We start from the raw sequence: 109,563 nt of genomic DNA, 5'->3' as shown, positions 1-109,563 counted from the left end.
GCATGTCTGGGACGGCGTGGTGGGCGATCTGACCAAACATGCCGGTGACGACCGGCTGGCCGACGGCTTCGTCAAGGCTGTCGGTACGGTCGGCGCGGTGCTCGCCGAGCATTTCCCGGTCACCGAAGGCGACACCAACGAACTCGACGATCATCTCGTCGAAATCTGACTAGAGCATGATGCCGAAAAGTGTGAGGCGGTTTTCGGGCGACATCATGCTCTATCTCTTAGATTTAGAGACGGATTCAGATTTCAGGTCGATTCGACCTGAAATCATTCGGCTCTAGGCGCCTCGTCTGCGCACCCACCTTTCGCCTGTGCGAAAGCGGGGAGGCGTGTTGGGGGACTCTTTGCAATCGGGCGAGGCGGGTTTATGGTTAACCAATCATGAACACGCTGACGATTGACATCCGGAAGGCAGAACCGCGCGACGCGAGCGCCATCGCCGAGGTGCACGAGCAGGCTTGGCGCGGCGCCTATTCGGGCATCATCCCGCACCGCACGCTGACCTCGATGATCAACCGTCGCGGCGTCGACTGGTGGTCCAACGCGATTCGCCGCGCCGCCACCGTGCTGGTGGTCGAGATCGGCGGAACGGTCGCCGGCTATGCCACGATCGGCAAGAACCGCGCCCGCGAGCTCCGCCAGCAGGGCGAGATCTACGAGCTCTATCTTCGTCCGGAATATCAGGGCATCGGGCTCGGCAGCCGGCTGTTCAAGGCGGCCAAGGCCCGGCTCGCCGACCACGGCCTGCGCGGCCTGGTGGTCTGGGCGCTGGAGGACAATCACAACGCCTTGGCCTTCTACGCCGGCAATGGCGGCCGCGATATCGCCGAAGGCGTCGAGGTCTTCGAGCAGAAGGCGCTCAAGAAAGTGGCTTTCGTCTGGAATGACTAGCGTCGCCTAGGTTACACGCCATCACAAACTGTGCGCTTCCATCAGCGTTCAGTGCCATTCGCCGCATTGCACCATGACGTTTCGCCCGCTATCGGTCTTGGAATCGAGAGAGGGATTTAGCCATGCGTATCGAAGCCGTGCCCACCGGAAAGAACCCGCCTGAGGACGTCAACGTCATCATCGAGGTGCCGATCGGCGGCGAGCCGATCAAATACGAGATGGACAAGGAGGCCGGCACGCTGTTCGTCGACCGCTTCCTGCACACCTCGATGCGCTATCCAGGCAATTACGGCTTCGTGCCGCACACCCTGTCGGGCGACGGCGACCCGATCGACGTTCTGGTCTGCAACACCCGCGCGCTGGTGCCGGGCTGCGTCATCAATGTGCGGCCGATCGGCGTCTTGATCATGGAGGACAATGCCGGCCAGGACGAGAAGGTGATCGCCGTCCCTTCGCCCAAGCTGACGCTGCGCTACGAGAACGTCACCGAATACACCCATCTGCCTGAGATCACGCGCCAGCAGGTGCAACACTTCTTCGAGCACTACAAGGATCTCGAACCCGGCAAATGGGTCAAGATCGAAGGCTGGCACGATTCCAAATACGCGAAGAAGATGATCGTCGACGCGATCGCGCGTGCCAAGGCGGCCAAATAAAGGCTATCGAACCGCCTTCTCGCCGCCGGCCGCCGTGATCACCCCGACGATGATCAGCCCGGTCAGCACCAGCCGCACGCCGGCGCTGACGCCGAACGTATTGAGCATGGTGAGCAGAAGCACCAGGAACAGGCCGGCGCCCCAGACGCCGGGCACATTGGCCTTGCCGCCGGCGACCGAGGTGCCGCCGATGACCACGACCGCAATCGAGGCGAGCAGATATTCGTTGCCGATATCGACATTGGCGCCGCGGAAATAGCCGGCAAGCAGCGCCCCGTCGATGCCGCCGAGCGCGCCGCACAGCGTGTAGGTGAGGAAGCGGATGCGGCCGACATGCACGCCGGCCAGCCAGGCGGCGCGGATGTTCTGGCCGATCGCCAGCACCGAACGGCCGTAGATCATGCGCTGCAGCGCAAGCGCGGCACCGATGGTGAAGATCACCGTCAGCATCGCCAGAACCGGAATGCCCAGCACCTGCCAGTTGGTGAAGTCGGCAAAGCCCGGCGGCGGCTTGATCTGCAGGCCGCGGCCGTAGCTGATGTCGATCGACTGGATGATGAAGCTCGCCGACAGGGTCGCGATGATCGGCGGGATGCGCAGCGCCCAGATCAATAGATAGTTGATGCCGCCGATCGCGGCGCCGCAGGCGAGCGCGGCAAGCAGCCCGACGAGGATCATGGCATCGCTGCCGCCCATCACCTTCATGGCGACCGCGCTTGCCAGCCCGATATTGGCCGGCAGCGACAGGTCGACATTGCCGGGTCCCAGCGTGATGACGAACATCTGGCCGACGCCGACAATGACGGTGAAGACGGCAAGCGAGAGCGCCGCCGTGACCATGCCGCCGGCGCCGTAGCCGCCGGTGAAGCCAATCGTTGCCAGCCAGACGACGACCGCGCCGACGAAGGACCAGATCCAGGGTTTTTCAAGCAGAGTTCTCACCGAGGTCATCGCTCACCGCTCCCTGCGGCTGATCAGCACCCGAGCCGCCAGCACGATGATCAGGATCGCGCCATTGGCGGCCACCTGCCAGTCGGGCGGGATGTGCATGAAGGTCAAGAGCGGCGAGGCGGCCAAAGCCAGCGTCAGCGCGCCGATGACCGCGCCGATCGGCGACACGCGCCCGCCCACGAACTCACCGCCGCCGAGGATGACGCCGGCGATCGAAAGCAGCGTGTAGCCATTGCCTATGTTGGCATCGGCCGAGGTGGTGATGCCGATCAGCGCCATGCCGGAAAGCACGCCGAACAGGCCGGTAAGCGCGAACAGCACGATCTTGGTCTTGAGCAGCGACCAGCCGGCGCGCCGCAGTGCCGCGGCGTTGCCGCCCGAACCGCGCAGGATGACGCCATAGGACGTGCGCATCAGGCCGAAATGCACGACCGCGGCGATCAGCAGCGCGGCAAGGATCGGGAACGGGACGTAAGGCGGCTTGAACGACATGATCGACAGCAGCCAGTCCGGCGCCTTGCCGCCGGGCTTGGGCAGGATGAGGATGGCGAGTCCCTGCCAGACGAAGCTCATGCCGAGCGTCACCACGATCGAAGGCAAATTGCGCAGGTGGATCAGCGCGCCAAGCAATGCATAGACGCCGATCGAGCCGATGAGCACGAGAATGCCTATGAGCGGCGCGTCTCTCAGCCAAGTCGCGGTGACACAGCCGACGAATCCGACGAACGTCCCTATGGACAGATCGAGCTCGTTGCCGGCGATGACGAACATCTGCGCGATCGTTGCCAGCGCGATCGGGATCGCCAGGTTGAGCATCAGGTTGAAGCCGAAATAGCTGATGGCGCGCGGGTTGAGCCAGGCGATGGCGATCAGCACCAGCGCCAGCGACAGCGCCGGCAAAAGACCGCGCAGCATGCGCGCCCGGGCCGCGCTGCCGCGCGGCGAGGCTTTCGGGAGCGTTCCGGGAGCGATTGCCGTCATCTCAGGCCGCATCGCCGAACGAGGACTGGATGATTTTTTCCTCCGTCAGCTCGTCTCGCCCAAGATCGGCGACGATCCGGCCGTTCTTGAAGACATAGACGTGGTCGCAATTGTCGAGCTCCTCGGTCTCGGTCGTGTACCAGAGGAAGGTGCGGCCCTTGGCGGCCTCCTCGCGCACGAGATCGTAGACTTCGAGCTTGGTGCCGATGTCGACGCCGCGCATCGGGTCGTCCATCAGCACGATCTCGGCGTCGGAGCCGAGCGCGCGGGCAAACAGCGCCTTCTGCTGGTTGCCCCCCGACAGCGAGTAGATGTTGTTGTTCATGTCCGGCGTGCGGATGCCGATCTTCTTCTTCCAGAATTCGGCAAGCTCGGCCTCGCGCTGCGGCGAGATCAAAAGGCCGTTGCGCAGGCGCGTCAGCGAGCGGATGCCGATATTCTGCGCGATCGACCATTGCGAAAAGATGCCGTCCGACTGACGGTCGCCGGCGACCAGCGCCACCGGCGCGGCGACCTCGATGCCGGTCCTGGCGCGGGAGGCGGCCGAGAAGATCGCCAGCAAAAGGTCCGTCTGGCCATGGCCGGCAAGCCCGGCCAAGCCGATGATCTCGCCGGCGCGGGCGACAAGCTCCTTGTCGTCCTGCTGCCTGACCGGACGCGCGCGAACCCTGAGCGCGCCGCCCTCGGCCTTCCGGGCTTCGGCAGCGGCCTTCTGATGGCCTTCGGCGCCGCCCATGGCAGCGACCAGCCTGTCGCGGTCGAAAGCGCTTGCGGCATCAGCCGCGACCACCTTCCCGTCGCGCATCACCACGATGCGGTCGGCGTTCTGCAGCACCTCGCCCAGCACATGCGAGATCAGGATGCAGCTGCCGCCCGCCGCCACGAAGCGGCGCACGAAGGATAGCAATTGCCCCGCGGTGTGCGCGTCGAGCGACGAGGTCGGCTCGTCGAGGATGACCAGATGCAGCGGCTCGCGGGTCAGCGTGAAGGCGCGTGCCACCTCGACCATCTGCCGCCGCCCGATCGAGAGGTCGCCGGCAATGTCATCCGCCGAAATGCCGTGGCCGGGGAAGATCTCGTCCAGCTTGGCGCGGATGAGGTCGGCGGCCCTGCGCCGCCAGCCGAAGCCGGTGAGCGAGGGATGGTTGATGCGCGTGTTCTCGGCGACGTTGAGATTGGGGCAGAGCGACAGCTCCTGGAACACGCAGCGTATGCCGAGCTCCAGCGCGCGCGCCACCGAATAGCTCGCCTCCTGATTGCCGCGCACGGCGATCTGCCCGCCATCCGGCCGCAGCGTGCCGGCCACCATATGCATGAGCGTCGACTTGCCGGCGCCGTTATGCCCGACCAGCCCGACGCATTCGCCGGCGCCGACATGGAAGTCGACGCCGTTAAGCGCCCGAACGGCGCCGAAATGCTTTTCGGCGCCGTTGAGCCTGACGATATCCGCAATAGCCTGGAGCATCCTCAACTTTACCCGGTTGGCGATGCGGCTGGCAAATTCGCGCCGCGACTACTTGATGTTGGCCTTGATCGCGGCGATGGCGTCTTCCTGTGTGTATTCGTGCGTGGCGACGCCGCCTTCCTTGATCTTCGGCAGCGCAGCCTCGAAATCGTCCTGGGTGAAGGCGAGATAGGGCACCAGCAGGTCGTGCGGGATGTCCTTGCGGCCGTCGAGCACCTGCTGCGCCACCCAGAAGGCCAGCGTCGACACGCCGGGGGCGATCGAGGCCGACCAGGTCTTGTAGCCGTCCTTCTCCTTCTGCTCCTTCCACCATTTCAGCTCGTCTTGGCGGTTGCCCATGATGATGGTCGGACGCGGCTTGCCGGCGGCGGCGAAGGCTTGCGCGGCGCCATAGCCGTCGCCGCCTTGATCGACGACGCCGACGACATCCGGCAGCGACGGCAGGATGGTCGCCACCGCCTTCTGCGCCGTGGTCTGGTCCCAGTCGCCAGTTACCGAACCGACGATCTTGAACTCGGGATGGGCGGCGACGCCTTCGAGGATGCCGGCATGGATGGCTTCGTCGATCGAGGTACCGGCGAGACCGCGGATTTCCAGCAGATTGCCGCCCTTAGGCTGGAACTTGGCCATCTGCTCGACTTCCTGCTTGCCCATGTCCTTGAAGTCGACGACGACGCGGTAGGCACAGGGCTCGGTCACGGTGCCGTCGAAGGAGACGACCACGATGCCGGCATCGCAGGCCTGCTTGATGGCGCCGTTCAGCGCATCGGGCGACGCCGCGTTGATGACGATTGCATCATAGCCCTGCAGGATCAGGTTCTGCACCTGCGCGGCCTGGGTCGGCACTTCCTTGTCGGCGGTGGTGAAGACATCGGCCGCGGCGACGATCTTGTCGTCGACCGCCTTCTTGGTGACGATCGCATAGCTGTCGAGCATCGCCTGGCGCCAGGAATTGCCGGCATAATTGTTGGAGAAGGCGATCTTCTTGCCGCTGGTGTCGGCAAGCGCGGTGCCCGAGGCGAGCATCGCCGCGAATGCACTCAATACGAGTAGTTTCTTCATGTCGGTTCCTCCCGAGGTTGCTGCTGTTAACAGATGGACGTAACGCGAATGCTCTGTTTTTTATCTATTGTCAGACAAATTCAGAGGAACCGCAAGCTGTCAACTGCAAAGCATTGGCACTGCTCGATCAACTTGCGGTGCGACGATTGAAAAGACGGCGACTCCTGGTCTAGGAACGCGGCAGGAGGCCAATGCATGGCAGTGACGCCGACCGTTGCCAAAGGCGCGCCCGGAATTCCGGCGCGCTGGACGTCAAGCGCAAAGAGCGGCGTCGGAACCGCCCTTTCGGCAAAAAGCCCGCTCTGGTTCACCACCAGCCACGGCATCCTGAACGAAATCTATTATCCGCGCCTCGACAGCGCCTGCACGCGCGACCTGGGGCTGATCGTCACCGGCCCCGGCGGTTATTTTTCCGAAGAGAAGCGCGATGCGGCCCACACCGTCGAACCTTTCGAGGATGGGGTCCCCGGCTACCGGCTGACCAATACCGCCTCCGACGGCGCGTATCGGATTGAAAAGCGAATCATTACCGACCCGAAACGACCTGTGCTGCTGCAGGAAGTGGGTTTCAGCGCGATCAAGGGCTCGGCGGCCGACTATCGCGCCTACGCGCTGCTTGCGCCGCATCTCGTCAATGCCGGCATGGGCAACACGGCCTGGATCGGCGAGCATAAGGGGCAGCGCCTTCTCTTCGCCACCGGACGCGGCGTTTCGCTCGCGCTCGCCTCGTCCTTGCCCTGGGGTGCCTGCTCGTCCGGCTATGTCGGCTTCTCCGACGGCTGGCAGCAGCTGCACGATAACGGCGCGCTCGATCCTTCCTGTCATACAGCCGAAAACGGCAATGTCGCGCTGACCGGAGAGATCGGCTTTTCGCCCGGCAGGACGGTTGCCTTGCTGGCGCTCGGCTTCGGCGCTTCGCCCGAGGAAGCCGCCGATTTTGCCCTTGCAAGCCTGCAACAGGGTTTCGAGCCGGCCGCGAAGACCTATGTCGAGAACTGGCGGACATTTCAGGCAGGGTTGGAAAAACTCGACCGCCGCGCCGCCTCCGGTCTGAACTCTTACCGCGCCAGCACGGCGGTGCTGGCAACGCATCTGTCGATCGCGAGACCGGGCGCCGCCGTCGCCAGCCTGTCGATCCCCTGGGGCTTCAACAAAGGTGACGACGATCTCGGCGGCTATCATCTCGTCTGGCCGCGCGACCTGGTCGAGACGGCGGGCGGTTTCCTGGCGGCCGGCGACGGCAGGCAGGCGCTGCAGATCCTCGCCTATCTGCGTTCGATCCAGCAGCCGGACGGCCATTGGCCGCAAAATTGCTGGTCCGACGGCACCGCCTATTGGCCCGGCATCCAGATGGATGAATGCGCCTTTCCGCTGCTGCTTGCCGATGCGTTGCGCCGCGCCGGCCATCTGCCGGAGTCGAAGCTCGCCGACTTCCTGGCGATGATCGAGAACGCGGCCGCCTATGTCGTGCGCAACGGCCCGGTCACCGGCGAGGACCGGTGGGAAGAGGATGCCGGCTACAGCCCGTTCACGCTGGCCGTGGAAATAGCGGGGCTGCTTGCGGCGGCCGACATGCTGGACGCCTGCGGCAAAAGTGAGCCGGCACACTATCTGCGCGAGATCGCCGATTGCTGGAACGACCAGGTCGAGCGCTGGACCTATGTGACCGGCACGCAGGCAAGCACCAGGGCGGGAATCGAGGGCTATTATGTCCGCATCGCCCCGCCCGACGATGGCAGCGCTGCCTCGCCGAAGGACGGCTTCGTGCCAATCAAGAACCGGCCGCCGGGCGACAGCGACAAGCCGGCCGAGGCGATCATCAGCCCGGACGCCCTGGCGCTGGTCCGCTTCGGCCTGAGGGCCGCGGACGATCCGCGCATCCTCAACACGGTCAAGGTCATCGACGCCGAGCTGCGCTGCGAGTTGCCGCAAGGTCCGCTCTGGTACCGCTATACCGGCGACGGCTATGGCGAGCACGAGGACGGCTCGCCTTTCGACGGCACCGGCCGAGGGCGGCCGTGGCCGCTACTTGCCGGCGAGCGCGCCCATTACGAGCTGGCCGCCGGCCGCGGGGACAGGGCGGCGCAGCTGCTTGAGACTTTCGAACGTTCGGCCGGCGTGGGCGGCCTCCTGCCGGAGCAGGTCTGGGATCGCCCGGACATGCCTGACCGCGAGCTGTGGCTGGGCAAACCGTCCGGCAGCGCGATGCCGCTGGTCTGGGCGCATGCCGAGCACATCAAGCTGTTGCGCTCGCTGCGCGACGGCGCCGTTTTCGACCTGCCGCCGCAAGGCGTCGAGCGCTATATCAAGGGCAAGACGGTCTCGCCGCTGCGGATCTGGCGCTTCAACAACAAGATTCGCTCCATTCCGGCCGGCAAGGCGCTGCGCGTGGAATTGTCGGCGCCCGGCGTCGTCCATTGGAGCAGCGACAAATGGTTGACGGTGCAGGACAGCAAGACGGCCGAGAATGCGTTCGGCATTCATCTGGTGGATTTGCCCGTCAGCCGCCTGCAGCCGGGAACCACCATCGTCTTCACTTTTTTCTGGCCCGAGGCGATGCGTTGGGAGAATGTCGACTTCAGCGTCGGCATTGACGCTCAATCGTGATCCGGCAGGGCCATTGGACTCTCCTTTCCTCAAGCAATCGGGATGAAACCATGCAGATCGGAATGATGGGACTGGGCAGGATGGGCGCCAATATGGTGCGGCGCCTGATGCGCGACGGCCATGAATGCGTCGTCTACGACATCAATTCGGCAAGCGTCGCCGGCATGGTGAAGGACGGCGCGGTCGGCGCCGCCTCGCTGGAGGAGTTCGTCGGCAAGCTCGCCAAGCCGCGCTGCGCCTGGCTGATGCTGCCGGCCGCGATCACTGGCAGGATCGTCGACCAGGTGGCGGCGCTGATGGAGCCGGGGGACATCATCATCGACGGCGGCAATTCCTATTATCACGATGCCGTCGACCAGGCGGCGAAGCTGGCAGTTAAGGGCATCAACTTCGTCGATGTCGGCACCAGCGGCGGCGTCTGGGGCCTCGAGCGCGGCTATTGCCTGATGATCGGCGGCCCCGACGAGGCGGTGAAGCATCTCGATTCGGTCTTCGCCACGCTGGCGCCGGGCGCCGATCCGGGCGCCAATCCGCCCAAGGATGCCGGCACGGCGCCCTTCGGCTATCTCCATTGCGGACCGAGCGGCGCCGGCCACTTCGTCAAGATGGTGCATAACGGCATCGAATATGGCGTCATGGCCGCCTATGCCGAGGGCATGAACATCCTGAAGTCGGCCAATGCCGGCAAGCGGTCCAGGATAGCGGACGCCGAGACCAGCCCGCTCGAAAACCCGCAATACTATCAGTTCGACATCGACCTGCCGCAGGTCGCCGAGGTCTGGCGGCATGGAAGCGTCATCGGCTCCTGGCTGCTCGATCTCACCGCCGGCGCGCTGAAGAACGACCCGTCGCTTGCCCAGTTCGGCGGCCGCGTCTCCGATTCCGGCGAAGGCCGCTGGACGCTGAAGGCGGCGATCGACACCGGCGTCCCGGCGCCGGTGCTGTCCTCGGCGCTGTTCGACCGCTTCTCTTCCCAGGGCGAATCACAATTCGCCGACAAGCTTCTGTCCGCCATGCGCTATGCCTTCGGCGGCCATGTCGAGAAGCCGAAGGCCGGCGCGTGAGGGGAGAGACTGCATGAGCCAGGAGAGGTCCGACACGCTGGTGCTTTTCGGAGCGACCGGCGACCTTGCGCATAAGAAGATTTTCCCGGCGCTCTACCAGATGGTCGCTAAGGGCACGCTGAGCGAGCCGGTGATCGGCGTTGCCTTCGAGCCTTGGGAGCTCCCCAAGTTGGTGGACCGTGCGCGCGACGGCATCGTCACCGCGCTTAGCCGTGTCGACGACAAGGTCTTTTCCAAGCTCGCCTCGCTGCTGCGCTATGTCAGCGGCGACTACCGCGACGGCGCGACCTTCGAGAAGCTGAAGACGGCGCTGGGCTCTGCGCAGCGGCCGCTGCATTACATGGCCGTCCCCCCGACCATGTTCGAGACGGTCGTGCAGGGGCTGGAGCAGTCCAGCACCGCGCGTGGCGCGCGGCTGATGATCGAAAAACCGTTCGGCCACGACCTGCAGTCGGCGCGCTGGCTGAACCGGGTGCTGCATCTGGTGTTCGACGAGCAGTCGATCTTTCGCATCGATCACTATCTCGGCAAGGAAGCGATCCAGAACCTGCTCTATTTCCGCTTCGCCAACTCCTTCCTCGAGCCGATCTGGAACCGCAACTTCGTCGAGAGCGTGCAGATCACCATGGCCGAGGATTTCGGCGTCGAGGGCCGTGGCAAATTCTATGACGATGTCGGCTGTATCCGCGACGTGATCGAGAACCACCTGCTGAACATCCTGCTGCTTTTGGCCATGGAGCCGCCGGTCGGCCGCTCGGCCGACGACCTGATCGACGAGAAGGTGCAGGTGCTGCGCGCCATCCGCACGCTGACCAGGGACGATGTCGTGCGCGGCCAGTTCGACGGCTATCTGGCCGAGCCGGGCGTCAGGCCCAACTCGCCGGTCGAGACCTTCGCCGCGGTGCGCTTCTTCGTCGACACCTGGCGCTGGCGGGATGTGCCTTTCTTCATCCGCGCCGGCAAGAACATGCCGGTCCACGCCACCGAGGTGATCGTGCGTATGAAGCGGCCGCCGCTCGACGTCTTCGACCCGATCAAGCCGGGCGACGCCAATTATGTGCGCTTCCGCATCGACCCGCAGGTGGCGATCTCGATCGGCGCCCAGCGCAAGGTAGCCGGCGACGACATGATCGGCGAGCAGGTGGAGCTGACCGCGCTCGACGACACCAAGGGCGACATGCCGCCCTATGAGCGGCTGATCGGCGACGCCATGAACGGCAACGGCCAGCTCTTCACGCGCCAGGACGCGGCCGAGCTTGCCTGGCGCATCGTCGGCCCGGTGCTCGGCGACACCACGCCGCCGGCGATCTATGCCCCCAAGACCTGGGGGCCGGTCGATGCCATGCGCGGCTTCGGCCCGCCCGACGGCTGGATCAATCCGGCTAAGTAACTTCCGGGGAGGACGGAATGGCGAAGGCAGCAAAGAAAGCCGCGGCGAGCGGCGATCCGATCGTGCTCACCGTCGATGTCGGCGGCTCGCATGTGAAGATCCTCACCAGCGCCGGCGGCGAGATGCGCCGCGCCGCGTCCGGACCGGGCCTGACCCCGGACCAGGTCGTCTCGTCGGTCAAGAAACTGGCCGAGGGCCTGGACTACGACGTCATCTCGATGGGCTATCCTGGCCCGGTGCGCGACAACAAGCCCTCGCTCGATCCCTTCAATCTCGGCAAGGGCTGGAACGGCTATGATTTCACCGCCGCTTTCGGCAAGCCGGTGAAGCTCGTCAACGACGCGCTGATGCAGGCGATCGGCAGCTATGACGGCGGCCGCATGCTGTTCCTCGGCCTGGGCACCGGCCTGGGCGCCGCCATGATCATCAAGAATGTCGGCCAGCCCATGGAACTTGCTCATCTGCCCTACAAAAAGGGGGCGACTTTCGAGGATTACGTCGGCGAACGAGGCCTGGTGAAGCACGGGAAGAAGAAGTGGCGCAAATACGTTTTCGACGTCGTCGACAGGCTCCGCGCCGCCTTGCAGCCGGATTATGTCGTGATCGGCGGCGGCAATGTCGACAAGCTCGATGAATTGCCTGAAAAATCCCGGCGCGGCGACAACACTCGCGCTTTCGAGGGTGGATTTCGTCTATGGCGCGACAAGGCGCTGATCGTCTGATATTGTTACATTCCAGTATTATTGTTCAAAACAGCGTGTATTGACGCGACAAAACGTTGCGTTGCGCAGATTTGCCGACTAGGAATTCGCCGGCCTGCGGCCCTTGCGGCATTCCGAATTCGCCAACAACGCTCGCAGCGCTTTGATATTACCGCGAAACCGGATCGGTTCCGCGGCCATGCGGCAGAAATGGAGGGACTACGTGGACGAGGACACCAGCACAGCCAAGGAAGTCGACCTGCTCGAGCTCACCGCTCACATCGTATCGGCCTATGTCGCGAAAAACCGCCTGCCCGCTTCGGACCTGGGCGGACTGATCGCCAGCGTCGCCTCATCGATCGGCGGGATCAGCCAGCCGGCGGAACCCGCAGCACCCCCGCCCGTCCCCGCCGTTAATCCCAGGCGCTCGGTGACGCCGGATTACATCATCTGTCTCGAGGACGGGAAGAAGTTCAAATCGCTGAAGCGCCATATCGGCGTGCATTTCGGCCTGACGCCCGAAGCCTACCGCACCAAATGGGGCTTGCCGGTGGACTATCCGATGGTCGCTCCCAACTATGCGGCCTCGCGCTCGCAGCTCGCCAAGTCGATCGGCCTCGGCCGCAAGGCCGAACCGGAACCGGTGAAGCCTGCCAGGGGCAGGAAGGCCAAGGCGACGGCCTGAAATAACGCGCCTGCACCAATGGTTTAAGCAAGCCTGCCGAGGAATCCGCCTTGGCAGGCTTCCTGCTTTTATGGCTTGGATATCGCCACCAGAGCAATTCCCGGAAAAGCGTGAAGCGGCTAGGCTCGTCGCTTCGCCGTAGCCTTTCCGCGAGACGGCAAGACGCTCCACTGGGGACGGCCATGAACTACGCCAGGATGGTGATCGAGAAGGAAGCGCCGGAGGAATATGGCTACGGCCGCATCCGCTACAATCTCTCCGAAAGCTCGATCGCCGACCAGAAACTCTCCGACATCGGTCTCGCGCTGCCGGACCTCACCTTGTTCTATGGCGAGCATCGCGGCGACAAGGACTTGCGGGCGCTGATCGCCGCGCAGGACAAGGGCCTTTCTCCTGGCGATGTGCTGGTGACCGCCGGCGCGGCCGGCGCGCTGTTCATCATCGCCACCGCGCTGCTGTCGGCCAGCGACCATCTCGTGGTCGTGCGGCCGAACTACGCCACCAACATCGAGACGCCGAAGGCGATCGGCTGCGCCATCTCCTATGTTGATCTCGATTTCGACCAGAGCTTTGCCGTCGACATCGATCGTGTGAAGGCAGAGCTGCGGCCGAACAGCAAGCTGATCAGCGTCACCTGCCCGCACAACCCGACCGGCACGATGATGACACGCGCCGACCTCGACGCGCTGGTCGCGCTTGCAGAGAGCCGCAAATGCCGCCTGCTGGTCGACGAGACCTATCGCGACCTCTCCTATGGCGCCCGGTTGCCGTCGGCGGCCTCGCTCAGCCCCGCCGCTATCAGCGTCTGCTCGCTGTCCAAGGCCTTCGGCATTCCGGGCATCCGCATCGGCTGGCTGGTGATCCGCGATCCGCAACTGCAGGAAACTTTCCTCGCCGCCAAGGAGCAGATCGGCATCTGCGGCAGCGTCATCGATGAGGCGATCGCCCGCTCCACGCTCGAACGCCGTGATGCCTTCCTCGCCTCGCTACTCCCCGAAATGGCCAGGCGGCGCGACATCGTGCAGGACTGGATCGACGGCGAGAAGCTGGTCGACTGGGTGCGGCCGCAAGGCGGCGTCGTCGGCTTTCCGCGGCTCAACGTCGATGCCGGCTTCGACCTCGACAAATTCTACACGAGGCTGCTGGAGCAGCACGGCACCTATGTCGGTCCCGGCCACTGGTTCGAGATGCCGAAACGCTTCTTCCGCCTCGGTTTCGGCTGGCCGACGGAAGCGGAGTTGCGCGGCGGGTTGGCGGCCATCTCGGCCGCATTGAGAGGCTGAACGCCCCCTCACCAGAGCAGAGAATTTCGATTTTCTTACATCTGGCGCGGATTTTTTTGCGCGCATGGCATGGCGAACTGGGCTAAAGGGTTGCGGCCGGACCAGCGCCCACCGTGGAAGTGCCCCGCCGGCCATTGTCAAAAAGGGGCCCTTGAATCATGACCGTCGAAACAACGTCACCAGACCAGCGCTACGCCGCGTTCCGGCATCGCCCGTTCCTCAGCTACTGGACGGCGCGCTTCCTCACGACATTCGCCACCATGATCGTCTCGGTCGCTGTCGGCTGGCAGGTCTATGACCTGACCCGCGATCCGTTCGACCTCGGCATTGTCGGCATCGTCCAGTTCCTGCCCTCGCTTCTCCTGGTTCTGGTCACCGGCGTCGTCGCCGACCGCTTCGGCCGCCGGCTGATCATGACGCTGGCGACCCTGGTCGAGGCCGGCTGCGCCTTGGCTCTGCTGCTTCTGACGCTGCGCGGCCTGACCAGCCCTCTGCCGATCTTCCTCGTGCTGGTCATGTTCGGCATAGCCCGCGCCTTCTACGGCCCGGCCTCGTCCTCTTTGTTCGCCAATCTGGTGCCGCAGGAAGATTTCGCCAACGCGATAGCCTGGAACTCGTCGGCCTGGCAGACGGCGACCATCGTCGGCCCGGTCGCCGGCGGCCTGCTCTACGGCGTGTCGGCGGAAGTCGCTTACGCCACCGCCGCCGTCCTGATGCTCGCTGCCGGGCTGCTCATCTTCACCATCCCGAAGCCCGCCCAGCAGACGGCCACCGACAAGCCGACGATGCAGACGCTGTTTGCCGGCTTCGGCTACATCTGGGACGAGAAGATCGTGCTCGGCGCGATCTCGCTCGACCTGTTCGCCGTGCTCCTGTCGGGCGCCTCGGCGCTGCTGCCGGTCTATGCGCGCGACATCCTCGAGCTCGGCCCCTGGGGACTTGGCCTGCTGCGCTCGGCGCCCGGCATCGGCGCCATCTGCGTCGCCGTCTGGCTTGCCGGCCATCCGATCCGCGACCATGCCGGCAAGATCATGCTGGGCTTCGTTGCCCTGTTCGGCGCCTTCACGGTGCTGTTCGGCGTCTCGACCATCACCTGGCTGTCGATCGCGGCACTTGCCCTGCTCGGCGCCACCGACATGTTCAGCGTCTATATCCGCGAGACGCTGATCCAGCTCTGGACGCCGGACGAGGTGCGCGGCCGCGTCAACGCCGTCAACCAGGTCTTCGTCGGCGCCTCGAACGAGGTCGGCGAATTCCGCGCCGGCACCATGGCGGCGCTGATCGGCACGGTTCCCGCAGTGGTGATCGGCGGCATCGGCGCCATCGCGGTCGCCGGCCTGTGGGCTTATCTGTTCCCGGCGCTGCGGCAAGTGCGGCATCTCAACAGCCGGAATTGATCGCGTTCTGATCTAAGCCGCCGGATTCTGACGCTCGGGGCGATCGGGCTGCGCCGTCGACCAGGGAGACAGGGTCGCGAGCAGATTTACTCCGAAAAGCTGACACTAACGCCGCGCTGCCGAAAATAGGCCTGCATCAACTTGCGGCCGGCGCGGTTGCTCTGCGCCAGCTTGGCCGGATCGAACACCGCCTGTTTCTTTCCCTCCCGCGCCAGCGCCGCCTTGAGTGCCGCGATATGCGCATCGAGGTCGGCATTGTCGGCTCGGAGTGAAGCATAGATATTTTCGGTCGCCTCGGCCAAGGTCAGTTCGCTCACGGTGTCGTCCCTTTGATTGATTGGGCGGCGCCTTAGCACAGATTCGCGGCTCGTCGATACCGGCGAGACTGCCCGTGCACAGCGCCGATTGCGAAGTCGTCTTTGGCTTAAGTTCCGTCTCGGGCTATTGGCCTTTCGCCCTACCCCACAGCCGGCCTGCCAAAAATCAGCCCCAAAAACTCGCCCAGCCAGCGTTTGAGGTGCATGTCCCAGATCAGCCGGCCGCCGAGATGGTCGCGGCCGGGCTGCGCGCCGGGCAGCTCGAAGCGATGCGCGCCGCGCACCACCCAGCGCTGCATCATCATCCTTGTCAGCTCGCCATGGAACTGGATGCCCCAGGCATTGTCGCCATAGCGGAAGGCCTGATTGGGATAGGTTTCCGCGGTCGCCAGCAGCGTCGCTTCCTTCGGCAGCGAAAAGCCCTCGCGATGAAACTGGTAGACCATCTCCGGCCAGTGCAGCAGTTTCTTGCCGGCCTCGGTCGCCTTCAGCGGATACCAGCCGATCTCGACCAGGCCTTCGCCGTGGCCCTCGACCTTGCCGCCGAGATGGTTGGCGAGCATCTGCGCCCCGAGGCAGATGCCGAGGAACGGCCGGTTCTCCTTGAGCGGGATTTCCAGCCAGTCGGTTTCGCGGCGAACGAACTCGTCCTCGTCATTGGCGCTCATCGGCCCGCCGAAGATAACCGCGCCGGCATGACCGTCCAGCGTGCAGGGCAATTCGTCACCCAAGGGCGGCCGGCGGATGTCGAGGTCGAAGCCTTCTTCCAGGAGCATGTGGCCGACGCGGCCGGGGCTCGAAGTCTCCTGATGCAGCACGATCAGGATTTTTGGTCTCGGCCTCGGTCTGGGTGGCATGGAAGGCGAAGGATCCTGTTATTCGTCGCTCGACGTGCCCCGCGCTCCGGGCACCGCGGCCGCCGCCTTGCGGCGCGCCTCGATGCGGTCGCGACGCTCGACGCCGATGAGCTCGGCGACCCGCCAGACGGTATTGTCCTCGAGCTCGTCAAGCTCGCCATCGGCATAGACGATTTCCCACATCAGGCCGATGAAGGCCTTGCGCGCCTCGGGGTCGAGGTGGCGCTTCAAGACGCTGGTGAAGGCGTAGAGGTCGATCGCCTCATTGTCGGCGCGCTCGCCGGCCGCCGCCAGCGCATCGAGCTCCTCGCCGCTCACCGAATAGGTCTCGGCCAGGATCTGCTTGAACCGTTCCCACTCGACGTCCTGGCGCACGCCGTCGGCGTTCATCACATGATAGAGCAGCGCCGAAGCCGCGACGCGCGGATCGTCGGCGCTCGGCTTGGCCTCGCGCCCAGCCGGCAGATCCCTCAGGAAGGACAATACGCGCTCGAACATCGATGTTTTTTCCCTGCCCACCAAACCCGGTCCCAGAACACAGCCTCAGAACAAACGAAAGCGGCGCTGCGATTTTTCCGCTTCTTCTTCCGGCGTGACGCCAGGGTCATCCGGCAGAGGCGGCAGCTCCGAACCGGGCTCACCGATTTCGGCCTCGCTGACGGCTTCCGCAACGGGCGCTTGCTTCTCGCCTCCGTTTGACGGCACCGGCGCCGGCTTCTCGGCCGGAGCATCGGCGACGATGTCGATCGCCTTCTCGGCGACAGGCTGGACAGGCGGCGCAGCGGTGATCGCCGGCACGCCGATATCCGCGTCGCTGTCGATCAGCTGGCCAAGACGTTCCATCGGCGCACGCCAGGTGAAGGCGTCGAGCTTGCCGGTGACCGGCGAGACCGGCGCCCAGCGCTCGGAGATGACACCGTCCGCCACCCAGGCCGGATCGCGCGGCGCGCGCACGGCCTTGGACAGCAGTTGCCGCACCTTGCCCTGGTCGCCGGTCTCGGCCTCTTCGATATCGGCAAGCAGAAGATAGGCGCCCTCTCGGCGATCCATGCGAATCGCGGCCTCCGCCTCGCGCCGCGCGGTGGCGAAATCCTGCGCGTCGAGCGCCGCGCGCGCCACGGCCATCGCCGACTCGGCATGGTTCTTCTTCAATTCCTGCAGCTTCTTCGCCCGGTTGAGGCGGTCGAGGACGGCGTCTCCCGGCCTGGCATGGGTATAGAGCTCGGCGATGTCGGGATGTGGCTCGGCTTTCCAGGCGGCCTCCAGGATCTTGGACCCCTTGCGCACGTCGTTTTGCCGGATAACCAGATCGGCGGCGATCACCGCGGCCGGCGCGAAATCCGGCGCCAGCTTGTTGGCCTCGAGCGCCGCGGTACGGGCCGCGTTCGGGTCGCTGTCGACCAGCGCCTGCGCCTTGGCGGTGAGCAGCACAGCGCGGCGGCGGTTGGCGACGTCACGCTCGATCTGCCTGGTCGATTTCTGCGCCTCGACCAGCTTCAGCGCGCCGTCCCAGTCACCGCGTTCGGTGAGTTCCTCCAGCGTCGATTCCGCCGCCCAGGCAAGCTGCGGCGCCACCGCCGCGGCGCGGCCGGCATAGTGGCGCGCGGCATTGCGGTCGCCGAGGCGCTCGGCCTCCAGATAGAGCCCGCGCAGCCCGAGCAGCCGCATCTCGGGATCGTCGAGCATGCGCTCGAATTTCTCGCGCGCACCCTCATGATCGCCTTCGAGCAGCGAGGCCTGCGCGTCGAGCAAGTTGATCAGCGGCTCCTGGTCGGAGCTGATCAGCTTCGCCGCCTCCTTGGTCTTCTTGCGCGCCAGCGCGCCGTCGCCGGCGCCGGCGGCGATCATGCCGGTCGACAGCGCCTGATAGCCGCGGTCGCGGCGGCGCACGCGGAAATAGCGCGAGATCGTATAGGGGCTGTTCCACAGCGACTTGATCAGCCACCAGCCGATCATCACCGCGGCGACCACGGCGACGATCGCAACCGCCGCCACCATCAGCGTGACCTGGTACTGGTAGCCGTTGAAGGTGACGATCATCTCGCCCGGACGGTCGGCCAGCCAGGCAAAGCCGAGCCCGAGCGCGAAGACGACGGCGAGGAAGACGAGGAGGCGGATCATCTTGTCTCCTTAAGCCTTCGTCGCGCCGGCAATCAGCGCTTCGAGCTGCTTTTCGACCTCGAGCCGCGCCTTCAGTTTGCCGGCAAAGTCGGCGCCGGCTGCCTTTGCCGCGTCCGGCAGCGTGTCATATTCGCCGAGCGCCTTGGCGTAGTCGCCCTGGTTGACCGCCACTTCCATGCGAGCCACGGTTTCCGGCACCCCCTTGCCCTCGACGGCGCCGACCGGCCGCACCTTGACCAGCGATTCAGCGCTCGACACCAGGCTCTGGAAGAAGCCGGCATTCTGATCGAGCGGCTTTGCCGCCTCGACCATGGCGTTGGCGGCGGCATCGGCCTCCGCAGCAATGGTGGCGCGGGTCGGCACGCCCTTTTCGGCATAGGAGCGCAGCGCCGCGAGCTCGGGCGCGTCGGGCGCGATCGCCGCGAAGGTGTCGAGCTCGGTCGCGAAGGGCGCGCCGCGATCGAGCGCCGACTTCAGCGCCGAGGCGGCGATCGCCAGCGCGATCTTGGGTTGCGAGGCCTGCGCCTCGACCTTGCCGGAAAGCTGCGACACGGACTGCTCCAGCGCAGCCACACGGCCGTCCGCGGCCTTGGCCGCGTCGCCGGTCGATTTCACCAGCGCGTCGAGCCCGGCGATCTTCTCGTTGAGCGGACCGAGATTGACGGGCGCCGCATTGCCCTTCTGCAGCTCGGCGACGGTTGTCTCGATCTGGCCGACCTTGTCGCCGAGCGCCTTGAGCGCGGCACCGTCGCCGCCCTGGCCGGCCGAGGATTTCAGCGCCGCCACATCGGCCTTGACCTGCTCGAGCGCCGAGGACAGGCCGTCGACCTTGGCCGAGGTGCCGCCGCTTTCCTTCAGCGCCGCGATTTCGCTTTTCAGCGAAGCGATCTCGCCGTTGACGCTATCGAGCGACCCGCCGCCCGATCCCGACGAGCCGACCAAGCCGACCGCTTGCAGCAGGCCGGCGCCGGCAAGCGCGATCACGCCGCCGACGACGCCCGCAGCGATGGCGTTGACGCCGGTTCTGCGTGATGGCTGCGGCACGCGATCCTCGTCCCGTGTCTCACTTCGTGTCTCGCTTGCCTTCGATGCCGAAGCGCCGGGGCCAGGCGCGGATGCGTCCTCGAAATTGTAATCGAAGCCCTTGGGCTGGCTCTTCGGCGCGTCGGAACCGCCGGGATATGGCGCCTCAGGCTCGTCCTTGCCGGCATCGGGCTTATCGGCCGCTGCCTGGGCAACGTCGCTGTGCTCCCAAGGCTCGATATCGGCCTGTTCGGCATGGATCGGCTCTTCCGGCGCCTCCGGCTGCGAAGCGGCGGCCGCCTCTTCCGCCTTTGCCTCGTCGGTTTGCGCTGCCTTGGCCTCGGCCTTGGCGGCATCCTCGTCGGTGATTCGCGAGACGGCGCCGGGCTCGAGTTCGATGGTCACCGGCTCGCGCCGGGTCTTCGAATGTCGCATCTTCGGCGTCTTGACCATGCTTGGGCTCCGCAAAATGGCTTGAGGATGGATCAAAGGGGTCCAGAGCGTCAGCATGCTCTAGCACATCACCAAGCGGTGAAAAGGGGCGGTGTGATGACGCGGCCTAGCGCGGTTGCGACAAAACCGCGAGCAACGCGTCTTCCTCGGGTTTGGATGCGACGCGGACCCTGCTGCCGGCAACCCCTTCCACCGGCTCGGCGACACGGGCCGACAGCGCCAGGAATTCTGTTCGCTCAAAGAGATGCCGTAGCGTCGGTCGCTTAATCAGGCCGACCAGCGCCAAGCTGGCCTTGGCCGAATAGAGCAGCGCGGCGTCGATCGGCCGGTCCGACAGACGAGCGACCACATCGGCATCGTTATGGTCGACACCTATCGTGTCGTAAGTCTCGATCGCCTGGACATGCACGCCCGCCGCCGCCAGCCGCTGCTCGAACAGCGGGAAGCGGACGCGGCCGCACAGATAGACGATTGCCTTGCCGGCAAGGCCGCCGGCGATGGCATCGGCCAGCGCCTCGGCATCGCCCGGACCTTCGGTGACGGCAAAAAATCCCACCGCGCGGCAGGCTTCGGCCGTCCTTTTCCCGACCGCGTGGCAAGGCAGGCGCGCAAGCGCCGCGACCAGAGCTTGCGGCGCATGCCGCACCGCATTGGCGCTGGTGACCGCGACCGCGACGGCATTGCCGCCGATGCTCGCCTCGACAGGCAATGCGATGGTCTTGGTCAGCGGCAGCAGGACAGGCTGAAATCCCAGGGCTTCGAGGCGTAGTGCCGTGCGCGACGCGCCCGGCTCCGGCCTCGTCACCAGGACGCGGACCATGTCAGGCCCAGCCGTCGAAGAATGTCGCACCGGCCCTCGCGCGAACCGTCCGCGCCGCGTCCAGGCCGATCTCCGCCGCGTCCGCGGCCTCGCCTTCCAGCCGGACCTCATGCGATTCCGTGCCGTCGGGCGAGATAATCAGCCCGTCAAAGGACAGTTTCTCGCCCGACACCGTCGCATGGCCGGCGATCGGCGTGCGGCAGGAGCCGTCGAGCGCGGCGAGGAAGGCGCGCTCGCAGGCGAGCGCCTGGCCGGTCGGCACATGATGGATCGCCGCCAGCATTCTCTCGACGTCGCAATCGCCGATGCGCGCTTCGATGCCGATCGCGCCTTGTCCCGGCGCCGGCGGAAAAGCCTCCAGCGGCATCAGGTCGGTGACGACATGTTCGAGCCCGAGCCTTTTCAGCCCGGCATAGGCGAGGATGGTGCCTTCGGCGACGCCTTCCTCCAGCTTGCGCAGCCTGGTCTGCACATTGCCGCGGAACATCACCACGTCGAGGTCCGGCCGCATGCGGCGGAGCAGCGCCTGACGCCGCAGCGACGACGACCCGACCGTCGCACCATGCGGCAGGTCGGCGATCCGCTTCACCTTCTTGCCGATGAAGGAGTCGCGCGCGTCCTCGCGCTGCAGGAAAGTGACAAGCTCCAAACCATTGGGCAGTACCGTCGGCATGTCCTTCGACGAATGCACGGCGATGTCGATGCGGCCGTCGAGCAGCGCCTCCTCGATTTCCTTGGTGAACAGGCCCTTGCCGCCGGCCTCCGACAGCGGCCGGTCCTGGATGCGGTCGCCGCTGGTCGAGATCGGCACCACCTCGAACGCCTGCTCGGGCAGGCCGTGCGCCTGCATCAGCCGCGCCCGCGTCTCATGCGCCTGGGCCAGTGCCAGCGGGCTGCCGCGTGTTCCGATTTTCAAAGTTTGCATGGCGCGCGGTCCGTGATAACCCCCGTCCTTGGCCGAGGTCCGTCGAGATTGAGGTCAGGCCGAGCCGAAAGTGGTGGCTTGCGAGAACCGGAGCGGAGCGTACTTAAAGTACCTGAGCACCGGAAGCGCAGAAAGCCGCCACTTGCAGGCCGGCATCACCTGAATATCGGCAGACCTCCTATCGGGGAAAGGCCGGTTGTACAATCTTCGAGGACAGCGACCAATTGATCCGCGTTCTGGGCATTGAGACGAGCTGCGACGAGACGGCGGCCGGCGTGGTGGCGCTGGACGGCGGCGCCGCGCCTGAAATCCTGTCCAACATCGTGCTCAGCCAGATCGAGGAGCACGCGGCCTTTGGCGGCGTCGTGCCCGAGATTGCCGCGCGCGCCCACGTCGAGGCGTTGGACGGCATCGTCGAGGCGGCGCTGGCCGATTCGGCGGTATCGCTCGACGAGGTCGACGCCATCGCCGCCACCGCCGGTCCCGGCCTGGTCGGCGGATTGATCGTCGGCCTGATGACGGCCAAGGCAATCGCCGCCGCCGCCAACAAGCCGTTGATCGCCATCAACCACCTCGAGGGCCATGCGCTGACGGCGCGGCTGACCGACGGTCTCGATTTTCCTTACCTGCTTCTGCTCGTCTCCGGCGGCCACACCCAGATCGTCGCGGTGCGCGGCGTCGGCGATTACCAGCGCTGGGCGACCACCATCGACGACGCGTTGGGCGAAGCCTTCGACAAGACCGCCAAGATGCTTGGCCTGCCCTATCCCGGCGGCCCGAATGTCGAGAAGGCGGCCGCCAGCGGCGATGCAGGCCGCTTTGCCTTCCCACGCCCGATGAAGGGCTCGCCGCAGCCCGACTTCTCCTTCTCCGGCCTGAAGACGGCGGTGCGCCAGGCGGCGACGGCGATCGCGCCGCTGAGCGACCAGGACGTCGCCGATATCTGCGCCTCTTTCCAGGCGGCGGTGGCGGACGCGCTGGGCGATCGCATCGGTCGCGCCCTTGCCCGCTTCCGCCAGGAATTCCCGAACCAGGCAAAGCCGGCGCTGGTCGTTGCCGGCGGCGTCGCCGCCAACCGCACAATCAAGGCGACGCTCGAAGCGCTGTGTTCCGAGGCCGGCTTCGCCTTTGTCGCGCCGCCGCAAAAACTCTGCACCGATAATGCGGCGATGATCGCCTGGGCCGGCATCGAGCGGCTGCGCGCCGGCATCGCCGACGAAAACGCCGCCGATTTCGTGCCGCGCTCGCGCTGGCCGCTCGACAGTATTTCCGCACCCCTGGTCGGCTCGGGCCGGCGTGGCGCCAAGGCATGACCAAGAGAAGCACCGGCGGCTGGCGCGTTGGGGTGCTGGGCGGTGGCGCCTGGGGCACGGCGCTGGCGCTGGCCATGTTGCGCGCCGGCCATGATGTCCGGCTCTATGCGCGCGACACTGAGACCGTCGCCGCCATCGCCCGCGGCGAGAACCCGCGCTACCTGCCCGGCATCACGATCGCACCCGGCATCGCGGCCACCAGCGATATTGCCACCGCGCTCGACGGCGCCGACTGCGTGCTTGCCGTGACGCCGGCGCAGTCGTTGCGCGCCGTCCTGACCAATGCCCGCAACCACGTTCCTGCCGGCGTGCCGCTGGTGCTCTGCGCCAAGGGCATCGAGCGCGACACCGGCGCGCTGCTCTCGGCCATCGTCGAGGAAAGCCTGCCGGGCAATCCGGTCGCGGCACTTTCCGGCCCGAGCTTCGCCAGCGACGTCGCGCGCGGCCTGCCGACCGCCGTCGTGGTTGCCGCCCGCGATGCGGAATTGGCGGCCGAGCTTGCCGCGCGCTTCTCGGCGGAGAACCTGCGCTGCTATTCCAGCGACGATCTGATCGGCGTCGAGATCGGCGGCGCGCTGAAGAACGTCTTTGCCATCGCCGCCGGCACCGTCACCGGCGCCGGGTTGGGGGCCAGCGCCCAGGCCGCCATGGTGACGCGCGGCTTCGTCGAATTGCGCCGCATCGGCGCCGCCTTCGGCGCCAGGCCGGAGACGCTGATGGGGCTTTCGGGCCTCGGCGACCTGCTGCTCACCTGCTCTTCCGCCCAATCGCGCAATTTCGCCTATGGCCTGGCGCTCGGCCAGGGCAAGCCGCTTGCCGGCCTGCCGCTGGCCGAAGGCGTGCCGACGGCGGGGATTGCCGCCCGCATCGCCGCCGAGCGCGGTATCGAGGCGCCGATCATCTCGGCCGTCGCCGCCATCCTCGACGGCAAGGTGACCATCGGCCAGGCCGTGACCGCGCTGATGACACGCCCGCTCAAGACCGAAACCGACATCTGAACCATCGGAGCTGAAAAATGCTGTTTGCGTTGATTTGCAAGGACAAGCCCGGCAGCCTGCAGCTGCGCGTCGACACGCGGCCGGCGCATGCGGCGTTCCTGGAAGGCCTGATCGCCGAAGGCAAGCTTGCCTTTGCAGGGCCTTTCCTCGACGCCGACGGCAAGCCGGACGGCAGCCTGGTGATGATCGAGGCGCCGGACATGGCTGCTGCCCAATCCCTGGCCGCGGCCGATCCCTATGCCAGGGCCGGCCTGTTCGAAAGCGTCCAGATCCGTCCGTGGAACTGGGTCTTCCAGAAGCCCGCCGGCGCATGATTGGCTGCTCTCGCCGCAGCGACGGCGAGAGAGTAAGCATAGACGGAACGCCATGCGTGGCGGTGCGACAAAGCGATGGGACAAACGATATGAACTACTGGCTGTTCAAGTCCGAACCCTCGGTCTTTTCCTTCGAGGCGCTGAAGGCCAAAGGCAAGGCCGGCACGCAATGGGACGGCGTGCGCAACTACGCCGCCCGCAACAACATGAAGGCGATGCAGATCGGCGATCTCGGTTTCTTCTATCATTCCAATGAGGGCCTCGATATCGTCGGCATCGCCGAGGTCTGCGCGTTGGCGCATCCCGACAGCACGACCGACGATCCGCGCTGGGAATGCGTCGACATCCGCGCCTATAAGGACGTGCCGAAGCCGGTGACGCTGGAAGAGGTCAAGGCCAACCCCAAGCTCGCCGATATGGCGCTGGTCCGGCTCGGCCGGCTTTCCGTGCAGCCGGTGACGCCGGCCGAATGGAAAGAGGTCTGCCGCATGGCCGAGCTCAATCCGGCGCCGTGACGAAGCTCACGCCGAAAAGCGCAAAAAAGTTCATCCTCGACAACACGGCGCTGATGGCGCCGCCGCATGTGCCGGAAGTGCTTCTGCACCTCGCCGACGAGGCGCATGACCTGTGGCTGCGCACCGAGGAGGAATTGGCCGAGATCGGCCTGCCGCCGCCTTTCTGGGCCTTCGCCTGGGCCGGCGGCCAGGGCCTCGCCCGCTATGTGCTCGACAATCCAGGAACCGTGCGCGGCAAGCGCGTGCTCGACTTCGCCTCCGGATCCGGCCTTGTCGCCATCGCGGCGATGAAAGCAGGCGCGAAGCAAGTGATCGCCGCCGACATCGACTCGTTCTGCGAAACGGCAATCGCCATCAATGTCGAAGCCAACGGTGTTGAAGCGCAATTTCGCGGCACGGATTGCATCGGCACCGACGATGGCTGGGACGTCGTGCTCGCCGGTGACGTCTTCTACGACAAGGCTTTCGCCGACCGGCTGCTGCCCTGGTTCGGATCTCTGAAGGCGCGCGGCGCCGAGATCCTCGTCGGCGATCCCGGCCGCGCCTATCTCCCCGAGACCGGGCTGCAATCGCTTGCCGTCTACCAGGTTCCGGTGACGCGCGTGCTGGAGGATGCCGAGGTCAAGCGCACGACCGTCTGGCGCCTTGCTTGACGCGATCGCCGAACAGGCGTTCCTTCGCATTTCTATCTGGAGGGGAAAGCATGGATTTTTCTGTCGTGAACTGGCTGGCGGTGATTGTCGCCGCCGTCGTCGCATGGCTGTTCGGCGCCGCCTGGTACATGGGTTTGAGCAAGCCCTGGCTGAAAGCGGCCAAGCTCGACCCGGCCACCATGAAGCGCTCGGCCGCTCCGTTCGTCGTCAGCTTCATCGCCGAGCTGATCATGGCGCTCGTGCTGACGCTGGTGGTGGGCGCGATAACCGGCGGCGAGCCGAACCCGATTGCGGGATTGCTGTTCGGCTTCGTGCTCTGGCTGGGCTTCATCGCCACCACGCTCACCGTAAACCACCGCTATGAAGGCTTCGGCTGGGCCCTCACCCTGATCGATGCCGGCCACTGGCTGGGGGTGATGCTGATCATCGGCGCCGTCATCGGCTGGTTCGGCGCGCCCGCGGCGCCAGCGGGCTAAATTGCGCAATACAAGTGATAGAGCACTTCACCGTTTCGGTGAAACGGTCGAGTGCTCTGATTCAGGTCGGCGTTTTCGCCACCTCGTCCAGCAGCCATTCGCGGAATGCGATAACCCGCGCGTCGTCCTTGGCCGCCTCGGGGTAGACCAGGAAATAGGCGAATTCCGGCGCGACCTTGATGCCGAGCTCGAAGGGCCGCACCAGGCGCCCTTGCGAAAGATCGTTGGCGACCATGGCAAAGTCGGCGAGCGCCACCGCGTTGCCGTCGAGCGCCGCCTGGGTGGCATCGGTCGAGGACCCGAAGACCAGCGTGCGGCTGTCGTCGAAATCGTCGACGCCGGCCGCGTGCATCCACATGCTCCAATTCGGCCAAGTCACGCCCTGCCGCGACCATTCGATATGCGCGAGCGTGTGGTTGAAGAGGTCGCGCGGCTTTCGCAGCGGCGGACCTGACGCCAGCAGTGCCGGGCTGCACACCGGGATGATGATGTTCTCGAACAGCCGATGCGCGCAGAGCCCCGGATATTTGCCGGCGCCGAAGCGGATGCCGACATCGACGTCGTCGAAGTCGAAATCCCGGACATCGTAGGTGATGTCGAAGCGCAGCTCGATGCCCGGCTTCTGCTTGCGGAAGTCGTCGACCCGGCGCATCAGCCATTTCGTCGCGAACTGCGCGTCGAGCGTCACCTTCAACAGCGCCGTGCCGCGGGTCATCTTGCGGGCGCGGCTGACAGCGCGGTTCAGCAGGTCGAGCGCGTCGACCGAGGCCTCCAGAAGCACATTGCCAGCCTCCGTCAGCCGGATGGTGCGGCTGGTGCGTGTGAACAGCACCAGATCGAGCTGATCCTCTATTTCCTTGATCTGGTGGCTGACCGCCGCCGGCGTCAGGCCGAGCTCGTCCGCGGCGCGGGTGAAGTTGAGATGCCTGGCGGCCGCCTCGAACGTCCGCAGCGCCCGCGTTCCCGGCAGCAGCTTGGACATGCAATCTCCAAATAAAACTTGATGATCAGAAAAGAACTACTCGTTTCCCGTTTGTTTTTCAATCCGGCATCATGGCTTCATCGAAACACCATAAAACCGGATTTGATGTCCGGAGAACACGGATAGAGCCATGTCTGAGATCGCCCTGAAGCCCTGCACCCCCCTGGAATCCCGTTCCGGCGTCACGCTTTGGCTGCGTTCAGCACGCGATTGGCTGCGCCAGGCCCAGGTTGCCGCCCGGCTGCCACACGAGTCGGTCGAAGACCTCTCCGACAGCCAGCTGCGCGACATCGGCGCCGGCCGCCGGGACATCGCGAAGACGATGGACAGGGAGCTTCGCGAGATCGGGCTGCTCGGCACGGGTTGGCAGAAACCGGGAAAGAGGCAGTAGAGATTAGGGATTAGGCAGTAGGCAGTAGGCAATAGGGAAGGAGACACCTACTGCCCCACTTCCCTACTGCCCTACTGCCCTACTGCCCTACTGCCTACTGCCTACCGCACCACCTTCACCACCGTCCTGTCCGACAGCAACGGAAGCAGCCTCGCCATGGTCCGCGCCGTCACTGCCACGCAGCCTTGCGTCGGGGTGAAGCCCGGCCGTGCCAGGTGGAAGAAGATCGCGCTGCCGCGCCCGCGCCGGCGCGGCGCGATGTTCCAGTCGAGCACCAGGCAGACATCGTAGAGCCGGTCGTCGCGCTTCATCCGCTCATGGCTCGCGCCATAGGGGATCTTCACCGGACGGTTATAGTTGCGGTCGTCCGGAACCTCGCACCAGCCGAGATCCGGACCGATGGGCGCCATCGGCAGCCTCGTCCGGCGCCCGGCCGCAAAATGATCGCCCCGGAAATAGCCCGATAGGATGCGCATCGACGCCAGCGGCGTCCCGCCGTCACCTTCATGCTTGTTGGCGGTAATGCCGCCGCGCCCCAGCGCGCAGGGAAACACCGTTTTGCCGGCTTGCAGGAAGCCTTGCGCGGGGTTGCCCGGGCGCGCGCGCACCACCAAAACGCTCAAGCCTTTCGGCAAAAATGCGCCCGCCGCATTGCGCACGCGTTTTTTCTTGTATGATTGGGTCACGGAACAAATCACTGTGATCGGCTGTTGCGCCGGTGAGCTTCCGCATAAATGGGGGGAGGTCAACTGAATATTCTTTTTAAAACAACGGATTGATCCATGACATCACGCACCATTCTGATCGTCGATGACGACGACGACTTGCGCGCCACCCTGGTTGAGCAGCTGGCGCTCTACGAAGAATTCGACGTCCAGCAGGAATCGACCGCCGCAAAAGGCGTTGCCGCGGCGCGCAGTGGCGTCGTCGATCTGCTCATCATGGATGTCGGCCTGCCCGATATGGATGGCCGCGAGGCGGTGAAGATCCTGCGCAAGGGCGGCTACAAGGCGCCGATCATCATGCTGACCGGCCACGACACCGATTCCGACACGATCCTGGGTCTCGAAGCCGGCGCCAATGATTATGTGACCAAACCTTTCCGTTTCGCCGTGCTGCTCGCGCGCATCCGCGCCCAGCTTCGCCAGCACGAGCAGAGCGAGGACGCGACCTTCTCGGTCGGCCCCTACACGTTCAAGCCCAGCCAGAAACTGCTGATCGATCCGCGCGGCGCCAAGGTGCGGCTGACGGAGAAGGAAGCCTCGATCATCAAATATCTCTACCGCGCCGACCAGAAGGTGGTGACGCGCGACGTGCTGTTGGAAGAGGTCTGGGGCTACAATTCCGGCGTCACCACCCACACGCTGGAGACCCATGTCTACCGGTTGCGCCAGAAGATCGAGCGCGATCCTTCCAATGCCGAAATTCTTGTGACAGAAAGCGGCGGCTACAAGCTGGTTCCTTAAACATTTCATGATCTAGAGCAATTCCAGGAAAAGCGTGAAACGGTTGGGCTTGGCGGCTTCGCCGTAGCCTTCCGTCCGGAATTGAGCCAAAAGAGATAGAGCGGTCGGGCGGGACCGCTTCGGGTACGATCCTGGTGCTGGAGGGTGATGGATCGGCTCGTTGCACGCATCGCACGATGCACAGTGGAGCGTTTCTCGCGAGCCCAGGAGGGCGCGCCGCTCCAAAGGAGGGACTGGACTGACCGCTCGGGGACACAGCTAGGATGGCGCTGGATGACGACATCCGCATCCTGTCCAGTGTGAAGCTTTTCCAGGGCTTCACGCAGGAACAGTTGCGCCTGCTCGCCTTCGGCGCCGAGACCACCGTGCTCCAGGCCGACCATAAGCTCTACCGCGAGGACGACGTCGCTGACTCTGCCTATATCGTGGTCAGCGGCTTGATTGCACTCTATCGGGAGCTGGGCGGCAAACGCGTCCCGATCGGCACGGCAGGCCCAGGCACCATGCTGAGCGAACTGGCGCTGATCGCCGATACCAACCGGCTGACCAGCGCCTCGGCCGCGGTCGACTCGGAAGTGATCCGATTGAGCCGCAAGATGTTCCACCGAATCCTCGAAGAATATCCGGAGATTGCGGTGCTGTTGCATGAGCGCATCCTGGAGGAATTCCAGCAGATGATCGCCCGCATCGAGGAGCTGGCGCCAAGGTTTACGGAATAGAAGCGCCGTAGGACCCCTCTGCCGATTGAGGACGCTCAATCCAATTCAAACTTCGCAATCACCGGCACATGGTCGGACGGCTTCTCCCAGCCGCGCGCCGCCTGCAGGATCTCGTAGCCGGCGAAAGCCGGCACCAGGTTGGCGGACGACCAGACATGGTCGAGGCGGCGGCCGCGGTTCGACGCCTGCCAGTCTTTCGCGCGGTAGCTCCACCAGGTGTAGAGTTTCTGCTCGGCCGGCACGTTGAGCCGCATCAGGTCGACCCAGCCGCCGGCCTTGCGCATCGCCTCGAAATTTGTCGTCTCGACCGGCGTGTGGCTGACGACATTGAGCAACTGCTTGTGCGACCAGACGTCGTGCTCCTGCGGCGCGATGTTGAGGTCGCCGACCAGGATCGAGGCGGACGATTCATCCCCGCTCGCCGGCACGCCGTTCATCTCATAGACGAAATCGAGCTTGTGGCGGAATTTGCGGTTGATCTCCGGATCCGGCTCGTCGCCGCCGGCCGGCACGTAGAAATTATGCACCAGCACCGACTTGCCGCCCGCCTGCACCCTGACCGACAGATGCCGGCTATCGTCGATCTCGCAGAACCGCCGCTTCTCGACCAGCTCGATCGGGCGGCGGGCGACCGTGGCGACGCCGTGATAGCCCTTCTGGCCGTGGAACAGGATGTGCTCGTAGCCCGCCTTGCGGAAGGCTTTTTCCGGAAACAGCTCGTCGGGGACCTTGGTTTCCTGCAGGCACAGCACGTCGGGCGCGTGCTCCTTTAACAGCCGCTCGACGATCGGCATGCGCAGGCGAACGGAGTTGATGTTCCAGGTGGCGATGGTGAAGGGCATTCAGGCGGGGTCCGGCAAGAGATCGCCGATCTAGTGCCAGCCGCGCGCAGTAAAGACAAGCTCGACAAATCGCCTTCGGCGGCTTGCCGCCGGCTCATCCGCCCTACCGGGTCTTCGTGTTCAGCTCTCTGTTCGCCGTGTAGTCGATCGCGAAAGTGTCGGCCGGGAAGCTGCCGCCTTCCTTGACGTTGAAGATCATCACCGTCGTGTCTTTCCCTTGAGCGTCGGTGATCGTCCACTGGCGCAGCTCGTAGGTCTTCGGATCGAACATCATGGTGATCGTCGCATTGCCGAAGACCGATTTGTCGGAAAGCTTGATCGTGGTGAGGTCGTCCTCTTCCTTGACGGCCTTGACGCGCCCGCCGGAGAGATCGATCCGGTCGTCGAGCAAAAGCTTCAGCGGCGTCTTCGACAGCGGGTAGAGGTCGGAGGTGTTGAGCTTCTTGTTCAGGATCACCACCGACTTGCCGTCCGAAATGACGCGGAAGTTCGAGGAGCCATCATAGTTAAAGCGGATCTTGCCCGGACGCTCGAGGAAGAACTTGCCGCCGGTCTGCTCGCCTTTCGGCCCGAACTGGACGAACTCGCCGCTCATCGACTTCACCGAGGAGAAATGGTCCGCGATCTTCTGCGCCGCCGGCGGCACGGCGGCCTGCGCGGCGACCACGAGCTGATAGCCCGGCACGAGATTGAGAGCGGCGGCTCCGCCAAGCATCAGGCCGAGGCCAAGGACCTGGCGGCGGGTGAGGGCGAATTCGGTCTGGGTCTTCATGCCGGTCACTTCCTGTGATTCGTGTCGCCGCAGTTTCTGGACTCCCACTAGGGCCTAAGTTTGGCGGTGCGAGACAGCCCCAGCGCATGAACGCACGAGATGATTTCAAGTTGCTTGTCGACCCGTTTCGGCGTCTCGCCGGGCCAGGGTCTGTCGAAATCCAGGGCAGGCCGAGGCGCCATTTGCAGGCCGGCCTCACCTGAATATCGGCAAAGCCTAGAATTTGTCCTCTTCGGTCGGCGCCAGAATCTCGCGTTTGCCGGCGTGGTTGGCCGGGCCGACAATGCCTTCCTTCTCCATCTTCTCGATGATCGAGGCGGCGCGGTTATAGCCGATGCCGAGCCGGCGCTGGATGTAGCTGGTCGAGGCCTTGCCGTCGCGCAGCACCACCGCCACCGCCTGATCGTAGGGATCGTCGGAATCCTCGAAATTGCCGCCGCCACCGCCGCCGGAACTGCCCTTGCCCGACGGGCCGTCCTCGTCCTCTTCCTCGTCGTCCTCGGTGATGGCGTCGAGATATTCCGGCACGCCCTGCAGCTTCAGATGTCCGACGACCTTCTCGACCTCGTCGTCGGAGACGAACGGACCGTGCACGCGCTGGATGCGGCCGCCGCCTGCCATGTAGAGCATGTCGCCCATGCCGAGCAGCTGCTCGGCGCCCTGCTCGCCAAGGATGGTGCGGCTGTCGATCTTCGACGTCACCTGGAAGGAGATGCGGGTCGGGAAATTGGCCTTGATGGTGCCGGTGATGACGTCGACCGACGGGCGCTGCGTCGCCATGATGACATGGATGCCGGCGGCGCGCGCCATCTGCGCCAGGCGCTGCACCGCGCCTTCGATATCCTTGCCAGCCACCATCATCAGGTCGGCCATCTCGTCGATGATGACCACGATATAGGGCATCGGCTCGAGATCGAGGTCCTCGGTCTCGTAGATCGCCTCGCCCGTCTGGCGGTCGAAGCCGGTCTGCACCGTGCGCGAGATTTTTTCCCCCTTCTTCTCCGCTTGCTGAACGCGCGCGTTGAACCCGTCGATGTTGCGCACGCCGACCTTGGACATCTTGCGGTAGCGGTCCTCCATCTCGCGCACGGTCCATTTCAGCGCGACGACCGCCTTCTTGGGATCGGTGACGACCGGCGTCAGCAGATGCGGGATGCCGTCATAGACCGAGAGTTCCAGCATCTTCGGATCGATCATGATCAGCCGGCATTCCTGCGGCGTCAGCCGGTAGAGCAGCGACAGGATCATGGTGTTGATGGCGACCGACTTGCCCGAGCCGGTGGTGCCGGCGACCAGCACATGCGGCATCTTGGCGATGTCGACGATGACGGCCTCGCCATTGATCGTCTTGCCGAGCGCCAGCGCCAGCTTCGCCTTAGTCGTCTCGAAGTCGCGGCTGGCCATGATCTCCCTGAGATAGACGGTCTCGCGCTTGGCGTTGGGCAGCTCGATGCCGATGGCGTTGCGTCCCGGCACAACGGCGACGCGGCAGGCGATCGCGCTCATCGAGCGGGCGATGTCGTCGGAAAGCCCGATGACGCGCGAGGACTTGATGCCGGGCGCGGGCTCCAGCTCGTAGAGCGTCACGACCGGGCCTGGCCGGACATGGATGATCTCGCCCTTGACGCCGAAATCTTCCAGCACGCCTTCGAGCAGCCGTGCGTTCTGCTCCAGCGCGTCCTTCGACAGGCTTGGATCCTTTGCGATGTTCTTCGGCTCGGACAGGAAGTGCAGCGACGGCATCTCGAACGTGTCGGACCCGATCAGCGAGGTCTGCGCCTCGCGCTGGACGCGGGCGCCCGGCACGGGGCGCGCCGCCGGCGCCTCGACGCGGGTCGCCGCATCGGAGCGGAAGTTCCGCACCTTGGCCGCCGGCGCGCCGCGCCGCTGGAGAGGCGCCTCGTCATCGAAATCGTCGAGATCGACGTCCTCGTCCTGTTCGTCGCCGAATATATCCTGGTCGGCCGGATCGACCGAAGCGCTGCGGTCATTGACCATGGCGGCGAAGAATTCCGGCTCGACGCGGGCACGGCCGCCCGGGCTCATCCGGCTTTCGGCGAACTCGGCCGATTCCACCCGCTCGGCAGCGCGACGCCAGGCGCTGGCCTTGGGCTCCATCGGCGGCTCGAACTCGTCGCGCTCGCGCCTGCGCCGCTCGGCGCGGCGGTGCAGGAAGGCACGGAACGACAGCCACCAATGGGTGACGGCGCCGAGCGCGAGTATCCCCTCGTCGCCTTCGTCCTCATCCTCGTCGAACAGCATCTCGTCCTGCTCGCGCGGATCGGGTTGGGAGGCGCGCTCCATAACTGCAAAGCCGTTCTTGCGTGCGATCAGCGCCGAGCCATAGGCGAACAGCCACAAGGTGGGCGCGGCGAGGATAACCGCTATGATTGTCGCGAAAAGGCCTTTCGGATAACCGCCGACCGCGATGCCCGGGATCTTCAGCACCATGTCGCCGAAGACGCCGCCGAGGCCGGTCGGCAACGGCCAGGTGTTGGGCGGCGTCACGCAGCCTGCGATGGCCGCGGCAAGCAATGCGAAACCGAACCAGGCAAACCCGCGCTTCGGCAACTTGTCGACGCCGCGCGCGGAAAACAGAAGAAAGCCCCAGATCACCGCCGGAACCAGCCCCGCGACGGCGGCCAGACCGAAGAATTGCATGGCAAGGTCGGAGAACACCGCGCCGGCATAGCCCATGGCGTTGGTGACGATGTTGCTGGTGGCGTGCGAGAAGCTCGGGTCGGCGACGTTCCATGTGGCTAGAGCGGCAATGCCGAAAGCAGTGAACAGGAACAGCCCGGCGCCGACCAGCCGCCCGACCTGACGCCGCGCGAAAGCCTGGATGCCGTGCCCCGTATCGGTCAGCGCGAGCGGTGCTGAGGCGCCTGAACGCATGCTCTTCCCCGTAATCGTTGCCTGGCCGGGCGCATGGCGCATTCCGGCAGATTCGAACGCCAGACTATCGGGGGGAAGGTTAAGGCCGCATTAACCATGGCCCTTTACCGGGCCTAGTCGCCGACAAAGGTGGCAGGCCTCGCGGCCCGCCACCCCTTGCCTGAAACGGCTAAACGATCGGGCCCGTCAGGACCGGACCCATCCGTTGATCACTTGTGGCCTGCATACATGTTCAGGTTTGCGCAGAATTCGGCGTGAGGCTTGCTCATCGCCGCATCCTGGCACTCCTTCATCATCATGTCCTGCTTGTCCTTCGGCATCGAAGCCCAGGCCGCCTTGAAGCCGGCTTCCGGCTTCATGGTCTTCATGCTGGAGTCGGTGAAGAACGGGGCCATGTTGGACGGCTCATCGAGAGCACCGGCGAGTGCAACGCCGCTGATCATCAAAAGAGCCATTGCTCCCAGGACGATGTTCTTGATGTTCATCAGGTGGTTTCCTTCCCTCTTGTTTTGACGGACGCCTTGATGACGCTCGCTATCCCAGTACGGAAACTGACGGGCCGATGTTTCATGCCGACGGATCAAGTGAATGTGAACGAAATGGCTTGGATGGCCGCCCGACAAAAAAGGAGGCCCGGAAGCGTGTTCCGGGCCTCAAGGCGTGAGCCCCTTCGAGAGCGTCACGACGGGATCTTGGGAGGAGTTCCGGGCCGGCGGGAGGAGGATCCGCCGGCCCTCGGCGCAATCCCAAACGGTTTCCCGTCCAAAATTGCGCCAAAGCAAAGAGCGGAGCCGGCCTTACGGCACCACTTCGCCATGCTGAGTGACGTCGAGACCTTCGACCTCTTCCTGGGTCGACGGACGCAGGCCGACCAGCGCCTTGACGATGTAGAGGATCACGAAGGTGGCGATCGCCGTCCACAGGATGGTGAAGGCAATGCCGTAGAGCTGCTTGGCGACCGAGGCGTCCTTGCCGAGCGCGTTGATTGCCGGATCGGCGAGCGCGCCGGTGAGCAGCGCGCCGACGATGCCGCCGACGCCATGGACGCCGAAGGCGTCGAGCGAGTCGTCATAGCCGAACGCATGCTTGAGCTTGACCGCCGAGAGATAGCAGACCACGCCGGCGATGATGCCGACGATGAAGGCGCCGGTCGGATTGACGAAGCCGGAAGCCGGCGTCACCGCGACGAGGCCGGCGACGGCGCCCGAGATGATGCCGAGCACCGAAGGCTTCTTGGCGACGATCCATTCGGCGAACATCCAGGCCAGCGCCGCGGCGGCGGTGGCGACCTGCGTGTTCATCATCGCCGCGCCCGCAAGCCCGTCGGCGGCAAGCTCGGAACCAGCGTTGAAGCCGAACCAGCCGACCCACAGCAGCGAGGCGCCGATCACCGAGTAGACCAGGTTGTGCGGCGCCATGTTGGTGGCGCCGTAGCCTTCGCGCTTGCCGAGAACCAGCGCGCAGACCAGGCCGGCGACACCGGCGTTGATGTGGACGACCGTGCCGCCGGCGAAGTCGAGCACGCCGGCCGAGCCGAGGAAGCCGCCGCCCCACACCCAATGCGCGATCGGCGCATAGACGAAGACCAGCCACAGGCCCATGAAGATCAGGAGCGCCGAGAACTTCATGCGCTCGGCGAAGGCGCCGGCGATCAGCGCCGGCGTGATGATGGCGAAGGTCATCTGGAACATCGAGAAGACGAATTCAGGAATGTTCGCCACGCCCGGCGCCCACAGCGTCGAGACGGTGATGCCGTGATGGAAGAATTTCGAGAAGCCGCCGAGATAGGCGTTCGTGGCGCCGCCGTCGGAGAAGGCGAGCGAATAGCCGAACATGAACCACAGCACCGTCACTAGGCAGGTGATGGCGAAACTCTGCATGATGGTGGCGAGCACGTTCTTCTTGCGCACCATGCCGCCGTAAAACAGCGCCAGGCCCGGGATGGTCATCATCAGCACCAGCGCCGTCGAGGTCAGCATCCAGGCGGTGTTGCCGGTGTCGAGCGCGGGCGCCGGCGCGGCGGGCGCCGCGGCGGTGGCCGCCGGGGCGGCCTCCTGCGCGATGGCGGCGACGGTGCTCATGGCCACGAGCGCGAGCGAAGCGGCCGCGCGTCCCGTCGTCTTCAAGGTGGAAGGAATATTCATTGAACTCTCCGTTGGAATGGATGATCGCCGCTTAGAGCGCGTCGGTGTCTGTTTCGCCGGTGCGGATGCGCACTGCCTGGTCGATGCCGAAGACGAAAATCTTGCCGTCGCCGATCTGGCCGGTCTTGGCGGCCGCGGTGATGGCTTCGACGGCCTTGTCGACCATGTCGGCGGCGACCGCGACCTCGATCTTGATCTTGGGCAGGAAGCTGACCGCGTATTCCGCGCCGCGATAGATTTCGGTATGCCCCTTCTGACGTCCGTAGCCTTTGACTTCGGTGACGGTCAGGCCCTGGATGCCGACGGCGGTGAGCGCTTCGCGCACCTCGTCGAGCTTGAACGGCTTGATGATTGCCATCACGATTTTCATAAGGTTTCACCCTTTGCTGTTGCGGTCCCCCGCGTTTGCACACCTTCACCGATCCCGAGGAGCCGGAGAGTGCCCGACAGGATTCAAGCTCCGTGCCAGTTGCCGAAGCAGGGTGTTAACCTGTTGTAAACAAAGAGAATGGGCGATCGCTGCACATCATTCGCGCACAGGCCGGTCGGCGCACCCGCCTATAAAATAGGCAAAAATTAGAAAATGCTCGTATTCCAGGCAATTGCCTGAAGCCGGCTCAGCGTTTCAGCCGGATGAGGCCTTCCTGGGCGACCGAGGCGATCAGCGTACCGTCGCGCGCGAACAGCGAGCCGCGGGTGAAGCCGCGCGACCCTTGGGTCGACGGGCTGTCCTGATTGTAGAGGATCCAGTCGTCCAGCGAATGGCTGCGGTGGAACCACATGGCGTGGTCGAGGCTGGCCGCCTGGATGTCGCGATCGAAGATGGCGCGGCCATGCGCGAAGGTCGAGGTATCGAGCAGCGTCATGTCGGAGAGATAGGCAAGCACCGCCGCCTGAATGGCGCGGTCTTCCGGCACCGGACCGGTGGTGCGGATCCAGATGTTCTGCTGCGGCTCCAGCTTCTCGCGGCTTGTGTAGTGCTTCAGCATCACCGGCTTCATCTCGATCGGCCGGTCGCGCTCCCAGTAGCGCCTGATGCCTTCCGGCACCGCTTCGCCGAACTTGCCGAGCAGCTCGCGCTGGGTGAGCAGCGTGTCGGGCACCGGCACGTCGCGCGGCATCGGCAGCTGATGCTCGAGCCCGACCTCATCCTGCTGGAAGGACGCCTCCAGCGAAAAGATCGCCTGGCCATGCTGGATCGCCACCACCCGGCGCGTGGTGAAGGAGCCGCCGTCGCGGATGCGGTCGACCTCGTAGACGATCGGCAGCTTGGTGTCGCCCGGCCGCATGAAATAGCCGTGCAGCGAATGCACGTGGCGTTCGGGCTCCACGGTGCGCTGCGCGGCGACCAGCGCCTGGGCGATGGTCTGGCCGCCGAAGACGCGCTGCCAGTCGACCTTGGGGCTGCGACCACGATACAGATTGTGTTCGAGCTGCTCGAGGTCGAGAATGTCGAGAAGCTCGTCCATGGCCGCGGTCATGTTTGAAATCCTTCAAGGATGTGCCATGGCCGGTTTCGGACAGGACGCGCAGGCAGTCAAGGCCGCAAACGGCAGCCGGCCGAAGCCGCGAAAGGATGATGCCATGGTCGACCGCAAGCCGAATGGAGCAGAGGCGAACGGGAGCCGCGAGGCGCCGCTCGACGTGCTCATCGCCGGCGCCGGCTATGTCGGCCTCACGGCGGCCGTATCGCTGAAGCAGGCGCGGCCGGGCCTCGCCATCGCCATCGTCGATGCCGCCCCCGCCGGCGTCTGGCAGAAAGACGGCCGCGCCTCAGCCATTGCCGCGGCCGCCAGCCGCATGCTGCAACTGCTCGGCGTCTGGGAAGAGATCGCGCCGGAAGCGCAGGCGATCACCGAAATGATCATCACCGATTCGCGCGCCGCCGACCCGGTGCGTCCGGTGTTTTTGACCTTCGACGGCGAGGTGGCGCCCGGCGAGCCTTTCGCCCATATGGTCGCCAACCGCGACCTCAACGGCGCGCTGCGCCGGCGCGCCGAAAAGCTTGGCATCGACATCATCGAAGGCATGGCGGTCAGCGCCTTCGACGCGAATGGCGCCGGCATCACCGTGCATCTGGCCGACGGCGCGACGCTGAAGGCGCGGCTGCTGGTCGCCGCCGACGGCGTCAATTCGAAATTGCGCGACATGGCCGGCATCAAGACGGTGAAGTGGGAATATGGCCAGTCCGGCATCGTCTGCACGGTGGCGCATGAGCGCCCGCACAACGGCCGCGCCGAGGAGCATTTCCTCCCCGCGGGTCCCTTCGCCACGCTGCCGCTGAAGCCGGACAAGGACGGGACCAACCGCTCGTCGATCGTCTGGGTGGAGCGTACGGAAGATGCCAAGGCGCTGGTCGAGGGCGACGAGTTCGTCTTCGAGCACGATCTGGAGCAGCGCTTCGGCCTGAAGCTGGGCGAGATCCGCGTTGCCGACAAGCCGCGCGCCTGGCCGCTCGGTCTGACGCTCGCCCGCGCCTTCATCGCGCCGCGCATCGCGCTCGCCGGCGATGCCGCGCACGGCATCCACCCGATTGCCGGCCAGGGCCTCAATCTCGGCTTCAAGGACGTGGCGGCGCTCGCCGAAGTGGTGGTCGAGGCCGACCGGCTCGGCCAGGACATCGGCGCCCTCGATGTGCTCGAGCGCTACCAGCAATGGCGTCGCTTCGACACGCTGCAGATGGGCGTCACCACCGACGTCTTGAACCGGCTGTTCTCCAATGACATCGGCCCGCTGCGCGCCGCGCGCGATCTCGGCCTTGGCCTCGTCGAGCGCATGCCCCGGCTCAAGGATTTCTTCATCCGCCAGGCCTCGGGCCTGTCCGGCGACACGCCAAGGCTGCTGAAGGGCGAGGCGATCTGATCGCCTACTGGCCGAAGCCGACACGACGTCGTCATCCACGGGCGGAGCGGGAGCGCAGCGGACGCGCAGACCCGAGGATCCATTCCGTGACTTTAATCGTAGGTGCTGCGGAGCAGAATTCTGCACCGCTGCAACGCTTACAGTAACAGATTCTATGGTCTGCGCGCGTCGCTTCGCTCCTTGCTCCGCCGTAGAATGACGAGGCGAGAGGCGTTTCGGCCAATCACGAAGGCAGGCGATCTGATCGCCTTGTGGCGTGGCAAATTCAGGTCAGGCCGAGTCGGAGTCGAAGACGGGCGCGAAGCGACCAAACTGGATGGCTTCCGAGAACCGGCCTACGCCGGCCGTAGCCTTTCATAGAGCGGAGACACTTATGAGGGCTTCGGCCGGCGAAGGCCGGAGCGGAACGTACTTGAAATACGTGAGCACCGGAAGCGCAGGAAGCCACCATTTGCAGGCCGGCCTCACCTGAATTCTAATTCACCTCGAACCCCAACTTCTGCCGCAGCCTCAGCATCCGCTGGTCGGCGATCCTGAGGCTCTGCTCGCCGCCTTGCGCGACGCGGTTCAGCATCCTGAGCAGGTCGTCCCGCTCATGCGGATCGAGGCGCTCGCGCAGGAACGGCGCCAGCTTGTCGATGACGATCGTGGTGTCGTCGATCTGCGCGGCGGCCCATTTGCCGTAGACCACGGCCTCGTCGGTCTTCTTTTGGCCCTCCGCGATCTGCGAGATCACCTCGCGGATGACCGCCTCGCGCCGCGGCAAGATCGGGCCATGCTCGGCAACGATTGCCGTGATCAGCGTTGCGGCCGCCACCACCGGATCGTCGATCGCCGCCAGCGGCGAGAGCGCGGCCTGATCGCGCAATTTCTTGCGCCGCATATTGCCCTGGACCCGCCCGACGACGTCGGCAACCTCGCGCGCGGCGTCGCTCATATATTTCAGCCGGTACCACCAGATGGCGGCCGCGCCGAGCACACCAAGCAAAGCGATCAGGAAAGGCATGCCGAATTCCCCCGAAATCGCGGCGACGATAAGAGAAGCGCGGCATCGCTTCAACAAGCAACGGTTGCGTCCGTGAAGAAACTCTGAAGATGTTTCCCGCAAGAGACAGCTTCAACCGGCGTCGCGCACTGCTGAGCGGCGGCTATGACCCCGGCACGTTGTAGATCGCCCTGATCTCGACCGTACCGAGTTCCGCCAGCGGGATCTTGGCCGCAATGTCGAGCGCCTCGTCGAGATCGGCAGCCTCGACCATGACGAAGCCGAGCAGTTGCTCCTTGGTCTCGGCGAAGGGGCCGTCGGTCACCAGCACCTTGCCATTGCGCCGCCGGAGCGATTTCGACGTCTTCACCGACTGCAGCGCCTGCGCGATGACCAGCTTGCCTTGGCGGTCGAGCTCCCGGTCATAGCCGAGCGAGTCGGCATCGAGCTTGGCCATGCGCTCGGGGGTCAGCGCGTAGAGGTCCTTTTCCTCGCCATAGACCAGCAGGACATATTTCATTTCGAGCTTCCTTTCATTGACGCGTTATAGGAGGCGAAGGGTAAGGTGTCGGTTTTAATTGCCATCGCCGCATGGTCGAGCAGGCATGTCGCGACGCCGATGACGGCGATGGCCGCCGCCAGCCGGCCGAAACCGGGCGCCGGCGGATTCAGCCAGAACTCTTCAAGTCGCCTCCCTTTTCGCTCAGGCTTTCCCCAGATCGCGAGAAACAGGTTGTCCATCTTAACCTCCATCGGCCGGTAGTGGCCGCCCGCAGGACGGTCGGGCAGACGGCAAGTCGACATTTTTGCACGCGTTTTTTTGCAGAATTTTCGAACGCCTTGCGCGAGCACAATCATACCTGGAGATGGATGGTCTTCCGGCCGGCCCGCGCTATAGTCTTCGGGAACGCCGGCGGCCGCCGGCGCAAACCCCGACAGACCAGGAGGACTCCATGGACCGCACCGCAAACGCCGTCTGGAAAGGCAATCTGAAGGAAGGCAACGGCACGCTGGACACCCAGAGCGGCACCTTGAAGGGCACGCCCTATTCGTTCAAGGCGCGCTTCGAGGACGAGAGCGGCAAATCCGGCACCAATCCGGAAGAGCTTATCGCCGCGGCGCATGCGGGCTGCTACGCCATGCAGCTGTCGCACTTCCTCGCCGAAAACGGCACGCCGGCCGCCGAGCTCGACGCCAAGGCAGTGGTGACGCTGGTCCCCGGCACCGGCATCACCGGCAGCGCCATCACCCTGGTCGGCAAGGTGCCGGGCATCGACGCGGCGAAGTTCAAGGAGCTGGCCGAGAAGGCCAAAGCCGAATGCCCGGTATCGAAGGCGCTGGGGGCGATCAAGGTGTCGCTGGATGCAAGGCTGGGGTGAGAAGCTTCTCCGCGAAGGCTGACGATCCTTCGCCCCCCTCTCTTCCCTGCCGGGCATCTCCCCCTCAAGGGGGGAGATCAGATGTCGTGTCGGCTTTCGCCAATCGCTGACGGTGAAAGAAGGGCGCCGGCGCCGGAACTGCTAATCTCCCCCCTTGAGGGGGAGATGTCCGGCAGGACAGAGGGGGGCGCCTCGCGCCAACCTTTCCAGCGAGCTAGCCGCCCAGCGCCTCGATCTTCGCGCGCAACGCAGCGACCTCTTCCTCCAGCGCCTTGACCCGCGCCTCGAGGTCGGTGTCCACAGTTGGCGCCGGCGGCTGCCAAGACGCCGGCATCGCTGTCGCCTCCACCGGGCCGCTCAACAGATGCACATAGCGCTCCTCGCGCTGGCCGGGCGCGCGTTCGAGCAGCTGGATCAGCGGCGGCCGGCGGCCGATCATAAGGTCGAGATTATCGCGCAGCTCCTCGATGGAGGCAAAGCGCGCCATGCGTTCTGAACGGGCAAGCAATTCATGCGCCGTCTGCGCACCGCGCAACAGCAGCAGCCCGATCACCGTGATCTGCGGCGTGGTCAACGAAAAGCGCTGCGCCATCAGATGCTCGTAGCGCTCGACGCGGGAAGCGAAGGCCTGGCGCACGAGGCCTTTCTGCTCGAGCGTGCTCAAAGCCCGCCGGACCTCCGTCAGCTCGAGCGCCATCACCGGCTCACGCGCCGTCTTCTGATTGGCCGCCTGATGCGCGCCGTTGAGCGTCAGGGGATAGACGTCCGGCGTCAGCTCCTTCTTCTCGATCAGGGAACCCAGCACACGCGCTTCGACGGGGGATAGGATGGGGAGATCTTCACTCATTGAGTTGCTTAGCCTTCGAGGTTGGAGGGACAGCACCCCCCTCTGGCCTGCCGGCCATCTCCCCCGCAAGGGGGGAGATCAGCAGTTGCAGCGCCGCTCGCCCATTGTTGCAACGCTGAAGATTAGCGAAAGCCGGAATGACAGCCAATCTCCCCCTTGCGCCCCTTGCGGGGGAGATGTCCGGCAGGACAGAGGGGGGTGTGAAGGAACGCTGCGTTCGACGTGGTCGCGAGCGAACCCTCCGACTCTAAACGCGCCGCTCCACCATCATCTTCTTGATCTCGGCGATTGCCTTGGCGGGATTAAGCCCCTTCGGGCAGGTCTGCGCGCAATTCATGATGGTGTGGCAGCGATAGAGCCGGAACGGGTCTTCGAGATTGTCGAGCCGTTCGCCCGTCGCCTCGTCGCGGCTGTCGATCAGCCAGCGATAGGCCTGCAGCAACGTGGCCGGGCCGAGATAACGGTCGCCGTTCCACCAATAGCTCGGGCAGGACGTCGAGCAGCAGGCGCACAAGATGCACTCGTAGAGCCCGTCGAGCTTCTCGCGGTCCTCATGGCTCTGCAGCCATTCCTTGGCGGGCGTCGGCGAGACCGTCTTCAGCCAGGGCTCGATTGAGGCGTGCTGGGCATAGAAATTGGTGAGGTCGGGCACCAGATCCTTGATCACCGGCATATGCGGCAGCGGGTAGATCTTCACCGCGCCCGAAATGTCCTCGGCGCCCTTGGTGCAGGCGAGCGTGTTGGAGCCGTCGATATTCATGGCGCAGGAGCCGCAAATGCCTTCGCGGCAGGAACGGCGCAGCGTCAGCGTCGGATCGATCTTGTTCTTGATCCACAAGAGCGCGTCGAGCACCATCGGCCCGCAATCGTCCATGTCGACGAAATAGGTGTCCATGCGCGGATTCGCGTCATCGTCCGGCGACCAGCGGTAGACGCGGTATTCGCGCAGGTTCGTCGCGCCTTCCGGCTTTGGCCAGGTCTTGCCCTGCTGGACCTTGGAATTCCTGGGAAGCGTGAGTTCGACCATTACCTGCGGTCCTTTCGGATGACGAGCTTCAGCCCGGACCAGATTTCATTGACGGCGGCCACCTTGACGTCGACCAGGTCGCGCTTCAGCGCCTCGGCGCGGACGACGCCCTCGGTGACGTCGGTCGGCACTTTCGATGCCTTCTTCGGCCAGGAGACCCAGACCATGCCGTCGCGCTTGATCGCGGTCTCGATGCCGGCCAGGCCGTCCTCGATCTCGGCGCGCTGCCGGACAAAGGCGTGCACGGCATCGTATTTCTGACGGCCCGATATCGCCGACCACCCGGCGAGCCGGTCGACGCCGGCAAAGGACACCGCCTCGGTCAATTGGTCGAGCTCCGGCGGCAACGCGATGAAAGCGGCGACCATGCCGTCCTTCAGGCCGAGCTTGGCCGGAAGAGGCGTGCCGGAATATCCGGTGGCCGCGAGCACCATGATCAGTACACCCGCGCCTTCGGCGCGATCTTGGCCAGGCTGATGCCGCCGTCCTTTTCCGCCAGTAACGGCTCCGTGTGCACCGGCCGGTAGGTGAGCGTCACCTTGCCGTCCTCGCTCAGATGAGCAAGCGTATGCTTGCGCCAGTTGGCGTCGTCGCGCGCCGAGAAATCCTCGCGTGCATGCGCGCCGCGGCTCTCCTTGCGCGCCTCGGCGCCGTACACGGTGGTGATGGCATTGGCCATCAGGTTTTCCAGTTCCAGCGTCTCGACGAGGTCGGAATTCCAGATCATCGAGCGGTCGGTAACCTTGATGTCCTTGAGCTCGCCCCAGAGTTCCGAAATGCGCTTGCAGCCATTCTCGAGCGATTCCTGCGTGCGGAATACCGCGGCGTCTTCCTGCATGGCGCGCTGCATCTTCTCCCGGAGCACAGCCGTGGGGGTCGAGCCGTTGGCGTGGCGCAGCCGGTCGAAGCGCTCCATGATCTTCTCGACCGAAGCTTCGTTGGGCGACGGTATCGCCGACTTGCGGTCGATCACCTGGCCGGCGCGGATGGCCGCCGCCCGCCCGAACACTACGAGGTCGATCAGCGAGTTGGAGCCCAGACGGTTGGCGCCGTGCACAGAGGCGCAGCCGGCCTCGCCGACCGCCATCAGGCCCGGCGACACGCGGTCGGGATTCTCGGCTGTCGGATTGAGCGCCTCGCCCCAGTAATTGGTCGGCACGCCGCCCATATTATAGTGGACCGTCGGCAGCACCGGGATCGGCTCCTTGGTGAGATCGACGCCGGCGAAGATCTTGGCCGATTCCGATATGCCCGGCAGACGCTCGTGCAGCACCGCAGGATCGAGGTGATCGAGATGCAGGAAGATGTGGTCCTTTTTCTTGCCGACGCCGCGGCCCTCGCGGATTTCCAGCGTCATGCAGCGCGAGACCACGTCGCGCGAGGCAAGATCCTTGGCCGACGGTGCGTAGCGCTCCATGAAGCGCTCGCCCTCGGAATTGACGAGATAGCCGCCTTCGCCGCGCGCCCCTTCGGTGATCAGGCAGCCGGCCCCGTAGATGCCGGTCGGATGGAACTGGACGAACTCCATGTCCTGCAGCGGCAGCCCGGCCCTGGCCGCCATGCCGCCGCCGTCGCCTGTGCAGGTATGCGCCGAGGTGGCTGAGAAATAGGCGCGGCCGTAGCCGCCTGTCGCCAGAACCACCATCTTGGCCGAGAAGCGGTGGATGGTGCCGTCGTCGAGGTTCCAGGCCACGACGCCGGTGCAGGTGCCGTCCGGCTCCATGATCAGGTCGAGCGCGAAATACTCGATGAAGAACTGCGCATTGTTCTTCAGCGACTGGCCGTAGAGCGTGTGCAGGATGGCGTGGCCGGTACGGTCGGCGGCCGCGCAGGTGCGCTGCACGGGCGGACCGTCGCCGTAGTTCATCATATGGCCGCCGAACGGCCGCTGATAGATCTTGCCTTCCTCGGTGCGCGAGAACGGCACGCCGTAATGCTCGAGCTCGTAGACGGCGGCCGGCGCCTCGCGCACCATATATTCCATGGCGTCGACATCGCCCAGCCAGTCCGAGCCCTTGACGGTGTCATACATGTGCCACTGCCAGGAGTCCGGCCCCATGTTCGACAGCGAGGCGGCGATGCCGCCTTGCGCCGCGACGGTGTGGGAGCGCGTCGGGAAAACCTTGGTGATGCAGGCCGTGCGCAGCCCCTGCTCGGCCATGCCGAGCGTGGCGCGCAGGCCGGCGCCGCCGGCGCCGACGATCACCACATCGAATTTGTGATCGACGAAAGTGTAGGCGGAAGCCGTGCTGGCTGTATTTGCGTTGGCCAAGACGTCAGCCTCCGAATGCGAGTTTGAGCAGGGCAAACAGCGAAGCGACGCCGACTGCCACGCAGAAGAAGGTGTTGAGAGCGATCAGCGCCAGCCTCAGGCCTTCGCCGTGCACGTAATCCTCGATGATCACCTGCATGCCGATGCGCATGTGGTAAAGCGGCGAAATCAGCACCAGGCCGAGCATGACCACCACGAACGGGTTCGCAAGCACCGCCCGCACATCTGCGTAGTCATGGCCGTTGATCGCGATCAGGAAGCCGACGAAGAACAGGATCAAAGGAATGTTGGCGATGGCGGTCAGCCGCTGCCGCCAGAAATGCCCGGTGCCCTCGCGGGCCGAACCGAGGCCGCGGACCCTCGCCAGCGGCGTGCGCATGTCCGAATTGTTCGCGCTCATCAGAAAGCTCCCCGCGCCATATAGCCGGCGATCCAGATCAGAAGCGTGAGCACGATCGAACCGGCAAGCGTCGCCCAGGCGATCCTGGACGCGGTGTGTTTTTCCAGTCCTGCGCCGGTGTCCCAGATAAGATGGCGCAGCCCGCCCAGCATGTGGTGCATCAGGGCCCAGGTGTAGCCGAACAGGACCAACCGGCCGAGCCAGGAGCCGAAGGCCCAGTTGACCCAGTCGAAGGCGGCCTGCGAGCTCGCAGCGGCGATCAGCCATGCCGCGACTAGCAGCGTTCCGAAATAGAGCGCGCCGCCGGTGATACGATGGATGATCGACATCGTCATCGTGATCGGCGGCCGGTAGATCGTCAGATGCGGCGAGAGCGGCCGTTCACGTCTGGCAACTGCGCGGGTGGCTGGTGATTTGCTCATGGCTCCCCCAGATCGGCATCCTGGAGCCGCGATGGGAATGCGGCCTTTGCCGCCCTCTTATATGGCTCCGGACAGCCGGTTTCTAATGCGCTTTTTGCACCGCGTCAAAGCCGGAAAATCGTTTTGGAAACATCATTTAGTCTGACAAATTGGCCGTCGCGCGCTTCAATCGATTAGCGGCTGTTTCGACGCCGGCGCAATGTTCGTTGCAGTGCAACAAAGAGCGCGGGCCGGGTGGGTTGAGATTCAGGTCAGGCCGAGCCGAAAACGACAAGTTCCGAGAACCGGAGCGGAGCGTACTTAAAGTACGTGAGCACCGGCCTACGCCGACCGTAGCCTTAACTGCCACGCACTTTCATGTCACGGATGCTTCGGCCGGCGAAGGCCGGAAGCGCAGGAGGCTGCCGTTTGCAGGTCGGCCTCACCTGAAGATCAGCCCACCCGCTATCTCCGGCAGGTCTGCGGGGTGGACCCTCTCTTCATCACCAGCGCTTCGCGCCCGTCGATCACGATTGCGTCATGCGTCGCCGCTTCCTGGTAGCGGCTGCTCTGGTTGGCGGGCGAAGCCGCGAATTCCTCGGTCGAGCCGTCCGGGCGGGCCACGCGCAGCGACGAGCCGAGATTCTGGATGGTGATCATGCCGCCATTGCCGCATCTATAGCTGGCCGTGCCGACGCCGGAGCGCGGCACGGTAAGGTCGGTGACGATCTTGGTCGCGGGCGCGGGCGTTGCGGGCGCCTTGGCCGTCGCAGGTGCCGGCGCGGTGGCTGTCGGGGCCGGTGCAGGTATCGGGGGCGCCGCGGCTGCCGTTGACGCCACGGGTGCGGCGGAGGGCGGGGCCGGAGCAGGCGAGGCTGCGGTCGGCGGAGCGGCATTCGCCGCCTTCGGCGCGCCGTCCTGCGGCACGCAGGCCGCGGCCGCGAGAAGCAGCGGGATGGTGATCGACACCCGAACCGTGTGTCCAAAGCTCATGCGCTGCCCTTTCGTGTGCGGCACGCTACAGCAATTCCAGGAAAAGTGTGAACGGTTGGGTCGGGCGCCTTCGCCGTAGCCTTCCGTCCGGAATTGCGTCGAAACAAAGAAAGAGGCGGTTGCCTTTCCGTGAAACGGTGGACCGCTGTAGCCACGCGGCGACGCAAGATCAAGTTGACCCGGAGTCAGCCCTGCTCCAGGCCCCTGCCGCAGGGAAAGCCCGCCCTCGAAAATTAACCATGTTCCTTAAGAAGCGGCGCCGAAAACCTCCCGCCTCTTAACAAAGGTTAAGAAAGAGTTAATTTCCGATTCGAACCAGAATTCAGGCGCGATCTGCGCGCCGCCCCAGGGGAGAGCGACATGCGTTCGAATTCAGTGCGGATAAGCCTCGCGGCCGCAACGCTGGCGGCGCTGGCAGTCGCCGCGCCGGCCGAAGCGGGCCTGCGCCACCATGACCGTGTCTATGCCGATTCCTTCGGCAATCTCGTCATCGACAGCGCCGCCGGATACAAGCGCATCATCGTCGGCGAGGGCAAGCTGGCGAAAAAACTTTCCGAATACACCGGCGCCGGCCAGCCGGATGTCGTTTATGACGATGCGGACGAGCCCGGCTGCTACCAGCCGCCGGTGCTGGTCAAGGGCCGCTCCTACATGTACGGGCTTTCCGACGGCGAGATGCCCAATCTCAATCCTTGCCGTTGAAGATCGTCGGCGTTTGGCGCCGCCGCAGCGCGCCTGACACGCGCACGCAATAGCGGCCGGCAAGGCCCGGCCCGTCGTCATTCTAGGGCGAAGCAAAGGAGCGGAGCGACGCGCGCAGACCCTAGAATCCATGCCGTTCCATTAAGGCGTCGCGTCGATTACAGAATTTGCACCGCAGCGTTCTACGACAGAGGTAACGGCATGGATCCTCGGGTCAAGCCCGAGGATGACGAAGTTGCGGGAGCTTCGGGCAATCGCGAACGTCGCGATCGCCTTCTAGGACTAAGCAAGGGTTTGGGCCGGGCCTGTATGTATCAGCCGACGGCGAGCGGCTCGGCAGCGAAGGCGGTCTCAGGTCTCTCATAGGAAAGCCGCACGCTGTCGCGGCCGTTCTTCTTGGCCTTGTAGAGCGCCTCGTCGGCGCGCCGCATCAGCGGCATCAGCCCTTCCCTGCCGGAGCGGGCGGCGACGCCGAAGCTGGCGGTGACCCTGATGCCGGGCGGCAGGCCCTCGATCGCGCCGGCCGAATAGAAGGCGCGGATCGCTTCGGCAAAAAGCCTTGCGGCCCCCAGGTCGGTAAGCGGCAGAAGCACGGCGAACTCTTCGCCGCCGATGCGGCCGGCGGCCCCGCGCGCGCCGGTGGCCGAGCGCAGCTTGGCGGCGAAATCGGCGATCACCCGGTCGCCTGCCTCATGCCCATGCTGGTCGTTCAGCGCCTTGAAGTGATCGAGATCGGCAAGCACCAGAGCGACGGGGAATCCGGCCTTGCCGCACTGGTCGAGCAAGAGGGTCGCCCGCTCCTCGAAGCCGCGGCGGTTGAGGATGCCGGAGAGCGGGTCGGTATGGGTCTCGGCCTTCAATGTCTTCATCACGTCGAGCGCCGCTGCCGTGAACAGGCTAAGCGCGATCAGCAGCGACAAAAGCGCGTGCGAAAGCAGCGCCGTCGTCCAGTAGGAGGAGGCGTAGAAGCCGTCATAGCCGGGGAACGGCCCGTGTGCGATGATGACGATCAGCGTGCGGGCAATGAAATTCAGCCCCGATAGCACCGACAGCACGAGCAGGATCTTTTCGGTCGGACCATTGTGGCGCACCGTTCTCAGTTCCGCGGCGACCAGCAGGCTGAGCGCGCCGAAACCGAAATTCATGACAAGCACGCGCCAGGTGAGGTCCGGCTGGACGAACATGAACCAGATGAAGGATGCGAGCCCGCCTCCGGTCACGATTGCGATACCGACATAGGGCACGCGCCGCCCGTAGCGCGCGATGATCGCGCTGGAGAGGCAGCAGGCCGCGATCGTGAAGCAGATGTTGGAAACGAGCTTGGTCAGCGCCATGCCGATCGGGAGCGTGAAATATTGCAGCAGGAAACCCGGCGCCGACAGGCAGTAGCTCGCGCCGAGCGCAGCCAGATACGGTCGATGGCGCTGATAGGACCACAGCACGAGGAACGCAGCGCCGAGCGCCAGCGCTATCGTCGGATTGAGCAGCGCTATGAGCAGACCGGTGTCCAAACGACTGCGACTTTCCCCAACTTACCCAGGGGGAGATACTAGGATGCAAGCCCAAACAAGCGGTTAAGTCTCGATAGATAGATCGTATGCCACGCGGAACCGGCCCGCCGGAGCGGCGTTGTCCGGCCAGACAGGAGACGCCAGACGGGAGACGATCGAGATGGCGGGCACGATCACTTTGACGAACCACGATGAAATCCGCTCCTGGGCGGCGGCGCGCGCCGGCTTCCCGGCCATCGTCGACGTCTCGCCCGAGGCGGGAACGCAGCCCATGCTGCGGCTGGTTTTTGGGCAGCAGGCCTATGAAGACATCGACCGCCCGGAGCGTCCGATCAACAGCGGCGGCTACGAGCTCGTGGAGTGGGACGAGTGGTTCAGGATTTTCGACGAGCGGCAGCTGGCCTTGGTCGTCGCCGCCGACGAGCCCGGCCGGCGCGAGGAATTTCACGAGATCATTCGCAGATAGATCGCTGACAGCAAAAGGCCCGGACGTCGCGTCCGGACCTTTGTTGAGAGACGCAGCCGGCTGTTACTTCCAGTCGCGGATGTCGACGAAATGGCCGGCGATCGCGGCGGCCGCCGCCATGGCCGGCGACACCAGGTGGGTGCGGCCCTTGAAGCCCTGCCGGCCCTCGAAATTGCGGTTCGAGGTTGAGGCGCAGCGTTCATGCGGCTTCAGCCGGTCGTCGTTCATGGCCAGGCACATCGAGCAGCCCGGTTCGCGCCAGTCGAAGCCGGCGGCGACGAAGATCTTGTCGAGGCCCTCGGCCTCCGCCTGTTCCTTGACCAAACCCGAACCCGGCACGATCATGGCGTTGACGCGCGGATTGACCTTCTTGCCCTCGACCACCTTGGCGGCGGCGCGCAGGTCCTCGATGCGGCCATTGGTGCAGGAGCCGATGAAGACGCGGTCGAGCGCGATGTCGGTGATCTTGGTTCCGGGCGTCAGCCCCATATAGTCGAGCGCGCGGATCTTCGAGGTGCGCTTGTTCTCGTCCGCGATCTCTTGCGGATCGGGCACGATGCCCTGCACCGAGACGACGTCCTCGGGCGAGGAGCCCCAGGAGACGATCGGCGGCAGCTTTTGCGCGTCGAGCACGACGACCTTGTCGAAATGCGCGCCCTCGTCGGACTGCAGCGTCTTCCAATAGGCGAGCGCGACATCCCAGGCTGCGCCCTTCGGGGCGCGCGGCTTGTCCTTGACATAGGCGAAGGTCGTCTCGTCCGGCGCGATCAGGCCTGCACGGGCGCCGCCCTCGATCGACATGTTGCAGATCGTCATGCGGCCTTCCATCGACAGTGAGCGGATCGCTTCGCCCGCATATTCGATGACGTAGCCGGTGCCGCCCGCCGTGCCGATCTCGCCGATGATGGCGAGGATGATGTCCTTGGCGGTGACGCCTTCCGGCAGCTGGCCGTCGACGCGCACCAGCATGTTCTTGGCCTTGCGCTGGATCAGCGTTTGTGTCGCCAGCACATGCTCGACCTCAGACGTGCCGATGCCATGCGCAAGCGAGCCGAACGCGCCGTGCGTGGAGGTGTGGCTGTCGCCGCAGACGATGGTCATGCCCGGCAGCGTAAAACCCTGCTCCGGCCCGATGATGTGGACGATGCCCTGGCGGATATCGTTCTCGGAATAATATTCGATGCCGAAATCCTTGGCGTTCTTGGCTAGCGCCTCGACCTGGATCCGGCTCTCCTCGTTCTTGATGCCGAACTTGCGCTCCGGCGAGGTCGGCACGTTGTGGTCGACCACGGCCAGCGTCTTTTCCGGATGACGGACCTTGCGGTTGCTCATGCGCAGGCCCTCGAAGGCCTGCGGGCTGGTGACCTCGTGCACGAGGTGGCGGTCGATATAGAGCAGGCAGGTGCCGTCGTCCTGACGGTCGACCGTGTGGTCGTCGAAGATCTTGTCGTAGAGGGTGCGCGGTGCGCTCATGTGCGTAAGTCCGTCGATATGAGAATGGGAAAAGGACGCCGGCAATCCAGCGCGATGACTGCGATCGGTCGGTTCAGCGAAGTCGGCTGGTGAGCGCGCCGCAGACCCGCGCGGAAAATCGCGACGGCAGGCGCTTTCTGTCCTGCAGCACGAAACCCTTATAGGCCGGATCGCTGAAAAGCTTTTCCATGGCGCGGTAGATATCAATGTTTTGGCTTTTCGGCAATTGGCGTCCGGAACCTGGTTCCTCGCCCCACGAAGTGGGGAGAGGTGGCCCGGCGAAGCCGGGACGGAGAGGGGCTGCGCGGCGCCTTGAAGGAGTCCCTGTCCCCTCTCCCGAGTTTAAATCTCATAACGGTTTTGACGTCGCAGAGGGCGTCCCCCGCTCCGTCCCGGCTTCGCCGGGCCACCTCTCCCCCGCTTCCGCGGGGGCGAGGAACCGGCGCCAAGCTTATTCAAACCACCTCGAACACAAACGTCTTCACCAGCGCGTCCGGCTCGCCGATGGCGTAGCAGCGGAACCACGGGCTCTCCTCGACCAGCCGCCATTTCCTCGCCTCTGCCAGCTCGTCGAACACTGCCTGGAAGCCACCGCTCTCGAAAACCTGGTCGCGCACGGTGAAGATGGCGTGGCCGCCGCTCTTGGTGATGCGCACCAGCTCATGCAGGCCGGAAGCCGGCGCGTGGCCGATGGTGAAGACGCCGGTCGAGAAGAAGGCGCGGAAATGCCGGTCGGGCCAGGGCAGCGGGCCGCCGAGCATCACCTTCTTCAGCTCGCTATAGGCCGGGTTGCCATTGGCCTGGCGGCTGCCGGCGATCTTCAGCATGTCGTCGGAGAGGTCGAGCCCGGCGATGTCGCCATAGCCCAGAGCCTTCAGCGACGGCCCCGACAGGCCCGTGCCGCAGCCGGCGTCGAGCAACGGATCTTCGCCCGCCGGCACGTGCCGCGCCACCCAGGCGGTGATGAGGAACGGCAGAAGGTAGCCGAGCGAAGCAGTCTCGCTGTCGTAAGTCGCCGCCCAGTCGGCATAGGCCTTGGCGAGCCCTTCCGGCGAGTCGGCCGAATAGACTGAATCCAGCGCCGCATTGGCCTTGTCGAAATTCATGGGCGTCTCCTCCGCCGGATGCACATGACCCAAGCTAGAGCAATTCCAGGAAAAGTGGGAACCGGTTTTCCGTCCGGAATTGCGTCAAAAACAAAGAGGCAGCGCGGACTTTGCTGCCGGCTATTCCTGATGCTGGCGGCGCAGCCGCTGTTCCAGCGCCCGGAGCGTCAGCGACAGACCGACGGTGAGGATCAGGTAGATATAAGCGACGATCGAATAGGTCTCGAAGAAGCGGAAGGAGCCCGCGGCATAGACCTTGCCCATCTGGGTGATGTCGGCGACGCCGAGCACCGAGACCAGCGAGGAATCCTTGACCATGGCGACGAAGTCGTTGCCGAGCGGCGGCAGGATGGTGCGGATCGCCTGCGGGAAGACGATCAGCCGGAAGCGCTGAACTCGGCTGAGCCCGAGCGCCTTGGCCGCCTCGATCTGGCCCTTCTCGACCGATTGGATGCCGGCGCGGAACACTTCCGAGATGAAAGCCGAGTAGCCGATGGTCAAAGCCATGACGGCGCGCCAGAGCAGCGACACGTCGCGCACCAGAAGCTCGCCCATCAGGCCGGCGCTCTGCAGCGGCGCGCTCAGCGCGTTCCAGGCGGCGACAAAGGCCGGCGCGCCGGCAAAGGCAATCCAGAACAACAGCACCAGGATCGGCACGCCGCGGATGATCTCGACATAGAAACGCGCGATCTGGCGCAGCCACTGCGATCCCGACAGCGCCATCAGCGCGATGCCGAGCCCAAGCGCGGAGGCCAGCGCGAATGCGACCGCCGTGACGAAGATGGTGATGCCGATGCCCTTGGTGACGGTGGCGAAGACTTGCGCATAAAGGTCGCTGGAAGCGATGGCGACCGCGGCGGCCAATGCCAGCACGAGGGCGGCGGCCAGCCACCAGGGGAATTCGGGTTTGGGGGTGGGTGGCATCAGGCGATGCCATCGCAGCTATTTTTGCGATGGCAGCGCTCTACGAGGCCCCCCTCTGTCCTGCCGGACATCTCCCCCTCAAGGGGGGAGATTGGCAGCTTCGGCCTCACCGCCCCTCCTGCAGCGTTGGAGATTAGCGAAAGCCGGCGCGACATCCAATCTCCCCCCTTGAGGGGGAGATGGCCGGCAGGCCAGAGAGGGGGGACTTGGCGCAAGGTCAGCGCAATTTCCTGCAAACTCATTGCGCGCAACAAGACGAGTTCACTGCCCCATCTTGTAATCGAGGAACCACTTCTTGTTGAGCTTGTCGAACGTGCCGTCGGCCTTCAGCGAAGCGATGGCGGCATTGACCGGCTTCACCAGGTCCGAGCCCTTCGGGAAGATGAAGCCGAAATCCTCAGTGCCGAGCGGTCCGCCGATCAGCTTCAGCTTGCCTCCGGAAGCGTCGACATAGCCCTGGCCGGCGGTGCCGTCGGTGAGCACCACGTCGACGTCGCCCGACTTCAGCGCCTGCACGGTCGCGCCGAACGTTTCGAACAGCTTTATCCGCGGGTTCTGCTCATTGCCGTCGAGCACGCTGTAGACGGCAGTGTAGAAGGGCGTGGTGCCAGCCTGGGCGCCGATCAGCCCGTCCTTGAAGGCGCCGAAGGTCTTTGCGTCGGTGAAGCGGCTTTCGTCGCCGCGCACCAGCATGAACTGCTCCGAGCGCATATAGGGATCGGAAAAGTCGACCTTCTCCTTGCGGTCGTCCTTGATGGTGATGCCGGTCATGCCGATGTTGTACTGGTTGTCGGAAACCGCCTGGATCATCGCGTCCCAGGAGGTGTTCTGGTATTCGACCTTGAAGTTCAGCCGCTTGGCGATCTCGTCCATCGCGTCATATTCCCAGCCGATCTGCTTGCCGGTTTTCTTGTCGATGAACTGCAGCGGCGGATAGGCGTTCTCCGTCACCACCACGACCTTTTTGCCGCCGAGATCGGGCAGGTTGTCGGCGAGCGCCGCGACAGGCGCGAGAAGCCAGGCCACAAGGGCGGCCAGCAGCAGTTTCGACTTGGTCATGACAAACTCCCCGAATGTGATTTGGCCGCGCGAAGTTCGCGCGCCAAGAGAAAACCGGCGCCGACTTTAGCTTGCCGCAAGCGCCTTGCAAGCCGCTCCGCTGCGACGCTGCGCGTGAATGCGCAATCCGGTGCTCTTCAAGGATAGTTTCGAGGACGGCCTTTGTCGCGATCAGTCCCGATCGGCCGTTGCCTCGCGCAACCCCGCGACCAGCCGTGTCAGCGTGCCGTGCAGGGCTTTCAGCTCGGCCCGCTCCAGCGGCATGCCGCAGCTGAGCCCGTGCTGCACGTCCTTCATCTTCGCCCGCAGCGCCTCACCCTGGGCGGTCGGCTCGACCAGCACGCGGCGCTCGTCGGCGCTATCGCGGCGACGCGTCACGAGGCCGCCCGCTTCCATCCGCTTGATCAGCGGCGTCAACGTCGCGGAATCCAACCCCAGTGCCGCGCCAAGCTCGCCGATCGTGCTCGGTGAATGCTGCCACAGCGCCAGCATCGCCAGATATTGCGGATAGGTGAGGCCGAGCGGATCGAGCAGCGGCCGGTAAAGCTTGGTCATCAGCCCGCTTGCCGAATAGAGCGCGAAGCAGAGCTGCTGGTCGAGGCGCGGCACCTCGAGCGCCCCGGCGTCTTGCGCCGGGGTTTGATTGGTCCTTGTTTCGGTTTTCGTTGTCATGCAGCCTTTGCCGAGAGCGCCACGTCGATATTGCCCCGGACGGCGTTGGAATAAGGGCAGATCTTGTGCGCTTCCGATACAAGCGCCTCGGCGCCCGCCTGATCAAGCCCCTTGATCTCCGCCGCCAGCGAAACGCCGAGCCTGAAGCCGCCCTGGTCGTTCGGATAGAGGCTGACGGTGGAGGTGACGGAAGCGTCCTGCAGCGGCAGCTTCTGCTGGCGGGCGACAAAACGCACCGCGCTCTCGAAGCACGCCGCATAGCCGACGGCGAAAAGCTGCTCGGGATTGGTGGCGCCGCCCTTGCCGCCAAGTTCCTTCGGCATCGCCAGATCGACCTTAAGCAGGCCGTCGCTGGTCTCGCCGTGACCGTTGCGGCCGCCGCTGACGTGAGCCTGGGTGCTGTAAAGTGCCGACATTTTCGTCTCCATTTGATTTGTACACGATTATCTAGTGTACAAGCTAATTGGGTGTCAACCCCGATGTCGTCATCCACGGGCGAAGCGACGCGAAGCGGAGCGCGAACCCGAGGATCAAGCGTTTCTGCAACGCAGAAATCCGAGACGTTGGCGGGACAGCACCCTCCTCTGGCCTGCCGGCCATCTCCCCCGCAAGAGGGGAGATCGGACGTCGCCGCGGCCTTCGCCAATTGTCGATGTTGAAAGGAGGGTGAGGCGCCCAAGCTGCCAATCTCCCCCTTGCGGAGGAGATGTCCGGCAGGACAGAGGGTGAAGGAACGCTGACCTATCACCTTCGTCCATACACGACGAAACCGCGAAGGCTTCGATCAAATTCCGCTCGCTTGCGACAGCTGCACAACGAAAAAAGGCGGCCGAAGCCGCCTTTCCAAAACCTGTCTTGCAAAAAAACCTTATTCGGCCGAAGCGGCCTCGGCGGCAGCCTTCTTCTCGGCGGCTTCCTTGGCTGCCGTCTCGGCGGCCAGCGCCTGCGCGGCGGCGACCTTCTCGGCCTCGATGCGGGCGCGCTCGGCGTTCAGCGCGTCGCGCTCTTCATCGTTCAGCTTGCGGGCGCGCACGCCGGTGTTTTCCGAAATGCGGGCCGACTTGCCGCGACGGTCGCGCAGATAATAGAGCTTGGCGCGGCGAACCTTGCCGCGGCGCACGATCTCGACGCCCTCGACCATCGGCGAGTAGACCGGGAAAACGCGCTCCACGCCTTCGCCGTAGGAAATCTTGCGTACGGTGAAATTCTCCTGGAAGCCAGAGCCGGCGCGGGCGATGACGACGCCCTCATAGGCCTGGACGCGGGTGCGGGTGCCTTCGGTGACGCGCACCTGGACGCGCACGGTATCGCCCGGCTGGAATTCGGGCAGCTTGCGCTTGGCTTCGATCTTGGCGGCCTGTTCGGCCTCGAGCTGACGGATGAGATCCATCTCAAATATCCACTTCTTGTTCTTCCGACAGTCAGAGCGTCCTCAGCTCGCCTTGCAGTTCCAATGACCGCTCGGCTATGCCCTTTGTCGAAACATCAGGCAGGGACGGCTACACCGCACTTGTTGACGGGTCCAGAAGATCGTTCTTCCGGTTCGGGCGGGCACATACAGCCATTTTGCCGCTTTGTCACGCCCTAATGCATGTCGCCCGGAACTGTGCGCGATTCCGGGACGACGACATGCACCGAAACAAGGCGTTGCGGCACATTTTGCGCCCATGGCCCACATTTACTCGGCCGTGCCGGGTTGCGCGCGGCTTGCAAGCTTCCTAAGCGGGCAAAATGACTTTTTTCGATGCCGCCTTGCTCTTTCTCTCAGGCTTCGTCTCCGGCGCGGTCAATGCCGTCGCCGGCGGCGGCACCTTCGTCACCTTCGGCGCCATGAGCTTGGTCGGCGTGCCGCCGATCGTCGCCAATGCCACCTCCTCGGTGACGCAGTTTCCCGGCTACATCACCTCGACGCTCGCCTATCTCGATGACATCAGGCATTTCTGGCGCCAGGCGCTGCTGCTTTGCGTCATCTCCGCCTTCGGCGCGCTGGCCGGCTCGCTCATCCTGCTTGCGCTCTCCAATCCGTCTTTCCGCGCCCTGGTACCCTGGCTGCTGATCGCCGCGACCGCGCTGTTCGCGGCCGGGCCATGGCTGAAACCGGTGCCTAAACCTGGCGCCGAAGCCAAGGTCGGCTCATTCGCCGGATCGCTCGCCCAGTTCGCGACGTCGGTCTATGGCGGCTTCTTCGGCGCCGGCATGGGCGTGATGATGCTGGCGACGCTCGGCCTGACGCAGGCCGGCGACTATCACCGGCTCAACGCGCTGAAAAACATGCTGGCCGTGGTCATCGCCGCCATCGCCATCCTGGTTTTCGTTTCGGGCGGCGTCGTCGCCTGGCCGCAGGCGATCGTCATGATCCCGGGCGGCGCGCTCGGCGGCTATGCCGGCGTCTGGATGGCCAAGCGCGTGCCGCAAGGCATCGTGCGCGGCTTCGTCGTCGCCGTCGGCCTGTTCTTGGCCTTTTATTATTTCACCAAGGGCTGAGCGCGCAGCAAGTCAGGCCGCCGCTCCCGGGTGAGCTTCTCCGCCTCGGCGCGCCGCCATTCGGCAATCTTCTTGTGATTGCCGGAGATCAGCACGTCCGGGATCGGCCTGCCTTCGAACTCCTGCGGCCGCGTGTAGTGCGGATGTTCGAGCAGGCCGTTCTCGAAACTTTCTTCCTCGCCCGAGACGGCATTGCCCATGACGCCGGGCAACAGCCGCACCACGGCATCGAGCAGCACAAGTGCTGCCGGCTCGCCGCCAGACAGGATGAAATCGCCGACCGAGACCTCCTCCAGTCCCCGCGCCTCGATCAACCGCTGGTCGACGCCCTCGAAGCGGCCGCACAGGATGACCGCTCCCGGGCCGGCGGCGAGCTCCCGCACGCGCGCCTGCGTCAGCGGTTTGCCGCGCGGGCTCATCAGCAGCCTTGGACGCTTATCGCCCGGCGGCGCGGCGTGGTCGATGGCTTTGGCCAGCACGTCGGCGCGCATCACCATGCCGGCGCCGCCGCCGGCCGGCGTGTCGTCGACGGTGCGATGCCTGTCGGTGGCGAAATCGCGGATCGGGATCGCTTCGAGCGACCAAGTCCCGGCCTCCAGCGCGCGCCCCGCCAGCGACAGGCCGAGCGCGCCCGGGAACATCTCCGGATAGAGCGTCAGCACCGAAGCGGCAAAGCTCAACGGTTGCCCCCGGCATCCTTCGGCCCGCGCGGCCTGCCTTTCGGGTCGAAGCCGGACCGGCCAGGCGCCGCCCCATCTTCCTCATCCTCGACAAGGCCAGCCGCCAGCGGATCGACCTCTACGAATCCGTCGGCGATCGAGACATGCGGCACCGCGGCCTGCGTGAACGGGATCAGCACGCCTTTGCGGCCGGCAAGGGTGACATCGAGTATGTCGCCGCCGCCGAAATTGTGCACGGCGACGACCTTGCCGATGACACCCGTTTCGTCCCTGACGTCGAGACCGATGAGATCGGCGTGGTAGAACTCGTCTTCCTCGCCTTCATCGGGCAGCACCGAGCGGTCGACGAAAAGCTCGGTGCCGGCCAAAGCCTCGGCGGCGTTGCGGTCACCGACGCCCTTGAAGCGCACCACCACAACAGTCCCGGCTGGCCTGATATCGGTGATCTGGAAGGCGCGGCCGTCCCTGGCATAAAGCGGACCGTAATCGGCCAGCGCGAGCGGATCGCCTGTGAAGGTCTTCACCCGCAATTCGCCCTTGATGCCGTGCGCGGCACCGATCACGGCCATCTGTACGGGATTTTCGAGCTTCGGCATCGGCGGCGCTTCCTTTGCCCTGCTCTAATCCCCTCAAGCCGTCATTTCAATGACGGCCTCTTCACCGCTTCCTAACCCGCACGTCCGAAACTGCCAAAAACGGAAAAAGCCCATGCAGGAATTCCTCATCCCGGCCAAACCCGACCTCCAGGCGGCGCGCGAGACCTGGCTGAAGACGCTGGCGCATGAGCGTCGGCTGTCGCCGGAGACGGTCGAGGCCTATGAGCGCGACACCCGCCAGTTCCTGCATTTCCTGACCGGCCATTGCGGCGGTGCGCCGGGTATCTCCGATATCGCCGACCTGCGGCCGGCCGATTTGCGCGGCTTCCTCGCCGCGCGCCGCAATGAAGGCGCCGGCGCCCGCACGCTGGGGCGCGGGCTGGCCGGCATTCGCTCGCTGCTGCGCTTTCTCGAAAAACGCAGCTTGGTCAACGCGGCGGGCGCGGCGGCACTGCGCGCGCCGCGCCAGCCGAAATCGCTGCCCAAGCCGCTGACGGCAAGCGACGCGAAACAGGTCGTGGCCGTGGAAGGCCAGCTCGCGGAAGAGCCATGGATTGCCGCGCGCAACGCCGCCGTGCTGACGCTGCTCTATGGCTCCGGCCTGCGGATCTCCGAAGCGCTTGGGCTCACCGGCGCCGATCTGGCGACAGACGCCGAGACCGTGCTGCGCGTCACCGGCAAGGGCGGCAAGACGCGGCTGGTGCCGGTGCTGCCGGTGGCCCGCAAGGCGGTCGCCGAATACCGCCGGCTCTGCCCCTTTCATATCGGTCCCGAGGGCCTTCTGTTCCGTGGCGCCCGCGGCGGTCCGCTCAACCCAGCCATTGTCCAGCGCGAGATGGCGAAGCTCCGCTCGGCGCTGAACCTGCCGGACACGGCTACGCCGCACGCTCTGCGGCATTCCTTCGCCACCCACCTGCTCGGCCGCGGCGGCGACCTGCGCACCATCCAGGAGCTGCTCGGCCACGCTAGCCTGTCGACCACCCAGATCTATACAAGCGTCGACACCGCGAGGCTGCTCGACATCTATGAGAAGGCGCATCCAAGGGCGTGAAGCCGCTGGGGTGGCGCGAAGCCCGCGGCTCACCCGACCAGAAACAATTTCAGTCTCCCGGTTAACCGTTTTGCCGCTTTTCAGCGCTAAGACGCTTCTTCATGAAACGCGTCATCGCCATTGCCGACCGCGCGGCCCTTGTCTCGTTGAAGCTGCTTGCAGCGCTCAACCTGCTGTTCTTCTTGTCTTTCCTGGCCGTCCTGCTGCTTGCCGGCCGGGCCCATGCCGAGGCGCCCAATTGCGCCGGCGCCGATCTTTTGACCGCGCTGGAAAAGAACGATCCCACCGCCTTCAAGAAGGTCGAGACCGAGGCCGCGGCCGTACCCAACGGCAAAGGGCTGCTGTGGAAACTGGAGAAGCCGGGCGAAAAGCCGTCTTACCTGTTCGGCACCATGCACATGACCGATACCCGCGTCACCACGCTGCCGGCCGCCGCGCAAAAGGCCTATGACGGCGCCGGCACCATCGTCATCGAAACCACCGATGCGATGGACAAGGCCAAGATGATGGCCGCCATGGCCAGCGAACCCGGCCTGATGATGTTCACCGACAACACCACCCTGTCGTCGCTCTTGTCGCCGGACGATGCGGCGGCGCTGGACAAGGGGCTCGACGCGCGCGGCATTCCGCCGGCGACGGTAGCCAAGATGAAGCCGTGGATCCTCTCGGCGATGATGGCGCTGCCGGCCTGCGAGGTGGCGCGACAGAGCGCCGGCGAGCCCGTTCTGGACGTCAAGCTGGCTTCAGAGGCCAAGGCCTCGGGCAAGGACGTCGAAGGGCTCGAGACCGCCGTCGATCAGCTGCGCGCCATGGCCTCGCTGCCGCTCGAATTCCACATGAAGAGCCTGGTCGAGACGATGAAACTCGGCGACAAGGTGAACGACGTCAACGAAACGATGATCGTGCTCTATCAGCGCGGCGAGGTCGGCATGTTCTGGCCGCTGTTCCGCGCCGTGCTGCCGGAGACGGCGGACGACAAGGCCGGCTATGCCGCCTTCGAGCAGACCATGATCACCAGCCGCAACAAGGTGATGGCCGCGCATGCCGGGCCGATTTTGGCCAAGGGCAACGTCTTCATGGCCGTCGGCGCCATGCATCTGCCCGGCCCGGAAGGACTGGTCGAGGATTTTCGCAAGGCAGGGTATAATGTTACCGCCGTCAACTGAGTCGTCTGGCGGCTGGGCGGACCTGAAAACGCCGGTTTTTCAGCGCTTTCCGTCCGTTCGCGTGAAACCCGTTGCGGGCTCAGCGCGTTGATGGCTGTTATTTTGATGACTTTCATCCAAGGAGGACACGTTTCATGGCGAACCCTAACGACCCCTTCACCCCTTCGAGCACGCCTCCCCCATCGCGTGGCGGTGGTGGCGGCAGCGGGTGGCTGATCGCCCTTGTTGTCATTATCCTGGCCATTGTTGCGTATTATGTCTTTGGCAGAAGCGGCGGCGAGCATGCCCCGGCACCGGCTGAGCCACCGGCGGCCAGCACGCCGGCTCCGGCGCCTGCAACGCCCGCTCCGGCGCCCAAGCCAACTCCGGCGCCTACCCCGGCTCCCACGCCAGCTCCGGCGCCTGCACCCGCGCCGACCCCTGCACCGGCTCCCGCGCCGGCTCAGTAATCGGGCACTACAGCTTGACGACAAACGGCCCGCCGAAAGGCGGGCCGTTTTGGTTAGGGCAGGCAAATCGCGGAGAATGGTGGCAGGACCGGGTGTTCGGTAGCGGAAGTTGCTATAATGTTCTCGCGCAACCGAGTCGGGCATCCTTATGACTGATGATGAAAATGAGCCGGTGCATCTGGTAGAAGACGAAGAGACTGGCGATCGGTTTCTCGTCTACAGCACCGAAAAAGGCATTCAGCTCGATATCCGCTTCGAAGGTGACACCCTGTGGATGACGCAGGCGCAGATTGCCGACCTATTTGGGCGGGATCGCACCACGATCACGCGGCATATCAACAATGTAATTGAGGAGGGGGAACTGGACGAAGCGACTTCTGTGCAAAAAGTGCACATAAGTCTGGGCAGGCCGGTCGCCATCTACAACCTGGATATGGTGATCTCGGTTGGCTATCGGGTGTCGTCGACCCAGGCCACTCTTTTCCGTCGCTGGGCCACGGGCATCCTGGTCCAGTTCGCCAAGAAGGGATTCATTGTCGATTCTCCACGTCTAAAGCGTCCCGAGAGCGCAGATCGGGTCGCTGAGCTACGCGAGATAATCCGTGACATTCGTTCCGACGAGGCGAACATTTACCGCGAACTGCGCAGCATTTGCGCGATGTGCCAGGACTACGACGGCACCACCGAAGCGGCGCGCGAGTTCTATCAACGGACGCAAGCCAAGCTGGTCTACGCGGTCACATCGCAGACGCCCGCAGAAATAATCGCCGCCAGGGCAAACCACAAATTTGAAAACATGGGCTTGCAGTCGTGGCCAAACGACAACATTAGAAAGACTGATGTCGCCGTTTCGAAGAATTATCTCGCTGAAGGGGAGATCAAAGAGCTAAACCGGCTCACAACTATCTTACTCGACATATTCGAAGACCAACTCGACATGGGGAGGCTTGTCGTGATGCAGGATGCGCAGACCCTTCTCGACCAACAGTTGCGTCAGCTTGGGCGAACAGTCCTGCGATCCGGCGGCTCCGTGAAAACTTCTGACGCAAAGCGTATCGCTGAAGTGCAGTACGAGAAATTCGATCGGCAGCGGAAGCTTGAACGCCATCAGGAAGCTGACGAACGCATCGCCGCCCTAGCCAAGGAGGCGAAGAAACTGCCGAAGTCGCCACGCCGATAGCAGACAAAGATAGAAGAAGCCTATGATGCCTTTCAGATGTGAATAGGCTTGAAGAACGTCGCCAGCGCCGCTTCTTTCACCGCTTCCGACATCGTCGGATGCGCGTGGCAGGTCCGCGCCAAATCTTCGGACGAGCCGCCGAATTCCATCAGCACCGCCGCCTCGTGGATCATCTCGCCGGCACCGAAGCCGACGATATGGACGCCGAGCACGCGATCGCTCGCCCTGTCGGCCAGGATCTTCACGAAGCCGTCGGTGTGCAGCATGGCGCGCGCGCGGCCATTGGCGCTGAACGGGAATTTTCCGGCCTTGTAGTCGATGCCGGCCTTCTTCAGCTCTTCTTCGGTCTTGCCGACCGAAGCGATTTCCGGGCTGGTGTAGACGACATTCGGGATGACGTCGTAGTTCACATGGCCGGCCTGGCCGGCGATCGTCTCGGCCACCGCCACGCCCTCGTCCTCGGCCTTGTGCGCCAGCATCGGCCCGGCGATCACGTCGCCGATGGCATAGATGCCGGGAACATTGGTCCTGAGATGCCCGTCGGTCTTGACGCGGCCGCGCTCGTCGACCTCGACGCCCGCTTCCTTCAGCCCCAGGCTGTCGGCATAGGGCCGCCGCCCGGTGGCAACCAGCACCACATCAGCCTCGATGGTTTCCGCCGCGCCACCCTTGACCGGTTCGAAGGTGACGCTGGCGCCCTTCTTGGCCTTGGCGACGCCGGTGACCTTTGCGCCGAGCTTGAACTCGAAACCCTGCTTGGACAGCAGCCGCTGAAACTGCTTCGACACCTCGCCGTCCATGCCGCCGAGGATGTTGTCGAGGAACTCGACCACCGTGACCTTGGCGCCGAGCCGGGCCCACACCGAGCCGAGCTCCAGCCCGATGACGCCGCCACCGACCACCACGAGGGTGGCCGGGACCTTGGCCAGCGACAGCGCGCCGGTGGAAGAGACGATCACCTTCTCGTCGAAATCGACCTTGACGCCGGGAATGCCGGCGACGTCCGAGCCGGTGGCGACGACGATGTTCTTGGTCTCGATCTCCTCGACCTTGCCGTCCTCGCCGGTCACCGAAACCTTGCCGGCGGAAATCACCTTGCCGGTGCCGCGAAAGGAATCGATCTTGTTCTTCTTGAACAGGAAGGCAACGCCGTTGACGTTGGACGCGACCGTCGCGTCCTTATGCGCCATCATCTTCTTCAGATTGAGCTTCGGCGCCGGCAGCTCGATGCCCAGCGTATCGAAAGCATGGCCGGCCTCGGCGAACATCTCGGAAGCGTGGAGCAGCGCCTTGGAGGGAATGCAGCCGATATTGAGGCAGGTGCCGCCGAAGGTGGCGTTCTTCTCGACCACCGCCGTCTTCAGCCCGAGCTGCGCCGCCTTGATGGCGCAGACATAGCCGCCCGGTCCCGATCCGATGATTACGACGTCATAAGCCATGATAGTGTCCTTCTGGTCTGGCCTCAGCGGCCGCCGCTCACATTCAGGATCGCGCCCGTTATATAGGAGGCTGCGTCCGACATTAGATAGAGAACCGCGCTGGCGACTTCGTCCGCCGTTCCTGCGCGTTTCATCGGCAGCAAGTCCTGCATCCGCGCCACCCGGTCGGGCTGGCCGCCCGAGGCGTGGATTTCGGTCTCGGTGATGCCGGGGCTGACCGCGTTGACGCGGATGCCCTCCAGCACGACTTCGCGCGCGAGCCCGATGGTCATGGTGTCGATCGCGCCCTTGGAGGCGGCATAATCGACATATTCGCCGGGCGATCCCAGCCTGGCCGCCGCCGAGGACAGGTTGACGATGGCGCCGCCCCTGCCGCCATGCCGCGTCGACATGCGCTTCACCGCCTCACGGGCGCAAAGAAAGGAGCCGACGACATTGATGCGCATCATGCGCTCCAGTCGCGCTACGCTCATGTCGTCGACCCGCGCCTTGACGTCGACGATGCCAGCATTGTTGACGAAGGCGTCGAGCTGGCCAAAGGCCCGGTCCACCGCCTCGAACATCGCCACGACATCAGCCTCGTTGCCGACATCACCCTTGACCGCGAAGGCTTCGCCACCCGCGGCTTGGAGCTCGGCGACGACCGCCTCGGCCGCAGCCTGGTTGGAGACATAGTTGACCGCAACGCGATAGCCGGCCTGGTTTGCCTGCCGGCAGATGGCGGCGCCGATGCCGCGGCTGCCGCCGGTGACCAGCAGCGTCTTTTTCTCGGCGCTCATTCCTGGCAGCCTTTCAGCACGAAGATGTCCCACGGCACTTTGGAGAAGCCGGCGGGACCATAGGCCGCCGACATTTCGAGCGACGGCCCGAGATCGGGAAAGATCAGGCTTTTCGGCGCGTCAGTGCCTTCGGCCGGCAGCAGCCCGAGGGTGCCCTTGTCATCGGCGCTGTAGATCACGCCTTCCCAGACCGTGCAGGCGGCAAGCTCCTCGCCGGTGACGTCGCCGGTCGGGCATTTGTACATCAGCGAGCCATGCGGCCGCGCGGCGCTGCCTTCAGTCCACATCGCGATGCCGTCGAGCACGACATTGTTGTCGAGGATCATGCGGAAATTGTTGGTGATCGTCGCCGAGCTGCCGGCCGGGGTGAAGTCGATCTCGGCGCCGCTTTTCGCCTCGCCATAGACGGCGAGCTGGATCGGGCAGGCGGCCTGGGTGCTGGAAGCCGACAACAAAACCGCCGATCTAGCCATCCACCGGATTATGGGCGAGGCAAGTATCCTCATCGATCGGCCTCGTTACGGCCATCGGCGTTTTCGAGCACTTCGAAGTCGGTCATCAGGAGCAGTGGTTCGCCGGATGCGTCCAACCCCCAGAAAGACCGATACGCGCCGTCGCCATAGCCAGTGTCGAACATGGCTACATTGATCGGGTTGCCTTCAATCGGACTGTCGATACAAAACCTGTCGATAGTGCACGCGACGTCGGCGAGATAGTCGTCAAGTTCCTCTCGGTCAGACATTATCGTCAGGAACGACTTGTCCATAAACGACGCAACCGCGTCATCAACGATAAATTCAAACTCATAGCCCGATGGGCGGTCTCGAGCAAAGGTGGCCAATTCCCAACGCACCGGCAAGCCAGAGCCGAAACGCAATGCCGCCACGGCAATCTTGGTCCGAACCTGAAGCAATATGACTGGGTAGCGCCCCGGCTTTACCTTACGGCTAAATGGCGGCCGTCCCAGTCCGGTGATGAGCGGGTCGCAGGCAACGATTTCGCCGGTGGGCAATTCAAGCTCACCGATCGTGGTGACGGTGATCTTCCGTTCCGCCATCTCGGCAGAGCTGAGAGCGAAGACACCGAGGTTGCTGCTGATCTCGGAGGCCTCCCAATCGGCGGGCGAAGCGACCACGGGCAAGTCGGAGAAAAGCCAGACGCGCCCACGCCGAAGGAATCGGCGTAAGGCATCTGACCAACCACTCATTGCGGATCGGCTCCGATCACAGGTCGAGCACCAGCCGCTCGGGATCCTCCAGGCTTTCCTTGACGCGCACCAGGAAGGTCACGGCTTCCTTGCCGTCGACGATGCGGTGGTCGTAGCTGAGCGCCAGATACATCATCGGGCGGATGACGATCTGCCCGCCGACGACCACCGGCCGCTCCTGGATCTTGTGCATGCCGAGAATGCCCGACTGCGGCGCGTTCAGGATCGGCGTCGACATCAGAGATCCGTAAACACCACCGTTGGAAATCGTGAACGTCCCGCCTTGCATATCCGCAACCGAGAGCTTGCCGTCGCGCGCGGCGAGGCCAAGCCGGCCGATCTCCTTCTCGATCTCGGCGATGGACATCTGGTCGGCGTCGCGCACGACCGGCACCACCAGGCCCTTGTCGGTGCCGACAGCGACGCCGACATGGGCAAAATTCTTGTAGATGATGTCGGTGCCGTCGATCTCCGCATTGACCGCCGGGATCTCCTTCAGCGCATGCGTCACCGCCTTGGTGAAGAAGCCCATGAAGCCGAGCTTCACGCCATGCTTCTTCTCGAACACGTCCTTGTATTTGGCCCTGAGCGCCATCACCGCACTCATATCCACCTCGTTGAAGGTGGTGAGCATGGCGGCAGTCGACTGCGCCTCCTTCAAGCGGCGCGCGATGGTCTGGCGCAGCTTGGTCATCCGCACGCGCTCCTCACGCGGCGCATCCTCGGCCGAGGACGGCGCGCGGGCCGCGACGGGCGCCGGAGCCGCCTTCGGCGTCTCGGCCGGCTGGGAAGGGGCGCCCTTGGCAATGGCGTCGAGCACATCGCCCTTCAGTACCTGGCCGCGTTTGCCGGAGCCGGACAGTTGGTCGACCGAGAGGTTGTGCTCCGCGATCAGCTTGGCCGCGGCAGGGGCCGGCGGCATGGTGCGCGGCTCGATCGGACCGTTGTCGCCAGCGATCTTTGCGGTCTCGGCCGCGGCCTGCTTCGTTGTGGACGCTGCATCCGGGCTGGAAGCCTGCGCCACCGCCTGCGGCTTCGTGGCCGGCGCCGCGCCGCCCGCCGAAATCGAGCCGAGCAGCGCGCCGACATTGACGGTCTCGCCTTCCTTGACGGTGATCTCGGAGAGCGTCCCGGCGCCCGCGGCGGGCACTTCCACCGTCACCTTGTCGGTTTCGAGCTCGACCAAGGGCTCGTCGGCGGCGATCGCGTCGCCGACCTTCTTGAACCACTTGCCGACAGTCGCCTCGGTGACGGATTCGCCGAGAGTGGGGACGCGGATTTCGGTAGCCATTGTGCCTGTCCGTTGTCTTCTTGAGGTCTGTTTCGTCCGGTCTGCTTACCCGCCCAGCGCCGTTATTCGCCGAGCGCGTCGTCGAGCAGCGCGGCCAGCTGGCTGAGATGCTTCGACATCAACCCAGTCGCTGGCGAGGCCGAGGCCGGCCGGCCGGTGTAGCGCACCCGCTGATGCTTGGCGTCGATATGCGCCAGCACCCATTCGAGATACGGATCGATGAACGACCAGGCGCCCATGTTCTTGGGCTCCTCCTGGCACCACACCATCTCGGCATTGCGGAAACGCGACAGCTCGGTGATCAGCGCCTTGGCAGGGAACGGATAGAGCTGTTCGACGCGCAGCAGGTAGATGTCGTTGATGCCGCGCTTCTCGCGCTCCTCATAGAGGTCGTAATAAACCTTGCCCGAGCACAGCACGACGCGGCGGATCTTGGAGTCCTTCACCAGCTTGATCGGCTGGTCGGCCAAGAGCTGCGCATCGTCCCAAAGCAGTCGGTGGAACGAGCTTTCGCCCGACATCTCCGACAGCGTCGACACCGCGCGCTTGTGGCGCAGCAGCGACTTCGGCGTCATCAGGATCAGCGGCTTGCGGAAGTCGCGCTTCAGCTGCCGGCGCAGGATATGGAAATAGTTAGCCGGCGTGGTGACATTGGCGACCTGCATGTTGTCTTCCGCGCAGAGCTGCAGGAAGCGCTCCAGCCGCGCCGAAGAGTGCTCCGGCCCCTGGCCCTCATAGCCATGCGGCAACAGGCAGACGAGGCCCGACATGCGGAGCCACTTGCGCTCGCCCGATGAGATGAACTGGTCGAATACCACCTGCGCGCCATTGGCGAAGTCGCCGAACTGCGCTTCCCACAGCGTCAGCGCCTTGGGCTCGGCCAGGCTGTAGCCGTATTCGAAGCCGAGCACCGCCTCTTCCGAGAGCATGGAGTTGATGACTTCGTAGCCGGCCTGCGCCGCCGAGAGATTGTTCAGCGGGATGTAGCGGGTCTCGTCGCGCTGGTCGTAAAGCACCGAATGGCGCTGCGAGAAGGTGCCGCGTTCCGAATCCTGGCCGGAAAGCCGGATCGGATTGCCGTCGAGCAGGATGGCGCCGAAGGCCAGCGCCTCGGCCGTCGACCAGTCGATGCCTTCGCCCGACTCGATCGCCTGGCGGCGGTTTTCGAGGAAGCGCAGGATCGTCTTATGCGCCTCGAAATCCTTCGGCACCTCGGTCAGCTTCTTGCCGATCTCTTTCAGCGTGCGCACCGGCACGGCGGTCTTGCCGCGCCGCTGTTCGTCCTGGTTGTCGGCGGTCCGCAGGCCCGACCAGGCGCCGTCCAGCCAGTCGGCCTTGTTGGGCTTGTAGTGCTGGCCGACTTCGAATTCGGCCTCAAGATGCGCGCGCCAGTCGGCCCGCATCTTGTCGACCTCGGCCTGGGTGACGTGGCCTTCGGCGATCAGCCGGTCGGCATAGATCTGCACCACCGTCTTATGGCTGCGGATGTTGCGGTACATGATCGGCTGGGTGAAGGACGGTTCGTCGCCCTCATTGTGGCCGAAGCGGCGGTAGCAGAACATGTCCACAACCACCGGCTTGTGGAACTTCATGCGGAACTCGGTCGCGACCTTCGCGGCATGCACCACCGCTTCCGGATCGTCGCCGTTGACGTGGAAGATCGGCGCCTCGATCATCTTGGCCACATCCGACGGATAGGGCGAGGAGCGCGAGAAGCGCGGATTGGTGGTGAAGCCGATCTGATTGTTGATGATGAAATGCAGCGTGCCTGCGACGCGATGCCCGCGCAGCCCTGACAGGCCGAGAATTTCGGCGATTACGCCCTGGCCGGCGAAGGCGGCGTCGCCATGCAAAAGCAGCGGCATGACCTTGGCGCGCTCCGACAGCGGCACGACCTCGCCGCGCTCGCGGCCAGCGAGCTGGTCCTGCTTGGCGCGCGCCTTGCCCATCACGACAGGGTCGACGATTTCCAGATGCGAGGGATTGGCCGTCAGCGACAGATGCACCTTGTTGCCGTCGAACTCGCGATCCGAAGAGGCGCCGAGATGGTATTTCACGTCGCCCGAGCCCTCGACCTCGTCGGGAGCCGCCGAGCCGCCCTTGAATTCGTGGAAGATGGCGCGGTGGGGCTTGGCCATCACCTGGGAAAGCACGTTGAGGCGTCCGCGATGCGCCATGCCGAGCACGATTTCCTTCAGGCCGAGCTGGCCGCCGCGCTTGACGATCTGCTCCAGCGCCGGGATCAGCGACTCGCTGCCATCGAGGCCGAAACGCTTGGTGCCCTTGTACTTGACGTCGATATACTGCTCGAAGCCCTCGGCCTCGACCAGCTTCGACAGGATCGCCTTCTTGCCGGTGGCGGTGAAGGTGATCTCCTTGTCGGCACCTTCGATGCGCGCCTGGATCCAGGCCTTCTCTTCCGGGTCGGAGATGTGCATGAACTCGACGCCGAGCGTCGAGCAATAGGTGCGGGTCAGGATATCCAGCATCTGCCGGATGGTGCCGAATTCGAGCCCCAGCACATTGTCGAGGAAGATCGGCCGGTCATAATCGGCTTCGGTGAAGCCGTAATTCTCCGGCGACAGCTCGTTATAATCCTCAAGCGGCTTGGCGATGCCGAGCGGATCGAGATTGGCGTGCAGGTGGCCGCGCATGCGGTAGGCGCGGATCATCATGATGGCGCGCACGGAATCGCGCGTCGCCTGGTGCACGTCGGCGTCGGAAAGCACGGCGCCGTTGATGACGGCCTTTTCCTTGACCTTCTTTTCGATCGCCTTTTCGACCAGGCCCCAATTGCCGTCGAGCGCCGAGACCAGCTCGCCATTGGCCGTGAGCGGCCAGGAAGGCTTCGCCCAGGAGGCGCCCTTGGCGTTCCTGCGCACGTCGCCCGCGTCGTCCTTCAGCGCGGCGAAGAAATCCTGCCACTCCGGGTCGACTGAAGCCGGATCGTCCTCATAGGCGGCATAGAGCGCGTCGATATAGCCGGCATTGCCGCCATAGAGGAATGAGGTGAGCGAGAATTGGTCGTTGGCCTGATCTTGTCTTGCCATTTTCGTCTGCGGAGCCTGGCTCCGTCTCCTTTTTGGAGCGAATAGTGAGTAGCGAATAGCGAGTAGGGACTGCCCGGATCGCGCTGCTACTCTGTTTTTCCTATTCGCTATTCGCTACTCACTATTCGCTACTCACTTAACCCTTGATCGCCTCGACCAGCGTCGTGCCGAGCCTGGCCGGCGACGGCGAAACCTTGATGCCGGCCGACTCCATCGCCGCGATCTTGTCTTCCGCGCCGCCCTTGCCGCCCGAGATCACCGCGCCCGCATGGCCCATGGTGCGGCCGGCCGGCGCGGTGCGCCCGGCGATGAAGCCCGCCATCGGTTTCTTGCGGCCGCGCTTGGCTTCGTCCTTGAGAAACTGCGCAGCGTCTTCCTCGGCCGAGCCGCCGATCTCGCCGATCATGATGATCGACTTGGTCTCGTCGTCGGCGAGGAACATCTCCAGCACATCGATGAATTCGGTGCCTTTGACCGGGTCGCCGCCGATGCCGACCGCCGTGGTCTGGCCGAGGCCGACATTGGTGGTCTGGAAGACTGCCTCATAGGTAAGCGTTCCCGAGCGCGAAACAACGCCGACCGAGCCCTTGCGGAAGATGTTGCCGGGCATGATGCCGATCTTGCATTCGTCGGGCGTCAGCACGCCCGGGCAGTTCGGCCCGATCAGCCGCGAGGTGGAGCGGTCGAGCCGCGCCTTGACCTTGACCATGTCCATCACCGGGATGCCTTCGGTGATGCAGACGATGAGCGGGATCTCGGCCTCGATCGCCTCGATGATGGCCTCGCCCGCGCCGGCTGGCGGCACGTAGATGACGGAGGCGTTCGCGCCGGTCCTTGCCTTGCCCTCGGCCACGGTGGCGAAGATCGGCAGGCTTTCGCCCTTCGCGCCGGTCCAGGTCTCGCCGCCCTTCTTCGGATGGATGCCGCCCACCATCTTGGTGCCGTGATAGGCCAGCGCCTGCTCGGTGTGGAACGTGCCTGTCTTGCCGGTCAGACCCTGAACCAGCACCTTGGTGTTCTTGTCGACGAGAATGGACATCGCGGCCCTTTTCTAAAAACCGTTGATCGAGGAAGGCGAGGCGCGCCGGTAGAGGCCGCTCACCATGTCTTGCCATGCATCGCTGCCGGCGGGCTTGAACTGAAGTTTCATGCGGTAGGCGTCAGTGCCGTCAAAGCTGTACGCCATACGCGCGGCGCCGCGCGGCGACGACCGTTCCAGCGCGAGTTCGCTGCCGTTCCACGTGCCGGTAGCCGGTGACATCGGCACGAATCCCATCGAGTCGAACTGGTGCATGGTGACGAGGCCGTTCTGCTGGTCGAAGCCGAACACATTATGCGCGCCGAACGAGACGGTGCCGTCGCGGCGCTGGCGGTAGCGCTGCACCACGAACAAGCCGCCGAACTCAGCCTCCGACAGCACTTCCGAAGTCGCCGCGCCGGCATCGGTCCATTGCGTGGCCGCAACCTCTTCCTCGCCGCGCCACGCGCCGACCAGCGCCTGCAGGCATTGGTGACCGTCAGAGAGGGAGGAGAAGGGCGACGCGTTCATGGCTTACAACCGCTTCAGGTCGGTGACGATGAGGTCACTCCGGGCATTGCCGGTGTTCAGCGTCGTCGCCGGCTCGAACATCAGCACCACCGGCTCCTTCGTCAGCGAACGCGGCCGGTGCTCGACGCCGCGCGGCACGACGATGAAGTCACCCTCGCCGAGCTCGACCGGCCCGTCGCGGAAATCGATGGCGATCCGACCGCGCAGCACCAGGAAGGCCTCGTCCTCGTTGTCATGCGCATGCCAATCGAAGACCTCGCCGAACTTGGCGACCTTGGCTTGGGCATCGTTGACGTCGCCGGCGACATGCGGATCGAAGACCTTGGCAATCTTTTGATCCGCAGCCTCGACCAGGTTTATCTTGCGCGGAGGCATCCGCTCAGCCCTTCACCGCTTTGACGATCTTCTTGGCCGCGTCGTCGAGATCGTCGGCCGACACGACGTTGAGGCCGCTGTCGTTGATGATCTTCTTGCCGAGCTCGGCATTGGTGCCTTCCAGCCGCACGACCAGCGGCACCTTCAGCCCCACTTCCTTGACCGCCGCGATCACGCCTTCGGCGATGACATCGCATTTCATGATGCCGCCGAAGATGTTGATCAGGATACCTTCGACCGCCGGGTCCTTGGTGATGATCTTGAACGCCGCCGTTACTTTTTCCTTGGAGGCGCCGCCGCCGACGTCGAGGAAGTTAGCCGGCTCAGCACCATAGAGTTTGATGATGTCCATCGTCGCCATGGCAAGGCCGGCGCCGTTGACCATGCAACCGATATTGCCGTCGAGCGCGACATAGGCGAGGTCGTATTTCGACGCCTCGATCTCCTTCTCGTCCTCTTCGGTGGTGTCGCGCAATTCCATCACGTCCGGGTGGCGGAACAGCGCATTGTTGTCGAACGACACCTTTGCATCGAGCACGCGCAAATGCCCGTCCTTCATGACGATCAGCGGGTTGACCTCGAGCAGGCTCATGTCCTTCTCGACGAAAGCCTTGTAGAGGATCGGGAACAGCGTGCCGCCATCCTTCGCCGCATCGCCGTCGAGCTTCAGCGCGGCATTGAGCTTCTTGACGTCATCCGCCGTCACGCCTTTTTCCGGGTCGATGGCGACGGTGACGATCTTTTCGGGCGTGTCATGCGCGACCGTCTCGATGTCCATGCCGCCCTCGGTCGAGACGACGAAGGCGATACGGCCGACCGAACGGTCGACCAGGATCGACAGATATAGCTCGCGGGCGATGTCGGCGCCGTCCTCGATATAGAGGCGGTTAACTTGCTTGCCGGCCGGACCTGTCTGCTTGGTGACCAGCGTGTGGCCGAGCATCTCGTTGGCGTTGGCGACGACTTCCGCCGCCGACTTCGCCAGCCGCACGCCGCCCTTGGCGTCGGGGCCGAGTTCCTTGAACTTGCCCTTGCCGCGGCCGCCGGCATGGATCTGGCTCTTCACGACATAGAGCGGGCCGGGCAGCGCCTTGGCGGCGGCTTCCGCCTCGCTTGCCTTGAACACCGGAACGCCGCTTGCGACCGGCGCGCCGAACGTCTTCAGCAGCGCCTTGGCCTGATACTCATGGATGTTCATGCGCTTGGTCTCCGGGGAGGGTTGCTTGCCGCGAGATTACTTGCCGGCGAGATGCGGGGCGATCTTGGTGCAGGCCTCGGTCAGGCCCTGGACCGCAGCGACCGAATTGTCGAACATCTTCTGCTCGGCCTTGGACAGATCGATCTCAATGACGCGCTCGACGCCACCGGCGCCGATCACCACCGGAACGCCGACATAGGTGTTCTTCACGCCATACTGGCCCGAGAGATGCGCAGCACACGGAAGCACGCGCTTCTTGTCCTTGAGGTAGGATTCGGCCATTGCGATCGCGGAAGCCGCCGGCGCGTAATAGGCCGAACCGGTCTTCAACAGGCCGACGATCTCGGCGCCGCCGTCGCGGGTGCGCTGCACGATCTGGTCGAGCTTCTCCTTCGAGGTCCAGCCCATCTTGACGAGATCGGGCAGCGGGATGCCGGCCACAGTCGAATAGCGGATCATCGGCACCATCGAATCGCCGTGGCCGCCGAGCACGAAGGCGGTGACGTCCTCGACCGAGACCTTGAACTCGTCGGCCAGGAAATAGCGGAAGCGGGCGCTGTCGAGCACGCCGGCCATGCCGACGACATGGCTGGTCGGCAGGCCGGAGAACTTCTGCAGCGCCCACACCATCGCGTCGAGCGGGTTGGTGATGCAGATGACGAAGGCCTTCGGCGCATATTTCTTCAGCCCGGCGCCGACCTGTTCCATCACCTTGAGGTTGATGCCGAGAAGGTCGTCGCGGCTCATGCCGGGCTTGCGCGGCACGCCGGCGGTGACGATGCACACATCCGCGCCCTCGATGCCGGCATAGTCGTTGACGCCGGTCAGCCGGGAATCGAAGCCGTCGACCGGTGAAGACTGCGCGATGTCGAGACCCTTGCCCTGCGGAATACCCTCGGCGATGTCGAACAGCACCACGTCGCCGAGATCCTTGAGGCCGATCATATGGGCGAGCGTGCCGCCGATCATGCCCGAGCCGATGAGCGCTATCTTGTTGCGTGCCATGGGAGGATGTTTTCCTTTGTCTGTGACGAAGTCGTGACGGGCCGGGGAGGCCGAAAGGATGCGGGAAACCGCGAGATTTGGCCGCACCGAATAACGCCGGCCAGAGAAAAATTCAAACGATTATTTTGACCTCAGTGTTTTCAATCGGTTAGATGCTTCGGGAATTACGTAAACGTCAAAATTCATGAGCCGACTGAGGAGAATTTACACAATGAACGTCGAAATCCGAAGGCTTCATCCCGGCGATGACGCGGTTGTGATGCGGGTGGCCGAGGAGGTGTTCGACGAGCCGGTGCGACCGGACCGCGTCGCTGCCTATCTCAACTCGCCAGGCCATTTCATGATCGTGGCCATGGTCGACGGCATTGTCGTCGGCCAATGCGCCGCTGTCATTCATCGCCATCCCGACAAGGTAAGCGAGCTTTACATCGACGAGGTCGGCGTGGCGCCGCCTTTCCAGCGGCAAGGCATCGCCCGAAAGATGCTCGATGCCATGTTCGAGATCGGCCGCGCCCATGGCTGCGAGGAAGCCTGGGTCGGCACCGAGCCCGACAACGAGCCGGCGCGGGCGCTTTATGAGGCGCGAAAGGAGCCGCACGAGAAGGCGGAGGATTTTGTAATGTATGTGTATCGGCTTTCGAAGTTGGTCGAAACGCCTCCGCCCTCGTCATCCTAAGGCGGAGCAAGGAGCGAAGCGACCGCGCAGACCCTAGGATCCATGTCGTGACGCTAAAGCTTTGGAACGGTTCAGAATTCTGCTCCGCCGTGTTCCATGTTTCGGACGTCACGGAATGATCCTCGGGTCAAGCCCGAGGATGACGAAGGTAAGGAGGCTACCCCTTAGCCTGCCTTGCCTCGGCGGTCGACGCGTCCGCATCGCGCCGTTCCGCCCAGTCGTCCAGCCAGTCGCGGCTTTGCATCTCGACCAGGCGCGAGGCTGTTCGCTCGAATTCGAACACTTCGGTGCCGCGCTTGGCCGTATAGAGCCGGTCGGGCGGCGCCGCGGCGCTCATCACCAAACGCATATGGTGATCGTAGAGCGTGTCGATCAAAAGGATGAAGCGCTTGGCCTCGTTGCGCTTGCCTTCGCCGAGCACCGGGACATGGTCGATGAAAACGGTCGAGAAACGGCCGGCGATCGCCAGATAGTCGCGCGCGCCGAGCGGCTTTTCGCAGAGGTCGCCAAAGGAAAAGCGCGCCGCGTCGCCGGCGGCGCGCGGCACGACAAGCTGGCGGCCTTTCAGCGTCAGCGTCACCTCGCCGGTCGGCTGGCCATGCGTCATTGCCTTCCAGGCCTCGTCGAGCGCGCGCTCGGCCGCGGCGTCGTCCGGCGTGACATAGACCGGCTGGCGGTTGAGCTTTTCCTGCCGGTAGTCCTTCTCTGCATCGAGCGTCATCACATGGGCATTGCGCTCGAGCAACGAGATGAACGGCAGGAAGAGCTGGCGGTTCAGCCCGTCGCGATAAAGGTTCTCCGGCGCCACATTGGAGGTGGCGACCAGCACCACGCCATTGGCGAACAGCGCCGAGAACAGCCGCGACAGGATCATCGCGTCGGCGATGTCGGTGACGGAGAACTCGTCGAAGCACAGCACCCAGGCTTCATCGGCGAGCGCCCGCGCCACCGGCGGGATCGGGTCGTCTTCCTTGATCGTGCCTTCCTTGCGCGCCTGCCGGTGCCTCTGGATGCGGTCCTGCACATCGGCCATGAAGTCGTTGAAATGCACGCGGCGCTTACGCCGGACCGGCAACAGCTCGAAGAACATGTCCATCAGCATGGTCTTGCCGCGACCGACGCCGCCATGGATGTAGAGGCCTTTGACCGGCTCGCGCGGCTGACGCTTGGCCGCGAACAGCCAGCCCAGCGCGCTCGATTTATGCGCCAGCCTTTTGGCCGAGATCTCGTCGATCAACCGGTCGAGCGCGGCGACGATCCGCTCCTGCGCCGGGTCGCGCCCGACCGCCCCGCTCTGGACGAGATGGTCGTAGCGCTGCCTGACGGTCGCGTGGGTCTGGATACCGTCGCGCAGATGCATGGGTCCGGTCTTTTGCATTTTTTTGCGCGGAACGCCTGAGGAAGGGCCAGGGTGTGTTGAGATTCAGGTCAGGCCGAGTCGAAAATGGCGGGTTCCGGGAACCGGAGCGGAGCGTACTTGAAGTACGTGAGCACCGGCCTTCGCCGGCCATAGCCTTAATTTAACTGCCACGCCACTCCTAAGTGCTTCGGCCGGCGAAGGCCGGAAGCCGGCATTTGCAGGCCGGCCTCACCTGAATATCAGCACACCCTTGCGTTATCTTGTAAGCGAGATCGGCTGCCCGTTGGAAGTCTGGCCGTCGAACTTTTCGCCGCCGGACGAATAGAGCCTGGCCAGCGTGCCGCCATTTTCGTCGTAAAGCGTCAGCTGCTTGCCGGCGACATTCCACGACTTGATGCCGTCGATCGGCGCCGGGCAGTGCAGCGGACCGGCGCGGTAGCCGGCGCCGAACTTGGTCTGCGGCGTCGCCACCTTGCAGCTCTGCCCGGAGACATTGACGTTCCACACTCCGGCGACGCTGGCCGCGGTGAGATCGGTGGCGCCGGCGGGCGCCGCGCCGTCCGGCGGCAGCGAGGCGACCTGGGTGTTCTTCGGCGCGGTCGGGAATTGCGACGGATCGGTGGTGCCGGGGGAAGCCGGCGGCGGCAGCTGATTCTGCGTCACCGTCCCGGACGGCGCCGGCGTCAGCGGCGCCGGCTGCTGGTCGTCCATCGACGAGAAGCGCGAGGTCGAGCAGCCGCTCGCAACCAGCGCGGCCAGCGATACGGCCACAAGGCTGCCCTTCGAAAAGAGGCGGGGCCGCGAAAAGGTGCGGGTCATCGAAAAATTCATCAAAACCTCCGTCGGATCCGGCCGGGGGGAGCCATCCGCGTAATCTTCGCTTCACCAAGACGGCGAAGGTGGCAGAATTTCAACCCGATATGGTTAAAATAGGGTTTTCGAGCCGGCTGTTGTAAATTTATCGCAGCGAGCGGGCAGCACCGGGGGCGATGCTCGATGCGGTCACCTCAAGCTATTGAAATATTGTCGTTAAATCCTGGCGCTCGGCACGAACACATAGCCGTCCGGGCCGACGATGTAGCATTCGCGCAGGCCATGCGGCTTGTCGATCGAGCCAGCCAGCACGATGTGGCCGAGCGCCGCCGCCTTTTTCTCGACCGCATCCGGATCGGCGCCGTAAGGCGCAGCTCGATACCGGCGCCGCGTGTCTCGGCGCCGGAAGTGACACCGGTCATCGGATTGTCGAGATAGGAATGGTCGGCATGCAGCATGAAGACCGAGCCCAAAAGCTCGACCGCCGCGAAATCCTCGTCGGCATAGATGATCCGGGCGCCAAGCACGTCGCGGCAGAAAGCCTCCATCGCCGCCATGTCGGTGACCAGCAGGTTGACGCCGACTCCAAGCGGCAGCGAGCGGCCGAAATCCTCGGCCTTCATCCACGGTGTCTTGGTCCGCTTCATCGCCATGTCGGTTACCCCCTCTTTCCCGATCCTAAATGAAGCGGGCTTCGCCCATTGGCATTCGCCAGCAAAATGCTTGCGCCAGGCGGACGCGTCCTTATCTCAGGAGAGACCGAGCCGGCGGGAGCGTGAATGGCCGCAAGAAAAAGAACCGCCAACCGCTATTACAGCGGCCCGCCCAGCGATCATTTCGACGGCGCCTTGTTCTTCAACCCCGGCGGCAAGCCGCCCGGACGCTTCAGCGATCTCCTGAGATGGCAGTTCGGCGGCAAGCGGGCGAAATGGCCGGCCGCCTGGCCAAGCCCCCATCCGCCGGCAAAACCGGACGGACGGGTGGGTGGCAGCACACTTCGGCTCACCATGGTCGGTCATGCCTCGCTTCTCATCCAGACCGCCGGGTTGAACATTCTGACGGATCCGGTGTGGTCGGAGCGCGCCTCGCCCTTCGCCTTTGCCGGCCCGAGAAGGGTCAATGCGCCGGGCATTGCCTTTGCCGACCTGCCGCCGATCGATCTGGTCCTGGTCAGCCACAATCACTATGACCATCTCGACCTCGCCACGCTGAAGCGGCTGAAGGAGAGCCACGACCCGCTGGTGATCACGCCGCTCGGCAACGACGCCGTCATCGGCCGCGCCGTGCCGGGCATGCGGCTCGGCGCGCATGATTGGGGCGACCGGGTCGACATCGGCGCCGCCACCATCCATGTCGAGCCGGCGCATCACTGGTCGGCGCGCGGCGGGCGCGACCGCCGTATGGCGCTGTGGGCGGGCTTCGTCATCGAGACGATGGGCAGCAAGATCTATTTCGCCGGCGACACCGGCTTCCATGACGGCATCAACTACCGGCTGATGGCGCAAAAGCATGGCGGCTTCCGCCTCGCCATCCTGCCGATCGGCGCCTATGAGCCGCGCTGGTTCATGGCGCCGCAGCACCAGAACCCGCAGGAGGCCGTGCAGGGCATGAAGCTGTGCAACGCCGCCTTCGCCGCCGGCTGCCACTGGGGCACCTTCCATCTCACCGACGAGCCGATCGACGAACCGGCGCAGAAACTGGCCGAGGCGCTTGGGGCGGAAGACGTGCCGCCGGAGCGTTTCCGCGCCATGCGGCCCGGTGAAGTCTGGGATGTACCGGCCATCTACAAAGGAACCCAAACCCGCCAAACGCGTTGATCCGGCGACGCAATTCGCCGGAGCTTCCCATGATCAGGTGGATCATCATTCTTCTCATCATTGCCGCCGCCGCGAGCCTGCTCGGCATGCCGGCGTTGGCAGGCGCGGCTGCTACCGGTGCGCGCATCCTCATCGGCATCGTGCTGATCATCTTCCTGCTGATCGTGCTCGGCGTCTTCGCTGTCACGTAAGCGCGACCGTCAGGTCGTCGCAGCGCGACCGTCAGGTCGTCGCAGCGCGACCGGCAGGTCATCGCTGCGGACCACTTGGTCATCGCCAGAGCCACGCCGGACTGGTAATTCCCGCCCGTTTCCGCCATATAGCGCCCAAACGGATTGGCCAACGGATTGGAATGACCGGTTAGATGGCAGGCACCGCCCCCTTCGCCAAGATGAACGGCATCGGCAACGAGATCATCGTTGCCGATATGCGCGGGCGTGCCGATAAGGTGACGGCGGCCGCCGCGATCGCCCTCAATGGCGACGCAGCGACCAAGTTCGACCAGATCATGGCGATCCATGATGCGCGGACGCCAGGTACCGCCTATTATATCGACATCCTGAACTCCGACGGCACCAGCGCGCAGGCCTGTGGCAACGGCACGCGCTGTGTCGTGCAGGCTCTGGCCGCCGAGACCGGGCAGAAGCGCTTCACCTTCGAGACTCGCGCCGGCGTCCTGAATGCCGAGGAGCATGCCGACGGCCTGATCTCGGTCGACATGGGCAAGCCGCGCTTCGGCTGGCAGGAAATCCCGCTGGCAGAAGAGTTTCGCGATACCCGCATGATCGAGCTGCAGATCGGCCCGATCGACGCGCCGGTGCTGCATTCGCCCTCGGCAGTGTCGATGGGCAACCCGCACGTGATCTTCTGGGTCGACAATGATGTCTGGTCCTATGAGCTCGATCGCTTCGGCCCGCTGCTCGAAAACCATCCGATCTTCCCGGAGCGCGCCAACATCACCATCGCTCAGGTCACGTCGCCTGAAACCATGATCATACGCACCTGGGAGCGCGGCGCCGGCCTCACCAGGGCCTGCGGCTCGGCCGCTTGCGCCGCCGTGGTGGCGGCGGCCCGCACCAGGCGCACCGGCCGCAGCGTCTCGCTGCTGACGCCCGGCGGCGGCGAGCTCAATGTCGAATGGCGCGACGACGATCACGTCATCCTGACCGGTGCTGCCGAATGGGAATTTTCCGGCAGCTTCGATCCCTCGACCGGCGCCTGGGCCCGCGACACCGAAAGCGCCGCCTGATGTCCGCCCTTGGAAAAGGCTTGGAATCCCAAGCCTCCACCACGACAGGTGTAGACGTCGTCACCTTCGGCTGCCGCCTCAACACCTATGAATCGGAAGTGATGCGCCGCGAGGCCGAAAACGCCGGCCTCGGCGCGCTCCAAGGCGGCGCCTTCATCTTCAACACCTGCGCCGTCACGGCGGAAGCGGTGCGCCAGGCCAAGCAGGCGATCCGCAAGGCGCGCCGCGAGAACCCTTCGGCCCGCATCATCGTCACCGGCTGCGCGGCGCAGACCGAGCCGCAGAATTTCGCCGCCATGGACGAGGTCGACCTCGTGCTCGGCAATGAGGAGAAGCTGAAGGCCAACTCCTATCGCGCGCTGCCCGATTTCGGCGTCAACGATACCGAGAAGGCGCGCGTCAACGACATTTTTTCGGTGCGCGAGACGGCAAGCCACATGGTCGACGCCATCGAGGGCCGGGCGCGCGCTTTCGTGCAGGTGCAGAATGGCTGCGACCATCGCTGCACCTTCTGCATCATCCCCTATGGTCGCGGCAATTCACGCTCGGTGCCGATGGGCGCCGTGGTCGAGCAGGTCAAGCGCCTGGCCGGCAACGGCTATGCCGAGATCGTTTTGACCGGCGTCGACATGACCAGCTTCGGCGCCGACCTGCCGGGTGCGCCAAAGCTGGGAAAACTGGTGAAGACGATCCTTCGCCAGGTGCCGGACGTGAAGCGGCTGAGATTGTCCTCGATCGATTCCATCGAAGCCGACGACGACCTGCTCGACGCGATCGCCACCGAACCCAGGCTGATGCCGCATCTGCATCTGTCGCTGCAATCGGGCGACGACATGATCCTGAAGCGCATGAAACGTCGCCATTTGCGCGACCAGTCGATCCGCTTCTGCGAGGATGTGCGCAAGCTGCGTCCCGGCGTCGTCTTCGGCGCCGACATCATCGCCGGCTTTCCGACCGAGACCGAGGACATGTTTAAGAATTCGGAGAAGATCGTCGAGGAATGCGGCCTGACGCATCTCCACGTCTTCCCGTTCTCGCCGCGCGAGGGCACGCCCGCCGCGCGCATGCCGCCAGTCCGCCGCGAGGTGGTGAAGGCGCGCGCCGCAAGGCTGCGCGCCGCCGGCGAGGCCGCCTATCGCAGTCATCTGTCGTCGCTGCCGGGCACGCGGCAATCGATCCTCGTCGAACGCGACGGGCTCGGCCGCACCGAAGGGTTTACGCTGGCCGCGATCGATACGGGCGCGCCCGGCGAGATCGTCGATGCCACGATCACCGGCCATGACGGCGCCCGACTGATTGCGGCGCCCTCTGCCGCGCAAGCCGCCTGAGACTGCGAGACGCATGGCTGGTTTCTTCAAGAAGATATTTTCGTTCGGCAAGAAAGAAGTTGTCGAGGAGCGCGTCGACGAGACGGCCCCTTTGCCGCCGATCAAATGGGACGCGCTGGACACGCTGAAGCCCGAGGCTGAGCAGGCACCCCACCCTCCCCTCGATGGGGAGGGTCGCCACGAAGTGGCGGGGCGGGGTGACGGCGCCGACGTGGGTCACCCCCGAGCTGCGCTCGGGACCTCCCCCATCGAGGTAGAGCCCACCCCTCAACCGGTCCCCGAAGAGCCGAAGCCCGAACCTGCTCCAACCATTCCGCCGACGCCCGAGCCGATCGTTCCCGCCGAGCCGGAACCGCTGCCGCAGCCCGAGCCGGAAGAAGAGCCGCAACCGGTGCCCGAGAAGCCGGAGCCGCCTGCCCCCGAGGAAGTGCCGCCGGTACAACCCGAGCCTTTGCCACCGGAACCTGCTCCGCAGGAAGTGCCCGCACCTGCGCCGACTCGGCCGGACATCGAGCCTTCGCGTCCGGAACCGCAGCCTGAGCAGCCGCCGGTCGAAGTGCCGGCGCCGCCTGCCGAAGTCCCGGTCGAAACGCCGGCGCCCATCGAGGTTCCGCCAGCGGCGCCGCCCGCCATCGAGCCATCCTCGCAAACCGGCGCCACCCCTCATCAGCCTGCCGGCACCTTCTCCCCGTATAGAGACGGGGAGAAGGAAGAAGCTCCAGCGCCCCACCCTCCCCTCGATGGGGAGGGTCGCCACGGAGTGGCGGGGCGGGGTGACGGCGCCGACGCGGGTCACCCCCACCCCCGAGCTGCGCTCGGGGCCTCCCCCATCGAGGGGGCGGTAGAGTTGGCGCCCGTTACGCAGCCCGCTCCCGCCGCCGGCAAGGTGACGGTCTCAAAAAAGGTCGAGCCGAAAGCCGAGCCGCAAAAGGCGCCGGAGCCGGCGCCGCGGCGCTCCTGGTTCCAGCGCATGCGCGAAGGGCTTGCCCGCTCCTCGCGCGAGCTCACCGGCAACATCGCCGGCGTCTTCACCAAGCGAAAGCTGGACGAGGACACGCTGCAGGATCTGGAGGACGTGCTGATCCGCGCCGATCTCGGCGTGGAGACCGCGCTTCGCGTCACCGATTCGCTCGCCTCCAGCCGCTATGGCCGCGACGTTTCCGACGCTGAAGTCCGCGCCGTGATGGCGGCGGAGGTGGAAAAGGTGCTGACGCCGGTGGCAAAACCGCTCGAGCTCGACCTCAGCCACAAGCCGCATGTCATCCTGGTCGTCGGCGTCAATGGCACCGGCAAGACCACCACCATCGGCAAGCTCGCCGCCAAGCTCACCGATGGCGGCCTGAAGGTGATGCTGGCCGCCGGCGACACGTTCCGCGCCGCCGCGATCGAGCAGCTCAAGATCTGGGGCGAGCGCACGAAATCGCCCGTCATTGCCACCAAGCTCGGCGCGGATGCCGCGGGCCTCGCCTATGATGCCTTCGAGAGGGCCAAGGAGGCCGGCTCCGACGTGCTGATCATCGACACGGCCGGGCGCCTGCAGAACAAGACCGAGCTGATGGCCGAGCTGGAAAAGATCGTGCGCGTGCTGGGCAAGCTCGATCCCGAAGCGCCGCACACGGTGCTGCAGACGGTCGACGCCACCACCGGCCAGAATGCGCTGAACCAGGTCGAGATTTTCCGCAACGTCGCCGGCGTCAACGGGCTGGTGATGACCAAGCTGGACGGCACGGCGCGCGGCGGTATTCTGGTGGCGATCGCCGCCAAGCACCGGCTGCCGGTCTATTTCATCGGCGTCGGCGAGCAGGTCGACGACCTCGAACCGTTTTCCGCCAGCGAGTTTGCGAGAGCGATCGCCGGCGTCGCCTGAACAAAGGCGTGATCTTGAAAGGCCGCCTGCTTTTCGGCCAGATCATGCGCAAGAAGGACTTTTATGAACATCCTCGAACGCGACCCGTCCGATCCACGCCGCAAGCCGATGAATCCCGGCTTGAAGTTCCTGCTCGAACTGGGTCCGGGCCTGGTGTTCTTCTTCACCACCATCCGCGGCGAGTGGCTGGCCGAGAAATTCCCGGTGCTCGCCCATCTCGGCGAGCCGATCCTGATTGCCACCGCCTTCTTCATGGTGGCGACCGCGCTTTCGCTCGGCGCCTCATGGCTGCTCACGCGCAGCCTGCCGCTGATGCCGCTGGTCTCGGCGATCGTCGTCTTCGTCTTCGGCGCGCTGGCTCTTTACCTGCAGGACAAGACCTTCGCCTTCATGAAGCCGACGATCATCAACTCGCTGTTCGGCGTCACGCTGCTCGGCGGGCTGCTGTTCGGCCGGTCGCTGCTTGGCTACGTCTTCGATTCCGCCTTCCAGCTCGATGCCGAGGGCTGGCGCAAGCTGACCTTTCGCTGGGGGCTGTTCTTCCTCTTCCTCGCCGTGCTCAACGAGGTCGTCTGGCGCAACTTTTCCGAAGCGACCTGGCTTTATTTCAAGGTCTGGGGCACGATCCCGATCACCTTGCTGTTCACCTTCAGCCAGATGCCGCTGATCATGCGCCACTCGCTTGAGGAAAAGCACAAGCAAGAGAAGGCCGGGAATTAAGGGCCGTCAGGGGGCAGCATGGAGTTCCTCACCACGCATGACGAGCTGAGGACGATCTACAAGACGCCCCGGCCGACCGACGGCTCGATCCGCAAGGAGCTCAAAGCCCTCGACGGCCATTGCCGTTCCTTCATCGGCAAGAGCCCCTTCGTGCTGATCGGCTCCTCCGACGGCACCGGCAATGCCGACGTGACGCCGAAAGGCGACAAGCCCGGCTTCGCCGCCATCCTCGACAACTCCACCATCGCCATCCCCGACCGTCCCGGCAACAACCGGCTGGACACGCTGGAAAACATCATCCGCAACCCGTCGGTCGGGCTGCTCTTCCTCATCCCCGGCATGAACGAGACGCTGCGCGTCAACGGCGACGCTCGCATCACCGTCGATCCCACCTTGCGCGAACGCCTGGCTGTCGACGGCAAGGAACCGCAGAGCGTGATCGTGGTGGCGGTTAAGGCCGCCTATATGCACTGCGCCAAGGCCTTCATGCGCTCCGATCTGTGGAAGCCGGAAACCTGGTACGATCGCGCGACCTTGCCGACGCTCGGCCAGATCATCCGCGACCAGCTGGCGCTCAGCGAAAGCGCCGGCGAGATCGACCGCGAGCTGGACCACGATTACCGCCAGACCATGTGGTAGGCTTGCCGGACGACTCAACTCTTCGTCCGGCTCTCCCTTGATCGAGATCATCGCCATATCAGGCAGCCTGCGCGCTGCCTCGACCAACTCGGCCCTGGTGGCGGCATTGGCAGCCAACGCGCCCGCGGGCTGCCGTGTCCAGGTCTATGATGGGCTCGGCCGGCTGCCGATCTTCAACCCCGACGACGAGGGCGAGCGCACGCCGCCCGAAGCGGCAGAGCTGATCGAGATGATCACCCGCGCAGACGGCGTCATCGTCTCCTGCCCGGAATATGCGCATGGCGTGCCCGGCGGCATGAAGAACGCACTGGACTGGCTGGTCTCGCGCGACGCGGCGGTGGGCAAGCCGGCAATGCTGGTCCACGCCTCGCCCCGCTCGCTCTACGCGCGGGCAGCACTTGCCGAGATCATGCGGACGATGTCGTTCGCGATGTATGAGGAGAGGACGCTGGAGATCGCGCTGCTGGGCAAGAAGCCGGCGGAGGTGGAAGCGATCCTGGCGGAGCCGGCGAACCGACAGGCGATGTGCGACGCGATCGAGGCTTTCGTGAGATTTATTGGCGGACGATGAGTGGCGCGTCTTCCCCTTCTCCCCTTGTGCCCCTTGTGGGAGAAGGGAGAGCCGCTACCCCTTCCTCCGCGTCTCGACATCGGTCTTGCCGACATACCAGTCGCGGGCGTTGACCTCCTCGAACACCACCCAGACGTCGTCATTGCTAAGCCCGGTGGCGTCCATGATGGCCGCGGTCACTTTCTTGGCGATGTCAGCCTTCTTGCCGGCCGGATCGGCGGCGATCACTTCCTTGACGATGCGGATGTTGACGAACGGCATTTTTCTCTCCCGCTGATATGCCTCGCTATCAATAGGTCTTGGCCCCATTCACCATCAGCCGCACCATATAGAGCGAGGTGGTGCCGGCGATGTAGAGACAGTTGAGTTTGTTGCCCCCGAACACGCAGTTGGCGGTCACTTCCGGGACCTTGACCTTGCCGATCAGCGTGCCGTCCGGGTCATAGCAATGGATACCGTCGGCCGCACTTGTCCAGATGCGCCCGTCCGAATCGAGCCGGAACCCGTCGAACAGACCGGCGGTGCAGTCGGCGAACACCTTGCCGCCCGAAATCTTCTTGCCGTGCTCGCCGACATTGAAGACGCGCATATGCGCAGGGTTCTTCTCGCCATGCGTGCGACCGGTGTCGACGACATAGAGCAGGCTTTCATCGAGCGAGAAGGCGAGCCCGTTCGGCCGCACCATGTCGGTGATGACGGCCTCGACATCGCCCGTCTCCGGATCGACGCGATAGACGTTGCAGGCGCCGATCTCGCTTTCGGCCTTGTCGCCCTCATAGTCGCTGTCGATGCCGTAGCTCGGATCGGTGAACCAGATCGAGCCGTCGGAGCGCACCACCACGTCGTTGGGCGAGTTGAGCCGCTTGCCTTTCCATTTCTCGGCGATGGTGGTGACCGAGCCGTCATGCTCGGTGCGGCTGACGCGGCGGCCGGAATGCTCGCAGGTCACTAGCCGGCCCTGCCGGTCGACAGTGTTGCCGTTGGAATTGCCGGACGGCTGCCGGAACACGCTGACGCTGCCGTCGGTCTCGTCATAGCGCAGCATGCAGTTGTTGGGGATGTCGGACCAGACGACATAGCGGCCGGCAGCGAACCAGGCCGGTCCTTCCGCCCAGCGGCATCCGGTGAACAGCTTTTCCACCTGCGCGTTGCCATTGAACAGGCGCGCGAAGCGCGGATCGAGAATTTCGTAATAGTCAGCGGCCGCCATCAATTTCCTCCCGGCATCAGGTGACGGGCGGATCAAGCCAGCCCGCAGCCGTTCTGGCAAGACGGGAGGCTTGTAATTTGTAGGACAAGACAGATGGGAAATACGTGAAACGGTCGGGTCTTGCGCGCCGCGCTGGGCACATAGCCCGTTCGCCCACAATTAACCGGCTATGCGCTGAACGCAATGGTGCATTGCAACATCTTTCTTTTGCAACGCACCATTCCTATGTCATGCTCGCAATCGTCAGGGAGGAATAACGAAGAAGGAACCCTGTCATGTTCGACAATCTTGTCTCCCGCGCCCGCGCCAGCATGGCCAAGCGTCGTCACTACAACCGCCTCGTCGCCGAAATCGAGAACCTGTCCAGCCGCGATCTCGCCGATCTGCGCGCCGACCGTTCCGAGATGCTCTACCAGATCCACAAGCAGATCTACGGCTGAGCGGCAGGCCCGGGGAAATCCCCCCTCACCCGGATTGCCAACCGAATTGCGGGCAATCCGACCTCTCCCCAAGGGGTGAGGAGCAGTTAGGCGCCGGCGCCAATCTCTTCTCCCCTCGGGGAGAAGGTGGCCGCGAAGCGGCCGGATGAGGGGGCGCCGCCGCATCAACCCGGCGCCGCCAGCGCCTTCTCGATCTGCGGCCATAGCAACGCCCTCACGGAGTCCGGCGTCAGCGGCCCGACATGCTTGTAGGCAATCTTGCCGTCCTTGCCGATGACGAAGGTCTCCGGCACGCCATAGACACCCCAGTCGATCGCCGCGCGTCCGGCTGGATCGACGCCGATCGCCTGGTACGGATTGCCGAGATCGCCAAGAAAGCGGCGGGCGTTTTCGGGCTGGTCCTTGTAGTTCAGCGCGGCGAGCCTGAAGCGCTTGTCCTGCGACAAGCCGAGCAGCACCGGATGCTCTTCCCGGCACGGCGCGCACCAGGAAGCGAACACGTTGACCAGCGTCACCTTGCCGGCAAAGTCTTTTGACTCGAGTCCCGGCAGGCTCGTCCCTTCGAGCGGCGGCAGATTGGTCTGCGGCGCCGGCAGGCCGATCAGCGCCGAAGGGATTTCCGAAACATCGCGGCCCGAGAGCAGCTGCGACAGGAAAAGCCCCGCCAACCCCAGGAATACCAAGAGCGGCAGTAGCACGAACAGGCGGCGGCGCGGCGCCGAAGCTTCGGTTTCGAGGCTCATGGCTTGATGGCCTTGTCGGAACGCCGCCGCACCCCGGCCGCTTCCAGCGCGGCAAGCTCGCGCCTGCGCGCCCGCTGGTCGAGCAGGATCCAGCCGATCAGCCCGGCGAGCACGACGGCGGTGATGGCATAGGCGGCGGTGACGAACAGGGCGTGCGCGCTCATTGCGACCGCTCCCTGCTCGTAGCCATGTCAACCGTTTCGATCATTTCTTTCCATAACCTCGCGCCGGCCGGTCCGCAATTTGCCGCGGTGCCGCAGTGAAGGAACGTCCTCGTCGCCTCAATCCGTCCCGTGCCGCAGCGCCAGCGCCGCCGCCAGGGGACCGAGCACCGCAAGAAACAGCGTCAGCGCGGCAAGAATGAGGAAAGGCTGCAGGAACGGCGCCGGATCGGCGACAGCGCCATAGCTCGCCGAAACGCCGAAGATCAGCACCGGAATGGTGAGCGGCAGCACCAGCACCGAAATGAGCAATCCGCCGCGCGGCAGCGCCACCGCCACCGCGGCGCCCGCTGCGCCGATGAAGGTGATGGCCGGCGTGCCGACGAGCAATGTGAGCGCCGTGGCGCCTATGCCTAGCGGCTCCATATTCATGAACAGGCCGAGCAGAGGTGCCGCGACCACCAGCGGCAGCACGCTGCCGGTCCAATGCGCCAGGCATTTCGTCAGCACCGTCAACCCCAGCATGTGGCGGTCGCCATTGAGCACCAGGAGATCCAGCGAGCCGTCCTCGCGGTCGGCCTGGAACAGGCGGTCGAGCCCGAGCAGGCAGGCGAGCAAAGCGGCGATCCACAGGATCGCCGGGCCTATGCGCGACAACAGGTTTAGGTCGGGTCCGACGCCGAAGGGAATGGTGACGATGACGGCGAGGAAGAAGATGACGCCGATCAAGGCTCCGCCGCCGGCGCGGATGGAGAGGCGGATGTCGCGGAGGAAGAGGGCCCACATTAAGAGGGAATCCCTTGGCGAGGCTGGCGCTCCGGCACACCCCCCTCTGGCCTGCCGGCCATCTCCCCCGCAAGGGGGGAGATCGAATGTCGCGCAGGCTTTCGCCAATCACCGACGTCGAAAAGGAGATGCCGGCGTCGAAGCTGCCAACCTCCCCCCTTGCGGGGGGTGAGGAGAGGTCCGCGCAGCGGATGAAAAGCCAACTGCTTGGCTTTTCGAACGACGAACGCCCGGAGCGACAGCGAAGGGCCGGTTCCGGCAGGACAGAGGGGGGTGCCTCGCGTCAACATCAGATGGTCTCCCCCATCCTCAACGCCTTCGCCCCTTCCAACCCCAGCGGCAGATGCGTTGCCGCCACCACGATCCCTCCATCCTGCAGATGTCCCCGCATCACCCCCGCGAACCGCTCCTCCGAGGCCTTGTCCAACCCGGCCGTCGGCTCATCGAGCAGCCAGACCGGCCGCCGGCTGACCAGAAGCCTGGCGATCGACGCCCGTCGCCTCTGCCCCGTCGACAGATAGCCGAAGGGCAGATGTCCGAGACCGTCGAGCGCCACCGTCTCCAGCGCCTCTTCGACGTCCAGTCCGGGCTCCCCCTGAAACGCCCGCCAGAAGCCGAGATTCTCCTCGACGCTGAGCGCCGTCTTCATCGCGTTGAGATGGCCGAGATAATGCGAGGCGGAGGCGACTGTCGGGAAAGCCTCGCCGTCACCTTCGATAAGCACCTTTCCCCGGGCGGCCGGCAGCAGCCCGGCGACCACCCTCAGCAGCGTCGATTTGCCCGCGCCGTTCGGCCCGGTGACGATAAGCGCCTCGCCTTTTTCCAGCGCGAAGCCGATGTTGGAAAAGACCGTCTCGCCGCCGCGCTCACCGCCCAGATTTTCGGCGATCAGCCGCATTTTTGCCCGTCCCGAAAGCACCGTTCCGCGGCCGTTTCCAGCTCACGCAAAATCGTCTTTCGACTGTCTAGAACTATTCCGGGAAATTCTCTATATGCGGTTCATCCGTGCCAGCGGTCGGCGCGGGATCAGAATTAGCGCCGAACCAGCGCACGCGCCGCCTTGAACGGCTCGGGTTGCTTGGGAGCGGACAGCGGAAATGGCCGTACCCGCACCTTTGCGCGTGATTGCATGCCAACGGCGTCCGTTCCCTTTCAGGCTGAACAGACAAGGACGGATCGCCGTGACGAAATCCCTCGACAGTTTCAATTGCCGCCGCACCCTGACCGCAGGTGGCGCGGACTATGTTTATTTCGACCTCGCTGAGGCCGAGAAGAACGGCCTCACCGGCATCGTCCGGCTGCCCTATTCGATGAAGGTGCTGCTGGAGAATCTCCTGCGCAATGAGGACGGCCGCTCGGTCACCAGGGAATCGATCCAGGCGGTCGCCGCCTGGCTGACCGACAAGGGCACCGCCGGTGTCGAGATCGCTTATCGCCCGGCCCGCGTGCTGATGCAGGACTTCACCGGTGTTCCGGCTGTGGTCGATCTCGCGGCCATGCGCGACGGCATCAAGGCGCTCGGCGGCGACCCGGAAAAGATCAATCCGCTGGTACCCGTCGACCTCGTCATCGACCATTCCGTCATCGTCGACGAGTTCGGCACGCCAATGGCCTTCGCCCGCAATGTCGAGCTCGAATATGAGCGCAACGAAGAGCGCTACAAATTCCTGAAATGGGGCCAGCAGGCCTTCCGCAACTTCCGCGTCGTGCCGCCCGGCACCGGCATCTGCCACCAGGTCAACCTCGAATATCTGGGACAGGTCGTGTGGACCAATTCGGACGACGGCGAAACCGTCGCCTATCCGGACACCTGCGTCGGCACCGATTCACACACCACCATGATCAACGGTCTCGGCGTGCTCGGCTGGGGCGTCGGCGGCATCGAGGCCGAGGCCGCGATGCTCGGCCAGCCTGTCTCCATGCTTTTGCCCGAGGTCATCGGCTTCCGCCTCACCGGCAAGCTCAAGGAAGGCGTCACCGCCACCGACCTGGTGCTCACCGTCACCCAAATGCTGCGCAAGAAGGGCGTCGTCGGCAAGTTCGTCGAGTTCTTCGGCCCCGGCCTTTCCAACATGACGCTGGCCGACCGCGCCACCATCGGCAACATGGCGCCGGAATATGGCGCCACCTGCGGCTTCTTCCCGGTCGATTCCGAAACCATCCGCTATCTGACCATGTCTGGTCGTGAGGAAAACCGCATCGCGCTGGTCGAAGCCTATTCCAAGGCGCAAGGCATGTGGCGTGACGCGGGCTCCGCCGATCCGGTCTTCACCGACCTGCTCGAGCTCGACCTCGGCGACGTCGTGCCGTCGATGGCCGGCCCGAAGCGCCCGGAGGGCCGCGTCGCCCTACAGGACATCCCCGCCGGCTTCGCCAAGGCGATGGAGACCGAATACAAGAAGGCCGCCGAGATCTCGAGGCGCTACGCTGTCGAAGGCACCGATTACGATCTTGGCCATGGCGACGTCGTCATCGCCGCCATCACCTCCTGCACCAACACCTCTAACCCGAGCGTGCTGATCGGCGCAGGCCTCTTGGCCCGCAACGCCAACCGCCGCGGCCTGAAGCAGAAGCCGTGGGTGAAAACCTCGCTCGCCCCCGGCAGCCAGGTGGTGGCTGAATATCTCGAAAAGTCCGGCCTGCAGAAGGAGCTCGACCAGATCGGCTTCAACCTGGTCGGCTTCGGCTGCACCACCTGCATCGGCAATTCCGGGCCGCTGCCGGCGCCGATCTCGAAGACCATCAACGATAAGGGCCTGATCGCCGCGGCCGTGCTTTCCGGCAACCGCAACTTCGAAGGCCGCGTCTCGCCGGACGTGCAGGCGAACTACCTCGCTTCGCCGCCGCTGGTCGTGGCGCATGCGCTGGCCGGCACGGTGACCAGGGACCTCAACACTGAGCCGCTCGGCGAAGGCAGCGACGGCAAGCCGGTCTATCTCAAGGACATCTGGCCGACCTCGGCCGAGATACAGGAGTTCATCGAGAAGAACGTCACCCGCGAGCTGTTCGCTCGCAAATATGCCGACGTCTTCAAGGGCGATGCCTACTGGCAGAAGGTCAAGGCGCCGGAAGGCCAGACCTATGCCTGGGACGACCACTCGACCTATGTGCAGAACCCGCCCTATTTCGCCGGCATGGGCCGTGCCTTCGGCAAGGTCGGCGACATCAAGGGCGCGCGCGTGCTGGGTCTCTTCGGCGACAAGATCACCACCGACCACATCTCGCCGGCGGGCTCGATCAAGGCCGCTTCGCCGGCCGGCAAGTATCTCACCGAGCATGGCGTCGGCGTCGCCGACTTCAACCAGTACGGCACACGACGCGGCAATCACGAGGTGATGATGCGCGGCACCTTCGCCAACATCCGCATCCGCAACCACATGCTGGGCGAGAACGGCCGCGAAGGCGGCTACACGATCCACTATCCCTCGAAGGAGGAGATGTCGATCTACGACGCCGCGATGGAATACAAGAAGGAGGGCGTGCCGCTGGTGATCTTCGCTGGCGTCGAATACGGCAACGGCTCCTCGCGCGACTGGGCGGCCAAGGGAACGAATCTCCTTGGTGTCCGCGCGGTCATCGCCCAGTCCTTCGAGCGCATCCACCGCTCCAACCTGGTCGGCATGGGCGTCATCCCCTTCGTCTTCGAGGAAGGCACTTCATGGGCCTCGCTCAACCTGAAGGGCGACGAGCTGGTCGAGATCGACGGGCTGGACACGATCAAGCCGCGCCAGAAGATGGTCGCCAAGGTGACCTTCGGCGACGGCACGGTGAAGAACGTGCCGATCGTCTGCCGCATCGATACGCTGGATGAGCTCGACTACTTCAAGAACGGCGGCATCTTGCAGTACGTGCTGCGCGACTTGGCCGCGTAGCGGCCAGGGAGTAGGGCTTAGGCAGTAGGCAGTAGGGAAACAGGACACCTACTGCCTACTGCCTACTGCCTACTGCCTACTGCCCTACTCCCCTACTCCCTTGGCTTTCCCGAACCTCGCCGTCGCCGCCAGCAACACCGCCAGCATCAGCCCGTTGAAGACGTGCCAGAGGAAATGCGTGCCGAGCGGGAAGCTGGCGCAGACCAGCGGGTCGATCATGCGGCAGATGACCGAGACGACGAAGATCGCCGACCCCGTCAGGTTGTACCGGCCGGCCCGGTTGCCGGTGGCTGCCACCCACGCCCCGAAGAAGGCGAGCGCCAGGAAGGGCGGCAGGTAGCCCGTCGTGCCGTTCGAAGCCTGGCGCAGCCAGTCAGGCACGGCATAGGTGATCAGGCCGGCAACGATATAGAAGGCGACGAAGACGAGGATCGCCTTGCCCCAATCCATGCCCAGGAAACGCCGCAGGTTGAACAGCGTATAGGCCAGCGTGAAGCCTGCGATCGGCAGGATGTCGGCCCAGATCGTGCCTTTGCTGGCGAAGGTGTGGAACAAGGTCGAGCCGATGCCGATCGCCACCACCCACCAGGCCAGCATTTCGGCGAAGGCGCCGGTCTTGTAGCGCCGCACCTGCCGAACACCCCATAGTCCCGCGGCAATGAAAGCCAGGTTGGTCAAAGCATTGGCCGGCTCCGCCCAAAGTCCAGGCCCCGTCCGTTCGCAATAGAGATCGACTGGGGTCAGGAGAGTTTGCCACATGGTGAGGATGCTGCCCCCGAATCGAACCGCGCCTTGAAATGCAGCCGCCCCTCCTATTGCGCCCTTACCTGCGGCTGCAACAGCAAAAATTTCACCGCAACGTGACTTCCCGTTGACTGGCGCTTCTGCCACATATTTTAGCAATCAGAACAAGGCCGGCGTCACCGGCGGGAATTGGAAAAGTCATGGCATTTCGAGGACGATTGCGGCTTGCGGCAGTAGCGCTGGCCCTTACGGCGTTGGGCGGCGTGGCCCTGGCAGCCGAGCCTGAGAAGGCCGTGACCGGCAAGCTTCAAACCGACAAGCCCTTGGGCGTGGTCGAACTGTTCACCAGCCAGGGCTGCAGTTCCTGTCCGCCGGCCGACGAGTTCTTCGCCGAGCTCGCCGGCAAGGACGACATCATCGCCCTCGCTTACCACGTCAATTACTGGGACTATCTCGGCTGGCAGGACACGCTGAGCAACAAGAAGAACACCGAGCGCCAATATGACTATATGCGCGCCTTCGGCAGCCGCTCCGTCTACACGCCGCAAGCTGTCATCAATGGCCGCAGCCACGTCAACGGCGCCAGCCGCATGGATGTCGATGGCGCCTTGGCCCGGATGGACAGGACCGGCGAGGGCATGCGGGTCGGCATCAAGGTGAGCCGCACCAGCGACCGCGTCATGATCGACGCTGGCGACGCCGGCAACGGCCCGACCGACGCCCATGTGGTGATCGTCTATTTCGATCCGCCGCAGATGGTGAAGATCGGCCAGGGCGAGAACAGCGGTCGCAGCCTGACCTATTGGAACGCCGTTTCCGACATCCAGACCGCCGGCATGTGGCACGGCAAGGCGCAGCGTTACGAATTGCCGATGACCGAGATCGTCAAGAAGGGCGGCTGCGCGGTGCTGCTGCAGTCGGTCGGCAAGGACGGCACGCCCGGCCCGATCCTCGGCGCCGCCTTCATCCACAAGCCGGATCGGCTTTAGAGGGGCACCCTCTCCCTTCTCCCTTGTGGGAGAAGGTGGATCGGCGCGCAGCGCCGAGACGGATGAGGGGTGTTCCAGCTTGGCGGCGACGTTCGCGACCGGCGCCGCACCGTGCCATATCCATCAGTGCCGCATTCCTTCCAGCACCCCTCATCCGGCCGCTTCGCGGCCACCTTCTCCCACAAGGGGAGAAGGAAAAATAAAAAACCGGCGTCAGCTTGCTTCTGACGCCGGTCATTTAGGTTTTGGGATCGTCGCACCTGATTTTTCCAAGGAAAAACCGAGGTTGGTTCGATCCGACGCTGACCCGTGGGCGGGGGGCTTGGGGTTTACGAGCCGGTGCCGGACCGAACCGTCTCAGGCAACGCCGGTAAATTCGTCGGACATTGGGGCATGAGCGCGGATTATTTGTGGTGAGAATGTGGCGGAGCATCACCAATTCCAACATGTGTTTCGCAAACGTGACTGGACGTTTGGGAAACTGCGCGACCGCCCGCACTTAGATGGCCGCAGCAATTCCATCGCGCCCTTGCAATTCCGCCATGAAAGCGCGAACCTTGGCCGGCGCATGATTCAATCGAAGGATCGAGGCATGACCGATCACAGCAGCGGGACGGAGGATGGGGAAGCATCCGGAATATTGATCCCGTTGCATGAGGCGCGCAACGCCCGCCTCGACCAGCCGGTGCGATTCGACCGGCGCGAGCTCGACCAGATCCTGAGGCTTTACGGACGCATGGTGGCGGCCAATGAATGGCGCGACTATGCGATCGACCATCTCACGGATCGCGCTGTCTTTTCCGTCTTCCGCCGGGCCAGCGAAGTGCCGCTGTTCCAGATCGTCAAGGACCCGAAGCTGGCGCGCCGGCAAGGCGCTTTCGCCGTCATCGCCGCAGGTGGCCGCATCCTCAAGCGCGGCCAGGAACTCGGCCGCGTGCTCGGTGTCTTCGATGCCAAGCTGAAGGTCGTCGAGGCGTGAGGAAAAGGGGAATTGAGGAAATGAAGAACTGAGGAAAAGAGGCGCTGGCGCTTCCGGTGTGGACGTCGTCTTTCTTCAGTTCTTCAGTTCGTCAATTCTTCAGTTCTTCAATTCCTCTTCAGCTCCGCTTGAGCTCCCCGCGAAACCTCCGCTCCGGCAGCGAATCCGGATCGGGCGGCAGCGCCGCGCCGCCGTTCAGCGAAAGCTGCATGAACACCGTGTCCAGCCAGCGTCCGTGCTTGTAGCCGGAGCCTTCCAGGCGCCCGGAATGACGGAAGCCGAGCCTCTCGTGCAGCCGCACCGAAGCGCTGTCGGCATGGCCGTCGCCGATCACCGCGATGATCTGGCGGAAGCCCGCCGCGCGCGCCGTCTCGATCAGCGCTTGCATCAGCAGCGAGCCCACGCCCTGCCCCTTGGCCTCGGGCGCGACATAGACCGAATCCTCGATGACGAATCGGTAAGCAGGGCGCGGCCGGAACGGTCCGGCATATGCATAGCCGAGCACGGCGCCGCTCTTCTCGGCCACGAGATACGGAAAGCCGCCGGCCGCCAGAGCGTCGAATCGGTTGCCCATTTCGGCGCGGCTGGGCGGCTCCAACTCGTAGCTCGCCGTGCCATGCGTGACCGCATCGGCATAGATCTCCGTGATTCGGTCGAGGTCGGCCGCGGTGGCGGGTCTGATGGCGATGATGCTCATAATTTGTGCAGTTCTCTTTCCTGCCTCGATAACAGCAAAGGACTGCGCAAAAAGAAAGGGCGGCCGTTGGGCCGCCCTTCGCAAAGTCTTTGGTCCACTGAGACCGGGGTACGCCCTTAGCGGCGGTCGCCCATGAACTGCAGCAGGAACATGAACAGGTTGATGAAGTCGAGATAGAGGCGCAGCGCGCCCATGATCGCCTTGCGGCCGGCAACGTCGGCGACGTCGCCCTCAAAATACATCTCCTTGATCTTCTGCGTGTCGTAGGCGGTCAGGCCCGCGAAGACCAGCACGCCGATCGCCGAGATGGCGAAGGCGAGCGCCGACGACTGCAGGACGATGTTGATCAGCATCGCGATCAGCAGGCCGATCACGCCCATGATCAGGAACGAGCCGAACGCCGACAGGTCGCGCCTGGTCGTGTAGCCGTAGAGCGACAGGCCGCCGAAGGCCGCGGCCGTGGCGAAGAAGGTCTGGGTGATGCTGGTGCCGGTGTAGACGAGGAAGATCGTCGACAGCGACAGGCCGACAAGGCCGGCATAGACCCAGAACGTGGCCTGCGCCGCCGCCACGCTCATCGACTGGATGCGGAACGACAGGAACATCACGGCCGCCAGCGGCGCCAGGATGACAACCCAGCGGAATGCGCTTGCATAGATGAGCTGGCCGAAGGCGGTCAGCTGGCCGTCGCCCGTGACGGCGAGCTGGAAGGCGCCCCATGCGGCAAGGCCGGTGATCAAAAGGCCAAGCCCCATGAGGTTATAGACTTTGATCATATAGGCGCGCAGGCCCTGATCGATATCGACGCGCGCGCCGGGGGCCGCGGACGCCTGGTAGTTGCGAATGGGATCAGCCATTGGAAATCCTCTGTTGCTTCTGCCCCGTCCGGTGACAGGTCTTTTGGGACCAGGCGCCGCTGGCGGAGCTCCAGCATGCCTGCGCAAAATATGAGCGTTCTCGACGTCAAGAACAAGACGGTAACGAGCGGTAACGCTTTGTAAGAAAGCAAAAGGCCGATTTTCGGCCCTTCCGGCCGCCTTTCTTACAAAAATTTAACCGGGCTTACAAAGATTTAACCGGGCGAGCGCCCGGAAGCCTCCCGGTCAGAGGTTGCGCAGCACCGGCGCCGCCTTGTGGCCGAGCACCCGCCAGGTGCCGGCAAGGCCGATGCCGACGGTGACCGTCAGCGAAACCAGGATCGTCATCACCGCCACTTCCGGCATGAAATGCGATGGCAGCGTCATGATATGCGCGACCACGAACCAGGCGGCGATGCCGCCGGCGGCAAGCGCGAACAGCGCGGTCGCAAGGCCGATCAACGCATATTCCAACGAGAAGGCGGTAATCAGCGTTCGTCGCGTCGCGCCGAGCGTCTTCAGCACCACAGCGTCGTGGATGCGCGCGCGGTTGCCGGCGGCCAAAGCCCCGGAGAGCACCAGCACCGAGGCGATCAGCGCCACGCCGGCGGCGGCGCGGATCGCCGTGCCCAGCTGCGCGACCAGCCGGTTGACGATATCGAGCGCGTCCTTGACGCGCACCGTCGTCACCGCGGGAAAGGCGCGGGTAACGGCGTTAAGCAGCCTTGCGTCGTCGGCCGTGGTGGCGCTTTTGTCGGTCAGCGTCGCCAGCCAGCCATGCGGCGCCCCGGCAAAGGTGTTGGGCGAAAACACCATGACGAAGTTGATCCCCATCGTCTCCCACTCAACCTGGCGGAAATTGGCGATCTTTGCGGTCACGTTGCGGCCGAGCACGTTGACGGTCACGGTATCGCCGAGCTTCAGCCCGATCGCCTTGCCCTCCTCGGCCGAAAACGACACCAGCGGCTCGCCGGAATAATCCTGCGGCCACCACGCGCCTTCGGTCAGCGTCGCGTTGTCCGGCTGCTTCGCGTCATAGGTCAGGCCGCGGTCGCCGCGCAGCACCCAAGCGCCGTCGGCCGGGATCTTCACCTTGTCGACGTCGACGCCGTTGAGCGCCATGATGCGCCCGCGCAGCATCGGCACTTTGACCAGCGTTCCCCGCGGCGACTCCCTGCCGACAAGGCCGGCGAAGGCATCGACGTCGCTGCTCTGAATATCGACAAAGAAGAAGTTCGGCGCCCGCTCCGGCAGGCTGCCGGAGATCTGCCGCCGCAGATTCCCGTCGATCAGCGCAAGCGTCACCAGAAGCGTCAGCCCGAGGCCGAGCGATAGCACCACCGAAGGCGTCAGCGCGCCCGGACGATGGATGTTGCCGAGCGCCAGCCGCAACGAAACGGAACGCACGCGCGGGCTCTTTTTCGCCGCCCATTGCACCAGCACCGCCACCAGCCGCAGCACTAGGAAGGCAAGGACCGTGGCGCCAACGAAGATCGAGGCGATGCGGTGGTCGTTGGCCGAGAGGATCGCCAGCGCCGCCAGCGCGGCGACGATCGCCAGCGCCGCACCCGCATAAGGCAGGCGCGGCAAGCCGCGGCTCTCAAAGCCCATTTCGCGGAACAGCGCCGTCGCCGGCACGTCACGGGCGCGGCCGAGCGGCAAAAGCGCGAAGGCCAGCGTCACCAGCAGGCCGAACAGCGCGGCAAGAGCGAGCGCGCCTGGATAAAAGCCGCCTTGCGCGGGCACGGGGATGACAGACTGCAGAAGCGCGCTCGCCACGAACGGCATCGCGGCCCCAAGGATGAGCCCGAGCACGATGCCGAGGCCTACGATCAACAGGATCTGCACCAGATAGACCGTGAAGACGAAGCCGCCCGAAGCGCCGAGGCTCTTGAAAGTGGCAATGACGCCGCGCTTGCCGTCGAGATAGGCGCGCACTGCGTTCGCTACGCCGACGCCGCCGACCACCAGCGCCGTCAACCCGACGAGCGTCAGGAATTGCGAGAAGCGCTCGATATTGGCGGAGAGCGCGGGGGCGGCGTTGCTGCGCGTGCGGATCGACCAGCCGGCCTGCGGGAAATCCTTCGCGGCTTGCGCCTGGATGTCCTTGATCCGCGCCTCGGACGTGCCGTCGGGCAGCCGCACCTTATAGGCGTTCTCGACCAGGCTGCCCGGCTGCACCAGGCCGGATGCGGCGAGGCCCTCGCGCGAAATCGTCAGCCGCGGCGCGAAACCGAAACCGTCCGAGACCGCATCCGGCTCGCTGACCAGCCTCGCCCGCAATTCGAAAATCGCGCTGCCGAGCTTCAGCCTGTCGCCGATGTGAAGATTGAGCCGGTCGAACAAAAGGTCGGGCGCGGCGGCGCCGAACACGCCGGACCTTTCGCCGAACAATTGCTCCTTCGGCAGCGCCGGATCGGTTTCCAGCGCGCCGTAGAGCGGATAGGCGTCGTCGACGGCCTTGGCCTCGACCAGCGCCTGATCCGAGCCGTCCTCCAGCCGCGCCATCGAGCGCATGCCGGAATTGAGCGAAACCGTGCCGAGGCTCCGGACGAAGCTGAGCTCGGCATCCGAAGCGCTGCGCTGGTTGATCTGGAAGCGCAGATCGCCGCCAAGCAGCGTCTGGCCCTGATCGGCGACGCCGGCGGAGATCGCCTGCGCCACCGAATTGACGCCGCCGATCGCCGCAACGCCCAGCGCAATGCAGGCCAGGAAGATCATGAAGCCGGACAGGCCGCCGCGCATCTCGCGCAGCGAGAAGCGGATGGCGAGCTTCAGCGTGCGGAGCCAGGCCCCCTCATCCGGCCGCTGCGCGGCCACCTTCTCCCCGCCGGGGAGAAGAGATTGGCGCCGGCGCTGACTACCTCTTCTCCCCTCGGGGAGAAGGTGGCCCGAAGGGCCGGATGAGGGGGTCTCCGCCATGCCTCTATGCCGTCACTTTGAGCAAAGGCGCATCCTCGATCCGCCCCGAGCGCATCGAAACCTGGCGTGCGCAACGCCCGGCAAGCGCCGGATCATGCGTGACCAGCACCAGCGTCATGCCGCGTTCCGCCGCCTTGGCGAAGAGAAGGTCGACGATCTGCTTTCCCGTTACCTGGTCGAGATTGCCGGTCGGCTCGTCGGCGATGAGGATGCGCGGCGACGGCGCCAGTGCCCGCGCGATCGCCACGCGCTGCTGCTCCCCGCCGGAAAGCTCGCCCGGATAATGCGTCACGCGGTCGCTCAGGCCGACCGCCGCGAGTTCCCGCGCGGCCACCCCGAACGGATCGGCATGGCCGGCAAGCTCGAGCGGCACCGCGACATTTTCCAGCGCCGTCATGTTGGGGATGAGATGAAAGGACTGGAACACGATGCCGATGTTTCGCCCCCGAAACGAAGCTATCTGATCCTCGCTTTTGTCGTTGATCAGCTCGCCGACGATCCGGACCGTGCCCGAATCGACCCTTTCCAGGCCCGCAAGAACCATCAGCAGCGTGGACTTGCCAGAGCCCGACGGGCCGACAATGCCGGTGGCTTGGCCGGCCGCCACGTCGAGGCTCACACCCTTCAGCACGTGGACGGAGGACGCGCCCTCGCCGAGCGTCAGCGACACATCCCTCAGCGCGATGACGGCTTCTGTCACAATGAAAGTGCCCTATATGTGGAGAAAGGAGACGGTCCTTGTCTCCTTCATTGCGTTGTTTCGGTCATATGGGGCTCGCCGCATGGCATTCAAACACCGTTTTGCCGCAGCCCTCATCCTTTTCCTCACCCTTTGCGGCGCCATTTCGCCGGCGCGCGCCGCCACCTTCACCATCGTCGGCTTCGGCGACAGCCTGATGGCGGGCTTCAGCCTTGGCCCTGGCCAGGGTTTCACCGATAGGCTGCAGGCGGCACTGAAGGCGAAGGGCCTCGATGTCGCCGTCGCCAATGCCGGCGTGTCGGGCGACACATCGAGCGGCGGGCTGGCGCGGCTCGACTGGTCGGTGCCGGAGGGCACAAGGCTGGTGATCCTCGAGCTTGGCGCCAACGACATGCTGCGCGGCCTTTCGCCCGGGATCGCCGAGAAGAACCTCGACGCGATGCTCGGCAAGCTGAAGCAAAGCAACATTCCGGTGCTTCTGGCCGGCATGCGCGCCGCGCCCAATCTCGGCGCCGACTACCAGAAGGCATTCGACGCCATCTATCCGCGGCTTGCCGAAAAATACCGGGTCCCGCTCTATCCGTTCTTTCTCGACGGCGTCGCCGGCCATCCCGACCGCCAGCTGGAAGACGGCCTGCATCCCAATCCCAAGGGGGTCGATGTCATGGTCGAACGCATCCTTCCCGTGGTCGAGAAGGCGATCGCCGACAATGGGGGACCTTCATGAGGGGGTGGACCGTCATGAGGGCGGGCCGCCGTGAGTCCGGAACGCCACGCTTCCGCTGGGGAAACCCTGTGGACAACAAACCGCTTGCCCCGCGCCTATATCGATGATTCGCTAGGGCCGAGAGTTTCGATTCGAGGACAGGAGGCTTCACATGCCACGTCTTTTCACCGCCCTCGAAATTCCGCGTGATGCCGCACTCTCTTTGTCCCTGCTCCGGGGCGGGCTGCCCGGAGCGCGCTGGATCGATGTCGAAAACTACCATCTGACGCTGCGCTTCATCGGCGATGTCGAGGGCCATGTCGCCGACGAGATCGCCAACGCCCTCGACCGCGTTGACCGCCCCTCTTTCCAGATGACGCTCTCCGGCGTCGGCGCTTTCGGCGGCAAGAAACCGCATGCGGTGTGGGCCGGCGTGTCGGCCTCGCCGGACCTGACGGCGCTGCAGGGCGAGATCGACCGCATCTGCCAGCGGCTCGGCCTGCCGGCCGATCCGCGCAAGTTCTCGCCGCATGTGACGCTGGCGCGCCTGCGCAATGGGAGCCCGCTCGATGTCGCGCAATATCTTTCGGCGCGCGGCAATTTCGCGGCGCTGCCCTTCCGCGTCGGCCGCTTCGTCCTGATGTCGTCGCGCGATTCGGTCGGCGGCGGCCCCTACATCGTCGAGGAAGCCTGGCCGCTGGTCGGCGAGACGCTGGCCTCGAGCCGCTTCGCCAGCGCTTCCGACGCCTCGCGGATCATGCGGTAGACCGAGGCGAAGGCCTCGGTGCCGTCATAATAGGGATCCGGCACGTCCGCGGCCTTCCCCGTGGCAAAATCCAGATAGAGATGGATGCGGTCGCGCGCGGTCTGCGGCGCCAGCGCCTCGAGGTCGCGCACATTCGCCTTGTCCATGCCGAGGATGAGGTCGAAGCGCGAAAAATCCTCCGGCAGCACCTTGCGCGCCCGCTGTCTCGAAATGTCGACGCCGTGTTTTGCGGCTACCGCGATAGAGCGCCGGTCCGGTGCTTCGCCAGCGTGCCAGCCGCCGGTACCGGCCGAATCGATCACCAGACCCTGGTCTTTGCCTTGCTCAGCCAGGACGGCGCGGAACACGCCCTCGGCCAGCGGCGAGCGGCAGATGTTGCCGAGGCAAACGAACAGAATGGATTTTATGGGCTTTGCGCTCATCGATCCGGCGCTATGGTTGGATCACCTCCGAATAGCACAGGGATCGGACATGAACAGGGAAAAACTCAGCAAGGAAGCGATCGCCGCCGCGCTTGCGGAACTCGACGGCTGGTCGGTTGCCGCGGACGGCGCTTCGATCAAGCGCAGCTTCGTCTTCAAGAACTTCTCCGAGGCCTTCGCCTTCATGACCCGCGCGGCGCTGGCCGCCGAAAAGATGGACCACCACCCGGATTGGTCGAATGTCTACAAGACCGTCGACGTGACGCTGAACACGCACGACGCCGGCGGCGTGACGGCGCTGGATATCGAGCTGGCAAAGCGGATGAACCGGTATTTCGGCTGAACTCTTGTAGCAGCCCCCCGCTTTCACCACATTTTCCCGCGGCGGGCCGGTGCGACGATGCGCACGGCCGCCAAGGAGCGACTGATGACGCAAGGTACCGGTTTCGATTTCTTCGGCTTCGGCGACAAGCTCGCCGGCGAAGGCGAGGTCCGCGAAAAATTCTGGCGCACCGCCAAGAAGGCGGCGCGGCAGATTCCGTTCATGGACGAAGTTGTTGCCGCCTATTACTGCGCCATGGACAAGGACACGCCGCTGCGCGCCAAGGCCACCCTGCTCGGCGCGCTCGGCTATTTCGTCCTGCCGTTCGATTTCATTCCCGATTTCGTCGTCGGCCTCGGCTACACCGACGACCTCGCGGTGCTGACCGCCGCGATCACCGCCGTCAGCGCCCACATCACGCCTGCCCACAGGCAGGCCGCCAGGGATGCGTTGGCCGACAAGAGCTGACTTACGCCCGCAAATCAGCGCGTTCGAAAAGACAAACTCTTGCCGTTTTCGTGGCCTCCAACTCCGCGCCGGGACAATGCGCCGACAACTGAAGGCGGCGGCGCGATGGTGGCGGTTTCCTGGGGTGAGCTCCTTTTCTTCGAGGACAATTCACCGTTTGGTAACCCTGATTAAATCAAAATGAAGCGACGGCAGGACGCCACGCGGCCCGCCTCCGCACCATTTGGAATACGGGAAGAACGATGCGCGGATTGATTGCTATAGTTTCCAGCCTGGTCCTGGCGGCCAGCTTCGCGGTGCCGGCGCTGGCGCAGCAGGCGACGAAGATCGGCCAGCACAATGCGTGGGGCACCTACAGCTATCAGTCGAAGGCAGGCAAGGTCTGCTATGTGCTCACCGTGCCCACCGACAAGCAGCCCCCCTCGCTCGATCACGGCGACATGTTCTTCTTCGTCAGCCAGCGTCCGGGACAGCAGGTCTCCTACGAGCCGCAGTTCATCGCCGGCTACAATTTCCAGGAAGGCTCGAAGGCCACCGTCACCATCGACAAGAAGACCTTCTCGATGTTCACCCGCGGCAAGTCGGCTTGGGTCGAGAACGCCGCCGAGGAGCCGGTGCTGATCGCCGCCATGAAGACCGGCTCCGACATGAAGGTGCAGGCCAAGTCCGGCCGCGGCAATCCCACCTCCTACGTCTTCTCGCTGAAGGGCATCTCGGCGGCGCTGGCCTCCATCGCCAAGTGCAAATAGGCCAAGCCTACATCCGGATTTGACGCAAAGGCCGGGCCACCAGGTCCGGCCCTTTGCCATTCGGCTTTGTCCTTGCGTCGGCGCCGGTCGATTCCGCGCGCCGGCGATCGCTTGCGGCTATCATTCAAAAAATTGCGCGGCGAACGGAATAGTTTCCGGCCGAGACCGGTAGATGGGGCAAAAGAGGGAGAACGCTCTTTGAGGTGGCCGTCATCTGCACGGCCACGTCGAAACAGGGAGCGGCAGCAAGCACTGGGACGAGCGTCTTTCAGGGCTTGCAGTCGGGAGGAGCACGCTCCCATCCGGCCCAGCGGTTGCCTGTCCCCTGTCCCTGACCGCTGGGCCGTCTTTCACGCCGGCTCCGGCCGGGCAGCGCAGGCAAGATAGGCCCGGCTTGCGCCAATCCGGCTTGAAGCGGGCGACACGAGACGGGCGGCATGAGATGGGATGAAAGCGAAGTTCGACGTCATACCGCATCTGGAGGATCTATGGCGTTACGGCAGGGTGCTCACCGGCAATGATTCCGACGCCGATGATCTGGTGCAGGAAGCTCTCGCCCGTGCGCTCTCGATGGCCGGCAGCTACGATCCCTCACGGCCGCTGCTGCCCTGGCTGATCAGGATTGTCCGCAACACCTTCTTCACCGGCGCCAGCCGTGCCAATGCCGACAGGCGCCGCCTCGCATCCATCGCCGACATGTCGGATGCGGCCTTGCCGCCACCGCAGGAGCACAGCGCCGAGCTCTCCAACGTCGCCAGGGCCCTCGCCCGCATGCCGACCGACCAGGCCGAAATACTGCATCTCGTCGGCGTCCTGGGCTTCACCTATGCCGAGGCGGCCGAACTGCTGGGGGTACCGACGGGAACCGTGATGTCCCGCCTCAGCCGGGCTCGCACGGCCTTGAAGAACAACATGGAAGATATGGACAGCGCAGCTGCCCGTCACTTGAAGATCATTGGAGGGCGCGATGCGGCCCGATAATCGCGTTTCCGAACAGGATATCGGCCGTTTGCTGGATGGCGAATTGTCGCCGTCACAGCGATCCGAGCTGCAGGCCCGGCTTGCCCGCGAGCCCGAGCTGGCGGCGGCGGTGTTTGCCCACGCGCAACGCATGGAAGCGCTGCGCGATTCCCAGCCCCGGCGATTGTTCCCGCCCGGCGCGACTGTCGAAAAGGCGAGACAGCTGGAACAGGCGCTTCGCCGCAGGTGGATGTTCGCAATGCTCAAGCTTCAGGCCGCCGCTGTCGCGCTGATCGCGATCGGATGGTCGGCCAACTCGCTGACCGTACCGCTTCGCCAGGGCGGCAAGACGGCGGATGAAACCTTCATCCTGGCCGCGCGGGATGCGCTGCGCGTCGCGCAGCTCAACGCAGGTCCCGAAAAGGGCGACGAACTCAAGCAGGACAAGATCCAGCGGCTGGTTGGCGCCGTCAACGTCAGCATGCCGACGCTGCCCTCCGCATGGGTGGTCAAGGATGTCCAGGTGCAGCCTTGGAACGGGCAGCAGAGCCTGGTGGTGACGGCGGATACGCCAAGCGTGGGGCGTATCACGCTGGTCGCCGCGCCGATGAACGGCGAGGGCGCCGTTCCGCCGACGCCCGCCACCGACGGCCGCGTGCCGACGGTCTATTGGCAGTCTGGGGGCACGGCCTACGCGCTGATGGGATCGGCCGCCCCGGATCGGCTCGAGGTGGAAGCAAAGCAGATCGAAGTCGCCACGCGTCGCGGCGTTGCGCCGAAGATAAGAGGCTGATCGTGGCGCCGGTTGCATAGGGGAAAAGAATGCGCCCGATGTTGGAGTTCAAAGCCCACCCCCGCGGCATGCTGTCGAATGGGTTCACACGATGAACGTCCTGTCCTTCGAAAGGAGATACTACCCGTCCACCTGCCCGGTTTGCGCCGGCGTGTCCCTGGAAGCCGAGGTCACCCTGCGCAAGGTGGAATTCCAGTGTGCTGCCTGCGGGGCATTCGAGATCACCTCGGCGGCTCGGAGCGCGATGAAGGGCCTGTCACGGGAGCACCGTCAATTGTGGCTGTCGCAAGCGCGGCTGCGGGCTTCGACCGTCCCGCTGATCGCCTGCGCAAACGAGACGCCGCCGTAGGTCACCGGCCCCTAGGTGACGCGGGAACGCGACTCGGGAAGCGCTGCGCGCGGGCGTTTCCCAACGGCCCGGCATCTCGGCTTGGGTTGCCGGGCCGTTTTCACGAAAAGAGGAAATGAACCGGGCTCCGGCCCCGCAGCCTGTATCCAGCAGAAATCGGCGATGACCGCGCTTCGAGGTAACGGCGAGTAGCCATGCCACAGGAATCTGCCACGGACAGATCTGGTCCCGATCTTTATGAGCCGATCAACGTCCTGAAACCCGTCGCTCCCGATCTGTGGATCGTGGACGGGCCATGGATCGGCTTCGGCGTCGGACCGTTTGAATTTCCCTTCACCACTCGCATGACGGTCATACGGCTTCGCAATGGCGACCTGATCCTGCATTCACCCGTGGCGCTGACACCCGCGCTCCGGTCCGCGGTCGAGCTTCTGGGGCCGGTCCGCTTCCTGGTTGCGCCGAATTCCCTTCACTACTGGTGGGTTCCCGACTGGAAAGCAGCCATCCCCAAGGCGGAGGTTTTGGCGGTGCGCGGCCTGCGGGAGCGGGCGAAGCGTCCGATCGCGGTGGACCGGCTGCTGGTGGGACGCGGCTCGCCTTGGCCCGCCGAGATCGACCTGTTGGTCGTGCGCGGCGGCGTCCTCACCGAAGCCGTTCTGTTTCATCGCGCCTCGCTAACGCTGATCCTCACCGACCTGATCGAGAACTTCGAACCGGGCCGGATTCACAGTCGGTTTCTGAGGCTCCTCGTCAGGCTCGCCGGCGCGGCCGATCCGGACGGCAAGGCGCCCATCGACATGCGGTTGAGCTTCTTTCACCGTCGCCGGGCTTTGCGGGCGGCCGTTCACCAGATGCTCGCCTGGCATCCGGAACGCGTCATAATCGCCCATGGCCGGTGGTATGACAGAGACGGCGCCGACGAACTCAGGCGCGCGTTCCGTTGGGTCTTGTGACGACCGCCCAGCTTCGAAGCTGCTAGACTTTCACCGCTTCGCTTGTCTCCGCCCTGCGCCGCCGGATCGCCTCGGCGATGAAGACGCGCGACAGCGCGTGGTAGAGCGGTTCGTTGGAGATGAGCCTCGCCGTGCCGTAGCCCAGCATAGCCGCGCACATCAGCGCGATCACATTGTCGTGGTTGCCGGTCATTTCGAGGATGATGACGAAAGCCGTCATCGGCGCCTGCACGACGCCGGCGAAATAGCCGGCCATGCCGAGCAGCGCCGCGGTTCCGGTAGCCGTGCCGAAGACCAGGCCGAGCGTGCTGCCCAGCCCCGCGCCCACCGCCAGCGACGGCGCGAAGAGGCCACCGGGAATGCCCGACACCATCGACAGCAGGCCGGCTGCGAATTTCTCGACGAAGAAGAAGGCCGGGAGCGGCGTGCCTTCGATCGCGCCGCGGGCCTGCGCGTAGCCAGTGCCGAAGGTCGATCCTCCGGAGGCGATGCCGATCGCGGCCACGGCCAGGCCGCAGATAGCCGCCACGACCAAAGTGCGCGGCAGCGGCTGCAGCGCGTTCCAGCGCCGGATGCGGCGCATGACCTTCAGCGCCAACAGCGAGAACAGCGCGCCGACACCGCCGCCGATGATGCCGCAGGCGAGCACCAGCGGCCAGTCGGTGGCGAAGGCCACCGTGTCCCTGGCGACGCCGAAATAGGTGTAGTTGCCGACCAGGCCGAGCGAGGCAAGACCGGCCAAAATCACCGCCGTCAGCACCAGCCCATTGGTGCGCGACTCGTAGGCGCGGCCCATCTCCTCGATGGCGAAGACGATGCCGGCCAGCGGCGTGTTGAAGGCAGCGGCGATGCCTGCCGCGGAACCGGCGAGGATCAGGCCGCGCGCCTGCGCCATGCCGCCCCAGCGCGCGGCCTGCAACATCAGCGAGGCGCCGACCTGCACCGTCGGGCCTTCGCGGCCGATGGAGGCGCCGCAGAACAGGCCTATCACTGTAAGCGCGATCTTGCCCGCCGCCAGGCGCAACGAAAGAAGAGGCCCGCGATCCTCGTCGTCGCGCAGGTGGCGCGCGGCGATCGCCTGCGGGATGCCGCTGCCTTGCGATCCCGGGAAGAAGGAATGGGCAAGCCAGGCGCAAAGCGCGAAGCCGGCCGGCGTCATGATCAACGGAAGATAGAAGCGCCAGCCACTGCCGCCGGCGGTGACGGCATGGAACAGGGCCTGCGCCCGGTCGGCGAGCAGAGCGAACAGGACGCTGATCAGGCCGATCGAGATGGCGCCGGCCCAGAAGACGAGGCGCGGCTGCCAGACGCGCCGCGACACCCACATGGCGTGGGAACGCCGCAGCATGCGGTATTTTCGCGATATGCCGGCCATGACCGTCCTCGTGATGCTTGTCCGCCCTAGCACACTCGCCGGGCCGATCAACCCGCGAGGGCGAGCCCGACGCTATGTCAGTCAGGTCGAGGAGCGGTGCTCAAGGAGACGTTGCCGGATGGCGGATAACCCGCCGGCGCACCGGCCGGCGGGGAGGTCGGCACGCGGGACCGGCGAGGTCACATCGCCATTTTTTCACATTCGGCTTGGGCCTTCTTGGTCGACGTGTCGATCATGTAGGCCTTGCCCTTGGCGTCGGTGATCATCATCATGCAATGCTTGATCGGCTTGGCCATCTTCATCATTTCGGCGCTCATCTTGGCATCCGGCATCATGGTGCCCATGTGGCCGTCCGGCATGATCGCGGTGACCTGGCCGCCCTTCATCATGGTCATGGCGCCCATTGTATCTTCGGCAAAGGCTTGCGAGGCGCAAAGACCGGCGAGGCCGGCAATGAGTGCGAGCTTGATTGAGTGCATCTGAACAACTCCCATTGTTGAAGGGCATGGTCGCCCTCTTCCGGTTCGCCGGCGCAGCTCGAATGGTTACGTCAACACGGATATGTGATCGAGTTTCAGATGGCGGCAGCCGGCCGCGTTCCGTCCCTGGCCCAGGCAGGCGTCAAAATCTGTTGACCTCTGTGTCAGTCATCCCACTGCTTCCCATTCCGGGGTTCTTCTTCCTGCATCCAGAAGACGGCCGGCAAGTCAGCGGCCATCGCCGCAAGGCGGATGCTCAAGAGCAAGCCTGGCGCAGTCTCTCCTTCTCCTCTTGTGGGCCTGTTGCGTAATTGGCTGGTTGTGATTCTCTGAGAAGGAAGCTCGGAGGGAATCGCAATGGCGGTGAA

118 protein-coding genes (1 of these 118 only partly in view) are annotated in these 109,563 nt (G+C 64.7%); 49 read left to right on the top strand and 69 right to left on the bottom strand.

Annotation, left to right across the window (positions count from 1 at the left end):
- The 3 genes from LB565_RS14505 to ppa all read left to right on the top strand — a co-directional run.
- Positions 1 to 169, top strand: the final stretch of a protein-coding gene (locus tag LB565_RS14505; RefSeq protein ID WP_224585034.1) for a TPM domain-containing protein. The gene continues 470 nt to the left of window position 1, outside the view; only the last 169 of its 639 coding nucleotides appear in the window; its start codon lies off the left edge, out of view; its stop codon occupies positions 167 to 169.
- Between the two features lie 218 nt (positions 170 to 387).
- Complete coding sequence (locus tag LB565_RS14500) at positions 388 to 897, top strand: GNAT family N-acetyltransferase (RefSeq protein ID WP_224585032.1); 510 nt, start codon at positions 388 to 390, stop codon at positions 895 to 897.
- A gap of 122 nt (positions 898 to 1,019) precedes the next feature.
- Positions 1,020 to 1,553 (top strand): inorganic diphosphatase, encoded by a 534-nt coding sequence (gene ppa, locus LB565_RS14495; RefSeq protein WP_140544744.1) that lies wholly within the window; start codon positions 1,020 to 1,022, stop codon positions 1,551 to 1,553.
- A 3-nt stretch (positions 1,554 to 1,556) separates the two neighbouring features.
- Here ppa and LB565_RS14490 read toward each other — a convergent pair whose 3' ends face one another.
- From LB565_RS14490 to LB565_RS14475, 4 genes are read right to left on the bottom strand one after another with little or no spacing between them, the layout of a single operon-like run.
- Positions 1,557 to 2,504 (bottom strand): ABC transporter permease, encoded by a 948-nt coding sequence (locus LB565_RS14490; RefSeq protein ID WP_224585030.1) that lies wholly within the window; start codon positions 2,502 to 2,504, stop codon positions 1,557 to 1,559.
- Between the two features lie 3 nt (positions 2,505 to 2,507).
- Entirely contained in the window at positions 2,508 to 3,485 is a 978-nt protein-coding gene (locus LB565_RS14485) for an ABC transporter permease (RefSeq protein ID WP_224585028.1), read from the bottom strand.
- Between the two features lies 1 nt (position 3,486).
- A complete protein-coding gene (locus LB565_RS14480; protein ID WP_224585019.1) occupies positions 3,487 to 4,950 on the bottom strand; it encodes a sugar ABC transporter ATP-binding protein in 1,464 nt (487 codons plus the stop codon).
- Between the two features lie 48 nt (positions 4,951 to 4,998).
- Positions 4,999 to 6,012 carry an ABC transporter substrate-binding protein gene (locus LB565_RS14475; RefSeq protein WP_224585017.1) on the bottom strand — a complete coding sequence of 338 codons (1,014 nt, stop codon included), beginning with the start codon at positions 6,010 to 6,012 and terminating at the stop codon, positions 4,999 to 5,001.
- Positions 6,013 to 6,207: 195 nt separating this feature from the next.
- Here LB565_RS14475 and LB565_RS14470 point away from each other — a divergent pair, with 195 nt between their 5' ends.
- The 7 genes from LB565_RS14470 to LB565_RS14440 all read left to right on the top strand — a co-directional run bounded on the left by LB565_RS14470 (position 6,208) and on the right by LB565_RS14440 (position 15,139).
- On the top strand, positions 6,208 to 8,619 hold the full coding sequence (locus LB565_RS14470; RefSeq protein WP_224585015.1) for a glucan 1,4-alpha-glucosidase: 2,412 nt from the start codon (positions 6,208 to 6,210) through the stop codon (positions 8,617 to 8,619).
- A gap of 50 nt (positions 8,620 to 8,669) precedes the next feature.
- Positions 8,670 to 9,683 (top strand): phosphogluconate dehydrogenase (NAD(+)-dependent, decarboxylating), encoded by a 1,014-nt coding sequence (gene gnd, locus LB565_RS14465; RefSeq protein WP_224585014.1) that lies wholly within the window; start codon positions 8,670 to 8,672, stop codon positions 9,681 to 9,683.
- Between the two features lie 13 nt (positions 9,684 to 9,696).
- Positions 9,697 to 11,073 (top strand): glucose-6-phosphate dehydrogenase, encoded by a 1,377-nt coding sequence (gene zwf / locus LB565_RS14460; protein ID WP_224585011.1) that lies wholly within the window; start codon positions 9,697 to 9,699, stop codon positions 11,071 to 11,073.
- Between the two features lie 17 nt (positions 11,074 to 11,090).
- Complete coding sequence (locus LB565_RS14455; protein ID WP_224585009.1) at positions 11,091 to 11,795, top strand: ROK family protein; 705 nt, start codon at positions 11,091 to 11,093, stop codon at positions 11,793 to 11,795.
- Positions 11,796 to 11,973: 178 nt separating this feature from the next.
- Positions 11,974 to 12,459 carry a MucR family transcriptional regulator gene (locus LB565_RS14450; RefSeq protein WP_411970647.1) on the top strand — a complete coding sequence of 162 codons (486 nt, stop codon included), beginning with the start codon at positions 11,974 to 11,976 and terminating at the stop codon, positions 12,457 to 12,459.
- Between the two features lie 182 nt (positions 12,460 to 12,641).
- Positions 12,642 to 13,742 carry an aminotransferase class I/II-fold pyridoxal phosphate-dependent enzyme gene (locus LB565_RS14445; protein ID WP_224585005.1) on the top strand — a complete coding sequence of 367 codons (1,101 nt, stop codon included), beginning with the start codon at positions 12,642 to 12,644 and terminating at the stop codon, positions 13,740 to 13,742.
- 158 nt (positions 13,743 to 13,900) lie between these two features.
- Positions 13,901 to 15,139 carry an MFS transporter gene (locus LB565_RS14440; RefSeq protein ID WP_263488485.1) on the top strand — a complete coding sequence of 413 codons (1,239 nt, stop codon included), beginning with the start codon at positions 13,901 to 13,903 and terminating at the stop codon, positions 15,137 to 15,139.
- 86 nt (positions 15,140 to 15,225) lie between these two features.
- Here LB565_RS14440 and LB565_RS14435 read toward each other — a convergent pair whose 3' ends face one another.
- From LB565_RS14435 to hemC, 7 genes are all read right to left on the bottom strand, one after another.
- Entirely contained in the window at positions 15,226 to 15,456 is a 231-nt protein-coding gene (locus LB565_RS14435) for a hypothetical protein (protein WP_224585003.1), read from the bottom strand.
- Positions 15,457 to 15,596: 140 nt separating this feature from the next.
- Positions 15,597 to 16,313 (bottom strand): glutamine amidotransferase, encoded by a 717-nt coding sequence (locus tag LB565_RS14430; protein ID WP_224585001.1) that lies wholly within the window; start codon positions 16,311 to 16,313, stop codon positions 15,597 to 15,599.
- Between the two features lie 18 nt (positions 16,314 to 16,331).
- The gene (locus LB565_RS14425) at positions 16,332 to 16,811 is read right to left on the bottom strand and encodes a TerB family tellurite resistance protein (protein ID WP_224584998.1); all 480 of its coding nucleotides are present in this window, start codon (positions 16,809 to 16,811) and stop codon (positions 16,332 to 16,334) included.
- Between the two features lie 45 nt (positions 16,812 to 16,856).
- Entirely contained in the window at positions 16,857 to 18,434 is a 1,578-nt protein-coding gene (locus tag LB565_RS14420; RefSeq protein WP_224584997.1) for a heme biosynthesis protein HemY, read from the bottom strand.
- Between the two features lie 9 nt (positions 18,435 to 18,443).
- Positions 18,444 to 19,910, bottom strand: coding sequence for a COG4223 family protein (locus LB565_RS14415; RefSeq protein ID WP_224584995.1), 1,467 nt, complete (start codon positions 19,908 to 19,910; stop codon positions 18,444 to 18,446).
- A 106-nt stretch (positions 19,911 to 20,016) separates the two neighbouring features.
- The gene (locus tag LB565_RS14410) at positions 20,017 to 20,730 is read right to left on the bottom strand and encodes a uroporphyrinogen-III synthase (protein WP_224584992.1); all 714 of its coding nucleotides are present in this window, start codon (positions 20,728 to 20,730) and stop codon (positions 20,017 to 20,019) included.
- A 1-nt stretch (position 20,731) separates the two neighbouring features.
- Positions 20,732 to 21,655, bottom strand: a complete 924-nt coding sequence (gene hemC, locus LB565_RS14405) for a hydroxymethylbilane synthase (RefSeq protein ID WP_224584989.1) — start codon at positions 21,653 to 21,655, stop codon at positions 20,732 to 20,734.
- A gap of 227 nt (positions 21,656 to 21,882) precedes the next feature.
- Between hemC and tsaD the strand changes: the two genes are divergently transcribed.
- The 6 genes from tsaD (at position 21,883) to LB565_RS14375 (ending at position 25,924) form a co-directional block, all read left to right on the top strand.
- Entirely contained in the window at positions 21,883 to 22,968 is a 1,086-nt protein-coding gene (tsaD, locus tag LB565_RS14400) for a tRNA (adenosine(37)-N6)-threonylcarbamoyltransferase complex transferase subunit TsaD (RefSeq protein WP_224585115.1), read from the top strand.
- Positions 22,965 to 23,966 (top strand): NAD(P)H-dependent glycerol-3-phosphate dehydrogenase, encoded by a 1,002-nt coding sequence (locus tag LB565_RS14395; protein ID WP_224584988.1) that lies wholly within the window; start codon positions 22,965 to 22,967, stop codon positions 23,964 to 23,966. Before tsaD ends, LB565_RS14395 begins: the two co-directional genes overlap by 4 nt.
- 17 nt (positions 23,967 to 23,983) lie before the next feature.
- Complete coding sequence (locus LB565_RS14390) at positions 23,984 to 24,280, top strand: YciI-like protein (RefSeq protein ID WP_224584986.1); 297 nt, start codon at positions 23,984 to 23,986, stop codon at positions 24,278 to 24,280.
- An 89-nt stretch (positions 24,281 to 24,369) separates the two neighbouring features.
- A complete protein-coding gene (locus LB565_RS14385; protein ID WP_224584984.1) occupies positions 24,370 to 24,795 on the top strand; it encodes an EVE domain-containing protein in 426 nt (141 codons plus the stop codon).
- A complete protein-coding gene (locus tag LB565_RS14380) occupies positions 24,750 to 25,448 on the top strand; it encodes a class I SAM-dependent methyltransferase (RefSeq protein WP_224584975.1) in 699 nt (232 codons plus the stop codon). Before LB565_RS14385 ends, LB565_RS14380 begins: the two co-directional genes overlap by 46 nt.
- Before the next feature lie 50 nt (positions 25,449 to 25,498).
- Positions 25,499 to 25,924, top strand: a complete 426-nt coding sequence (locus LB565_RS14375) for a DUF1761 domain-containing protein (protein ID WP_224584973.1) — start codon at positions 25,499 to 25,501, stop codon at positions 25,922 to 25,924.
- Positions 25,925 to 25,985: 61 nt separating this feature from the next.
- Here LB565_RS14375 and gcvA read toward each other — a convergent pair whose 3' ends face one another.
- Positions 25,986 to 26,906 (bottom strand): transcriptional regulator GcvA, encoded by a 921-nt coding sequence (gene gcvA, locus LB565_RS14370; RefSeq protein ID WP_224584971.1) that lies wholly within the window; start codon positions 26,904 to 26,906, stop codon positions 25,986 to 25,988.
- Between the two features lie 130 nt (positions 26,907 to 27,036).
- Here gcvA and LB565_RS14365 point away from each other — a divergent pair, with 130 nt between their 5' ends.
- On the top strand, positions 27,037 to 27,297 hold the full coding sequence (locus LB565_RS14365) for a hypothetical protein (protein WP_224584969.1): 261 nt from the start codon (positions 27,037 to 27,039) through the stop codon (positions 27,295 to 27,297).
- A 101-nt stretch (positions 27,298 to 27,398) separates the two neighbouring features.
- On the opposite strand, the gene LB565_RS14360 is transcribed toward LB565_RS14365, so the two are convergent.
- On the bottom strand, positions 27,399 to 27,956 hold the full coding sequence (locus LB565_RS14360) for a L,D-transpeptidase (RefSeq protein WP_224585113.1): 558 nt from the start codon (positions 27,954 to 27,956) through the stop codon (positions 27,399 to 27,401).
- Between the two features lie 123 nt (positions 27,957 to 28,079).
- On the opposite strand from LB565_RS14360, the gene LB565_RS14355 reads away from it, so the two are divergent.
- Together LB565_RS14355 and LB565_RS14350 are read left to right on the top strand one after the other, a co-directional pair.
- Positions 28,080 to 28,763 (top strand): response regulator transcription factor, encoded by a 684-nt coding sequence (locus LB565_RS14355; protein WP_112128661.1) that lies wholly within the window; start codon positions 28,080 to 28,082, stop codon positions 28,761 to 28,763.
- Positions 28,764 to 29,026: 263 nt separating this feature from the next.
- The gene (locus tag LB565_RS14350) at positions 29,027 to 29,482 is read left to right on the top strand and encodes a Crp/Fnr family transcriptional regulator (RefSeq protein WP_224584967.1); all 456 of its coding nucleotides are present in this window, start codon (positions 29,027 to 29,029) and stop codon (positions 29,480 to 29,482) included.
- Positions 29,483 to 29,517: 35 nt separating this feature from the next.
- Here the strand turns inward: LB565_RS14350 and xth are convergent, their stop codons facing one another.
- The 7 genes from xth to tesB form a co-directional block, all read right to left on the bottom strand.
- Positions 29,518 to 30,324, bottom strand: coding sequence for an exodeoxyribonuclease III (gene xth, locus LB565_RS14345; RefSeq protein ID WP_224584965.1), 807 nt, complete (start codon positions 30,322 to 30,324; stop codon positions 29,518 to 29,520).
- A 103-nt stretch (positions 30,325 to 30,427) separates the two neighbouring features.
- Positions 30,428 to 31,096: an outer-membrane lipoprotein carrier protein LolA gene (locus tag LB565_RS14340; RefSeq protein WP_224584963.1), complete on the bottom strand. Its 669-nt coding sequence runs from the start codon at positions 31,094 to 31,096 to the stop codon at positions 30,428 to 30,430.
- Positions 31,097 to 31,312: 216 nt separating this feature from the next.
- Positions 31,313 to 33,991 carry a DNA translocase FtsK gene (locus LB565_RS14335; protein WP_224584960.1) on the bottom strand — a complete coding sequence of 893 codons (2,679 nt, stop codon included), beginning with the start codon at positions 33,989 to 33,991 and terminating at the stop codon, positions 31,313 to 31,315.
- A gap of 209 nt (positions 33,992 to 34,200) precedes the next feature.
- Positions 34,201 to 34,476 carry a hypothetical protein gene (locus LB565_RS14330; RefSeq protein ID WP_224584958.1) on the bottom strand — a complete coding sequence of 92 codons (276 nt, stop codon included), beginning with the start codon at positions 34,474 to 34,476 and terminating at the stop codon, positions 34,201 to 34,203.
- Between the two features lie 312 nt (positions 34,477 to 34,788).
- Positions 34,789 to 36,117: an ammonium transporter gene (locus LB565_RS14325; protein ID WP_411970650.1), complete on the bottom strand. Its 1,329-nt coding sequence runs from the start codon at positions 36,115 to 36,117 to the stop codon at positions 34,789 to 34,791.
- A 49-nt stretch (positions 36,118 to 36,166) separates the two neighbouring features.
- Complete coding sequence (locus tag LB565_RS14320; protein ID WP_127280023.1) at positions 36,167 to 36,505, bottom strand: P-II family nitrogen regulator; 339 nt, start codon at positions 36,503 to 36,505, stop codon at positions 36,167 to 36,169.
- A 247-nt stretch (positions 36,506 to 36,752) separates the two neighbouring features.
- Positions 36,753 to 37,616, bottom strand: coding sequence for an acyl-CoA thioesterase II (gene tesB, locus LB565_RS14315; protein WP_224584957.1), 864 nt, complete (start codon positions 37,614 to 37,616; stop codon positions 36,753 to 36,755).
- A gap of 103 nt (positions 37,617 to 37,719) precedes the next feature.
- Between tesB and LB565_RS14310 the strand changes: the two genes are divergently transcribed.
- Positions 37,720 to 38,997 carry a ubiquinone biosynthesis hydroxylase gene (locus LB565_RS14310; RefSeq protein ID WP_224585109.1) on the top strand — a complete coding sequence of 426 codons (1,278 nt, stop codon included), beginning with the start codon at positions 37,720 to 37,722 and terminating at the stop codon, positions 38,995 to 38,997.
- Between the two features lie 475 nt (positions 38,998 to 39,472).
- Here the strand turns inward: LB565_RS14310 and LB565_RS14305 are convergent, their stop codons facing one another.
- From LB565_RS14305 to LB565_RS14295, 3 genes are all read right to left on the bottom strand, one after another.
- On the bottom strand, positions 39,473 to 40,003 hold the full coding sequence (locus LB565_RS14305; protein ID WP_224584956.1) for a hypothetical protein: 531 nt from the start codon (positions 40,001 to 40,003) through the stop codon (positions 39,473 to 39,475).
- A gap of 142 nt (positions 40,004 to 40,145) precedes the next feature.
- Complete coding sequence (locus tag LB565_RS14300) at positions 40,146 to 40,502, bottom strand: YciI family protein (protein ID WP_224584955.1); 357 nt, start codon at positions 40,500 to 40,502, stop codon at positions 40,146 to 40,148.
- A complete protein-coding gene (locus tag LB565_RS14295) occupies positions 40,499 to 40,723 on the bottom strand; it encodes a hypothetical protein (protein ID WP_224584953.1) in 225 nt (74 codons plus the stop codon). Before LB565_RS14295 ends, LB565_RS14300 begins: the two co-directional genes overlap by 4 nt.
- 212 nt (positions 40,724 to 40,935) lie before the next feature.
- Here LB565_RS14295 and LB565_RS14290 point away from each other — a divergent pair, with 212 nt between their 5' ends.
- On the top strand, positions 40,936 to 41,361 hold the full coding sequence (locus LB565_RS14290; protein WP_124998336.1) for an OsmC family protein: 426 nt from the start codon (positions 40,936 to 40,938) through the stop codon (positions 41,359 to 41,361).
- A gap of 214 nt (positions 41,362 to 41,575) precedes the next feature.
- On the opposite strand, the gene LB565_RS14285 is transcribed toward LB565_RS14290, so the two are convergent.
- The 7 genes from LB565_RS14285 to LB565_RS14255 form a co-directional block, all read right to left on the bottom strand.
- Positions 41,576 to 42,208, bottom strand: coding sequence for a YceH family protein (locus tag LB565_RS14285; RefSeq protein WP_224584951.1), 633 nt, complete (start codon positions 42,206 to 42,208; stop codon positions 41,576 to 41,578).
- A gap of 247 nt (positions 42,209 to 42,455) precedes the next feature.
- The gene (locus LB565_RS14280) at positions 42,456 to 43,235 is read right to left on the bottom strand and encodes a succinate dehydrogenase iron-sulfur subunit (protein WP_224518034.1); all 780 of its coding nucleotides are present in this window, start codon (positions 43,233 to 43,235) and stop codon (positions 42,456 to 42,458) included.
- Positions 43,235 to 43,669, bottom strand: coding sequence for a DUF3052 domain-containing protein (locus LB565_RS14275; RefSeq protein WP_224584949.1), 435 nt, complete (start codon positions 43,667 to 43,669; stop codon positions 43,235 to 43,237). The genes LB565_RS14280 and LB565_RS14275 overlap by 1 nt, the downstream gene beginning before the upstream one ends.
- Before the next feature lie 2 nt (positions 43,670 to 43,671).
- Positions 43,672 to 45,507, bottom strand: coding sequence for a succinate dehydrogenase flavoprotein subunit (gene sdhA, locus LB565_RS14270; protein ID WP_224584947.1), 1,836 nt, complete (start codon positions 45,505 to 45,507; stop codon positions 43,672 to 43,674).
- A 4-nt stretch (positions 45,508 to 45,511) separates the two neighbouring features.
- Positions 45,512 to 45,907, bottom strand: coding sequence for a succinate dehydrogenase, hydrophobic membrane anchor protein (gene sdhD / locus LB565_RS14265; RefSeq protein WP_224584945.1), 396 nt, complete (start codon positions 45,905 to 45,907; stop codon positions 45,512 to 45,514).
- Positions 45,907 to 46,329 (bottom strand): succinate dehydrogenase, cytochrome b556 subunit, encoded by a 423-nt coding sequence (sdhC, locus tag LB565_RS14260; RefSeq protein ID WP_140846371.1) that lies wholly within the window; start codon positions 46,327 to 46,329, stop codon positions 45,907 to 45,909. Before sdhC ends, sdhD begins: the two co-directional genes overlap by 1 nt.
- Before the next feature lie 444 nt (positions 46,330 to 46,773).
- Positions 46,774 to 47,301 (bottom strand): hypothetical protein, encoded by a 528-nt coding sequence (locus LB565_RS14255; protein WP_224584943.1) that lies wholly within the window; start codon positions 47,299 to 47,301, stop codon positions 46,774 to 46,776.
- A 360-nt stretch (positions 47,302 to 47,661) separates the two neighbouring features.
- On the opposite strand from LB565_RS14255, the gene LB565_RS14250 reads away from it, so the two are divergent.
- Positions 47,662 to 48,003 carry a hypothetical protein gene (locus tag LB565_RS14250; RefSeq protein WP_224584940.1) on the top strand — a complete coding sequence of 114 codons (342 nt, stop codon included), beginning with the start codon at positions 47,662 to 47,664 and terminating at the stop codon, positions 48,001 to 48,003.
- A 314-nt stretch (positions 48,004 to 48,317) separates the two neighbouring features.
- On the opposite strand, the gene LB565_RS14245 is transcribed toward LB565_RS14250, so the two are convergent.
- The gene (locus tag LB565_RS14245; protein WP_224584939.1) at positions 48,318 to 49,514 is read right to left on the bottom strand and encodes a GGDEF domain-containing protein; all 1,197 of its coding nucleotides are present in this window, start codon (positions 49,512 to 49,514) and stop codon (positions 48,318 to 48,320) included.
- A gap of 160 nt (positions 49,515 to 49,674) precedes the next feature.
- Between LB565_RS14245 and LB565_RS14240 the strand changes: the two genes are divergently transcribed.
- The gene (locus tag LB565_RS14240) at positions 49,675 to 49,980 is read left to right on the top strand and encodes a hypothetical protein (protein WP_224584937.1); all 306 of its coding nucleotides are present in this window, start codon (positions 49,675 to 49,677) and stop codon (positions 49,978 to 49,980) included.
- Positions 49,981 to 50,043: 63 nt separating this feature from the next.
- Here the strand turns inward: LB565_RS14240 and leuC are convergent, their stop codons facing one another.
- The 7 genes from leuC to rplS all read right to left on the bottom strand — a co-directional run bounded on the left by leuC (position 50,044) and on the right by rplS (position 56,604).
- Positions 50,044 to 51,453, bottom strand: coding sequence for a 3-isopropylmalate dehydratase large subunit (gene leuC, locus LB565_RS14235; protein ID WP_224584934.1), 1,410 nt, complete (start codon positions 51,451 to 51,453; stop codon positions 50,044 to 50,046).
- 455 nt (positions 51,454 to 51,908) lie between these two features.
- Positions 51,909 to 52,559 carry a class I SAM-dependent DNA methyltransferase gene (locus LB565_RS14230; RefSeq protein WP_224584933.1) on the bottom strand — a complete coding sequence of 217 codons (651 nt, stop codon included), beginning with the start codon at positions 52,557 to 52,559 and terminating at the stop codon, positions 51,909 to 51,911.
- 120 nt (positions 52,560 to 52,679) lie between these two features.
- Complete coding sequence (locus LB565_RS14225) at positions 52,680 to 53,483, bottom strand: amino acid ABC transporter permease (RefSeq protein ID WP_224584930.1); 804 nt, start codon at positions 53,481 to 53,483, stop codon at positions 52,680 to 52,682.
- A 261-nt stretch (positions 53,484 to 53,744) separates the two neighbouring features.
- Positions 53,745 to 54,542, bottom strand: a complete 798-nt coding sequence (locus LB565_RS14220; RefSeq protein ID WP_224584928.1) for a transporter substrate-binding domain-containing protein — start codon at positions 54,540 to 54,542, stop codon at positions 53,745 to 53,747.
- A 171-nt stretch (positions 54,543 to 54,713) separates the two neighbouring features.
- Positions 54,714 to 55,214, bottom strand: a complete 501-nt coding sequence (locus tag LB565_RS14215) for a MarR family winged helix-turn-helix transcriptional regulator (RefSeq protein ID WP_224584927.1) — start codon at positions 55,212 to 55,214, stop codon at positions 54,714 to 54,716.
- Complete coding sequence (locus LB565_RS14210; RefSeq protein WP_318012156.1) at positions 55,211 to 55,630, bottom strand: organic hydroperoxide resistance protein; 420 nt, start codon at positions 55,628 to 55,630, stop codon at positions 55,211 to 55,213. Before LB565_RS14210 ends, LB565_RS14215 begins: the two co-directional genes overlap by 4 nt.
- Before the next feature lie 452 nt (positions 55,631 to 56,082).
- Positions 56,083 to 56,604 (bottom strand): 50S ribosomal protein L19, encoded by a 522-nt coding sequence (rplS, locus tag LB565_RS14205; protein WP_095769549.1) that lies wholly within the window; start codon positions 56,602 to 56,604, stop codon positions 56,083 to 56,085.
- A 341-nt stretch (positions 56,605 to 56,945) separates the two neighbouring features.
- On the opposite strand from rplS, the gene LB565_RS14200 reads away from it, so the two are divergent.
- On the top strand, positions 56,946 to 57,698 hold the full coding sequence (locus LB565_RS14200; RefSeq protein ID WP_224584922.1) for a sulfite exporter TauE/SafE family protein: 753 nt from the start codon (positions 56,946 to 56,948) through the stop codon (positions 57,696 to 57,698).
- On the opposite strand, the gene trmD is transcribed toward LB565_RS14200, so the two are convergent.
- Both trmD and rimM read right to left on the bottom strand, forming a co-directional pair.
- The gene (gene trmD / locus LB565_RS14195) at positions 57,680 to 58,378 is read right to left on the bottom strand and encodes a tRNA (guanosine(37)-N1)-methyltransferase TrmD (RefSeq protein WP_224584920.1); all 699 of its coding nucleotides are present in this window, start codon (positions 58,376 to 58,378) and stop codon (positions 57,680 to 57,682) included. The genes LB565_RS14200 and trmD overlap by 19 nt on opposite strands.
- Positions 58,375 to 58,974, bottom strand: a complete 600-nt coding sequence (gene rimM / locus LB565_RS14190) for a ribosome maturation factor RimM (protein ID WP_224584918.1) — start codon at positions 58,972 to 58,974, stop codon at positions 58,375 to 58,377. Before rimM ends, trmD begins: the two co-directional genes overlap by 4 nt.
- Positions 58,975 to 59,086: 112 nt before the next feature.
- On the opposite strand from rimM, the gene LB565_RS14185 reads away from it, so the two are divergent.
- From LB565_RS14185 to rhuM, 3 genes are all read left to right on the top strand, one after another.
- Positions 59,087 to 60,025, top strand: coding sequence for a tyrosine recombinase XerC (locus LB565_RS14185; protein ID WP_224584916.1), 939 nt, complete (start codon positions 59,087 to 59,089; stop codon positions 60,023 to 60,025).
- Between the two features lie 101 nt (positions 60,026 to 60,126).
- Entirely contained in the window at positions 60,127 to 61,191 is a 1,065-nt protein-coding gene (locus tag LB565_RS14180) for a TraB/GumN family protein (RefSeq protein ID WP_224584914.1), read from the top strand.
- A 597-nt stretch (positions 61,192 to 61,788) separates the two neighbouring features.
- Positions 61,789 to 62,820, top strand: coding sequence for a RhuM family protein (rhuM, locus tag LB565_RS14175; protein WP_224584912.1), 1,032 nt, complete (start codon positions 61,789 to 61,791; stop codon positions 62,818 to 62,820).
- Positions 62,821 to 62,852: 32 nt separating this feature from the next.
- Here rhuM and lpdA read toward each other — a convergent pair whose 3' ends face one another.
- From lpdA to mdh, 11 genes are all read right to left on the bottom strand, one after another.
- Positions 62,853 to 64,259: a dihydrolipoyl dehydrogenase gene (gene lpdA / locus LB565_RS14170; protein WP_224584911.1), complete on the bottom strand. Its 1,407-nt coding sequence runs from the start codon at positions 64,257 to 64,259 to the stop codon at positions 62,853 to 62,855.
- A gap of 23 nt (positions 64,260 to 64,282) precedes the next feature.
- Complete coding sequence (locus LB565_RS14165) at positions 64,283 to 65,038, bottom strand: SDR family oxidoreductase (protein WP_224584908.1); 756 nt, start codon at positions 65,036 to 65,038, stop codon at positions 64,283 to 64,285.
- A complete protein-coding gene (locus LB565_RS14160) occupies positions 65,035 to 65,511 on the bottom strand; it encodes a hypothetical protein (RefSeq protein WP_411970646.1) in 477 nt (158 codons plus the stop codon). The genes LB565_RS14165 and LB565_RS14160 overlap by 4 nt, the downstream gene beginning before the upstream one ends.
- A gap of 29 nt (positions 65,512 to 65,540) precedes the next feature.
- Positions 65,541 to 66,173, bottom strand: coding sequence for a DUF4241 domain-containing protein (locus tag LB565_RS14155; protein ID WP_224584902.1), 633 nt, complete (start codon positions 66,171 to 66,173; stop codon positions 65,541 to 65,543).
- A gap of 88 nt (positions 66,174 to 66,261) precedes the next feature.
- Positions 66,262 to 67,536 (bottom strand): 2-oxoglutarate dehydrogenase complex dihydrolipoyllysine-residue succinyltransferase, encoded by a 1,275-nt coding sequence (odhB, locus tag LB565_RS14150; RefSeq protein WP_224584900.1) that lies wholly within the window; start codon positions 67,534 to 67,536, stop codon positions 66,262 to 66,264.
- 62 nt (positions 67,537 to 67,598) lie between these two features.
- Positions 67,599 to 70,586, bottom strand: a complete 2,988-nt coding sequence (locus LB565_RS14145; protein WP_224584898.1) for a 2-oxoglutarate dehydrogenase E1 component — start codon at positions 70,584 to 70,586, stop codon at positions 67,599 to 67,601.
- A gap of 136 nt (positions 70,587 to 70,722) precedes the next feature.
- Entirely contained in the window at positions 70,723 to 71,625 is a 903-nt protein-coding gene (gene sucD / locus LB565_RS14140) for a succinate--CoA ligase subunit alpha (RefSeq protein WP_224584896.1), read from the bottom strand.
- A gap of 12 nt (positions 71,626 to 71,637) precedes the next feature.
- Complete coding sequence (locus LB565_RS14135) at positions 71,638 to 72,135, bottom strand: DUF1579 family protein (RefSeq protein ID WP_224584894.1); 498 nt, start codon at positions 72,133 to 72,135, stop codon at positions 71,638 to 71,640.
- A 3-nt stretch (positions 72,136 to 72,138) separates the two neighbouring features.
- Positions 72,139 to 72,510, bottom strand: coding sequence for a cupin domain-containing protein (locus LB565_RS14130; protein ID WP_224584892.1), 372 nt, complete (start codon positions 72,508 to 72,510; stop codon positions 72,139 to 72,141).
- 4 nt (positions 72,511 to 72,514) lie between these two features.
- Entirely contained in the window at positions 72,515 to 73,708 is a 1,194-nt protein-coding gene (gene sucC / locus LB565_RS14125) for an ADP-forming succinate--CoA ligase subunit beta (RefSeq protein WP_224584890.1), read from the bottom strand.
- 36 nt (positions 73,709 to 73,744) lie between these two features.
- Positions 73,745 to 74,713 (bottom strand): malate dehydrogenase, encoded by a 969-nt coding sequence (mdh, locus tag LB565_RS14120; RefSeq protein WP_224584888.1) that lies wholly within the window; start codon positions 74,711 to 74,713, stop codon positions 73,745 to 73,747.
- Between the two features lie 211 nt (positions 74,714 to 74,924).
- On the opposite strand from mdh, the gene LB565_RS14115 reads away from it, so the two are divergent.
- Complete coding sequence (locus LB565_RS14115) at positions 74,925 to 75,389, top strand: GNAT family N-acetyltransferase (protein ID WP_224584887.1); 465 nt, start codon at positions 74,925 to 74,927, stop codon at positions 75,387 to 75,389.
- A 157-nt stretch (positions 75,390 to 75,546) separates the two neighbouring features.
- On the opposite strand, the gene zapE is transcribed toward LB565_RS14115, so the two are convergent.
- The 3 genes from zapE to LB565_RS14100 all read right to left on the bottom strand — a co-directional run bounded on the left by zapE (position 75,547) and on the right by LB565_RS14100 (position 78,215).
- Positions 75,547 to 76,749: a cell division protein ZapE gene (gene zapE, locus LB565_RS14110; RefSeq protein WP_224585107.1), complete on the bottom strand. Its 1,203-nt coding sequence runs from the start codon at positions 76,747 to 76,749 to the stop codon at positions 75,547 to 75,549.
- Positions 76,750 to 77,004: 255 nt separating this feature from the next.
- A complete protein-coding gene (locus LB565_RS14105) occupies positions 77,005 to 77,580 on the bottom strand; it encodes a protease inhibitor Inh/omp19 family protein (RefSeq protein WP_224584885.1) in 576 nt (191 codons plus the stop codon).
- Between the two features lie 176 nt (positions 77,581 to 77,756).
- Positions 77,757 to 78,215, bottom strand: a complete 459-nt coding sequence (locus LB565_RS14100) for a VOC family protein (RefSeq protein ID WP_224584883.1) — start codon at positions 78,213 to 78,215, stop codon at positions 77,757 to 77,759.
- Between the two features lie 126 nt (positions 78,216 to 78,341).
- Between LB565_RS14100 and LB565_RS14095 the strand changes: the two genes are divergently transcribed.
- From LB565_RS14095 to LB565_RS14060, 8 genes are all read left to right on the top strand, one after another.
- Positions 78,342 to 79,379, top strand: a complete 1,038-nt coding sequence (locus tag LB565_RS14095) for an MBL fold metallo-hydrolase (protein ID WP_224584881.1) — start codon at positions 78,342 to 78,344, stop codon at positions 79,377 to 79,379.
- Between the two features lie 29 nt (positions 79,380 to 79,408).
- Positions 79,409 to 79,570 (top strand): DUF1328 family protein, encoded by a 162-nt coding sequence (locus LB565_RS14090; protein WP_031195454.1) that lies wholly within the window; start codon positions 79,409 to 79,411, stop codon positions 79,568 to 79,570.
- Positions 79,571 to 79,743: 173 nt separating this feature from the next.
- Entirely contained in the window at positions 79,744 to 80,628 is an 885-nt protein-coding gene (gene dapF / locus LB565_RS14085) for a diaminopimelate epimerase (protein WP_224584879.1), read from the top strand.
- Positions 80,628 to 81,956 carry a tRNA (N(6)-L-threonylcarbamoyladenosine(37)-C(2))-methylthiotransferase MtaB gene (mtaB, locus tag LB565_RS14080; protein ID WP_224584877.1) on the top strand — a complete coding sequence of 443 codons (1,329 nt, stop codon included), beginning with the start codon at positions 80,628 to 80,630 and terminating at the stop codon, positions 81,954 to 81,956. Before dapF ends, mtaB begins: the two co-directional genes overlap by 1 nt.
- 13 nt (positions 81,957 to 81,969) lie before the next feature.
- Entirely contained in the window at positions 81,970 to 83,823 is a 1,854-nt protein-coding gene (ftsY, locus tag LB565_RS14075; protein ID WP_224584874.1) for a signal recognition particle-docking protein FtsY, read from the top strand.
- A 63-nt stretch (positions 83,824 to 83,886) separates the two neighbouring features.
- Positions 83,887 to 84,543 (top strand): septation protein A, encoded by a 657-nt coding sequence (locus LB565_RS14070; protein WP_224584871.1) that lies wholly within the window; start codon positions 83,887 to 83,889, stop codon positions 84,541 to 84,543.
- A gap of 18 nt (positions 84,544 to 84,561) precedes the next feature.
- Positions 84,562 to 85,182 carry a pyridoxamine 5'-phosphate oxidase family protein gene (locus LB565_RS14065; protein WP_224584869.1) on the top strand — a complete coding sequence of 207 codons (621 nt, stop codon included), beginning with the start codon at positions 84,562 to 84,564 and terminating at the stop codon, positions 85,180 to 85,182.
- A 37-nt stretch (positions 85,183 to 85,219) separates the two neighbouring features.
- Entirely contained in the window at positions 85,220 to 85,753 is a 534-nt protein-coding gene (locus LB565_RS14060) for an NADPH-dependent FMN reductase (RefSeq protein WP_224584867.1), read from the top strand.
- A gap of 54 nt (positions 85,754 to 85,807) precedes the next feature.
- Here LB565_RS14060 and LB565_RS14055 read toward each other — a convergent pair whose 3' ends face one another.
- Together LB565_RS14055 and LB565_RS14050 are read right to left on the bottom strand one after the other, a co-directional pair.
- A complete protein-coding gene (locus tag LB565_RS14055; protein WP_224517964.1) occupies positions 85,808 to 86,014 on the bottom strand; it encodes a tautomerase family protein in 207 nt (68 codons plus the stop codon).
- Positions 86,015 to 86,042: 28 nt separating this feature from the next.
- Positions 86,043 to 86,963 carry an SMP-30/gluconolactonase/LRE family protein gene (locus tag LB565_RS14050; protein ID WP_224584865.1) on the bottom strand — a complete coding sequence of 307 codons (921 nt, stop codon included), beginning with the start codon at positions 86,961 to 86,963 and terminating at the stop codon, positions 86,043 to 86,045.
- Positions 86,964 to 87,238: 275 nt separating this feature from the next.
- On the opposite strand from LB565_RS14050, the gene LB565_RS14045 reads away from it, so the two are divergent.
- Positions 87,239 to 87,403, top strand: a complete 165-nt coding sequence (locus tag LB565_RS14045) for a hypothetical protein (RefSeq protein WP_224584863.1) — start codon at positions 87,239 to 87,241, stop codon at positions 87,401 to 87,403.
- A 164-nt stretch (positions 87,404 to 87,567) separates the two neighbouring features.
- On the opposite strand, the gene LB565_RS14040 is transcribed toward LB565_RS14045, so the two are convergent.
- From LB565_RS14040 to ccmA, 4 genes are all read right to left on the bottom strand, one after another.
- Positions 87,568 to 88,146 carry a DsbE family thiol:disulfide interchange protein gene (locus tag LB565_RS14040; RefSeq protein ID WP_224584861.1) on the bottom strand — a complete coding sequence of 193 codons (579 nt, stop codon included), beginning with the start codon at positions 88,144 to 88,146 and terminating at the stop codon, positions 87,568 to 87,570.
- Entirely contained in the window at positions 88,143 to 88,310 is a 168-nt protein-coding gene (gene ccmD / locus LB565_RS14035) for a heme exporter protein CcmD (RefSeq protein ID WP_224584859.1), read from the bottom strand. The genes LB565_RS14040 and ccmD overlap by 4 nt, the downstream gene beginning before the upstream one ends.
- Positions 88,311 to 88,427: 117 nt before the next feature.
- The gene (gene ccmB / locus LB565_RS14030) at positions 88,428 to 89,093 is read right to left on the bottom strand and encodes a heme exporter protein CcmB (RefSeq protein WP_224584857.1); all 666 of its coding nucleotides are present in this window, start codon (positions 89,091 to 89,093) and stop codon (positions 88,428 to 88,430) included.
- A 289-nt stretch (positions 89,094 to 89,382) separates the two neighbouring features.
- Positions 89,383 to 89,991 (bottom strand): heme ABC exporter ATP-binding protein CcmA, encoded by a 609-nt coding sequence (gene ccmA, locus LB565_RS14025; RefSeq protein WP_224584854.1) that lies wholly within the window; start codon positions 89,989 to 89,991, stop codon positions 89,383 to 89,385.
- Between the two features lie 283 nt (positions 89,992 to 90,274).
- Here ccmA and acnA point away from each other — a divergent pair, with 283 nt between their 5' ends.
- Positions 90,275 to 92,965 carry an aconitate hydratase AcnA gene (acnA, locus tag LB565_RS14020; RefSeq protein WP_224584852.1) on the top strand — a complete coding sequence of 897 codons (2,691 nt, stop codon included), beginning with the start codon at positions 90,275 to 90,277 and terminating at the stop codon, positions 92,963 to 92,965.
- An 84-nt stretch (positions 92,966 to 93,049) separates the two neighbouring features.
- Here acnA and LB565_RS14015 read toward each other — a convergent pair whose 3' ends face one another.
- Positions 93,050 to 93,724, bottom strand: coding sequence for a ceramidase domain-containing protein (locus LB565_RS14015; RefSeq protein ID WP_224584849.1), 675 nt, complete (start codon positions 93,722 to 93,724; stop codon positions 93,050 to 93,052).
- Between the two features lie 185 nt (positions 93,725 to 93,909).
- On the opposite strand from LB565_RS14015, the gene LB565_RS14010 reads away from it, so the two are divergent.
- Positions 93,910 to 94,698, top strand: coding sequence for a DUF1223 domain-containing protein (locus LB565_RS14010; protein WP_224584848.1), 789 nt, complete (start codon positions 93,910 to 93,912; stop codon positions 94,696 to 94,698).
- A 592-nt stretch (positions 94,699 to 95,290) separates the two neighbouring features.
- Positions 95,291 to 95,677: a DUF2794 domain-containing protein gene (locus tag LB565_RS14005; RefSeq protein ID WP_040988010.1), complete on the top strand. Its 387-nt coding sequence runs from the start codon at positions 95,291 to 95,293 to the stop codon at positions 95,675 to 95,677.
- A gap of 118 nt (positions 95,678 to 95,795) precedes the next feature.
- Here the strand turns inward: LB565_RS14005 and LB565_RS14000 are convergent, their stop codons facing one another.
- The 4 genes from LB565_RS14000 to LB565_RS13985 form a co-directional block, all read right to left on the bottom strand.
- The gene (locus LB565_RS14000) at positions 95,796 to 96,374 is read right to left on the bottom strand and encodes a GNAT family N-acetyltransferase (RefSeq protein ID WP_224584846.1); all 579 of its coding nucleotides are present in this window, start codon (positions 96,372 to 96,374) and stop codon (positions 95,796 to 95,798) included.
- A gap of 116 nt (positions 96,375 to 96,490) precedes the next feature.
- Positions 96,491 to 97,231: a Bax inhibitor-1/YccA family protein gene (locus LB565_RS13995; protein ID WP_224584845.1), complete on the bottom strand. Its 741-nt coding sequence runs from the start codon at positions 97,229 to 97,231 to the stop codon at positions 96,491 to 96,493.
- 246 nt (positions 97,232 to 97,477) lie between these two features.
- A complete protein-coding gene (locus LB565_RS13990; protein ID WP_224585105.1) occupies positions 97,478 to 99,976 on the bottom strand; it encodes an ABC transporter permease in 2,499 nt (832 codons plus the stop codon).
- A 181-nt stretch (positions 99,977 to 100,157) separates the two neighbouring features.
- Entirely contained in the window at positions 100,158 to 100,853 is a 696-nt protein-coding gene (locus LB565_RS13985) for an ABC transporter ATP-binding protein (protein ID WP_224584844.1), read from the bottom strand.
- Position 100,854: 1 nt separating this feature from the next.
- On the opposite strand from LB565_RS13985, the gene LB565_RS13980 reads away from it, so the two are divergent.
- Together LB565_RS13980 and thpR are read left to right on the top strand one after the other, a co-directional pair.
- Positions 100,855 to 101,580: an arylesterase gene (locus LB565_RS13980; protein ID WP_411970645.1), complete on the top strand. Its 726-nt coding sequence runs from the start codon at positions 100,855 to 100,857 to the stop codon at positions 101,578 to 101,580.
- Between the two features lie 151 nt (positions 101,581 to 101,731).
- The gene (gene thpR / locus LB565_RS13975) at positions 101,732 to 102,325 is read left to right on the top strand and encodes an RNA 2',3'-cyclic phosphodiesterase (RefSeq protein WP_224517952.1); all 594 of its coding nucleotides are present in this window, start codon (positions 101,732 to 101,734) and stop codon (positions 102,323 to 102,325) included.
- On the opposite strand, the gene LB565_RS13970 is transcribed toward thpR, so the two are convergent.
- Positions 102,232 to 102,747 carry a low molecular weight protein-tyrosine-phosphatase gene (locus LB565_RS13970; protein ID WP_224584842.1) on the bottom strand — a complete coding sequence of 172 codons (516 nt, stop codon included), beginning with the start codon at positions 102,745 to 102,747 and terminating at the stop codon, positions 102,232 to 102,234. The two genes, thpR and LB565_RS13970, sit on opposite strands and share 94 nt — an antisense overlap.
- 49 nt (positions 102,748 to 102,796) lie before the next feature.
- On the opposite strand from LB565_RS13970, the gene LB565_RS13965 reads away from it, so the two are divergent.
- The 7 genes from LB565_RS13965 to LB565_RS13935 all read left to right on the top strand — a co-directional run bounded on the left by LB565_RS13965 (position 102,797) and on the right by LB565_RS13935 (position 107,341).
- On the top strand, positions 102,797 to 103,090 hold the full coding sequence (locus LB565_RS13965) for a 4a-hydroxytetrahydrobiopterin dehydratase (RefSeq protein WP_224584841.1): 294 nt from the start codon (positions 102,797 to 102,799) through the stop codon (positions 103,088 to 103,090).
- Positions 103,091 to 103,174: 84 nt separating this feature from the next.
- Positions 103,175 to 103,537, top strand: a complete 363-nt coding sequence (locus tag LB565_RS13960) for a YkvA family protein (protein ID WP_224584840.1) — start codon at positions 103,175 to 103,177, stop codon at positions 103,535 to 103,537.
- A 242-nt stretch (positions 103,538 to 103,779) separates the two neighbouring features.
- The gene (locus LB565_RS13955; RefSeq protein ID WP_224584839.1) at positions 103,780 to 104,286 is read left to right on the top strand and encodes an invasion associated locus B family protein; all 507 of its coding nucleotides are present in this window, start codon (positions 103,780 to 103,782) and stop codon (positions 104,284 to 104,286) included.
- 447 nt (positions 104,287 to 104,733) lie between these two features.
- Positions 104,734 to 105,267: a sigma-70 family RNA polymerase sigma factor gene (locus LB565_RS13950; protein ID WP_224584829.1), complete on the top strand. Its 534-nt coding sequence runs from the start codon at positions 104,734 to 104,736 to the stop codon at positions 105,265 to 105,267.
- Positions 105,254 to 106,039, top strand: a complete 786-nt coding sequence (locus LB565_RS13945; protein WP_224584827.1) for an anti-sigma factor family protein — start codon at positions 105,254 to 105,256, stop codon at positions 106,037 to 106,039. The genes LB565_RS13950 and LB565_RS13945 overlap by 14 nt, the downstream gene beginning before the upstream one ends.
- A gap of 91 nt (positions 106,040 to 106,130) precedes the next feature.
- Entirely contained in the window at positions 106,131 to 106,388 is a 258-nt protein-coding gene (locus LB565_RS13940; protein WP_224584818.1) for a hypothetical protein, read from the top strand.
- A 284-nt stretch (positions 106,389 to 106,672) separates the two neighbouring features.
- Positions 106,673 to 107,341 (top strand): DUF4336 domain-containing protein, encoded by a 669-nt coding sequence (locus LB565_RS13935; protein ID WP_224584816.1) that lies wholly within the window; start codon positions 106,673 to 106,675, stop codon positions 107,339 to 107,341.
- Between the two features lie 22 nt (positions 107,342 to 107,363).
- Here LB565_RS13935 and LB565_RS13930 read toward each other — a convergent pair whose 3' ends face one another.
- The 3 genes from LB565_RS13930 to LB565_RS13920 form a co-directional block, all read right to left on the bottom strand.
- Positions 107,364 to 108,716, bottom strand: a complete 1,353-nt coding sequence (locus LB565_RS13930) for a chloride channel protein (RefSeq protein WP_224584814.1) — start codon at positions 108,714 to 108,716, stop codon at positions 107,364 to 107,366.
- Between the two features lie 179 nt (positions 108,717 to 108,895).
- On the bottom strand, positions 108,896 to 109,195 hold the full coding sequence (locus tag LB565_RS13925; RefSeq protein WP_224517944.1) for a hypothetical protein: 300 nt from the start codon (positions 109,193 to 109,195) through the stop codon (positions 108,896 to 108,898).
- A 164-nt stretch (positions 109,196 to 109,359) separates the two neighbouring features.
- Positions 109,360 to 109,563: hypothetical protein (locus tag LB565_RS13920; protein WP_224584812.1), on the bottom strand; the 204-nt coding region annotated here is incomplete at its 5' end.

The sequence above is a fragment of the Mesorhizobium sp. CA14 genome (genome assembly GCF_020165195.1).
Lineage (GTDB): Bacteria > Pseudomonadota > Alphaproteobacteria > Rhizobiales > Rhizobiaceae > Mesorhizobium.
This window is presented reverse-complemented; position numbering and strand designations above follow the sequence as displayed.

Excerpts from the sequence above, each read along its gene's own strand:
- LB565_RS14500 (WP_224585032.1), top strand. The coding sequence starts at position 388 with ATGAACACGCTGACGATTGACATCCGGAAGGCAGAACCGCGCGACGCG.
- ppa (WP_140544744.1), top strand. The coding sequence starts at position 1,020 with ATGCGTATCGAAGCCGTGCCCACCGGAAAGAACCCGCCTGAGGACGTC.
- LB565_RS14490 (WP_224585030.1), bottom strand. The coding sequence starts at position 2,504 with ATGACCTCGGTGAGAACTCTGCTTGAAAAACCCTGGATCTGGTCCTTC.
- LB565_RS14485 (WP_224585028.1), bottom strand. The coding sequence starts at position 3,485 with ATGACGGCAATCGCTCCCGGAACGCTCCCGAAAGCCTCGCCGCGCGGC.
- LB565_RS14480 (WP_224585019.1), bottom strand. The coding sequence starts at position 4,950 with ATGCTCCAGGCTATTGCGGATATCGTCAGGCTCAACGGCGCCGAAAAG.
- LB565_RS14475 (WP_224585017.1), bottom strand. The coding sequence starts at position 6,012 with ATGAAGAAACTACTCGTATTGAGTGCATTCGCGGCGATGCTCGCCTCG.
- LB565_RS14470 (WP_224585015.1), top strand. The coding sequence starts at position 6,208 with ATGGCAGTGACGCCGACCGTTGCCAAAGGCGCGCCCGGAATTCCGGCG.
- gnd (WP_224585014.1), top strand. The coding sequence starts at position 8,670 with ATGCAGATCGGAATGATGGGACTGGGCAGGATGGGCGCCAATATGGTG.
- zwf (WP_224585011.1), top strand. The coding sequence starts at position 9,697 with ATGAGCCAGGAGAGGTCCGACACGCTGGTGCTTTTCGGAGCGACCGGC.
- LB565_RS14455 (WP_224585009.1), top strand. The coding sequence starts at position 11,091 with ATGGCGAAGGCAGCAAAGAAAGCCGCGGCGAGCGGCGATCCGATCGTG.
- LB565_RS14450 (WP_411970647.1), top strand. The coding sequence starts at position 11,974 with ATGCGGCAGAAATGGAGGGACTACGTGGACGAGGACACCAGCACAGCC.
- LB565_RS14445 (WP_224585005.1), top strand. The coding sequence starts at position 12,642 with ATGAACTACGCCAGGATGGTGATCGAGAAGGAAGCGCCGGAGGAATAT.
- LB565_RS14440 (WP_263488485.1), top strand. The coding sequence starts at position 13,901 with ATGACCGTCGAAACAACGTCACCAGACCAGCGCTACGCCGCGTTCCGG.
- LB565_RS14430 (WP_224585001.1), bottom strand. The coding sequence starts at position 16,313 with ATGCCACCCAGACCGAGGCCGAGACCAAAAATCCTGATCGTGCTGCAT.
- LB565_RS14425 (WP_224584998.1), bottom strand. The coding sequence starts at position 16,811 with ATGTTCGAGCGCGTATTGTCCTTCCTGAGGGATCTGCCGGCTGGGCGC.
- LB565_RS14420 (WP_224584997.1), bottom strand. The coding sequence starts at position 18,434 with ATGATCCGCCTCCTCGTCTTCCTCGCCGTCGTCTTCGCGCTCGGGCTC.
- LB565_RS14415 (WP_224584995.1), bottom strand. The coding sequence starts at position 19,910 with ATGGTCAAGACGCCGAAGATGCGACATTCGAAGACCCGGCGCGAGCCG.
- LB565_RS14410 (WP_224584992.1), bottom strand. The coding sequence starts at position 20,730 with ATGGTCCGCGTCCTGGTGACGAGGCCGGAGCCGGGCGCGTCGCGCACG.
- hemC (WP_224584989.1), bottom strand. The coding sequence starts at position 21,655 with ATGCAAACTTTGAAAATCGGAACACGCGGCAGCCCGCTGGCACTGGCC.
- LB565_RS14395 (WP_224584988.1), top strand. The coding sequence starts at position 22,965 with ATGACCAAGAGAAGCACCGGCGGCTGGCGCGTTGGGGTGCTGGGCGGT.
- LB565_RS14390 (WP_224584986.1), top strand. The coding sequence starts at position 23,984 with ATGCTGTTTGCGTTGATTTGCAAGGACAAGCCCGGCAGCCTGCAGCTG.
- LB565_RS14385 (WP_224584984.1), top strand. The coding sequence starts at position 24,370 with ATGAACTACTGGCTGTTCAAGTCCGAACCCTCGGTCTTTTCCTTCGAG.
- LB565_RS14380 (WP_224584975.1), top strand. The coding sequence starts at position 24,750 with ATGGAAAGAGGTCTGCCGCATGGCCGAGCTCAATCCGGCGCCGTGACG.
- LB565_RS14375 (WP_224584973.1), top strand. The coding sequence starts at position 25,499 with ATGGATTTTTCTGTCGTGAACTGGCTGGCGGTGATTGTCGCCGCCGTC.
- gcvA (WP_224584971.1), bottom strand. The coding sequence starts at position 26,906 with ATGTCCAAGCTGCTGCCGGGAACGCGGGCGCTGCGGACGTTCGAGGCG.
- LB565_RS14365 (WP_224584969.1), top strand. The coding sequence starts at position 27,037 with ATGTCTGAGATCGCCCTGAAGCCCTGCACCCCCCTGGAATCCCGTTCC.
- LB565_RS14355 (WP_112128661.1), top strand. The coding sequence starts at position 28,080 with ATGACATCACGCACCATTCTGATCGTCGATGACGACGACGACTTGCGC.
- LB565_RS14350 (WP_224584967.1), top strand. The coding sequence starts at position 29,027 with ATGGCGCTGGATGACGACATCCGCATCCTGTCCAGTGTGAAGCTTTTC.
- xth (WP_224584965.1), bottom strand. The coding sequence starts at position 30,324 with ATGCCCTTCACCATCGCCACCTGGAACATCAACTCCGTTCGCCTGCGC.
- LB565_RS14340 (WP_224584963.1), bottom strand. The coding sequence starts at position 31,096 with ATGAAGACCCAGACCGAATTCGCCCTCACCCGCCGCCAGGTCCTTGGC.
- LB565_RS14335 (WP_224584960.1), bottom strand. The coding sequence starts at position 33,991 with ATGCGTTCAGGCGCCTCAGCACCGCTCGCGCTGACCGATACGGGGCAC.
- LB565_RS14330 (WP_224584958.1), bottom strand. The coding sequence starts at position 34,476 with ATGAACATCAAGAACATCGTCCTGGGAGCAATGGCTCTTTTGATGATC.
- LB565_RS14320 (WP_127280023.1), bottom strand. The coding sequence starts at position 36,505 with ATGAAAATCGTGATGGCAATCATCAAGCCGTTCAAGCTCGACGAGGTG.
- tesB (WP_224584957.1), bottom strand. The coding sequence starts at position 37,616 with ATGACCGCGGCCATGGACGAGCTTCTCGACATTCTCGACCTCGAGCAG.
- LB565_RS14310 (WP_224585109.1), top strand. The coding sequence starts at position 37,720 with ATGGTCGACCGCAAGCCGAATGGAGCAGAGGCGAACGGGAGCCGCGAG.
- LB565_RS14305 (WP_224584956.1), bottom strand. The coding sequence starts at position 40,003 with ATGCCTTTCCTGATCGCTTTGCTTGGTGTGCTCGGCGCGGCCGCCATC.
- LB565_RS14300 (WP_224584955.1), bottom strand. The coding sequence starts at position 40,502 with ATGAAATATGTCCTGCTGGTCTATGGCGAGGAAAAGGACCTCTACGCG.
- LB565_RS14295 (WP_224584953.1), bottom strand. The coding sequence starts at position 40,723 with ATGGACAACCTGTTTCTCGCGATCTGGGGAAAGCCTGAGCGAAAAGGG.
- LB565_RS14290 (WP_124998336.1), top strand. The coding sequence starts at position 40,936 with ATGGACCGCACCGCAAACGCCGTCTGGAAAGGCAATCTGAAGGAAGGC.
- LB565_RS14285 (WP_224584951.1), bottom strand. The coding sequence starts at position 42,208 with ATGAGTGAAGATCTCCCCATCCTATCCCCCGTCGAAGCGCGTGTGCTG.
- LB565_RS14280 (WP_224518034.1), bottom strand. The coding sequence starts at position 43,235 with ATGGTCGAACTCACGCTTCCCAGGAATTCCAAGGTCCAGCAGGGCAAG.
- LB565_RS14275 (WP_224584949.1), bottom strand. The coding sequence starts at position 43,669 with ATGGTGCTCGCGGCCACCGGATATTCCGGCACGCCTCTTCCGGCCAAG.
- sdhD (WP_224584945.1), bottom strand. The coding sequence starts at position 45,907 with ATGAGCGCGAACAATTCGGACATGCGCACGCCGCTGGCGAGGGTCCGC.
- sdhC (WP_140846371.1), bottom strand. The coding sequence starts at position 46,329 with ATGAGCAAATCACCAGCCACCCGCGCAGTTGCCAGACGTGAACGGCCG.
- LB565_RS14255 (WP_224584943.1), bottom strand. The coding sequence starts at position 47,301 with ATGAGCTTTGGACACACGGTTCGGGTGTCGATCACCATCCCGCTGCTT.
- LB565_RS14250 (WP_224584940.1), top strand. The coding sequence starts at position 47,662 with ATGCGTTCGAATTCAGTGCGGATAAGCCTCGCGGCCGCAACGCTGGCG.
- LB565_RS14240 (WP_224584937.1), top strand. The coding sequence starts at position 49,675 with ATGGCGGGCACGATCACTTTGACGAACCACGATGAAATCCGCTCCTGG.
- leuC (WP_224584934.1), bottom strand. The coding sequence starts at position 51,453 with ATGAGCGCACCGCGCACCCTCTACGACAAGATCTTCGACGACCACACG.
- LB565_RS14230 (WP_224584933.1), bottom strand. The coding sequence starts at position 52,559 with ATGAATTTCGACAAGGCCAATGCGGCGCTGGATTCAGTCTATTCGGCC.
- LB565_RS14225 (WP_224584930.1), bottom strand. The coding sequence starts at position 53,483 with ATGCCACCCACCCCCAAACCCGAATTCCCCTGGTGGCTGGCCGCCGCC.
- LB565_RS14220 (WP_224584928.1), bottom strand. The coding sequence starts at position 54,542 with ATGACCAAGTCGAAACTGCTGCTGGCCGCCCTTGTGGCCTGGCTTCTC.
- LB565_RS14215 (WP_224584927.1), bottom strand. The coding sequence starts at position 55,214 with ATGACAACGAAAACCGAAACAAGGACCAATCAAACCCCGGCGCAAGAC.
- LB565_RS14210 (WP_318012156.1), bottom strand. The coding sequence starts at position 55,630 with ATGTCGGCACTTTACAGCACCCAGGCTCACGTCAGCGGCGGCCGCAAC.
- rplS (WP_095769549.1), bottom strand. The coding sequence starts at position 56,604 with ATGGATCTCATCCGTCAGCTCGAGGCCGAACAGGCCGCCAAGATCGAA.
- LB565_RS14200 (WP_224584922.1), top strand. The coding sequence starts at position 56,946 with ATGACTTTTTTCGATGCCGCCTTGCTCTTTCTCTCAGGCTTCGTCTCC.
- rimM (WP_224584918.1), bottom strand. The coding sequence starts at position 58,974 with ATGCCGAAGCTCGAAAATCCCGTACAGATGGCCGTGATCGGTGCCGCG.
- LB565_RS14185 (WP_224584916.1), top strand. The coding sequence starts at position 59,087 with ATGCAGGAATTCCTCATCCCGGCCAAACCCGACCTCCAGGCGGCGCGC.
- LB565_RS14180 (WP_224584914.1), top strand. The coding sequence starts at position 60,127 with ATGAAACGCGTCATCGCCATTGCCGACCGCGCGGCCCTTGTCTCGTTG.
- rhuM (WP_224584912.1), top strand. The coding sequence starts at position 61,789 with ATGACTGATGATGAAAATGAGCCGGTGCATCTGGTAGAAGACGAAGAG.
- lpdA (WP_224584911.1), bottom strand. The coding sequence starts at position 64,259 with ATGGCTTATGACGTCGTAATCATCGGATCGGGACCGGGCGGCTATGTC.
- LB565_RS14165 (WP_224584908.1), bottom strand. The coding sequence starts at position 65,038 with ATGAGCGCCGAGAAAAAGACGCTGCTGGTCACCGGCGGCAGCCGCGGC.
- LB565_RS14160 (WP_411970646.1), bottom strand. The coding sequence starts at position 65,511 with ATGGCTAGATCGGCGGTTTTGTTGTCGGCTTCCAGCACCCAGGCCGCC.
- odhB (WP_224584900.1), bottom strand. The coding sequence starts at position 67,536 with ATGGCTACCGAAATCCGCGTCCCCACTCTCGGCGAATCCGTCACCGAG.
- LB565_RS14145 (WP_224584898.1), bottom strand. The coding sequence starts at position 70,586 with ATGGCAAGACAAGATCAGGCCAACGACCAATTCTCGCTCACCTCATTC.
- sucD (WP_224584896.1), bottom strand. The coding sequence starts at position 71,625 with ATGTCCATTCTCGTCGACAAGAACACCAAGGTGCTGGTTCAGGGTCTG.
- LB565_RS14135 (WP_224584894.1), bottom strand. The coding sequence starts at position 72,135 with ATGAACGCGTCGCCCTTCTCCTCCCTCTCTGACGGTCACCAATGCCTG.
- LB565_RS14130 (WP_224584892.1), bottom strand. The coding sequence starts at position 72,510 with ATGCCTCCGCGCAAGATAAACCTGGTCGAGGCTGCGGATCAAAAGATT.
- sucC (WP_224584890.1), bottom strand. The coding sequence starts at position 73,708 with ATGAACATCCATGAGTATCAGGCCAAGGCGCTGCTGAAGACGTTCGGC.
- mdh (WP_224584888.1), bottom strand. The coding sequence starts at position 74,713 with ATGGCACGCAACAAGATAGCGCTCATCGGCTCGGGCATGATCGGCGGC.
- LB565_RS14115 (WP_224584887.1), top strand. The coding sequence starts at position 74,925 with ATGAACGTCGAAATCCGAAGGCTTCATCCCGGCGATGACGCGGTTGTG.
- zapE (WP_224585107.1), bottom strand. The coding sequence starts at position 76,749 with ATGCATCTGCGCGACGGTATCCAGACCCACGCGACCGTCAGGCAGCGC.
- LB565_RS14105 (WP_224584885.1), bottom strand. The coding sequence starts at position 77,580 with ATGAATTTTTCGATGACCCGCACCTTTTCGCGGCCCCGCCTCTTTTCG.
- LB565_RS14100 (WP_224584883.1), bottom strand. The coding sequence starts at position 78,215 with ATGGCGATGAAGCGGACCAAGACACCGTGGATGAAGGCCGAGGATTTC.
- LB565_RS14095 (WP_224584881.1), top strand. The coding sequence starts at position 78,342 with ATGGCCGCAAGAAAAAGAACCGCCAACCGCTATTACAGCGGCCCGCCC.
- LB565_RS14090 (WP_031195454.1), top strand. The coding sequence starts at position 79,409 with ATGATCAGGTGGATCATCATTCTTCTCATCATTGCCGCCGCCGCGAGC.
- dapF (WP_224584879.1), top strand. The coding sequence starts at position 79,744 with ATGGCAGGCACCGCCCCCTTCGCCAAGATGAACGGCATCGGCAACGAG.
- mtaB (WP_224584877.1), top strand. The coding sequence starts at position 80,628 with ATGTCCGCCCTTGGAAAAGGCTTGGAATCCCAAGCCTCCACCACGACA.
- ftsY (WP_224584874.1), top strand. The coding sequence starts at position 81,970 with ATGGCTGGTTTCTTCAAGAAGATATTTTCGTTCGGCAAGAAAGAAGTT.
- LB565_RS14070 (WP_224584871.1), top strand. The coding sequence starts at position 83,887 with ATGAACATCCTCGAACGCGACCCGTCCGATCCACGCCGCAAGCCGATG.
- LB565_RS14065 (WP_224584869.1), top strand. The coding sequence starts at position 84,562 with ATGGAGTTCCTCACCACGCATGACGAGCTGAGGACGATCTACAAGACG.
- LB565_RS14055 (WP_224517964.1), bottom strand. The coding sequence starts at position 86,014 with ATGCCGTTCGTCAACATCCGCATCGTCAAGGAAGTGATCGCCGCCGAT.
- LB565_RS14050 (WP_224584865.1), bottom strand. The coding sequence starts at position 86,963 with ATGGCGGCCGCTGACTATTACGAAATTCTCGATCCGCGCTTCGCGCGC.
- LB565_RS14045 (WP_224584863.1), top strand. The coding sequence starts at position 87,239 with ATGTTCGACAATCTTGTCTCCCGCGCCCGCGCCAGCATGGCCAAGCGT.
- LB565_RS14040 (WP_224584861.1), bottom strand. The coding sequence starts at position 88,146 with ATGAGCCTCGAAACCGAAGCTTCGGCGCCGCGCCGCCGCCTGTTCGTG.
- ccmD (WP_224584859.1), bottom strand. The coding sequence starts at position 88,310 with ATGAGCGCGCACGCCCTGTTCGTCACCGCCGCCTATGCCATCACCGCC.
- ccmB (WP_224584857.1), bottom strand. The coding sequence starts at position 89,093 with ATGTGGGCCCTCTTCCTCCGCGACATCCGCCTCTCCATCCGCGCCGGC.
- ccmA (WP_224584854.1), bottom strand. The coding sequence starts at position 89,991 with ATGCGGCTGATCGCCGAAAATCTGGGCGGTGAGCGCGGCGGCGAGACG.
- LB565_RS14015 (WP_224584849.1), bottom strand. The coding sequence starts at position 93,724 with ATGTGGCAAACTCTCCTGACCCCAGTCGATCTCTATTGCGAACGGACG.
- LB565_RS14010 (WP_224584848.1), top strand. The coding sequence starts at position 93,910 with ATGGCATTTCGAGGACGATTGCGGCTTGCGGCAGTAGCGCTGGCCCTT.
- LB565_RS14005 (WP_040988010.1), top strand. The coding sequence starts at position 95,291 with ATGACCGATCACAGCAGCGGGACGGAGGATGGGGAAGCATCCGGAATA.
- LB565_RS14000 (WP_224584846.1), bottom strand. The coding sequence starts at position 96,374 with ATGAGCATCATCGCCATCAGACCCGCCACCGCGGCCGACCTCGACCGA.
- LB565_RS13995 (WP_224584845.1), bottom strand. The coding sequence starts at position 97,231 with ATGGCTGATCCCATTCGCAACTACCAGGCGTCCGCGGCCCCCGGCGCG.
- LB565_RS13990 (WP_224585105.1), bottom strand. The coding sequence starts at position 99,976 with ATGCGCGGCGGCCTGTCCGGCTTCATGATCTTCCTGGCCTGCATTGCG.
- LB565_RS13980 (WP_411970645.1), top strand. The coding sequence starts at position 100,855 with ATGAAAGTGCCCTATATGTGGAGAAAGGAGACGGTCCTTGTCTCCTTC.
- thpR (WP_224517952.1), top strand. The coding sequence starts at position 101,732 with ATGCCACGTCTTTTCACCGCCCTCGAAATTCCGCGTGATGCCGCACTC.
- LB565_RS13970 (WP_224584842.1), bottom strand. The coding sequence starts at position 102,747 with ATGAGCGCAAAGCCCATAAAATCCATTCTGTTCGTTTGCCTCGGCAAC.
- LB565_RS13965 (WP_224584841.1), top strand. The coding sequence starts at position 102,797 with ATGAACAGGGAAAAACTCAGCAAGGAAGCGATCGCCGCCGCGCTTGCG.
- LB565_RS13960 (WP_224584840.1), top strand. The coding sequence starts at position 103,175 with ATGACGCAAGGTACCGGTTTCGATTTCTTCGGCTTCGGCGACAAGCTC.
- LB565_RS13955 (WP_224584839.1), top strand. The coding sequence starts at position 103,780 with ATGCGCGGATTGATTGCTATAGTTTCCAGCCTGGTCCTGGCGGCCAGC.
- LB565_RS13950 (WP_224584829.1), top strand. The coding sequence starts at position 104,734 with ATGAAAGCGAAGTTCGACGTCATACCGCATCTGGAGGATCTATGGCGT.
- LB565_RS13945 (WP_224584827.1), top strand. The coding sequence starts at position 105,254 with ATGCGGCCCGATAATCGCGTTTCCGAACAGGATATCGGCCGTTTGCTG.
- LB565_RS13940 (WP_224584818.1), top strand. The coding sequence starts at position 106,131 with ATGAACGTCCTGTCCTTCGAAAGGAGATACTACCCGTCCACCTGCCCG.
- LB565_RS13930 (WP_224584814.1), bottom strand. The coding sequence starts at position 108,716 with ATGGCCGGCATATCGCGAAAATACCGCATGCTGCGGCGTTCCCACGCC.
- LB565_RS13925 (WP_224517944.1), bottom strand. The coding sequence starts at position 109,195 with ATGCACTCAATCAAGCTCGCACTCATTGCCGGCCTCGCCGGTCTTTGC.